The organism is Sphingomonas sp. S-NIH.Pt3_0716 (assembly GCF_003950715.1).
GTDB classification, from domain to species: Bacteria; Pseudomonadota; Alphaproteobacteria; order Sphingomonadales; family Sphingomonadaceae; genus Sphingobium; species Sphingobium yanoikuyae_A.
In genome coordinates, this window is record NZ_QLJK01000003.1 from 1 (window position 1) to 112,643 (window position 112,643).

At 65.7% G+C, this 112,643-nt stretch carries 109 protein-coding genes, 1 pseudogene and 1 riboswitch (1 of these 111 running past the window's edge); of the genes and pseudogenes, 64 read left to right on the forward strand and 46 right to left on the reverse strand.

All coding sequences use genetic code 11. The features are described from left to right. On the forward strand, positions 1-257 hold a 257-nt coding region (locus BRX37_RS02710), incomplete at its 5' end, for a 3-hydroxyacyl-CoA dehydrogenase family protein (protein WP_318276574.1). 30 nt (positions 258-287) lie between these two features. Here the strand turns inward: BRX37_RS02710 and pspF are convergent. Continuing rightward, positions 288-1,319, reverse strand: a complete 1,032-nt coding sequence (pspF, locus tag BRX37_RS02715) for a phage shock protein operon transcriptional activator (protein WP_125985426.1) — start codon at positions 1,317-1,319, stop codon at positions 288-290. A 187-nt stretch (positions 1,320-1,506) separates the two neighbouring features. Here pspF and BRX37_RS26580 point away from each other — a divergent pair, with 187 nt between their 5' ends. The 10 genes from BRX37_RS26580 to BRX37_RS02760 all read left to right on the forward strand — a co-directional run bounded on the left by BRX37_RS26580 (position 1,507) and on the right by BRX37_RS02760 (position 5,404). Next, complete coding sequence (locus BRX37_RS26580; RefSeq protein ID WP_007708701.1) at positions 1,507-1,680, forward strand: hypothetical protein; 174 nt, start codon at positions 1,507-1,509, stop codon at positions 1,678-1,680. Between the two features lie 84 nt (positions 1,681-1,764). After that, the gene (gene pspA, locus BRX37_RS02720; protein WP_004209375.1) at positions 1,765-2,433 is read left to right on the forward strand and encodes a phage shock protein PspA; all 669 of its coding nucleotides are present in this window, start codon (positions 1,765-1,767) and stop codon (positions 2,431-2,433) included. A 4-nt stretch (positions 2,434-2,437) separates the two neighbouring features. Beyond that, positions 2,438-2,704, forward strand: a complete 267-nt coding sequence (pspB, locus tag BRX37_RS02725) for an envelope stress response membrane protein PspB (protein ID WP_017500988.1) — start codon at positions 2,438-2,440, stop codon at positions 2,702-2,704. Between the two features lies 1 nt (position 2,705). Beyond that, positions 2,706-3,086 carry an envelope stress response membrane protein PspC gene (gene pspC, locus BRX37_RS02730; RefSeq protein WP_004209378.1) on the forward strand — a complete coding sequence of 127 codons (381 nt, stop codon included), beginning with the start codon at positions 2,706-2,708 and terminating at the stop codon, positions 3,084-3,086. Between the two features lie 42 nt (positions 3,087-3,128). Then, positions 3,129-3,419, forward strand: a complete 291-nt coding sequence (locus BRX37_RS02735) for a hypothetical protein (RefSeq protein WP_004209379.1) — start codon at positions 3,129-3,131, stop codon at positions 3,417-3,419. 28 nt (positions 3,420-3,447) lie between these two features. Continuing rightward, positions 3,448-3,759 (forward strand): hypothetical protein, encoded by a 312-nt coding sequence (locus tag BRX37_RS02740; RefSeq protein ID WP_037508090.1) that lies wholly within the window; start codon positions 3,448-3,450, stop codon positions 3,757-3,759. Between the two features lie 30 nt (positions 3,760-3,789). Then, positions 3,790-4,041, forward strand: coding sequence for a hypothetical protein (locus tag BRX37_RS02745; RefSeq protein ID WP_007708693.1), 252 nt, complete (start codon positions 3,790-3,792; stop codon positions 4,039-4,041). A 28-nt stretch (positions 4,042-4,069) separates the two neighbouring features. Continuing rightward, positions 4,070-4,303 carry a hypothetical protein gene (locus BRX37_RS02750; protein ID WP_010339237.1) on the forward strand — a complete coding sequence of 78 codons (234 nt, stop codon included), beginning with the start codon at positions 4,070-4,072 and terminating at the stop codon, positions 4,301-4,303. A 117-nt stretch (positions 4,304-4,420) separates the two neighbouring features. Next, a complete protein-coding gene (locus BRX37_RS02755; RefSeq protein ID WP_010339236.1) occupies positions 4,421-4,855 on the forward strand; it encodes a SufE family protein in 435 nt (144 codons plus the stop codon). A gap of 51 nt (positions 4,856-4,906) precedes the next feature. After that, complete coding sequence (locus BRX37_RS02760) at positions 4,907-5,404, forward strand: hypothetical protein (protein ID WP_125985427.1); 498 nt, start codon at positions 4,907-4,909, stop codon at positions 5,402-5,404. A gap of 46 nt (positions 5,405-5,450) precedes the next feature. On the opposite strand, the gene ggt is transcribed toward BRX37_RS02760, so the two are convergent. Further along, positions 5,451-7,160, reverse strand: coding sequence for a gamma-glutamyltransferase (ggt, locus tag BRX37_RS02765; RefSeq protein WP_125985428.1), 1,710 nt, complete (start codon positions 7,158-7,160; stop codon positions 5,451-5,453). Between the two features lie 70 nt (positions 7,161-7,230). Next, positions 7,231-8,283, reverse strand: coding sequence for a quinone-dependent dihydroorotate dehydrogenase (locus BRX37_RS02770; protein ID WP_125985429.1), 1,053 nt, complete (start codon positions 8,281-8,283; stop codon positions 7,231-7,233). A 345-nt stretch (positions 8,284-8,628) separates the two neighbouring features. Here BRX37_RS02770 and BRX37_RS02775 point away from each other — a divergent pair, with 345 nt between their 5' ends. The 11 genes from BRX37_RS02775 to BRX37_RS26585 all read left to right on the forward strand — a co-directional run bounded on the left by BRX37_RS02775 (position 8,629) and on the right by BRX37_RS26585 (position 16,896). Continuing rightward, the gene (locus tag BRX37_RS02775) at positions 8,629-9,573 is read left to right on the forward strand and encodes a helix-turn-helix domain-containing protein (protein WP_125985430.1); all 945 of its coding nucleotides are present in this window, start codon (positions 8,629-8,631) and stop codon (positions 9,571-9,573) included. Between the two features lie 246 nt (positions 9,574-9,819). Further along, positions 9,820-10,230, forward strand: a complete 411-nt coding sequence (locus tag BRX37_RS02780) for an RrF2 family transcriptional regulator (RefSeq protein ID WP_004209390.1) — start codon at positions 9,820-9,822, stop codon at positions 10,228-10,230. Continuing rightward, positions 10,227-11,711, forward strand: coding sequence for a Fe-S cluster assembly protein SufB (sufB, locus tag BRX37_RS02785; RefSeq protein WP_010339231.1), 1,485 nt, complete (start codon positions 10,227-10,229; stop codon positions 11,709-11,711). The genes BRX37_RS02780 and sufB overlap by 4 nt, the downstream gene beginning before the upstream one ends. Positions 11,712-11,841: 130 nt before the next feature. Next, on the forward strand, positions 11,842-12,297 hold the full coding sequence (locus BRX37_RS02790; RefSeq protein ID WP_125985431.1) for a hypothetical protein: 456 nt from the start codon (positions 11,842-11,844) through the stop codon (positions 12,295-12,297). A gap of 6 nt (positions 12,298-12,303) precedes the next feature. Continuing rightward, positions 12,304-13,050, forward strand: coding sequence for a Fe-S cluster assembly ATPase SufC (gene sufC / locus BRX37_RS02795; protein WP_017500995.1), 747 nt, complete (start codon positions 12,304-12,306; stop codon positions 13,048-13,050). After that, positions 13,047-13,799 (forward strand): SufD family Fe-S cluster assembly protein, encoded by a 753-nt coding sequence (locus tag BRX37_RS02800; protein ID WP_037508100.1) that lies wholly within the window; start codon positions 13,047-13,049, stop codon positions 13,797-13,799. The genes sufC and BRX37_RS02800 overlap by 4 nt, the downstream gene beginning before the upstream one ends. After that, the gene (locus BRX37_RS02805; protein WP_125985432.1) at positions 13,796-15,001 is read left to right on the forward strand and encodes an aminotransferase class V-fold PLP-dependent enzyme; all 1,206 of its coding nucleotides are present in this window, start codon (positions 13,796-13,798) and stop codon (positions 14,999-15,001) included. Before BRX37_RS02800 ends, BRX37_RS02805 begins: the two co-directional genes overlap by 4 nt. Then, positions 14,998-15,459 (forward strand): SUF system Fe-S cluster assembly protein, encoded by a 462-nt coding sequence (locus BRX37_RS02810; RefSeq protein ID WP_010335502.1) that lies wholly within the window; start codon positions 14,998-15,000, stop codon positions 15,457-15,459. Before BRX37_RS02805 ends, BRX37_RS02810 begins: the two co-directional genes overlap by 4 nt. Further along, positions 15,459-15,821 carry a HesB/IscA family protein gene (locus tag BRX37_RS02815; RefSeq protein ID WP_017503694.1) on the forward strand — a complete coding sequence of 121 codons (363 nt, stop codon included), beginning with the start codon at positions 15,459-15,461 and terminating at the stop codon, positions 15,819-15,821. The genes BRX37_RS02810 and BRX37_RS02815 overlap by 1 nt, the downstream gene beginning before the upstream one ends. A 23-nt stretch (positions 15,822-15,844) precedes the next feature. After that, positions 15,845-16,660, forward strand: a complete 816-nt coding sequence (locus BRX37_RS02820; RefSeq protein ID WP_125985433.1) for a Rossmann-fold NAD(P)-binding domain-containing protein — start codon at positions 15,845-15,847, stop codon at positions 16,658-16,660. A gap of 77 nt (positions 16,661-16,737) precedes the next feature. Next, positions 16,738-16,896: a hypothetical protein gene (locus BRX37_RS26585; RefSeq protein ID WP_004209402.1), complete on the forward strand. Its 159-nt coding sequence runs from the start codon at positions 16,738-16,740 to the stop codon at positions 16,894-16,896. On the opposite strand, the gene BRX37_RS02825 is transcribed toward BRX37_RS26585, so the two are convergent. Together BRX37_RS02825 and BRX37_RS02830 are read right to left on the reverse strand one after the other, a co-directional pair. Further along, positions 16,886-17,821 carry an EamA family transporter gene (locus tag BRX37_RS02825; protein WP_318276576.1) on the reverse strand — a complete coding sequence of 312 codons (936 nt, stop codon included), beginning with the start codon at positions 17,819-17,821 and terminating at the stop codon, positions 16,886-16,888. The two genes, BRX37_RS26585 and BRX37_RS02825, sit on opposite strands and share 11 nt — an antisense overlap. Then, positions 17,811-18,836: a threonine aldolase family protein gene (locus BRX37_RS02830; RefSeq protein WP_125985434.1), complete on the reverse strand. Its 1,026-nt coding sequence runs from the start codon at positions 18,834-18,836 to the stop codon at positions 17,811-17,813. Before BRX37_RS02830 ends, BRX37_RS02825 begins: the two co-directional genes overlap by 11 nt. 154 nt (positions 18,837-18,990) lie before the next feature. Between BRX37_RS02830 and BRX37_RS02835 the strand changes: the two genes are divergently transcribed. Together BRX37_RS02835 and BRX37_RS02840 are read left to right on the forward strand one after the other, a co-directional pair. Beyond that, positions 18,991-20,082 (forward strand): branched-chain amino acid aminotransferase, encoded by a 1,092-nt coding sequence (locus BRX37_RS02835; protein WP_125985435.1) that lies wholly within the window; start codon positions 18,991-18,993, stop codon positions 20,080-20,082. Positions 20,083-20,277: 195 nt separating this feature from the next. Further along, positions 20,278-21,486 carry a UbiH/UbiF/VisC/COQ6 family ubiquinone biosynthesis hydroxylase gene (locus tag BRX37_RS02840; protein WP_125985592.1) on the forward strand — a complete coding sequence of 403 codons (1,209 nt, stop codon included), beginning with the start codon at positions 20,278-20,280 and terminating at the stop codon, positions 21,484-21,486. 134 nt (positions 21,487-21,620) lie between these two features. Here the strand turns inward: BRX37_RS02840 and BRX37_RS02845 are convergent, their stop codons facing one another. Together BRX37_RS02845 and acs are read right to left on the reverse strand one after the other, a co-directional pair. Continuing rightward, entirely contained in the window at positions 21,621-22,133 is a 513-nt protein-coding gene (locus BRX37_RS02845; RefSeq protein ID WP_125985436.1) for a cytochrome b, read from the reverse strand. Between the two features lie 118 nt (positions 22,134-22,251). Then, positions 22,252-24,195 (reverse strand): acetate--CoA ligase, encoded by a 1,944-nt coding sequence (gene acs / locus BRX37_RS02850; RefSeq protein WP_125985437.1) that lies wholly within the window; start codon positions 24,193-24,195, stop codon positions 22,252-22,254. A gap of 152 nt (positions 24,196-24,347) precedes the next feature. Between acs and BRX37_RS02855 the strand changes: the two genes are divergently transcribed. Continuing rightward, positions 24,348-25,019 (forward strand): glutathione S-transferase family protein, encoded by a 672-nt coding sequence (locus BRX37_RS02855; RefSeq protein WP_004209410.1) that lies wholly within the window; start codon positions 24,348-24,350, stop codon positions 25,017-25,019. 15 nt (positions 25,020-25,034) lie between these two features. Here BRX37_RS02855 and BRX37_RS02860 read toward each other — a convergent pair whose 3' ends face one another. Beyond that, the gene (locus tag BRX37_RS02860; RefSeq protein ID WP_010335493.1) at positions 25,035-26,192 is read right to left on the reverse strand and encodes a GGDEF domain-containing protein; all 1,158 of its coding nucleotides are present in this window, start codon (positions 26,190-26,192) and stop codon (positions 25,035-25,037) included. A gap of 92 nt (positions 26,193-26,284) precedes the next feature. Further along, positions 26,285-27,169 carry a LysR substrate-binding domain-containing protein gene (locus BRX37_RS02865; protein ID WP_004209412.1) on the reverse strand — a complete coding sequence of 295 codons (885 nt, stop codon included), beginning with the start codon at positions 27,167-27,169 and terminating at the stop codon, positions 26,285-26,287. Between the two features lie 337 nt (positions 27,170-27,506). Here BRX37_RS02865 and BRX37_RS02870 point away from each other — a divergent pair, with 337 nt between their 5' ends. The 4 genes from BRX37_RS02870 (at position 27,507) to BRX37_RS02885 (ending at position 33,373) form a co-directional block, all read left to right on the forward strand. Further along, the gene (locus tag BRX37_RS02870; protein WP_206434108.1) at positions 27,507-29,873 is read left to right on the forward strand and encodes a CDC48 family AAA ATPase; all 2,367 of its coding nucleotides are present in this window, start codon (positions 27,507-27,509) and stop codon (positions 29,871-29,873) included. Between the two features lie 140 nt (positions 29,874-30,013). After that, on the forward strand, positions 30,014-30,661 hold the full coding sequence (locus BRX37_RS02875; protein WP_010335491.1) for a class I SAM-dependent methyltransferase: 648 nt from the start codon (positions 30,014-30,016) through the stop codon (positions 30,659-30,661). Between the two features lie 110 nt (positions 30,662-30,771). After that, on the forward strand, positions 30,772-31,872 hold the full coding sequence (locus BRX37_RS02880; RefSeq protein WP_125985439.1) for a helix-turn-helix transcriptional regulator: 1,101 nt from the start codon (positions 30,772-30,774) through the stop codon (positions 31,870-31,872). Positions 31,873-32,107: 235 nt separating this feature from the next. Continuing rightward, the gene (locus BRX37_RS02885) at positions 32,108-33,373 is read left to right on the forward strand and encodes a glutamate-5-semialdehyde dehydrogenase (protein WP_125985440.1); all 1,266 of its coding nucleotides are present in this window, start codon (positions 32,108-32,110) and stop codon (positions 33,371-33,373) included. 27 nt (positions 33,374-33,400) lie between these two features. Here the strand turns inward: BRX37_RS02885 and kdsA are convergent, their stop codons facing one another. Together kdsA and BRX37_RS02895 are read right to left on the reverse strand one after the other, a co-directional pair. Then, positions 33,401-34,228 carry a 3-deoxy-8-phosphooctulonate synthase gene (gene kdsA, locus BRX37_RS02890; protein ID WP_125985593.1) on the reverse strand — a complete coding sequence of 276 codons (828 nt, stop codon included), beginning with the start codon at positions 34,226-34,228 and terminating at the stop codon, positions 33,401-33,403. Between the two features lie 5 nt (positions 34,229-34,233). Next, complete coding sequence (locus tag BRX37_RS02895; protein ID WP_004209421.1) at positions 34,234-34,527, reverse strand: hypothetical protein; 294 nt, start codon at positions 34,525-34,527, stop codon at positions 34,234-34,236. Between the two features lie 21 nt (positions 34,528-34,548). On the opposite strand from BRX37_RS02895, the gene BRX37_RS02900 reads away from it, so the two are divergent. Further along, positions 34,549-35,673, forward strand: coding sequence for a hypothetical protein (locus tag BRX37_RS02900; protein ID WP_125985441.1), 1,125 nt, complete (start codon positions 34,549-34,551; stop codon positions 35,671-35,673). Continuing rightward, on the forward strand, positions 35,670-37,040 hold the full coding sequence (locus BRX37_RS02905; RefSeq protein ID WP_125985442.1) for a cytochrome P450: 1,371 nt from the start codon (positions 35,670-35,672) through the stop codon (positions 37,038-37,040). Before BRX37_RS02900 ends, BRX37_RS02905 begins: the two co-directional genes overlap by 4 nt. 154 nt (positions 37,041-37,194) lie before the next feature. On the opposite strand, the gene BRX37_RS02910 is transcribed toward BRX37_RS02905, so the two are convergent. From BRX37_RS02910 to BRX37_RS02935, 6 genes are all read right to left on the reverse strand, one after another. Continuing rightward, entirely contained in the window at positions 37,195-37,374 is a 180-nt protein-coding gene (locus tag BRX37_RS02910) for a hypothetical protein (RefSeq protein ID WP_125985443.1), read from the reverse strand. After that, entirely contained in the window at positions 37,371-38,276 is a 906-nt protein-coding gene (locus BRX37_RS02915; protein ID WP_125985444.1) for a transglutaminase family protein, read from the reverse strand. The genes BRX37_RS02910 and BRX37_RS02915 overlap by 4 nt, the downstream gene beginning before the upstream one ends. Further along, positions 38,273-40,756 (reverse strand): circularly permuted type 2 ATP-grasp protein, encoded by a 2,484-nt coding sequence (locus BRX37_RS02920; RefSeq protein WP_125985445.1) that lies wholly within the window; start codon positions 40,754-40,756, stop codon positions 38,273-38,275. The genes BRX37_RS02915 and BRX37_RS02920 overlap by 4 nt, the downstream gene beginning before the upstream one ends. Positions 40,757-40,759: 3 nt before the next feature. After that, positions 40,760-44,092: a transglutaminase family protein gene (locus BRX37_RS02925; protein WP_125985594.1), complete on the reverse strand. Its 3,333-nt coding sequence runs from the start codon at positions 44,090-44,092 to the stop codon at positions 40,760-40,762. Positions 44,093-44,538: 446 nt separating this feature from the next. Next, a complete protein-coding gene (locus BRX37_RS02930; protein WP_125985446.1) occupies positions 44,539-46,635 on the reverse strand; it encodes a prolyl oligopeptidase family serine peptidase in 2,097 nt (698 codons plus the stop codon). Positions 46,636-46,656: 21 nt separating this feature from the next. Next, positions 46,657-46,941 (reverse strand): hypothetical protein, encoded by a 285-nt coding sequence (locus BRX37_RS02935; protein ID WP_234831857.1) that lies wholly within the window; start codon positions 46,939-46,941, stop codon positions 46,657-46,659. A 108-nt stretch (positions 46,942-47,049) separates the two neighbouring features. Continuing rightward, a riboswitch (TPP riboswitch) is annotated at positions 47,050-47,159 on the forward strand. A gap of 54 nt (positions 47,160-47,213) precedes the next feature. Between BRX37_RS02935 and thiC the strand changes: the two genes are divergently transcribed. Next, positions 47,214-49,109, forward strand: a complete 1,896-nt coding sequence (gene thiC, locus BRX37_RS02940) for a phosphomethylpyrimidine synthase ThiC (RefSeq protein ID WP_125985447.1) — start codon at positions 47,214-47,216, stop codon at positions 49,107-49,109. A 605-nt stretch (positions 49,110-49,714) separates the two neighbouring features. Here the strand turns inward: thiC and BRX37_RS27555 are convergent. From BRX37_RS27555 to BRX37_RS02955, 3 genes are read right to left on the reverse strand one after another with little or no spacing between them, the layout of a single operon-like run. Further along, positions 49,715-50,347: a biosynthetic peptidoglycan transglycosylase gene (locus BRX37_RS27555; protein ID WP_125985448.1), complete on the reverse strand. Its 633-nt coding sequence runs from the start codon at positions 50,345-50,347 to the stop codon at positions 49,715-49,717. 38 nt (positions 50,348-50,385) lie between these two features. Continuing rightward, positions 50,386-50,652: a Txe/YoeB family addiction module toxin gene (locus tag BRX37_RS02950; protein ID WP_125985449.1), complete on the reverse strand. Its 267-nt coding sequence runs from the start codon at positions 50,650-50,652 to the stop codon at positions 50,386-50,388. After that, positions 50,649-50,903 carry a type II toxin-antitoxin system Phd/YefM family antitoxin gene (locus BRX37_RS02955; RefSeq protein WP_017500001.1) on the reverse strand — a complete coding sequence of 85 codons (255 nt, stop codon included), beginning with the start codon at positions 50,901-50,903 and terminating at the stop codon, positions 50,649-50,651. Before BRX37_RS02955 ends, BRX37_RS02950 begins: the two co-directional genes overlap by 4 nt. Before the next feature lie 136 nt (positions 50,904-51,039). On the opposite strand from BRX37_RS02955, the pseudogene BRX37_RS27210 reads away from it, so the two are divergent. Together BRX37_RS27210 and BRX37_RS02965 are read left to right on the forward strand one after the other, a co-directional pair. Further along, a pseudogene (locus BRX37_RS27210) lies at positions 51,040-51,186 on the forward strand (LysR family transcriptional regulator); the annotation flags it as partial. A gap of 268 nt (positions 51,187-51,454) precedes the next feature. Further along, a complete protein-coding gene (locus BRX37_RS02965) occupies positions 51,455-51,856 on the forward strand; it encodes a hypothetical protein (protein ID WP_125985450.1) in 402 nt (133 codons plus the stop codon). Positions 51,857-51,884: 28 nt separating this feature from the next. Here BRX37_RS02965 and BRX37_RS02970 read toward each other — a convergent pair whose 3' ends face one another. Beyond that, positions 51,885-52,544, reverse strand: coding sequence for a DUF6891 domain-containing protein (locus BRX37_RS02970; protein WP_069335496.1), 660 nt, complete (start codon positions 52,542-52,544; stop codon positions 51,885-51,887). A gap of 142 nt (positions 52,545-52,686) precedes the next feature. Continuing rightward, complete coding sequence (locus BRX37_RS02975; RefSeq protein WP_125985451.1) at positions 52,687-53,130, reverse strand: hypothetical protein; 444 nt, start codon at positions 53,128-53,130, stop codon at positions 52,687-52,689. Between the two features lie 146 nt (positions 53,131-53,276). Between BRX37_RS02975 and BRX37_RS02980 the strand changes: the two genes are divergently transcribed. Then, a complete protein-coding gene (locus BRX37_RS02980; protein ID WP_125985452.1) occupies positions 53,277-53,819 on the forward strand; it encodes an Ivy family c-type lysozyme inhibitor in 543 nt (180 codons plus the stop codon). Positions 53,820-53,859: 40 nt separating this feature from the next. On the opposite strand, the gene BRX37_RS02985 is transcribed toward BRX37_RS02980, so the two are convergent. The 4 genes from BRX37_RS02985 to BRX37_RS03005 form a co-directional block, all read right to left on the reverse strand. Continuing rightward, the gene (locus BRX37_RS02985; protein ID WP_318276579.1) at positions 53,860-55,968 is read right to left on the reverse strand and encodes a hypothetical protein; all 2,109 of its coding nucleotides are present in this window, start codon (positions 55,966-55,968) and stop codon (positions 53,860-53,862) included. Positions 55,969-56,015: 47 nt separating this feature from the next. Further along, positions 56,016-56,996 (reverse strand): acyl-CoA dehydrogenase family protein, encoded by a 981-nt coding sequence (locus BRX37_RS02990; protein WP_125985454.1) that lies wholly within the window; start codon positions 56,994-56,996, stop codon positions 56,016-56,018. Next, positions 56,993-58,201: an acyl-CoA dehydrogenase family protein gene (locus BRX37_RS02995; protein ID WP_125985455.1), complete on the reverse strand. Its 1,209-nt coding sequence runs from the start codon at positions 58,199-58,201 to the stop codon at positions 56,993-56,995. The genes BRX37_RS02990 and BRX37_RS02995 overlap by 4 nt, the downstream gene beginning before the upstream one ends. A gap of 239 nt (positions 58,202-58,440) precedes the next feature. After that, positions 58,441-58,755, reverse strand: coding sequence for a Rieske (2Fe-2S) protein (locus BRX37_RS03005; protein WP_125985456.1), 315 nt, complete (start codon positions 58,753-58,755; stop codon positions 58,441-58,443). Positions 58,756-58,895: 140 nt separating this feature from the next. On the opposite strand from BRX37_RS03005, the gene BRX37_RS03010 reads away from it, so the two are divergent. Continuing rightward, positions 58,896-60,041 carry an acyl-CoA dehydrogenase family protein gene (locus BRX37_RS03010; protein ID WP_125985457.1) on the forward strand — a complete coding sequence of 382 codons (1,146 nt, stop codon included), beginning with the start codon at positions 58,896-58,898 and terminating at the stop codon, positions 60,039-60,041. Beyond that, positions 60,041-60,955 (forward strand): acyl-CoA dehydrogenase family protein, encoded by a 915-nt coding sequence (locus tag BRX37_RS03015; RefSeq protein ID WP_125985458.1) that lies wholly within the window; start codon positions 60,041-60,043, stop codon positions 60,953-60,955. The genes BRX37_RS03010 and BRX37_RS03015 overlap by 1 nt, the downstream gene beginning before the upstream one ends. Positions 60,956-61,025: 70 nt before the next feature. On the opposite strand, the gene BRX37_RS03020 is transcribed toward BRX37_RS03015, so the two are convergent. The 3 genes from BRX37_RS03020 to BRX37_RS03030 form a co-directional block, all read right to left on the reverse strand. Next, positions 61,026-61,946 (reverse strand): TIGR03619 family F420-dependent LLM class oxidoreductase, encoded by a 921-nt coding sequence (locus tag BRX37_RS03020; protein ID WP_125985459.1) that lies wholly within the window; start codon positions 61,944-61,946, stop codon positions 61,026-61,028. Positions 61,947-61,965: 19 nt separating this feature from the next. Then, complete coding sequence (locus BRX37_RS03025) at positions 61,966-63,348, reverse strand: aromatic ring-hydroxylating oxygenase subunit alpha (protein ID WP_010335464.1); 1,383 nt, start codon at positions 63,346-63,348, stop codon at positions 61,966-61,968. Positions 63,349-63,451: 103 nt separating this feature from the next. Next, complete coding sequence (locus tag BRX37_RS03030) at positions 63,452-64,615, reverse strand: CaiB/BaiF CoA transferase family protein (RefSeq protein WP_125985596.1); 1,164 nt, start codon at positions 64,613-64,615, stop codon at positions 63,452-63,454. 164 nt (positions 64,616-64,779) lie between these two features. On the opposite strand from BRX37_RS03030, the gene BRX37_RS03035 reads away from it, so the two are divergent. From BRX37_RS03035 to BRX37_RS03055, 5 genes are all read left to right on the forward strand, one after another. After that, on the forward strand, positions 64,780-65,946 hold the full coding sequence (locus tag BRX37_RS03035) for an acyl-CoA dehydrogenase family protein (protein WP_125985460.1): 1,167 nt from the start codon (positions 64,780-64,782) through the stop codon (positions 65,944-65,946). A gap of 11 nt (positions 65,947-65,957) precedes the next feature. Then, positions 65,958-66,839: an HpcH/HpaI aldolase/citrate lyase family protein gene (locus tag BRX37_RS03040; protein ID WP_125985461.1), complete on the forward strand. Its 882-nt coding sequence runs from the start codon at positions 65,958-65,960 to the stop codon at positions 66,837-66,839. Next, positions 66,836-68,083 (forward strand): acetyl-CoA hydrolase/transferase family protein, encoded by a 1,248-nt coding sequence (locus BRX37_RS03045; RefSeq protein ID WP_125985462.1) that lies wholly within the window; start codon positions 66,836-66,838, stop codon positions 68,081-68,083. The genes BRX37_RS03040 and BRX37_RS03045 overlap by 4 nt, the downstream gene beginning before the upstream one ends. After that, on the forward strand, positions 68,083-68,862 hold the full coding sequence (locus BRX37_RS03050; RefSeq protein WP_125985463.1) for an enoyl-CoA hydratase/isomerase family protein: 780 nt from the start codon (positions 68,083-68,085) through the stop codon (positions 68,860-68,862). The genes BRX37_RS03045 and BRX37_RS03050 overlap by 1 nt, the downstream gene beginning before the upstream one ends. Positions 68,863-68,936: 74 nt before the next feature. After that, on the forward strand, positions 68,937-70,298 hold the full coding sequence (locus BRX37_RS03055) for an aromatic ring-hydroxylating oxygenase subunit alpha (protein WP_125985464.1): 1,362 nt from the start codon (positions 68,937-68,939) through the stop codon (positions 70,296-70,298). A 166-nt stretch (positions 70,299-70,464) separates the two neighbouring features. On the opposite strand, the gene BRX37_RS03060 is transcribed toward BRX37_RS03055, so the two are convergent. The 3 genes from BRX37_RS03060 to BRX37_RS03070 all read right to left on the reverse strand — a co-directional run bounded on the left by BRX37_RS03060 (position 70,465) and on the right by BRX37_RS03070 (position 74,247). After that, the gene (locus tag BRX37_RS03060; RefSeq protein ID WP_037508167.1) at positions 70,465-71,739 is read right to left on the reverse strand and encodes an amidohydrolase family protein; all 1,275 of its coding nucleotides are present in this window, start codon (positions 71,737-71,739) and stop codon (positions 70,465-70,467) included. Beyond that, positions 71,732-72,598, reverse strand: a complete 867-nt coding sequence (locus BRX37_RS03065; protein WP_004209457.1) for a helix-turn-helix domain-containing protein — start codon at positions 72,596-72,598, stop codon at positions 71,732-71,734. Before BRX37_RS03065 ends, BRX37_RS03060 begins: the two co-directional genes overlap by 8 nt. Before the next feature lie 77 nt (positions 72,599-72,675). Next, positions 72,676-74,247: a class I adenylate-forming enzyme family protein gene (locus BRX37_RS03070; protein WP_125985465.1), complete on the reverse strand. Its 1,572-nt coding sequence runs from the start codon at positions 74,245-74,247 to the stop codon at positions 72,676-72,678. A gap of 73 nt (positions 74,248-74,320) precedes the next feature. On the opposite strand from BRX37_RS03070, the gene BRX37_RS03075 reads away from it, so the two are divergent. Beyond that, positions 74,321-75,268, forward strand: coding sequence for an enoyl-CoA hydratase/isomerase family protein (locus BRX37_RS03075; protein ID WP_125985466.1), 948 nt, complete (start codon positions 74,321-74,323; stop codon positions 75,266-75,268). Here the strand turns inward: BRX37_RS03075 and BRX37_RS03080 are convergent. Genes BRX37_RS03080 through BRX37_RS03100 form a run of 5 tightly spaced genes read right to left on the reverse strand, consistent with a single transcriptional unit; the run spans position 75,230 to position 80,834 of the window. Then, the gene (locus BRX37_RS03080) at positions 75,230-76,624 is read right to left on the reverse strand and encodes an amidohydrolase family protein (protein ID WP_125985467.1); all 1,395 of its coding nucleotides are present in this window, start codon (positions 76,622-76,624) and stop codon (positions 75,230-75,232) included. The two genes, BRX37_RS03075 and BRX37_RS03080, sit on opposite strands and share 39 nt — an antisense overlap. Further along, a complete protein-coding gene (locus BRX37_RS03085) occupies positions 76,618-77,772 on the reverse strand; it encodes a CoA transferase (RefSeq protein ID WP_125985468.1) in 1,155 nt (384 codons plus the stop codon). Before BRX37_RS03085 ends, BRX37_RS03080 begins: the two co-directional genes overlap by 7 nt. A gap of 1 nt (position 77,773) precedes the next feature. After that, the gene (locus BRX37_RS03090) at positions 77,774-79,270 is read right to left on the reverse strand and encodes a class I adenylate-forming enzyme family protein (RefSeq protein WP_125985469.1); all 1,497 of its coding nucleotides are present in this window, start codon (positions 79,268-79,270) and stop codon (positions 77,774-77,776) included. A gap of 10 nt (positions 79,271-79,280) precedes the next feature. After that, complete coding sequence (locus BRX37_RS03095; RefSeq protein ID WP_010335451.1) at positions 79,281-79,571, reverse strand: hypothetical protein; 291 nt, start codon at positions 79,569-79,571, stop codon at positions 79,281-79,283. A 36-nt stretch (positions 79,572-79,607) separates the two neighbouring features. After that, a complete protein-coding gene (locus tag BRX37_RS03100) occupies positions 79,608-80,834 on the reverse strand; it encodes a CaiB/BaiF CoA transferase family protein (protein WP_125985597.1) in 1,227 nt (408 codons plus the stop codon). A 219-nt stretch (positions 80,835-81,053) separates the two neighbouring features. Between BRX37_RS03100 and BRX37_RS03105 the strand changes: the two genes are divergently transcribed. Both BRX37_RS03105 and BRX37_RS03110 read left to right on the forward strand, forming a co-directional pair. Further along, entirely contained in the window at positions 81,054-81,845 is a 792-nt protein-coding gene (locus BRX37_RS03105) for an SDR family oxidoreductase (RefSeq protein ID WP_125985470.1), read from the forward strand. A 199-nt stretch (positions 81,846-82,044) separates the two neighbouring features. Further along, complete coding sequence (locus BRX37_RS03110; RefSeq protein ID WP_004209466.1) at positions 82,045-82,347, forward strand: hypothetical protein; 303 nt, start codon at positions 82,045-82,047, stop codon at positions 82,345-82,347. Positions 82,348-82,461: 114 nt separating this feature from the next. Here the strand turns inward: BRX37_RS03110 and BRX37_RS03115 are convergent, their stop codons facing one another. After that, the gene (locus BRX37_RS03115) at positions 82,462-82,926 is read right to left on the reverse strand and encodes a MarR family winged helix-turn-helix transcriptional regulator (RefSeq protein ID WP_125985471.1); all 465 of its coding nucleotides are present in this window, start codon (positions 82,924-82,926) and stop codon (positions 82,462-82,464) included. Between the two features lie 82 nt (positions 82,927-83,008). Beyond that, positions 83,009-84,265: an acetyl-CoA C-acetyltransferase gene (locus BRX37_RS03120; protein ID WP_125985472.1), complete on the reverse strand. Its 1,257-nt coding sequence runs from the start codon at positions 84,263-84,265 to the stop codon at positions 83,009-83,011. A gap of 160 nt (positions 84,266-84,425) precedes the next feature. Here BRX37_RS03120 and BRX37_RS03125 point away from each other — a divergent pair, with 160 nt between their 5' ends. The 4 genes from BRX37_RS03125 (at position 84,426) to BRX37_RS03140 (ending at position 90,414) form a co-directional block, all read left to right on the forward strand. Beyond that, complete coding sequence (locus BRX37_RS03125) at positions 84,426-86,090, forward strand: MFS transporter (RefSeq protein ID WP_125985473.1); 1,665 nt, start codon at positions 84,426-84,428, stop codon at positions 86,088-86,090. Positions 86,091-86,222: 132 nt separating this feature from the next. After that, positions 86,223-88,412, forward strand: a complete 2,190-nt coding sequence (locus BRX37_RS03130; RefSeq protein ID WP_125985474.1) for a TonB-dependent receptor — start codon at positions 86,223-86,225, stop codon at positions 88,410-88,412. 26 nt (positions 88,413-88,438) lie between these two features. Next, complete coding sequence (locus BRX37_RS03135) at positions 88,439-89,476, forward strand: NAD(P)H-dependent amine dehydrogenase family protein (RefSeq protein ID WP_125985598.1); 1,038 nt, start codon at positions 88,439-88,441, stop codon at positions 89,474-89,476. A 2-nt stretch (positions 89,477-89,478) separates the two neighbouring features. Continuing rightward, complete coding sequence (locus BRX37_RS03140) at positions 89,479-90,414, forward strand: SDR family NAD(P)-dependent oxidoreductase (protein WP_125985475.1); 936 nt, start codon at positions 89,479-89,481, stop codon at positions 90,412-90,414. Positions 90,415-90,512: 98 nt separating this feature from the next. On the opposite strand, the gene BRX37_RS03145 is transcribed toward BRX37_RS03140, so the two are convergent. The 3 genes from BRX37_RS03145 to BRX37_RS03155 are packed head-to-tail and all read right to left on the reverse strand — an operon-like array spanning position 90,513 to position 93,305. Beyond that, positions 90,513-91,376, reverse strand: coding sequence for an SDR family NAD(P)-dependent oxidoreductase (locus tag BRX37_RS03145; RefSeq protein WP_125985476.1), 864 nt, complete (start codon positions 91,374-91,376; stop codon positions 90,513-90,515). Then, a complete protein-coding gene (locus tag BRX37_RS03150; protein WP_125985477.1) occupies positions 91,373-92,599 on the reverse strand; it encodes an MFS transporter in 1,227 nt (408 codons plus the stop codon). Before BRX37_RS03150 ends, BRX37_RS03145 begins: the two co-directional genes overlap by 4 nt. Positions 92,600-92,651: 52 nt before the next feature. Then, entirely contained in the window at positions 92,652-93,305 is a 654-nt protein-coding gene (locus BRX37_RS03155) for a TetR/AcrR family transcriptional regulator C-terminal domain-containing protein (RefSeq protein ID WP_318276585.1), read from the reverse strand. Positions 93,306-93,374: 69 nt separating this feature from the next. Between BRX37_RS03155 and BRX37_RS03160 the strand changes: the two genes are divergently transcribed. The 7 genes from BRX37_RS03160 (at position 93,375) to BRX37_RS03190 (ending at position 100,136) form a co-directional block, all read left to right on the forward strand. After that, the gene (locus tag BRX37_RS03160) at positions 93,375-94,760 is read left to right on the forward strand and encodes a hypothetical protein (RefSeq protein WP_318276586.1); all 1,386 of its coding nucleotides are present in this window, start codon (positions 93,375-93,377) and stop codon (positions 94,758-94,760) included. Then, a complete protein-coding gene (locus tag BRX37_RS03165) occupies positions 94,757-96,175 on the forward strand; it encodes an acyl-CoA reductase (RefSeq protein WP_125985480.1) in 1,419 nt (472 codons plus the stop codon). Before BRX37_RS03160 ends, BRX37_RS03165 begins: the two co-directional genes overlap by 4 nt. A 161-nt stretch (positions 96,176-96,336) precedes the next feature. Then, the gene (locus BRX37_RS03170; protein WP_318276587.1) at positions 96,337-97,686 is read left to right on the forward strand and encodes an MFS transporter; all 1,350 of its coding nucleotides are present in this window, start codon (positions 96,337-96,339) and stop codon (positions 97,684-97,686) included. Between the two features lie 17 nt (positions 97,687-97,703). Next, positions 97,704-98,006: a DUF1330 domain-containing protein gene (locus BRX37_RS03175; protein WP_125985482.1), complete on the forward strand. Its 303-nt coding sequence runs from the start codon at positions 97,704-97,706 to the stop codon at positions 98,004-98,006. A 22-nt stretch (positions 98,007-98,028) separates the two neighbouring features. Then, positions 98,029-98,682: a carboxymuconolactone decarboxylase family protein gene (locus BRX37_RS03180; protein WP_125985483.1), complete on the forward strand. Its 654-nt coding sequence runs from the start codon at positions 98,029-98,031 to the stop codon at positions 98,680-98,682. Positions 98,683-98,800: 118 nt separating this feature from the next. Further along, entirely contained in the window at positions 98,801-99,031 is a 231-nt protein-coding gene (locus BRX37_RS03185; protein WP_004209482.1) for a biotin/lipoyl-containing protein, read from the forward strand. Position 99,032: 1 nt separating this feature from the next. Next, positions 99,033-100,136, forward strand: a complete 1,104-nt coding sequence (locus tag BRX37_RS03190; RefSeq protein WP_125985484.1) for a Gfo/Idh/MocA family protein — start codon at positions 99,033-99,035, stop codon at positions 100,134-100,136. 55 nt (positions 100,137-100,191) lie between these two features. On the opposite strand, the gene BRX37_RS03195 is transcribed toward BRX37_RS03190, so the two are convergent. After that, positions 100,192-100,992, reverse strand: coding sequence for an enoyl-CoA hydratase/isomerase family protein (locus tag BRX37_RS03195; RefSeq protein ID WP_125985485.1), 801 nt, complete (start codon positions 100,990-100,992; stop codon positions 100,192-100,194). Positions 100,993-101,126: 134 nt separating this feature from the next. On the opposite strand from BRX37_RS03195, the gene BRX37_RS03200 reads away from it, so the two are divergent. Then, the gene (locus tag BRX37_RS03200) at positions 101,127-102,815 is read left to right on the forward strand and encodes an FAD-dependent oxidoreductase (protein WP_125985486.1); all 1,689 of its coding nucleotides are present in this window, start codon (positions 101,127-101,129) and stop codon (positions 102,813-102,815) included. 129 nt (positions 102,816-102,944) lie between these two features. On the opposite strand, the gene BRX37_RS03205 is transcribed toward BRX37_RS03200, so the two are convergent. Further along, positions 102,945-103,244, reverse strand: a complete 300-nt coding sequence (locus BRX37_RS03205) for a hypothetical protein (protein WP_017500048.1) — start codon at positions 103,242-103,244, stop codon at positions 102,945-102,947. A 16-nt stretch (positions 103,245-103,260) separates the two neighbouring features. After that, on the reverse strand, positions 103,261-104,268 hold the full coding sequence (locus BRX37_RS03210; RefSeq protein ID WP_125985487.1) for a zinc-dependent alcohol dehydrogenase family protein: 1,008 nt from the start codon (positions 104,266-104,268) through the stop codon (positions 103,261-103,263). Between the two features lie 204 nt (positions 104,269-104,472). On the opposite strand from BRX37_RS03210, the gene BRX37_RS03215 reads away from it, so the two are divergent. Next, positions 104,473-105,468 carry a thiamine pyrophosphate-dependent dehydrogenase E1 component subunit alpha gene (locus tag BRX37_RS03215; RefSeq protein ID WP_010335430.1) on the forward strand — a complete coding sequence of 332 codons (996 nt, stop codon included), beginning with the start codon at positions 104,473-104,475 and terminating at the stop codon, positions 105,466-105,468. After that, the gene (locus BRX37_RS03220; RefSeq protein WP_125985488.1) at positions 105,465-106,451 is read left to right on the forward strand and encodes an alpha-ketoacid dehydrogenase subunit beta; all 987 of its coding nucleotides are present in this window, start codon (positions 105,465-105,467) and stop codon (positions 106,449-106,451) included. The genes BRX37_RS03215 and BRX37_RS03220 overlap by 4 nt, the downstream gene beginning before the upstream one ends. Positions 106,452-106,497: 46 nt before the next feature. Here BRX37_RS03220 and BRX37_RS03225 read toward each other — a convergent pair whose 3' ends face one another. Then, entirely contained in the window at positions 106,498-106,983 is a 486-nt protein-coding gene (locus BRX37_RS03225) for an Lrp/AsnC family transcriptional regulator (protein WP_004209492.1), read from the reverse strand. A gap of 94 nt (positions 106,984-107,077) precedes the next feature. Here BRX37_RS03225 and phhA point away from each other — a divergent pair, with 94 nt between their 5' ends. The 5 genes in view from phhA to fahA are tightly spaced (at most 10 nt apart) and all read left to right on the forward strand, a layout consistent with a single transcriptional unit that may run on beyond the window. Further along, entirely contained in the window at positions 107,078-107,944 is an 867-nt protein-coding gene (gene phhA / locus BRX37_RS03230) for a phenylalanine 4-monooxygenase (RefSeq protein WP_125985489.1), read from the forward strand. Next, positions 107,941-109,152, forward strand: a complete 1,212-nt coding sequence (locus tag BRX37_RS03235; RefSeq protein WP_125985490.1) for an amino acid aminotransferase — start codon at positions 107,941-107,943, stop codon at positions 109,150-109,152. Before phhA ends, BRX37_RS03235 begins: the two co-directional genes overlap by 4 nt. A gap of 10 nt (positions 109,153-109,162) precedes the next feature. After that, entirely contained in the window at positions 109,163-110,203 is a 1,041-nt protein-coding gene (hppD, locus tag BRX37_RS03240) for a 4-hydroxyphenylpyruvate dioxygenase (protein WP_004209495.1), read from the forward strand. Further along, positions 110,196-111,512 carry a homogentisate 1,2-dioxygenase gene (gene hmgA / locus BRX37_RS03245; protein ID WP_125985491.1) on the forward strand — a complete coding sequence of 439 codons (1,317 nt, stop codon included), beginning with the start codon at positions 110,196-110,198 and terminating at the stop codon, positions 111,510-111,512. The genes hppD and hmgA overlap by 8 nt, the downstream gene beginning before the upstream one ends. After that, positions 111,509-112,643 carry the 5' portion of a fumarylacetoacetase gene (fahA, locus tag BRX37_RS03250; RefSeq protein WP_125985492.1) on the forward strand. The gene runs 158 nt beyond the window's last position, so 1,135 of the gene's 1,293 nt are visible here — the first part of the coding sequence; it begins with the start codon at positions 111,509-111,511; its stop codon lies off the right edge, out of view. Before hmgA ends, fahA begins: the two co-directional genes overlap by 4 nt.

Below are 112,643 nucleotides of genomic sequence, written 5' to 3' on the forward strand. Positions count from 1 at the left end.
TGACCAGCAGCGTCACCGACATCGATCAGGGCTGCAAGCTGGGCCTCAACCATCCGATGGGGCCGCTGACCCTGCTCGATTTCGTCGGCCTCGACACCGCGCTCGAAATCCTCAACGTCTTCCTCACCACCACCGGCGATCCCAAATATCGTCCGGCGCCGCTGCTGGTCAAATATGTCGAGGCAGGCTGGTATGGCCGCAAGACCGGCAGGGGCTTCTATGATTATTCGGGGCCGGAACCCGTCCCGACCCGCTAAGCCTATCAGGTAGGGCGGCCCCGTGCCGCCCTATCCCGCGCTCAGCCCATGCTTCTTCATGCAATGGCGCAACTGGTCATAGGTCAGGCCCAGCCCCTTGGCGGTCGCTCGCTGATTATAGCGGAACCGCTCCAGCGCCGCCCGCACGATCGCCGCCTCATGCGCGTCGACTGCCGATTTGAGATCGGTGACATCGCCATGCCCGTTCATCACCGATGCGGTCACCGGTCCCGGCGTCGCGCTTTCCGGTGAAACTGCCGCAGGCCCCGGCATCAGCGGGCGCGGCTTCCAGGGCGAGGCGAAGGGGTCGAACACAATGGACGAGATCGGCCGCCCCGGCTCGGGCCAGCGATAGACCGCCCGTTCCACCACGTTGCGCAGCTCGCGCACATTGCCCGGCCAGCCATAGCCTTCCAGTTCGGCTGCGCAGACGGCGGAAAAACCGGGCCATTGCGGCCAGTTCAGTTCCGCCGCCATGCGCCGGCCGAAATGGTCGGCCAATACCGTTATGTCGCCCTCGCGCGCGCGCAGCGGCGGCAGGGTGATGACCTCGAAGCTCAGCCGGTCCAGCAGGTCGGGGCGGAAGCGCCCGGCATCGGCAGCGGCGGGCAGATCCTCGTTGGTCGCCGCGACGATGCGGACATCGACCATCACCGGCCGCGACGATCCGATCCGCGTCACTTCGCCATATTCGATCACCCGCAGCAGCCGCTCCTGCGCCGCCATCGACAATGTGCCCAGTTCGTCCAGGAACAGGGTGCCGCCATCGGCCTCCTCGAACCGGCCCGGCCGCGCCTTGGTCGCGCCGGTGAAGGCGCCCTGTTCATGGCCGAACAATTCCGCCTCGATCAGCGTCTCGGGCAGGGCGGCACAGTTCATCACGATCAGCGGCTCGCCCCAGCGCGGCGACAAATGATGCAGGCGCTCGGCGATCAGCTCCTTGCCGGTGCCGCGTTCGCCGATCACCAGCACCGGGCGATTGAGTTCGGCGGCCCGCCCGGCCAGTTCGACGGCGTCGAGAAAGGCCAGCGACTGGCCGACAAACTGGGTATTTTTCTCCATGCGCCAAAATATGGGGAAATTTCCCAACTTTCAGCAAGCGAAATCTTTCCGCAGCCGTGCCAAATCATCAAAAAATGGCTGTTTTCTGTGCTTTTCGAAAATTGGCACGGCCTCTGCAATGTTGGGAACGAAGCCGCTGCACAGACAGGCGGCACCTTTAGAAGGCTAGGTTCAAGGAGTGTTGAAGATGGAAAAGAACAGCAACAGCGTTCGCGAAATCGGTCAGCTGATGTCGGTCGCCATTGCCGCCGTCCTGTTCGGATCGACCATGATCCTTTCGGCGGTCGGCCCGGCCCGCGCCAGCGAAGCCCCGGTCCTCGCGACCCAGGATACCCCCGCGACCCTGCGCTATCTGGCGTAAGGCCGCACGACCCAGGCCGGGGCGGAAATGCCCCCTCTCGTCCGCCCCGGCCCCCTTGAAGAGAAGACCAGGAGCACCGTTAAAATGGGTATTTTCTCCCGCACCCGAGACATCATCGCCGCCAATGTCACCGACCTGCTCGACAAGGCCGAAGACCCGGCGAAGATGATCCGCATGATCATCCTCGAAATGGAGGAGACGCTGGTCGAGGTGCGCGCGTCCGCCGCTCGCACGATCGCCGACCAGAAGGAAATGCGTCGCCACATCGGCAAGCTGCAGGCTTTGCAGGACGGCTGGACCGAAAAGGCACAGCTCGCCCTCAGCAAGGACCGTGAGGATCTTGCCAAGGCTGCTTTGGTCGAACGCCAGAAGGCCGCGGACATGGCCGAGCATCTCTCCCACGAGATCGAGGTGCTGGACGAGGCGCTGAAGGCGTCGGAAGAGGATATCGCCAAGCTGCAGGGCAAGCTGCGCGAGGCGCGTGCCCGCCAGAACAGCCTGGTCAGCCGCATGGAAAGCGCGCAGAACCGCCTGCGGGTGCGCGAAGCCTATGCCGGCGAGAAGGTCAACGAAGCCTTTGCCCGCTTCGACATGCTCGAACGCCGCGTCGATATGGCCGAAGGCCGCGCCGATGCCATGGGTCTGGGCGCGCAGCCCAAGACGCTGGAAGAGGAAATCGCGGAGCTGAAGTCGGCCGACAAGGTCGATGCCGATCTCGCCGCGCTCAAGGCCAGCATGAACAAGGGAGCCTGATCCGATGGAAGACGTACTGGTCCCCATCGCCGTGGTCGGCATGCTGTTCATCGGCATGCCCTGGCTGATCTTCCACTATGTCACCAAGTGGAAGCAGGCGCCCAAGATCACCGACGAGGACGAGCGGCTGCTGGACGAACTCCACCTGCTCGCCCGCCGTCTCGAAGACAGGCTGCAGACGGTCGAACGGATCGTCGCAGCCGACAATCCCGACTTCCGCCCGCAACGTCCGGCACAGGACGATAATTACGACTTCGACCGGAGGAACTGACATGAGCGCCCGCCGCACCAAATTCTATCTCGACAAGCAGAATGGCAAGTGGATGGGCGTGTGCTCCGGCATCGCCGACTATACCGGGATCGACGTGGTCTGGGTCCGGGTCGGCGCGGTGCTGGTGACCCTGATGGGCGCCTTCCCCTGGACGCTGATCGCCTATTTCGCCGCCGCCTATTTCGCCGATGCCAAGCCCCAGGGCCTCTATTCGGATCGGGACGACGAGAAATTCTGGCAGGGCGTGCGCACCAACCCGGCGCGCTCCACCCGCGACGTCCGCTCCAAGTTCCGCGACATCGACCGCCGCCTCGCCGACATCGAGGTCTATTATACCAGCCGCAACACGCGCCTCGCCGACGAGATCGACAGCCTGCGCTGAAGCATAGCCAGGACGGGGCAGCAATAACGGGGAGTTAAGGCCATGAATTTCGCAGGACCGACCTTCGTTCTGGCCATCATCGCCATGTCGACGCTGGGCTGGATGTTCACCACCTGGGTCCGTGCCCGCCATGGTTATCCGGTTGAAAATGAATGGACGGGCACCGTTCATCGAACAGATCCCGACGCCGGTCGAAAAATCGACCTTCTTTCAAGTGAAAACGAAAAGCTGACTGGCCGCATCAGCCGCCTCGAAGAACGCATCGCAGTCCTCGAACGGATCGCCACCGATCCCGCCGCCCGGACCGCGCGCGATATCGACGCGCTGCGCTGACGCTGACCAGGCAAGGGGAGTAAAGATCATGGTTCCAGTTGAAGTTCTTGCGCCTGCTGCGGTCATCGTCGGATCGCTGGGTGTCGCGGGTTGGGTTTTTACCACCTGGCTTCGCATCCGGCACGGCTACCCGCTGGAAAATAGCTGGGGCAAGGCGGTCTATCCGCAGAAGAATGAGGAACTGGTCGAGCGCATCAAGCTGATCAGCCAGGAAAATGCCCAGCTGCGCGCCGAAATCGGCTCGATGAAGGACCGGCTCGCCGTGGTCGAGCGGATCGTCACCGATGAAAGCCATCAGCTCAATCGCGAAATCGAGCGGCTGCGCGGCCCGGCGAACTGATCGCCCCGCGCGCCTCAAGGGAGGACAAACATGAATCCGTTTGAAATGGTCGTCGCCATCGTCGCGATCACCGCCATCGCCAGCGTCGTCCGCGCCAAATATGGCGTCGTGCGCCGCCACAAGGGCGAGGATTTCATCCAGCGCGGTCCCGATCCGGAGGCCGAACGCCTTCGCGCCGAAGTGAAGGCGCTCAAGGATCGGGTCGCCGTGCTGGAACGGCTCGCCACCGACAGTTCGACCGCGCTGGAGCGCGAATTCGAGAAGCTCAAGGACCGCGACTGATCGCGGCAAAGGACACAGGGAGGACATCATGCAGGATCCCCTCTTCTACCTCACCATGGCCACCGCCGGCCTCGCCGGCCTCACCATCGTCGCCTTCGCGTCGCTGCGCGGCTGGAACGGCTGGCTCGACCTCAAGCGGGCGGAACTGAGCCGCCGCAGCGAGGAAGCCGCCCCACCCTCGGCCGCCGCCCGGATCGAGGTCGCCGACCTCAAGGAACGCATCCGCAAGCTCGAAGCCATCGCCGCCGGCGTCGATCTGTAACGGCCCTTCTCCATTCGCCCTGAGCGAAGTCGAAGGGCCAGGCTGAGCCAGAGGCGAAGCCGCGTCCCTCCGCTTGGGGACCGGTTTCGGGCTTTCCCGCACCGCTTTTCCCCCTATATGGGCGGCATGACCGATCAACCCGCCCCGATGCCCGTTCTGGCCGACCTCCAGGAAGAGTATGAATTTCTCGACGCCGATGATCGCTATCGCCTGTTGATCGATCTCGGCCGGGGGCTGGAGGATATGCCCGACGCGCTCAAGACCGATATGACGCTGGTGCGGGGCTGTTCGGCGGCGGTCTGGGTCTATCCCACGGTGCTCGACGATGGCCGGCTCCATTTCCTCGCCGACAGCAATGCCGCCATCACCAAGGGGATCATCGCGCTGGTGCTGCTGACCGTGCAGGACCGCGCCCCGGCACAGATCGGCGCGACCGATATCGAAGGCGCGCTGGCGCCCTTCGACCTCAAGAACCAGCTCAGCTCCAACCGCACCCAGGGCATTCCCAACATGATCGCCCTGATCCGCGAGACCGCTGCCCGCTACGCCTGACGGAAACTCCCGCGCATCCCCGCGTTCTTGCCTGACAAGGAGAATGCGACAATGCGCCATATCATGCCCCTCGCCATGCTCGGCCTGCTGGCCGCCTGTTCGGGCGGGGACGAGAAGGAACCGACCCAGCGCGACCAGATCGGCCAGGTCTGGAAATATGAAACCGCCGGCGCCAGCCAGAAGGTCGCCTATATCGGCAGCGCCAACAGCGTGCAGACCATGACCGCCGCCGACACCTTCTCGGTGCTGATGGTCCAGCCCATGTCCAATGGCGAAAAGACGGTGACGGTGAAGCTGGTTGGCGCCCCCTTCCAGTGCGACCTGTCCGACTGCGCGGTCGATGCCACCACCGACGATGGCAAGGCCCATCGCTGGAAGGGCCGCATGACCGAAGCGAAGGACGGGATCGAGATCATGCCCTCGCAAAATGCCTATGAGGCGATCACCAAGGCGAAAAGCGTGAAGGTCGACCTCGCCGTCGGCCCCAAGGATCAGCGCTTCCCGTTCGAATTCAATGTCGCCGGGCTCGACCTCAAGAAGGGCGCCTGACGCGCGACTGGCGAGCGCGACGCTGCGCTCGCCATGATCGCCTGCCTTATTCCTGCAGCGACACGCCGGGGCTGCGCGGGTCGGCGGCGCCGATCCAGTGGCCGTCGGCGGTCCGCTCGGCCGCATTGGCCTTGAGGCCCAGGCGCGAGATGGTGACGCGGTGGCCCAGTTTCTCCAGCGGCGCCTTCATCGCTTCCAGCGATGTCCCCTGTTCCAGCACCAGCCCCTCGCCATTGAAGAATTCCAACCCCAGCGCGATCGAATCCTGTGCCGACAGGCCCCAGTCGAAATGGGCGATCAGCGCCTTGGCGACCTGCATGATGATGGTCTTGCCGCCGGCCGCGCCGACGGTGAAGATCGGCATACCCTTATCGTCATAGACGATGGTCGGCGACATGGACGACAACGGCCGCTTGCCCGGTTCCACCCGGTTGGCGACCGGCGCGCCATTCTTCTCGGGCGTGAAGCTGAAATCGGTCAGCTCATTGTTCAGCACCACGCCATTGGCGACCAGCTGGCTGCCGAAGAAGCTCTCGATCGTCGATGTCCAGGCGGCGATGTCGCCATTGCGGTCCACCGCGACGAAATGGCTGGTGCCGCTTTCCGGCTGGGGCAGGGCGCTGGTGCGCGGCTGCGCCCCGGCGGGCAGGCCCGGCTTATAGGCAGTGAGCGCCTTGTTCAGCCGGATCTCGCCCGACCGCTGCTTCAAATAAGCGGGATCAATCAGCCCGGCGATCGGCACATGGACGAACTCGGGATCGCCCAGCCAGGTGTCACGGTCGGCATAGGCGAGCTGCATCGCTTCGCCGATGACGTGCCAGGAGCGCGGGTCATCCTTGCCCCACTGCGCCAGCGGGAAACGCTCGACCATGCCCAGCACCTGCAGCACGGTGATGCCGCCGGCCGACGCCGGCCCCATGCCGCACACCGTATAGGCGCGATAATGGCCGCACACAGGCTTGCGGTCCTTGACCTGGTAATTGGCCAGGTCGTCGGTCGTCATCGGCACCGGATTGCGGGGTGCATTGGTGACGGCCTTGGCGATCGCCTGCGCATTCTCACCCCGATAGAAGGCGTCCGGCCCTTCCGCCGCGATCCGCTTGAACAGGGCGGCGAGCGGCGGGTTCTTCAATGTCGTGCCGACCGCCGGCAATTGCCCGTCGATCCAGTAATAGCTGCGGATTTCCGGGAAATCGGCCCAGATATTCTGCAACGCCTTCAGCGCCGTGGCGGTGCGCTCGCCCAGCTGGAAGCCGTCGTCGGCGAGCCGGATCGCCGGCTGGAACAGGTCGGCCCAGGGCAGCTTGCCCCATTTCTTGTGGGCTTCCCATGCCATGCGCAGATTGCCCGGCACGCCGACCGAATAGCCGCCCGGCCAGGCCTGGACGAAGGGCAGGGGCTTGCCGTCGGCGCCCATGAAACGGTCGGGTCGGGCGGCGGCCGGCGCGGTCTCGCGCCCGTCGATCGATTCCAGCACACCGCTGGCGCCGTCATGATGCATCAGGAAGCCGCCGCCGCCGATGCCGCTATTATGCGGTTCGACCACGTTCAGTGCCAGCATCATCGCGATCGCCGCATCGGTGGCGCTGCCGCCCTTGCGCAATATTTCCTGCCCCGCCGCGGCCGCGCGCGGATCGGCGGCGGACACGGTGGCATTCAACGCCACCGGCTCGCGCGCCAGGGCGGTTACGGGCGCCAGGGCAAGGGGGGCAATCAGGGCGAAGGGGGCCAGCAGGCCGGTCAGGCGGGAGGTCATGGCCGGCACCCTAAAGCTCGCATTTCGTTTCGCAACCCGTCTTGTTTCGATCATGTCCGGGAAGGACGGATCAGGCGTCGATCCCCACCACCTCGCCGATATGCCGCACGCCATCGCGCGCCATCAGCGTCTTGAGGCCTTCATTGATCCGCCTGGCGAGATAGGGGCCTTCATAGACCAGCGCGCTATAGACCTGCACCAGCGAGGCGCCGGCGCGGATGCGGGCATAGGCCTGCTCCGCATTGGCGATGCCACCCACGCCGATCAGCGGCAGCCGGTTGCCCAGCAGCCGGCGGAAGTTGCGCAGCTTGCCCAGCGACAGATCGGTCAGCGGCGCGCCCGACAGGCCGCCGGTCTCGCCCGCATGGGGCGATTGCAGCGCCGGGCGGGTGATGGTGGTGTTCGACACGATCAGCGCGTCGATCCGATGGTCGATGCAGGCGGCGGCAATATCCTCGATATCGGCCGGCTCCAGGTCGGGTGCCACCTTCAGGAAGATCGGCGGGCCGCCTTCGGGCCGTGCCGCCATCACCGCGCCCAGCAGGTCATCCAGCGCCGCCCGGCCCTGCAGCGCGCGTAGGCCCGGCGTGTTGGGCGACGAGATGTTGACGGTCAGATAATCGGCCAGCGGCGCCATGCAGGTAACGCCGGTGGCATAATCGGCATTGGCGCGCCCCGCGGCCGTCGCTTCCTTGTTCGCGCCGATATTGATGCCGATCACCGGTCCTTCGCCTACCGGCCGGCGATAGCGGGCGATGCGGTCGGCGGCGGCGCCCTGGCCGCCATTGTTGAAGCCGAAGCGGTTGATCACCGCTTTGTCCTCGACCAGCCGGAACAGGCGCGGCTGGGGATTGCCCGGCTGTGCCAGCGGGGTCAGCGTGCCCAGTTCGGCAAAGCCGAAGCCCAGTCCATGCATCTTGTGCGCGACCCGGCCATCCTTGTCATAGCCTGCCGCCAGACCGACCGGATTGGGAAAGGCGATGCCCGCCACCGTCTGCGCCAGCATCGGGTCGGCCTTCAGCGGCGCCGGGGTCGGCATCATCCGCAGCAGCGCGATCGACAGATTATGGGCGCGCTCGGCATCGAGCGCGAAGAAGAGCGGACGGATCAGGCGATAGGACATGGCCGCGCTATGCCAGCGGTGCCTGCGCAGGTCGAGTCGTGTTGCGTTATTGCAACAACATATTCCCTTGCGTCATTTCATGACAGAAAACGTCATGAATGCGATCCTTTTCGGTCGTCAGATGTCCGATCTGTCCAATAATCTTCCACCGATTCGGGCTTAAAGCCGTCTTGCGACCCGAAGGCTCTAGGCCATTTTGGCTGATGAGACCTTTTCCTGACCCGGCAGTGAAAGCTGCCGGGTCATTTTTTTGTTGCAACGCTGTGGCGAAAAATCGTCATGGTGACGTCATGGCTCTTGCACGGTCGTTGGCCGCGCTCATAATGCCGCCACTGGGGTGAAACTATGGGGCCGCAACATTGGGATCTGCCGCTGAGTGCGGCGCGGGGGGTGGTGCCGGATAATCGCGGGCCATTGTCCTATTCGGTGGATGCCGAACAGGGCCCGGTCCGCTTGCGCTATTTCACCCCGCCGGAAAAGGTCCGACCCTATTTCGGCTCGCTCTACATATTTTCCGTGGCGGCCGACCATTATGCCGACGTCACCCGCGCCGATGTCGCGCAGTTGCGGCTGATGCTGCGGGGCGATGGTCGCTATCATTTTCAGGATGGATCGGTGCAGCGGCCCCCCGCCGTCGGCCTGATCGGCCCCACGCAGGGCGCGACCCGCTTCGAACTGGATGCCCCGACCCGGCTGCTGGGCGTGTCGCTGCTGCCGGCCGGCTCGCTGGCGCTGCATGGCGGCGACGCCGACAAGCTGGCTGATGGCCTGTGCGATCTGGCGGCGGAGCGGGATGACGGCTTTCTCGACCTGCTCGCCCAGTTGCAGCGCATGGAGGATGGCGACGCCATGGCCGCGCTCACCTGGTCCTTCCTTGCCGAACGGATCAAGCCGTTGCCCGAAGCGACCTGGGCGATCCTGCGGGCGATCGACAGCTGGCTGATCGGCGAAGGCTCGCCCCGGATCGAGGTGCTGAGCGAGATGACCGAATTGTCGCCGCGCCAGCTCGCCCGCATCACCAACAAACTCTATGGCGCCCCGCCCAAGCTGCTCGCCCGCAAATATCGCGCCCTGCGCTGTAGCGCGCGGATCGCGCTCGACCATGAAAGCTGGCAGGCCCTGTGCGATGATGGCAGCTTCTACGACCAGTCGCATTTCATCCGCGAGATCAAGCATTTCATCGGCATGACCCCGCACCAGCTCCAGACCGAGCCGACCGCCGTGGTCCAGCTGACCCTGCTCCGCCGCACGCTGGGCGGTGATGTCGCGGTGCTCAACCGGCTGAGCTGAGCGCTATTTGGAATGCGCCTTTGGCGCATCCGTACCGGCCCACACCCCCACCCGGCCGCCCATCAGGGTATCATGTCTGGGAGGTCGGGTGGGGGTGTGGGCCGGTGCGGCTCTGAAAATGCGCTCTTTCGCGCATTTTCCAAACAGACTCCCAAGGTAGGAGAAATGCCTTGATTCCGGGGGCGAGTGGGACCACATGCCCAATCGGATTGATTCGATCCGATTTGAGAATGGTTCGCAACACGCATGAAATTATCGAGCTTTGCCGATTATGCCGTCGTGCTGATGTCTGCCGCCGCCCGCCACTGCGGTGCGGCGAAGATGAACGCGACCACGCTCAGCGCCGAAACCGGCATCCCGCTGCCCACCGCGCAGAAGCTGGTGAGCCGGCTGTCGGCGGCGGGTCTGCTCGAATCGAGCCGGGGCACTGGTGGCGGCGTGCGCCTGTCACGCCCGCCCGCGACGATCACCCTGGCGGACGTGGTGGAGGCGGTCGAAGGCCCCATCGCCATGACCGCATGCAGCGAACAGGGGGCGCATGACTGCAATCTGGAACAGGATTGCCGCATCCGTCCGCACATGAATCTGGCGAACAACGCGATCCGCGAAGCGCTCGCGAACGTGACCATCGCCAGCCTGACACGAGAAATGGCATGACTGAAGAAGTGAGCACCGTCCGTAATCAGGAAGCGCTGGAGGCCGCCGAGCGCGCCTCCACCTATGAGCATGGCTGGTCGTCGGCCATCGAGCAGGATTTCGCGCCCAAGGGCCTGAACGAGGATACGGTCCGCTTCATCTCGGCCAAGAAGAACGAGCCGCAATGGTTGCTCGACTGGCGCCTCAAGGCCTTCGCCATGTGGCAGAAGATGGAAGCGCCGGACTGGGCCAAGCTCAATGTCCCGCCGATCGATTACCAGGACGCCTATTATTACGCCGAGCCGAAGAAGAAGGTGGAGCTGGATTCGCTGGATCAGGTCGATCCCGAAATCCTCGCCACCTATCAGAAGCTGGGCATCCCCATCGCCGAGCAGGAAATGCTCGCCGGCGTGAAGGGCAGCCGCAAGATCGCGGTCGACGCCGTGTTCGACTCGGTCTCGGTCGCCACCACCTTCCGCAAGGAGCTGGAGGAAGCGGGCGTCATCTTCCGCTCGATCAGCGAAGCGGTGCGCGAATTCCCAGACCTCGTAAAGAAGTGGCTGGGCAAGGTCGTGCCGATGCACGACAATTATTTCGCCACCTTGAACTGCGCGGTCTTTTCCGACGGCACCTTCGTCTACATTCCCAAGGGCGTTCGCTGCCCGATGGAGCTGTCGACCTATTTCCGCATCAATGCGGAAAATACCGGCCAGTTCGAGCGCACGCTGATCGTCGCGGACGATGGCGCCTATGTCTCCTATCTCGAAGGCTGCACCGCGCCGATGCGCGATGAAAATCAGCTCCACGCCGCCGTGGTGGAACTGGTCGCGCTCGACGATGCGGAGATCAAGTACAGCACCGTCCAGAACTGGTATCCCGGTGACGAGAATGGCAAGGGCGGCATCTATAATTTCGTGACCAAGCGCGCGCTCTGCCAGGGCCGCAACTCCAAGGTCAGCTGGACCCAGGTGGAAACCGGCTCCGCCATCACCTGGAAATATCCGTCCTGCGTGCTGAACGGCGAGAATAGCGTCGGCGAATTTTACTCGGTCGCGCTCACCAACAATCTGCAGCAGGCCGACACCGGCACCAAGATGATCCACAATGGCAAGGGCAGCCGCTCGACCATCGTGTCGAAGGGGATCTCGGCCGGCCGGTCCAACAACACCTATCGCGGCCTCGTCCGCGTGAGCCCAAGCGCCGAAGGCGTGCGCAACTTCACCCAGTGCGACAGCCTGCTGCTGGGCGATCAGTGCGGCGCCCACACCGTGCCCTATATCGAGGTGCGCAATCCCAGCGCCCAGATCGAGCATGAGGCGACCACCAGCAAGATCAGCGACGACCAGCTCTTCTACGCGATGCAGCGTGGTCTCGATCAGGAAAGCGCGGTCAGCCTGATCGTCAACGGCTTCGCCAAGGAAGTGCTGCAACAGCTGCCGATGGAATTCGCGGTGGAAGCGCAGAAGCTGCTCGGCATCAGCCTGGAAGGCAGCGTGGGCTAAATTTGCCTGCGCCTTCCCGTCACCCCGGACTTGATCCGGCATCCCGCTTTTCTTGGGCGGGGCGTGAAGGCAGCGGGACCCCGGATCAAGTCCGGGGTGACGATAGAACAGAGATTTGAAGGACGGACAATTGAGCGACGAAGACGATATCCAGGATGCCCTCGCCGATTTCGCGGAGGATGTCGGCAATGGCCAGGCATGGACCGCCGCGATCCGCATCCTGACCGAGGATTATGAGCTGGAAGAGGGCGAGCTTGCCGCCCGCGCCGCCAAGGATTTCGGCGATCTCGACGCCTATCAGGCCGAATGCCGCGATGCGCTGGAAAAGGGCGATGTCGCCATGACCGAGAAGCTGCGGAGCGACAAGGCCTTCCACAAGGCGAAGGCGCCCAACCTCGCCCGCATGGGACCGGTCAGCGAATTCGTCGTCGCGCTGCTGGAAAAGGGCGCGCCCGAACCGGACGCCGACTGGTGGCCCTATATGCCGATCAAGCGCCATATCGACACGCTGTTCCCCGGGCCGGGCGACGTGCGCGACATGGCCTTCTGGACCGCGCGGACGCTCCAGCGCGCGCACAAGGACTAAGACAAGATGCTGACGATCGACAATCTCACCAACGAAATCGACGGCAAGGCGATCCTCAAGGGCCTGTCGCTGCAGATCAATGCGGGCGAAATCCACGCGATCATGGGGCCGAACGGCGCCGGCAAGTCGACCCTCGCCTACACGCTGGGCGGCCGCCCCAACTATGACGTGACCGGCGGCACCGCGACCTTCGAGGGTGAAGACCTGTTCGCCATGGACCCGCATGAGCGCGCCGCTGCCGGGCTCTTTCTGGGCTTCCAATATCCGGTCGAGATCCCCGGCGTCTCCAACCTGCAGTTCCTGCGCGAAAGCCTCAATTCGCAGCGCCGCGCGCGCGGCGAGAAGGAACTGAACGGCGGCGAGTTCATCAAGCTGGCAAAGGAAAAGGCTGGCCTGCTCGGCCTCGACATGGAGATGCTCAAGCGTCCGGTGAATGTCGGCTTTTCCGGTGGTGAGAAGAAGCGCGCCGAAATGGTGCAGATGGGCATCCTCGATCCCAAGCTGGCGATCCTCGACGAAACCGACTCCGGCCTCGACATCGACGCGCTCAAGACCGTCGGCGCGGGCATCAACGCGATCATGCGCAAGCCCGACAAGGCGGTGCTGCTGATCACCCATTATCAGCGCCTGCTCGACTATGTGAAGCCGGACTTCGTTCATGTCCTGGCCGCCGGCCGGATCGTCAAGTCGGGCGGCCCCGAACTGGCGCTGCAGCTGGAAAGCGAAGGCTATGCAGAGGTAATCGCGGCGTGACCCTTCTCGCTCTCCCCACGCGCAAGGACGAAGCCTGGCGTTACAGCGATCTTGACGCACTCGCCGCTGCCTGGCCGGTGCCGGCCGCGACCCGGATCACGGTGGCGGAGGGCGAAAGCGCGCATGACCATCTGCTGCAGGATGCGGCCGATGGCGCGACCGCTGTGCATGACTATGTCATTGATATCGCGGACGGTGCCCGGTTCGATTTCCATCTGCTCAACATTGGCGGCAAGCTGGGACGTGTCACCTTCGCTGTCACGCTCGGCAAGGGCAGCCATTTCGAGCTGAACGGCGCGATCATCGGCGGTGGCGAGCAGACGCTGGAGATCATCACCAGCGTCACCCATGCCCAGCCCGACGCGACCAGCGGCCAGACCGTCCGCTCGATCCTGGGCAGCCATGCCACCGGCAATTATCTCGGCAGCATCAATGTCGCCCGCGATGCCCAGCGCACCGACGCTTTCCAGTCGATCAAGGCGATGCTGCTCGACCGCACCGCCACGGCCAACGCCAAGCCGGAACTGGAAATCTATGCCGACGACGTGAAATGCGCCCATGGCGCGACCGTCGGCGAACTGGACAAGCAGGCTCTCTTCTACATGGCGTCGCGCGGCATGGACCCGGCAACCGCCAAGACGCTTCTGCTCAAGGCCTTCGTCGCCGGCGTGTTCGACGATGTCGCGCAGGACGATCTGCGCGAACGGTTCGAGGCAGCGGCGCTCGCCAAGCTGGGGACGCTGGTATGACCGATCTCGCCCAAGGCCTGCGCCTGCGGGACGATTTCCCCGGTGTCGGCGACTGGCATTATCTCGACAGCGCCGCCACCGCGCAGAAGCCGACCGCCGTGATCGACGCGATCGCCCGTGCCTATGGCCCGGACTATGCCACCGTGCATCGCGGCGTCTATGAACGCTCGGCCAATATGACGCTCGCCTACGAGGCCGCCCGGCGCAAGGTCGCCGGCTTCATCGGCGCCGCGTCGGACAGCGAGATCGTCTATGTCCGCGGCGCGACCGAGGGCATCAATCTGGTCGCCCAATGCTGGGCCGGTACCCAACTCAAGGCCGGCGACCGCATCCTGCTGTCGACCCTCGAACATCACAGCAATATCGTTCCCTGGCAGATCGTCGCCGAAAAGGTCGGGGCCCAGATCGACGTGGTGCCGCTGACGCAGGATGGCCGGATCGATCTCGACGCGATGCGCGCGATGATCACGCCGCGGCACCGCATGGTCGCGCTCGCCCATGTGTCGAACGTGCTCGGCAGCGTGCTCGATTGCCGCCGCGCCGCCGACATCGCCCATATGGTCGGCGCCAAGATCCTGATCGACGGTTGTCAGGCGGTCCCCCGCCTCGCCGTCGATGTGCAGGCGCTGGATTGCGATTTCTACGTCTTCTCCGCGCACAAGCTTTACGGCCCGACCGGCATCGGCGTGCTGTGGGGCCGCAAGGAACTGCTGGACGCCATGCCCCCCTATCAGGGCGGCGGATCGATGATCGACAAGGTGACGTTCGAAAAGACCACCTATGCCCCCGCGCCGACCCGGTTCGAGGCGGGGACGCCGCATATCGTCGGCGTCGTCGGCCTGTCCGCTGCGATCGATTATGTGCAGGGCATCGGCCTCGACGCCATCCACGCCCATGAATGCGCCATGGTGGCCAAGGCCCGCGCCGCGATCAGCCAGATCAATAGCGTGCGCGTCTTCGGCCCCGAAGATTCGGCCGGCATCCTTTCTTTCGAGGTGGAGGGGGTGCATCCGCACGATGTCGGCACCATATTGGACGAAACGGGTGTCGCGATCCGCGCCGGCCATCATTGCGCCCAGCCGCTGATGCGGCATCTGGGCGTCGAGGCGACCGCACGGGCCAGTTTCGGCATCTACAGCGACGACAGCGACGTGGATGCGCTGGTCAAGGGCATTGAACGGGTAAGGAAGATCTTCGGATGACCGAGGAAAAGAAGTTCATGGTGGAAGAAGTCGACGCGGTGGAAACCCCGCCCAAGGCGCGCGTGGAAGAGGCGGAGGCTGCTCCGCGCCAGCGCGACTATCTCGATGGTTTCCTGGCGCAAAAGCCCAGCGAAGTCGCGGCCGGTGAGCCGGGCGGCGATCTCTATGACGGCATCATCGATGCGCTGAAGGAAATCTTCGACCCCGAAATCCCGGTCAACATCTATGACCTCGGCCTCATCTACGGCGTCGACGTCACCAGCGACGGCCATGCCGTCGTCACCATGACGCTGACCACGCCGCATTGCCCGGTCGCCGAATCCATGCCTGGCGAAGTCGAACTGCGCGTCGGCGCGGTGCCCGGCGTCGGCGATGTAGAAGTGAACCTGGTCTGGGATCCGCCATGGGATCCGGGCAAGATGTCGGACGAAGCCAAGCTCGAACTGGGAATGCTCTGATGACCGAGACGACCACCAAGACTCGTGCCCGCCCCGCCGCCGTCATGCTGACGCCCAGCGCCGAAGGCCGCATCGCCGAGCTGATGGCGCAGGCGCCCGAAGGCGCGATCGGGGTCAAGCTCTCGACCCCCAAGCGCGGCTGCTCGGGCCTTGCCTATTCGGTCGACTATGTCACCGAAGAAGCCAAGTTCGACGAGAAGATCGAGACCCCCGGCGGTGTCCTCTATATCGATGGCGCCTCGGTCCTCTATCTCATCGGTTCGACCATGAACTGGGTAGAGGATGATTTCACCGCCGGCTTCGTCTTCGCCAATCCCAATGCCAAGGGCAGCTGCGGCTGCGGCGAGAGCTTCACGGTCTGATACCAGTTCAGGGGAGGGCGCCGATGCTGCACATGCTGATCCTCGGCATGGGCTATAGCGCCTCCCGCCTCGCCGCCCGGCTGCGCGCCGAGGGCTGGCAGGTCACCGGCGTCCGCCGCAGCGCCGATGCCCAGGCGATCGCCTTCGATGATGAACCGGCCGTCCGCGCCGCCATTGCCGGCGCCACCCATATCCTCTCCTCCGTCCCGCCCGAGGGGGAGGATGACCCCGTCCTCACCCGTTATGGCGCCGCGATCGCCGCCGCGCCGGCGCTCTGGGTCGGCTATCTCTCCTCGACCGGTGTCTATGGCGATGCGGCCGGCGCCTGGGTCGACGAGGCAAGCCCTGTGGGGCAGGGGCGCCGCACCGCCCGCGCCCGCGCCGATCTCGATTGGGGCGCCTTGCGGCCCGATGTCCGCCGCTTCCGCCTGCCGGGCATCTATGGCCCCGGCCGCTCTGCGCTCGATCGCGTCCGGGCCGGCAAGGCGCACCGTATCGCGCTGCCCGGACAGGTGTTCAGTCGGGTCCATGTCGACGATATCGTCGGCGGCATCATCGCCGCCTTCGACGGCCCGCCCGGCGCTTATAATCTGGCCGACGACCGGCCCTGCGCCCAGAATGATGTGATCGCCACCGCCTGCGAACTGCTGGGCCAGCCGCTACCGCCGCTGCTGTCGCTGGAACGGGCGGACCTCTCGCCCCAGGCGCTGGCCTTCTATGCCGAAAACCGCCGCGTCGCCAATGGCCGGGCGCGTCGGCTGCTTGACTGGAAACCTCTTTACCCCACCCATGTCGAAGGTCTAAGGGCCTGTCTTGTGGAAGAAAATCAGCCTTGCTGATCGGTTCGTCGCATGGTTTACGCCCCGTTAACCAGCGTGCGCCGAAAGCGGGATTACCGCATCAACAAGGGTGTGTCATGACCAGCATCGACAAGACTGTTTCCACGCTCGGTGACCGCATCAACGCCATGTCCGTGCCCGATCGCGCGGCCCCCGCGCCGGAATCGCTCAGCAGCCTGATCGCCCGCCTCAACATGGCCAAGCTGCGCTACCAGCCCGGCGGCGTCAGGCTCTAGTTTTCGCCCGCAGCGCGATCACCATCCCGGCGATCGCCAGCAGCGCGCCCGGCACGGCCAGCCCGCTCCAGCGATAGCCCTCCATCATCGTGGAGATCAGCATCGCGATCACCGGGATCAGTACGCTGGTATAGGCCGCCCGACCCGCGCCCATGCGCTGGATCAGCCCGAAATAGAGCGGGAAGGTGACGACCGATCCCGCCAGCGCCAGCCAGCCTATGCCCAGCAGATAGCCGATCCGCGGCTCGATCACCGGCGGCCCGGTGGTGATCCAGGCAAAGGCCGCGTCGATCCCGGCGCCGATCAGCATCGCCCAGGCCAGCACCGCGATCATCGGCAGCCGGCGGGCGATGTCCATGCCCTGCATCACATTGGCGGTCGATGCGCTCATCAGCCCGGCACAGGCAAAGGCCGCGCCCAGCACGACCTTGTCCGGGTCGATCCCGGCAAAGCGATATTCATGCACCAGCATCATGGCGATGCCCGCCGTCGCGATCACCGACCCGCCGATGAAGGCGCGGCTGACCGGCTGGCGATGGAAGATCCAGGCCAGGATGCTGTTGGGGATCAGCAGCATCGCATAGACCACGGCGACCACGCCCGACGTCAGATAGACTTCGGCGCGATAGACAAAGTTGAAATTGAGCACGAACTGCGCCGTGCCCAGCAGCGCGGCGAAGACCAGGCCGCCCCGCCCGATATTGAGCGACACGCCGCGCATCCGCGCGAACGCGGCCATTGCAAGCCCCGCCAGCAGGAAGCGATAGCAGACCGACCAGCTTGCGGGCACGCTGCCCAACTGGTCGCGGATCACGATCCAGGTCGAACTCCAGATCAGGGTCACGAGGATGAAGGGCAGGGCGATGCCGCCCCGCTCCATCCCGCCCCGCTCCATCCCGCGCTGCGCCCTGTCGTCAGGCGTCATGATGCCCCAAGGCCCGGATCGCGTGGGCCAGCGGCGCGACGCTCTGCGCATCCTGCGACCAGTTGGTCACCAGCCGCGCCGCGCCCTCGCCCCAGTCATAGAAATCGAAGCCCTGCGCGCGCAGCGTCGCCGCTTCCGCCGGGGTCAGCCAGACAAACAGCTCATTGGCTTCCACCGGATGCATCAGCCGTCCGGCCGCTGCCTGCGCCAGCGCCTGCGCCGCACCATTGGCGGCGCGGGCATTGTCCAGCCACAGCCCCTCCTCGACCATCGCCAATATCTGCGCGGCCAGATAGCGCCCCTTGGAAAAGAGATGGCCCGCCCGCTTGCGCCAGCGCGCCGCTTCCGCAGCCCGCGCCTCGCGTTCGGGGCCGAAGAAGATCAGCGCCTCGCCCACCATGCCGCCATTCTTGACGCAGCCGAAGGAGAGGATGTCGATCCCCGCGCGCCAGGTGACGTCGGCCGGCGCGCAGCCCAGATGCGCCACCGCATTGGCGAAGCGCGCGCCGTCCATGTGGAAGCCCAGCCCATGGGCCTTGGCGATCTCGCCCAGCGCTGCGACCTCGTCCGGCCTATAGACCATGCCATATTCGGTCGCATTGGTGATGCTGATCGCCCGCGCCGGCACCTGATGCACGTCGGGGCGGATCGCCTTGAGCCTCGCCTCCACGACATCGGGCAGCAGCTTGGCGCCGACGCCGGGCAGCGCCATCAGGCTGGCGCCATGGGTGTAGAAGCCCGGCGCGCCGCATTCGTCGACGACGATATGCGCTTCCTCATGGCAGATCACCCCGCCATAGGGCGGGCACAGACAGGCGAGCGCGATGCTGTTCGCCGCCGTGCCGGTGGCGATCCATTGCGCCTTCACCGGTGTTTCGAACAGGTCGGAAAAGGCGCCGTCCAGTCGCGCGCTCCACGCGTCGCCGTCATAGCCATGGTCGGCATGGTCCGCGCCGGCGATGGCGGCCATCACCTGGGGGCAGATCGGGGTGGCGTTGTCCGAAAAGAAGTGCATGGCGCATGCGATACAGGGCGCGCGCTGGGACGGGAAGAGGCCAGCGACGGCGCCTTGGCTCTTTATTCCAAAATTGGTCAGTATATATGACCAATTGTTTCGCGGGGCCGGATATGACATAGGCGCCCCCGTCCAACGCATAAGGAGACTCACCATGGACGTCGAACAGAAGTCGCGCTTTACCGTTACCCCCAGCAGCAAGGCTGTGGCGGCGGACGCGCGCGCGGTACTTCTGGAGGATCCGGGCTTCGGCCGGCTCTTCACCGACCATATGGTCACCATCCGCTATACCGAAGGGCAGGGCTGGCACAGCCACAGCGTCGGTCCGCGCGAGCCGTTCCAGCTCGATCCGGCCTGCGCCGTGCTCCATTATGCCCAGGAAATCTTCGAAGGCATGAAGGCCTATCGCCTGGCCGACGGCAGCGTCGCCATGTTCCGGCCGGAGGAAAATGCCCGTCGCTTCGCCGAGTCCGCCGAACGCATGGCGATGCCGGCGATCCCGGAAGACATGTTCCTCGAAGCGGTCGAGCAGCTGGTGAAGATTGACGCGGACTGGATCCCGTCGGGTGAGGGCAGCCTCTATCTGCGCCCCTTCCTGTTCGCCAGCGAAGCCTTCCTGGGTGTGCGCCCGTCGAACGAATATATTTTCTGCGTCATCGCCTCGCCCGCCGGCGCCTATTTCAAGGGCGGCAAGAAGGCCGTGACCCTGTGGGTGTCGGAACATTATACCCGCGCCGCGCGCGGCGGCACCGGTGCGGCCAAGTGCGGCGGCAACTATGCCGCTTCGCTGGTCGCGCAGAAGGAAGCGATCAAGCATGGTTGCGACCAGGTCGTCTTCCTCGACGCCGCCGAGAATAAGTGGGTCGAGGAACTGGGCGGCATGAACGTCTTCTTCGTCATGGATGACGGCTCGATCGTCACCCCGCCGCTGACGGGCACCATCCTGCCCGGCATCACCCGCAACTCGATCATCAGGCTCGCCCGCGCCAAGGGGCATGAGGTGCGCGAGGAGCCCTACAGCTTCGCCCAGTGGCGCGCCGACGCCGCCAGCGGCAAGCTGCGCGAGGCATTCGCCTGCGGCACCGCTGCCGTCGTCACGGCGATCGGCACGGTCAAGAGCACGGACGGCGATTTCACTGTCGGCAATGGCGATGGCGGCCTGGTCACCGAAAGCCTGCGCGCCGAACTGACCGGCATCCAGCGCGGCAGCGTGGCCGATCCGGCCGGCTGGGTCCGCACTCTTTGATCTAGTCCGCTCCGGCCCACGCCCCCACCCGGCCTCCCATCAGGATACCATGTCTGGGCGGCCGGGTGGGGGTGTGGGCCGGTGCCGATGCGCCGTAGGCGCAAAAGACGCTGAGACAATTTGTCGCCCCCGCTTTCACCCTGAAAGCGGGGGCGATGCTTTTCAAAGCGCTCTCAAGCGCCTAGACAGATGCCCATGCAACGCTTCGACGTCGTCATTCTTGGCGGGGGCCTGGTTGGCCTCACCCTGGGCATCGCTCTTTCGCGCCATGGCGTGCAATGCGCCGTGATCGATCCGGCCGATCCCGTGCAGGCCACGGCCGCCGGTTTCGACGGCCGCGTCTCGGCGATCAGCTCGACCAGCCATGCCATGCTTCAGGCGATCGGCGTCGGCGCGCATCTGGAAGGCAAGGGCTGCCCGATCGACCGCATCTGGGTCAGCGACGGGCTGGAGCCGGGCGCGCTCGATTTCGTGCCGGACGCGGATGATGGCGTGATGGGGACGATGTTCCCCAATCGCGACCTGCGCATCGCGCTGGCGCAGACCGCGGCCGAGGTCGAAAACCTCACCATCTTCCAGCCCGATCGTGCCGTCCATGTCGATCGCAATGCCGATGGCGTCACCCTGACGCTGCAGAACGGCGCGACGATCCACGGCGCATTGCTGGTCGCGGCGGAAGGGCGCAACAGCCCCACGCGCGAGGCGGCGGGCATCAACACCACCCGTTGGCAGTATAAGCACACCGCCATGGTCACCGCGATCGACCATGAAGTGCCGCACGCCAACACCGCCTATGAAATCTTCTATGTCGGCGGCCCGCTCGCGCTGCTGCCGATGCTGCCGGGCACCCGGTCCGCCGTGGTCTGGACCGTGCCCACCGATCAGGCGCCGGCGATGCTCAAGCTGTCGGAACGCGCCTGGCTCGCCGAAATGCAGAAACGCATCGGCGGCTTCCTGGGCGAGATCAGCCTGGCCGGCCCGCGCTCCTCCTATCCGCTCGGCTTCCATCATGCCGCGCGCATCACCGACACCCGCCTCGCGCTGGTCGGCGACAGCGCCCATGCCATCCACCCGATCGCCGGGCAGGGCCTCAATCTCGGTTTCCGCGACGTGGCGGCGCTGGTCGAGGTGCTGGTGGAAGGCATGCGCCTCGGCCTCGATCCGGGCGATGCGCAGCTGCTCGCCCGCTATCAGCGCTGGCGCGGGCTCGACACGATGATGACCAGCGTCGCGATGGACGGTCTGGTTCGCCTGTTCGACATTCCCGGCAAGCTGCCCTCGCTGGTCCGCCGCGCCGGCCTTGCCGCCGTGCAGCGCACCAGCCTGCTCAAGAACCGCTTCATGGCCGAAGCCCGCGGCCAGTCCGGCGCCCTCCCGCGCCTGCTCGCCGGCGAGATGGTGTAAGGGCAGGCGAGCTATAGTCGCTTAACCATCATCGTCACCCTGAACTTGTTTCAGGGTCCATTTCTCCCAGCAGGCCAACCGCCTGCCGGGCCTGATGGATGCTGAAACAAGTTCAGCATGACGTTAGAGGGAGATCACAGCATCCGTCGCAGCACCCCGTCCTTCAGCATGAAATGATGGCGCAGCGCCGCCAATATGTGGACGATGATGAGCGCACTCCACAGCCAGGGGATCAGCTCGTGCGCCTCGTGCGAGATGCCGACGATCGCATCGCCCTTGGCCACGCCGAATTTCGGCACGTCGAACAGGAAGAACCAGTTCAAGGGCCGCTCGCCCGCCGACGACATGATCCAGCCGGACAGCGGCACGATCAGCATGAAGGCATAGAAGGCGATATGGGTGAGGTTGGCGGCCAGCTTCTCCCAGCCCGGCATCGCGGTCGGCAGCGCCGGCGGCTTGTGCCCCAGCCGCCAGACGATGCGCAGGATGGTCAGCGCCAGCACAGTGAGGCCGATCGACTTGTGGACCGGCATCACCTTCCATTCCTTGGGCAGGCTGTCATGGGCAAAGCCCAGCCACAGATTGACCAGAATCAGGATCGCGATGATCCAGTGCAACAGGCGGGCGACGGACGTGTAACGGGCCATGGGCTGCTCCTTTTACGGAAGTCTCGCCTGGGCCCTGCGCGCGCTACCCCGCCCGCACGGCCCAGCTATGTCGAAAGGATACGCACGGGCACGATAAGTTCCTTATCCGGCGTGTCTTTTATCCCTGACGATTGGCGACCAGATTATCCACAACCGACGGATCGGCAAGTGTACTAACGTCCCCCAGCGCCTGCGCGGACACTTCGCCCTCGGCGATCTTGCGCAGGATGCGGCGCATGATCTTGCCCGAACGGGTCTTGGGCAAGCCGGGCGCGAACTGGATCGCATCGGGCGTGGCGATCGGGCCGATCTCGGTCCGCACCCATTTCACCAGATCCTTGCGCAAATCGTCGCTCGGCTCCTCATTCGCGTTCAGCGTCACATAGGCATAAATGCCCTGGCCCTTGATGTCGTGCGGGAAGCCGACCACGGCCGCCTCGGCGACGCTTTCATGCAGCACCAGCGCGCTCTCGACCTCGGCCGTGCCCATGCGATGGCCCGACACGTTGATGACGTCGTCGACCCGGCCGGTGATCCAGTAATAGCCGTCGGCATCGCGCCGCGCGCCGTCGCCGGTGGTATATTTGCCGGGAAAGGTGGTGAAATAGGTCTGGAAGAAGCGGTCATGGTCGCCCCACACCGTGCGCATCTGGCCCGGCCAGCTGCCCGCGATCACCAGATTGCCTTCGGTCGCGCCCTCCTGCACCGCGCCGTCGCCATCCAATATCTGGGGAATGACGCCGGGCATCGGCAGGGTGGCGCTGCCGGGCTTCAGGTCGGTGGCGCCGGGCATCGGCGCGATCATCGCGCCGCCGGTCTCGGTCTGCCACCAGGTGTCGATGATCGGGCAGCGGCCTTCGCCGATCACGCCATGATACCAGCGCCAGGCTTCCGGGTTGATCGGTTCGCCGACCGTGCCCAGCACGCGCAGCGAGGCGCGGCTGGTCGAATGGACATAGTCGTCGCCCTCCTTCATCAGCGCGCGCAGCGCCGTGGGCGCGGTGAAGATGGTGTGGACCTGATGCTTGTCGACCACTTCCCAGATGCGTGCGGGGGTCGGCCAGTTGGGCACGCCCTCATACATCAGGGTCGTCGCGCCGTTCGCCAGCGGGCCGTAGACGATATAGCTGTGGCCCGTGACCCAGCCGATGTCGGCGGCGCACCACCAGATGTCGCCGGGCCGATAGTCGAAGCAGAGTTCATGCGTCAGGCTGGCCCATAGCAGATAGCCGCCGCTGGTATGCAGCACGCCCTTGGGCTTGCCGGTCGAGCCTGAGGTGTAGAGGATGAACAGCGGGTCTTCCGCATTCATCGGTTCGGGCGGGCAGTCGGCCGATACCTGCGCCGCGGCCTCATGCAGCCAGATGTCGCGTCCCTCCCGCATCTGCACCGCGCCGCCGGTCGCCTGCACCACGACAACTTTGTTGACGCAGGGCGCCTCGGCCAGCGCGGCGTCGACATTGGCCTTGAGCGGCACGGTCTTGCCCGCGCGGCGCCCTTCGTCGGCGGTGATGACGATGGTCGAATCGCAATCGACCAGACGCCCGGCCAGCGCCTCGGGCGAAAAGCCGCCGAACACGACGCTGTGGATCGCGCCGATCCGCGCGCAGGCGAGCAGGGCAAAGGCCGCCTCGGGGATCATCGGCATATAGACGGTGATCCGGTCGCCCTTCCGCGCGCCCGCATCCTTCAGCACATTGGCAAGGCGGCAGACTTCCTCATGCACCTGCTTGTAGGTGTAGCGGCGCACGTCGGCGTCGGGACTGTCCGGTTCCCAGATGATCGCGACCTGGTCGCCCCGCTCGGCCAGATGCCGGTCGATGCAGTTGGCGCTGACGTTCAGTTCACCGTCGGCGAACCATGTGACGCCGAAATCCGCCTCATGGAAGCTGCTTTCGTCGGCCTTGGTCGGCGACGTGATCCAGTCCAGCCGCTGTGCCCGCTCCAGCCAATAGGCGTCGGCGTCCTCGATCGAGCGTGCATAATCGGCCGCGCGGCCTTCCCGGTCCAACAGGGCCTGGGCGGCCCATTGGGAGGGAACCGGGAAGAAATCGTCAGACATCCAGCTATCCTTTCCTGTGCGCTAAATTCCATGCGCTTGCAGCAGGTTGTAGGAGGCGCGCAGCACGACTTAAAGGGGCGATGCGCGTTTCGCCGCGTTTCTGTGTTTTTGCGCCTTTCCCGGCGCGCGGCCCCGGCCTAACAGAAGATCATATGTGGCAACTTTTCCAATTCCCGCTCTGTCCCTTCTCCCGCAAGGTCCGTCTGCTGCTTGGCGAGAAAGGCATCGGCTATGATCTGGTGCGCGAATCTCCCTGGGAAATGCGCGACGAGTTTCTGGATCTCAATCCGGCCGGCACCACCCCGGTGGTCGTCGATCAGGAAAAGGGCGTCACGCTGATCGACAGCCAGGCGATCTGCGAATATTTCGAGGAAACGGTCGAAAAATTCCCGCTCATCTCCGGCACGGCCGCAGGCCGGGCGGAAGTGCGGCGCCTGACCGCCTTCTTCGACCAGAATTTCTACGGCGATGTCGTCGGCCCGCTGCTGCATGAGCGGATGAAGAAGCGGCTGATCGAGCGCGTCTCGCCCGACGCCCGCGTCCTGCGCGAAGCGATGCGCCGGGCCAACGTCCATATGGACTATATGGACTATCTGCTCGACCATCGCAGCTGGATGGCCGGCGGTACGCTCAGCCTCGCCGATATCGCGGCGGCGGCGCATCTGTCGGTGGCGGATTATCTGGGCGGCATCGACTGGGCCGGGCATGAGCCGGTCAAGCGCTGGTATGCCGGCTTCAAGTCACGCCCCTCCTTCCGCCCGCTCTTGTCCGAACGGATGGAAGTCATCACCCCGCCGACCCATTATGAAAAGCCGGATTTCTGACGGTCACGGGGCGGCCTAGTCCGCTTCGGCCGCCAGATAGACCCGGTTGCGGCCATGTTCCTTGGCCAGGTAGAGCGCCCGGTCGGCCGCCTTCAGCGCCGCGCGCGGGTCGTCATAGGCCAGGACATTGGCGACGCCGGCGGAAAAGCTCACCCGCTCCATCCGCTCGCCATTGGTGCGGTTGACCAGGCTGCGATTGGCCAGATCCTCGCGCACCGCATCGACCGCCTCACAGGTCTCGGCCGCCGTCTTGCCGCGAAACAGCATGACGAACTCCTCGCCGCCATGGCGAGCGACATGGCAGCGATCATCGGACGCTTTGGCCAGCAGCCCGGCGACGAATTTCAGCACCCGGTCGCCGGTCTCATGGCCATGGGTATCGTTGACCAGCTTGAAATGGTCGATGTCGCAGAAGGCGACCGACAATTGCTCGTCGCCTTCTTTCGCCAGCTTCAGTTCCTCGCGCAGCACGCCCTCGAAGGCGCGGCGATTGGGCAGGCCGGTCAGATGGTCATGCTCGGCGGCGCGACGCGCGGTCTCCAGGCTCGATTTCAGCGCCTGGGTCTGCTTCTGGTTCTCGCGCAGCTGGGTTTCGACCTGGCGGGTCTTTTCCACCATCGACCGGGTCAGGCTGACCAGCCGTGCCAGGATCGGCTCATTGTCGGCGCCGGCGGCCAGGCCCTTGGCCTGTTCCTGCAATGCCGCGCCATAATCCTTGGCCGAATTGCGGGATTCGGTCATCAGCCCGGTAAATTCGTCCAGATTTTCCTCGACCTTGTCGAGCATGGAGGCGAGCGCGTCGGGCGTCACCTCGTCCGCGCGCTGGCTGGCGGCGAGCGATTCCATCCAGGCGTTGCTGATCTTGCCGCGCTCCATCAGCACTGCCTGCACCGCCTTTTCCACGCCGATGCTGGCGCCGGTCAGATAGTCGAGCGCAACGCCGAAATTGAGCGGCGTCAGGTCCAGATCATGGGCGAACAGAAATTCGCCGATTTCCTCATAGAGGCGCCGACGGCGATTGATCTCGCGGCTGGCCGCACTGCCGGCGCGTGCGCGCGGCTCACTTTCCACCTGCGGTTCGTCCGGCTTGCCGGACAGGCCACGGGCCCAGCGGGAAAGGCGGTCGGTCAGCCCATGGTGCGAGCCGGCGGTGGATGTGGTTGATCCAGTCATGCCGCTTATAACGGAGGCGCCCGATCAAGGTTAAGGGGGCGCTCGGCAAAAGTCGCAGGGATTTCAATCCATGCCGCTTTTTCTACGCGGATTCAGATATTTGCTGCCACCAGCCAGTCGCGGAAGATGCGCACCGAGCGGGTCTGCAACGCGCGCGGGCGACAGACGAAATAATAGCGATAGGGGCTGTCGCAACGGATATTGGGGAACAGCCGGATCAGCCGGGGATCGCCCGACTGTTCGAAATGGCTGGCATGCATGACCGCCACGCCCAGTCCCTGGGCGGCGGCTTCCAGCATCAGCTGGCCGGAATCATAATTGTCGATCGCCAGCGGCTGCAGGTCGGGAATGCCCGCCACATCCTTCCACGCATCGAAGGAAAGGGCCATGTCGCGATGCAGCAGGATCGTCTGTTGCGCCAGTTCGCTGGGCGACGCCAGCGCATTGGGGCCTTCCACCATTTCGCGCCGGCCGATCAGATAGACCTGCTCATGGTCCAGCTCATAGGCATAGAGCGCCGGGTCGATATCCTTGCTGGCCAGCACGATCGCCGCGTCCAGCCCTTCGCCCAGCCGCGCGACCGCATGGGGCGTCGTCTCGATGTCGATGTGCAGCTGCGGATGCTGCTGGCGCAGCCGGCCCAGATGCGGGAAAAGGCGCTGCGTCGCGAACAGCGGCATCACCGCCAGGCGCAGGCGCAACTGGTTGCCGCCGCTCTGGATATTCTCCAGGGCTTGGCTGAGCGAATCCAGCGCCGGGGCGATGTCGTCAAGCAGCCGCTGGCCTTCGGAATTGATCTCCAGCGCCTGATGCTTGCGGTCGAACAGCGGGCGTCCGATGAACCGCTCCAGCGCCTGGACGCGGCGGCTGAGTGCCGGCGTCGACAAAGCGAGTTCCTCGGCAGCCGCCTTGACCGAGCCAAGGCGGGCAACCTGAACAAAGGCCTCCAGGGCCGTAAGAGGCGGCAATCTGCGCATAATCGTCAAATTCTATAAGCCGGTCCGCTGCGTCGCATCATCTGTCATTATCGAACGGCGCGCTTCCCCGGTTCAAGCATCCTGACCTGCAATGAGCAGGAAAACGCGGCAAATGGCAAGATGCAAAAATTGCAACCACCCGATTCTTTTCGCACTTGCAAAATTACCTGCTGCAGCGCACATAGGAAAGGCCTTTCAGGCATCCTCTCCTATAAACTTTCCGGGCTGGCGCTTGCGCTGGCCCTTTTTTTGTTCCGGGCATAACGAAGCACGGCCCCTTTCCCTCACCCCCGGCGTTACCTATCTTCGTTTCGCAACCAAAAGGACGGGGATGACCATGGCCGATCAGGACAGCAGCGGACGCAGGATTCAGGTCGCCAATGCGCGGCCGGAGGATGCCGGGCGCGGTTTGGCGCGGCTTCCGCTGACGGTAATGGCCGAATTGCAACTGGCCGAAGGCGATGTTGTCGAGATTGTCGGCAAGCGATCGACTCCGGCGCGGGTGGTGCGCCCCTACAAGGAAGATGAAGGTCTGGACGTCCTGCGCCTGGATGGTTTGCAGCGCGCCAATGCCGGCGTCGGCTCGGGCGACTTCGTTCAATTGCGCAAGATCGATCCGCGTCCGGCCCAGCGCGTCGTGTTCGCGCCTGCACAAAATAATCTCCGTCTCCAGGGTAATCCTGATGCGCTGAAGCGCGTTTTCTTTCAACGCCCCCTCGTCGCGGGCGATGTCGTCGCCACCGCCGGCCAGCAACAGGTGCCGCCCGGCGACATGCCGCCCCATCTGCGCCAGATGCTGGCGGCGCCGGCCTATGCGCTCCAGGAAATCCGCCTGATCGTGGTGTCGACCGTGCCCAAGGGCATCGTCCATATCGACGCCGAGACCGAGGTGGAGCTGCGCGCGGAATATGAGGAGCCGCGCGAATCCCGCCGCGCCGACGTCACCTATGACGATGTCGGCGGCATGGCGGAAACGATCGACCAACTGCGCGAGATGGTCGAACTGCCGCTGCGCTATCCCGAATTGTTCGAGCGGTTGGGCGTCGATCCGCCCAAGGGGGTGATGCTCCATGGCCCGCCGGGCACCGGCAAGACCCGGCTGGCCCGCGCCGTCGCCAATGAATCGGAAGCCGAATTCTTCCTCATCAACGGACCCGAGATCATGGGTTCGGCCTATGGCGAGTCGGAAAAGAAGCTGCGCGACATTTTCGAGGAAGCGGCCAAGGCGGCACCCTCCATCCTCTTCATCGATGAGATCGACTCGATCGCGCCCAAGCGCGGCCAGGTCACCGGCGAGACGGAAAAGCGCCTCGTCGCCCAGCTTCTCACCCTGATGGACGGGCTGGAACCGCGCACCAATCTGGTCGTCATCGCCGCGACCAACCGGCCCGAGGCGATCGACGAGGCGCTGCGCCGTCCCGGCCGCTTCGACCGCGAAATCGTCGTCGGCGTCCCCGACGAACGCGGCCGGCGCGAAATATTGGGCATCCATACCCGCGGCATGCCTTTGGATACAGGCGCAGAAGTGGATCACCAAAAAGCGTCCACGATAGACCGGGAAACATTGGCTGCTAAGGGCTTCCCTGTTCGTAAAGGGGTGGATCTCGCCGAACTGGCGCGCATGACCTATGGCTTTGTCGGCGCCGATCTCGCCGCGCTGACCCGCGAGGCCGCGATCGAGACGGTGCGCCGGCTGATGCCGCGCCTCAATCTGGAGGAAGGCACGATCCCGCCCGACGTGCTGGAGGATCTGTCCGTCACGCGGGAGGATTTCCTTTCGGCGATCAAGCGGGTCCAGCCCTCGGCCATGCGCGAGGTGATGGTGCAGGCTCCTAATATCGGCTGGGCCGACATTGGCGGCCTGGACGATGCGCAGATGCGCCTCAAGGAAGGGGTCGAACTGCCGCTCAAGGATCCCGACGCCTTCCGGCGCCTGGGCATCCGCCCGGCCAAGGGCTTCCTCCTCTATGGTCCGCCGGGCACTGGCAAGACCTTGCTGGCCAAGGCGGTCGCGCGTGAGGCGCAGGCCAATTTCATCGCCACCAAGTCGAGCGACCTCCTGTCCAAATGGTATGGCGAGAGCGAGCAGCAGATCGCCCGCCTGTTCGCCCGCGCGCGTCAGGTGGCGCCGACCGTCATCTTCATCGACGAACTGGACAGCCTGGTCCCCGCCCGTGGCGGTGGCCTTGGCGAGCCGGCGGTGACGGAGCGGGTGGTCAACACCATCCTCGCCGAAATGGACGGGCTGGAGGAATTGCAGTCGGTGGTCGTCATCGGCGCCACCAACCGGCCGACTTTGGTCGATCCGGCGCTGCTGCGCCCCGGCCGCTTCGACGAACTCATCTATGTGCCGGTGCCCGACCAGGCCGGGCGCAAGCGCATCCTGGCGATCCATACCAAGAAGATGCCGCTGGCGTCCGACGTCGATCTGGATCAGCTGGCGGCCCGGACGGAGCGGTTCACCGGCGCGGACCTGGAGGATCTGTCCCGTCGGGCGGGCCTCATCGCGCTGCGCCAGTCGCTGCAGGTCGAAGCCGTCACCATGGCCCATTTCGAGGCGGCGCTGGAAGAAACCCGCGCCTCGGTCACGCCGGAAATGGAGCGGGAATATGAGCAGATCCAGGCGACGCTGAAACAGAGCGCGATGCAGGTCGATCCGATCGGTTTCATCGCGCCCGGCATGCTGCGCGCCCGCGAACGCTGATGGACTTGGGATAAGCGCGCGGCCGACGGTGGGTGAACCCATCGCCTGGCCGCGCGTTCTATCCCGTGGCGCGCAAAGCCGCTTGCCAGCGGACATCAATTTTGCGAGGCCGATTCTGTTAGTCAGTCAGGCGGATTTTGATGGCCTCCCTACCGTTCAAAGACAAGAAGACCAGGATTTCGACGCGCGGTGGCAGCCGCTCCTTCCGCAGCCAGTGGGCCATGTTCTTCCGCCAGTTCATGAAGCATCCCGGCATGATCGGTTCGGTCATCCCCTCCTCGTCGCAACTGGTCGCGCGCTCGCTGGACGGCGTCGACTGGGCACGGACCCGCCTGTTCGTCGAATATGGTCCGGGTGTCGGCACCTTCACCCAGGCCATTCTCGATCGCATGCACCCCGACGCGATCCTGCTGGCGATCGACCTCAATCTCGATTTCGTCGCCTATCTGGAAGATGCGATCGACGATCCGCGCCTGCGCGTCGTCCATGGCTCCGCCGCCGACGTGCGCCGCTTCGTCAAGGAAGCGGGCTATCAGAAGGCGGATTACGTCCTTTCGGGCCTGCCCTTTTCCACCCTGCCGGCGGGGGTGGGCGAAACCATCTGCGAAGAGACGCGCGCCGTGCTGCGGCCGGGCGGCAGCTTCATCATCTACCAATATTCGCGCTATGTCCGCCGCCTGATCGACCCGCTGTTCGGTCAGGTCAGCGACGAACTGGAATGGCGCAACATTCCCCCCTGTCGCCTGTTCCGCGCGGCCAAGGACGAGGCGCTGGCCCAGGCGGCCTGATCTTTCCTGATCTGTATCAATATCTGGCAGAAATTACGTAATTCGGCCTGCTGCGCGTTTGACTCCGCGCTGGACTTGAGCAACCAATTGCTTGGGGACAAGGGGGTTATATGGCGTCATACGCCGAAGGCAGCGATCCGTGGGCCGACCTCTTCCTGTCGGCTGCGCTGGATCCCGAACTCTGGGATGTTGCGCTGCGCGCAATGGCGCAAGCGACCGGTTCGCGCCATGGCCAACTGATCGGTTTCGGTCCGGGCGCCGCCGCCTTCAACTGGATCAGTGATGTTGCCCCGGACATTGTCGACAAGTCATCGATGATAGACGGCGCGGCGCCCGACCTCAATTTTCGGGTTGCGGCCGATCGGCTGCCCGGTCGCCCCGCGATCGTGCATGAAGCCCATTATGATGTCGCGCGCCAGACGCTGCGCGCGGACGATTATCTCGACCTGTGCAGCGACTATGACATTTTCCACGGTTGTCAGACGCGGCTGATTGCCGACGACAATGTGATGATCGGCTTCGCCCTGCTGCGCGGCGAGGGTGATGGCCGCACCAGCGTGGAACAGCGCGACCTGTTCGCCAAGCTGGCCGGCCATGCCCGTCATGCCGTTCGACTGCAGCGGGCGATCGAGCGGCAGGGTTTTGGCCTGTTGGCCGGTACGTTCGAAACCATGGATCGCGCCTGCTGGCTGCTCGACGCGACCGGGCGGGTGGGGGGCATGACGCCGCGTGCCGATGCCTTGCTGTCGACCAGCCGGCTGCGGATCGGCGATGGCTGGCTGCAGAGCGACCGGGGCGACGAGACGCGCGCAATTCTGCGATCCATCCGCGCGGTGGTGGATGTGCCGGTGCGCGAAGCCGATCCGGTGGCGCTTGCCGATGCCGATGGCGGCGTCGGCATCATGCTCGAATTTTTCCCCTTGCCATCCCGCCCCTGGGCACTGCCCTTTGCGCCGCATGCAATCATCGTCGCGCGGGTCGGCGCGCCGACCGAACGCCATGTTCGCCTGCTCATGCGCACTTTCCGCCTGACCCCGGCCGAAGCGGACATCGCCATCCATCTGGCCGCCGGCCTGACCCGCGCGGACATTGCCCAGCGGCGGGGTGTTTCCGCCGAGACGCTCAAGGCCCAATTGCGCTCCATCTATGACAAGACCGGGTGCAGCCGGGAGTCGCAACTGGTGCGCATCGTCGGCATGATGAGCAGCTGAATATATCCTTTTATTGCATAAATTTCGCAATTTACCCCTATCGGGGTATGCGCCCGCGCCGTTGAAGAGCTAGGTGATTCGACGAGGCAGGAGCATCTTGCCTGCCGACGGCCGATCCATATGCGACCCATGGGTCGGCCGCCGGCATCTCCTCCTGTCTCCCCACAATTCGTCAGGGTTCCGCCCCGCGACATTTTCGTGCTAAGCCGCTGCCGGATTTGAAGCGAGATTACCGATGAACGACCTGACGCAGACCCCCGAAATGCTGATCGCGCAGATGGGCGCGCGTGCGCGCCGCGCCGCCGCCCTGCTCGCGCCAGCCGGGGACGCGCAGAAGGTCGATGCGCTGCGTCGCGCCGCCCAGGCGCTGCGCGACCAGGCGCCCGCCATCCTCGCCGCCAATGCGCGCGACATGGACAATGGCATCGACAATGGCCTGTCCGCCGCGATGCTGGACCGGCTGCGGCTGGACGAGGACCGGATCGCCGCCATGGCCGCCGGCGTCGATCAGGTCGCGACCCTCGACAATCCGCTTGGCAGCGTGATCGACAGCAGCGTGCGCCCCAATGGGCTGGAGCTCAGCCGCGTGCGCGTGCCGCTGGGCGTCATCGGCATCATCTATGAAAGCCGCCCCAACGTCACGGCCGACGCCGCTGCGCTGTGCCTGCGCGCCGGCAATGCCGTGATCCTGCGCGGCGGCAGCGAGGCGAAGGAAAGCAACCGCGCCATCCACGCTGCCATGGCGGAGGGGATCGCCGCCGCCGGCCTGCCCGCCGATGCGGTGCAGCTTGTCCCCACCACCGATCGCGCGGTGGTCGGCGCGCTGCTGCGCGCGTCGGATTTCGTCGACCTGATCGTGCCGCGCGGCGGCAAGAGCCTGGTCGCGCGCGTGCAGGAAGAGGCGCGGGTGCCCGTGCTCGCCCATCTTGACGGCATCAACCACAGCTATGTCGATGGCGCGGCCGATCCCGCCATGGCGGAAAGCCTGGTCATGAATGCCAAGCTGCGCCGCACCGGCGTCTGCGGTTCGACCGAAACGGTGCTGATCGACCGGGCCTACGCCCATGCCCCCGCGCTGGTGAAGGCGCTGCTCGACGCCAAATGCGAAGTGCGCGGCGATGACGCGGTGCAGGCGATGGACGATCGCGTGATCGCCGCCAGCGACGAGGATTGGGACACCGAATATCTCGACGCCATCGTCTCGATCCGGCTGGTCGATGGCGTGGAAGAGGCGATCGCCCATATCGCCGCCCATGCCAGCCATCATACCGACGCGATCATCACCGAGGATACGGCGGTAGCCGAACGCTTTCTCAATGCCGTCGACAGCGCGATCGTGATGTGGAACGCCTCGACCCAGTTCGCCGATGGTGGCGAGTTCGGCCTCGGCGCGGAAATCGGCATCTCGACCGGCCGCCTCCACGCCCGCGGTCCGGTCGCGCTCGAAGGGCTCACCACCTATAAATGGATCGTGCGCGGTCGCGGCCAGGCTCGACCGTAAGGCATTTTGCGGGGTGAAGGGGGAGACTTACCCCTTCACTACCTGATCGATCGCCTTCAACTGCTTCAGCATCGGCCCGACCCAGTCGAGCTTCAGCATCACCGGCCCGTCCGACGGGGCATTATCCGGGTCTTCATGCGCTTCGGCGAAGATCGCCGCCACGCCCGCGGCCACCGCGCTGCGCGCCAGCAGCGGCGCATAGTCGCGCTGCCCGCCCGACGCCGACCCCAGCCCGCCGGGCTGCTGCACCGAATGGGTGGCGTCGAACACGACCGGATAGCCGGTTTCCGCCATCACCGGCAGCGCGCGCATGTCGCTGACCAGCGTGTTATAGCCGAAACTCGCGCCGCGCTCGGTCAGCAATATGCGCTCATTGCCGGTCGACGCGACCTTCTGCGCCACCGCCGCCATGTCCCAGGGGGCCAGGAACTGCCCCTTCTTGACGTTGATCACCGCGCCGGTCTTTCCCGCCGCGATCAGCAGGTCGGTCTGGCGACAGAGAAAGGCCGGGATTTGCAATATATCCACCGCCTGCGCCGCCGCCTCCACCTGTTCGGGGCCATGAATGTCGGTCAGCACCGGGCAGCCCAGCACCGCCTTCACCTCGGCCAGGATCGCCAGCCCCGCGTCGATGCCGACCCCGCGCTTGCCACTCACCGACGTGCGGTTGGCCTTGTCGAAGCTGCTCTTGAAGATGAAGGGGACGCCCGCATCCGCCGCCGCCTTGGCCAGCGCATCGGCCATGAACAGCGCATGGTCGCGGCTTTCGATCTGGCAGGGGCCGGAAATCAGGACGAAGGGCAGGTCGTTGCCGAAACTGATCGGGCCGACCTTCACATGCTTGGGATCGCTCATGCCGCTCACTTGGGCGCCTTTGCGAAGCGGCGCAACAATTGTCCGCGCCACAGCCCCTTGCCGGGATGATAATTCCAGCAGAACCAGCCAAAGGTCAGGCAGGCCAGCAGCGAGGGCAGCGCCATCGGATCGCCATTCGCCTTCATATGGCGATAGAATGTCATGTCGGCGCGCCACCGGTCGCGCTCGCTGCCGCCACCATTGATGCCGTACATATTGTCATGCTTCCTGCAACCGACATTCCGGTTGTATTTGCGATGGTCTATGAAATAGCAGTAGTCGCGTTCGGGCGTGGTCATGTCCCGATTAGGACCGGGGCAGTGCAGAAATTCAAGCGTAAAGTCTTTTACCTGGGTGGTTTCGATCCGCGCGGCGTCCGTTTCTATCACCAGCTCTATCGGGATCAGGCGGCTCGCTACACCGCGCTGACCGGCGAAGCGGTGGAGGTCAGCGCGCGCCGTGCTGGCCCCGCCAACAGCGCGATCTGGACCGTCACCAACGCCAGCGCCGGGGTCGAGACCGACTATGAATATCTCCGCTGGGAAGACCTGATCGGCAAGGTCTGGATCCGCCATCCCTTCACCCTCGCCTGGCGCGCTGCCCGCGCCTATGCCGGCCATGCCCGACTGATGCAGTTCGGCCGGATGCGCAAATTGCGCCGCGGCCCGGTGATCACCATCCTCTATCCGCCGATCCTGGCCGTGCTGATCCCGCTGCTGCTGGCGCTGGTCCCGGCGCTGCTGCTGTCGCTGCTGCTGCCCTTCTGGGCCAGCGCGCTGGTCGGCATCGGCATCAGCGCTTTCTTCTCCGGCCGCATCCTTAACAAGCTGGTCGTGCCCTGGCTGCTGCGCTTCATGACCTATCATGGCGCGCTCGCCGCAGACGGGCCGGGCGACGAGCTCAATGCCCGGCTCGACCAGTTCGCCGCCCGCATCGCGGCGGAGCTGGACGGCGACTGGGACGAGATCCAGCTCGTCACCCACAGCGCCGGCACCATATTGGGCATGAGCCTGCTGCGCCGCATCCTCGCGTTGCGCGGCGGCGCGCTGCCCGACCATTTCGTCATGGTCGGCATGGGGCAGGTGGTACCGGTCATCGGCCTGCGCCGCGACGCCGGCTGGTATCATGCCGACCTCAAGGCGCTCGCCGACCAGCCTTTCCGCTATGTCGACATCAGCTCGCCGCCCGACGGCGCGGCCTATTACAACGTCAATCCGCTGCGCCTTGTCGCCGATCAATTTGCCGCGCGGGTGGACATGCTATCGCCACGTTTCCATCTCTTCTACTTGGCCGAAAATTATCACGGGGGCTGGTCCAACAAATATGAGGCGCATTTCGATTATCTCAGGGTCGGCGACCGCCTGTCGCCGCTGGATTTCGTGAGCCTGACCGCCGGCCGCCGCACCGTGGACGAAGCCGTCGCCGCCTTCCGGACGATCCCGTGAGCGCGCCCTTCACGCCCCCCTATCCCGAGCCGCCCAAGTCGAAGCGCGGCCTTATCAAGCGCTTCCTGCGCGGCTGGCACAGCTGGATCCATGTGCTGTTCGACAAGAGCTACACGATGAAGATGGGCGAGATCCGCATGCCGGGTCAGACCATGTATATCGCCAACGAACTGCCGCTGGTCGACAAGATCCTCAAGGGCGGCACCGCCTTCCCCAAGCATAGCGAACTGGTCCGCAATCTCGATCCGCTGATCGGCAACTCGGTCTTCTCCGCCAATGGCGAGGATTGGGAAAGCCAGCGGGCGATGGTCAATCCCGCCTTCGCCCATACCGCGCTCAATCGCTCCATGCCGCTGATGGTCGCCGCCGCCGACGATCTGCTCGCCCGGCTCGACGCTGCCGATCGGACAAAGCCGGTCGATATCGACCCGATGATGACCCATGTCGCGGCCGACATCATCTTCCGCACCCTCTTCTCGCAGACGCTGGACGAGGAACGCTCCAACATCATCCACACCGCCTTCGGCCGGTTCCAGCGGCTCGCCCATTCGGCCTCGATGCTGCGCCTCTACGGCATTCCCGCCGGCTGGTTCGAGAAGCGCTCGAAAGGGCCGGCCCGCGCCATCCATGACGTATTCCGTCCGATCGTCGAGGCCCGCTACGAAGGCTATCATGGCCGGGGCGAGGCGCCCCATCGCGACATTCTCCAGTCGCTGATCGAGGTGCAGGACGCGCAGACCGGCGCCCATTTCACCTGTAACCAAGTGATGGAACAGGTCTCGACCATCTTCCTCGCCGGCCATGAAACCTCGGCCAGCACCATGACCTGGGCGCTCTATATGCTCGCCGAATGCGCCCATATCCAGGATCGGGTCCGCGCCGAAGTGGCCGGCACCGCCGGCGACGCAGTGCTGACCGCGCCGATGCTCAAGGATATGGGCCATGTCCGCAACATCTTCCGCGAAACGCTGCGCCTCTATCCGCCGGTCGCCTTCTTCCCGCGCGAAGTCACCTGCCCGATGGAGATGCGCGACAAGAGCCTTGAAGAAGGATCGATGCTGGTCGTCGCGCCCTGGCTGACCCAACGTAACAAGGATAATTGGGCCTGCCCGCACGCCTTCGACCCCGACCGGTTCGATGATCCCGCCAATGCCGACATGGTGAAACAGGCCTGGTTCCCCTTCGGCCGCGGCCCGCGCGTCTGCGTCGGCGCCGGCTTCGCCCAGCAGGAGGTGATGACCGTGATCGCCTCGGTCATCCGCCGCTACCGCCTCACCATCCCCGCCGGCTTCAAACCCGAACCCATCAGCCGCCTCACCATCCGCCCCAGGACCGGCATGAAGCTGCTGTTCGAGCGGGTGGGGTAACCCGACACTCGCAGATCCTCCCCTGCAAGGGGAGGGGGACCATTTGCATCGCAAATGGTGGAGGGGTGTCACGCTCTCGATAGGGGGATACCCCTCCGTCAGCGCTGCGCGCTGCCACCTCCCCTTGCAGGGGAGGATGGATTTGAGCTGTGCCCTATCGGCCCTGCGCTGCCGGCAGTTCCACCTGCACCTGCGTCGGGATCGGTGCCGCCATGATCGCGATTCCCGCGACGATGCCCAGTACGCCCCACACCCAGCGTTTCGCGCGCAGGTCCATGACGCCGCGCGCCAGGCAGTAAAGGCCGGCCAGGACCAGGATGATGGCGGCGATCATGCGACTTCCTCATTTGCGGTCTCGTCCTCGGGCACGACATCGACGGCGACGCTGATGCTCTGGCCCGATCCGCCGACGAACAGCCCGTCCATCGGCGCGACATCGGCATAGTCGCGGCCCATGGCGATGAACAGATGATCCTCGCCGGTGATGACGCCATTGGTGGGATCGAAGCCGATCCATCCGCGCGTCGGCCCGCACCACAGCATCACCCAGGCATGCATGGCGTCGGCGCCGACCAGCCGCGGCATACCCGGCGGCGGATAGGTGCGGAGGTATCCGCTGACATAGGCGGCGGGCAGGCCGACGAGGCGCAGCGCCACCACCATCACATGGGCGAAATCCTGACACACGCCATGGCGCGCGGCAAAGGCGTCGGCCACCGGCGTGCCGGCATCGGTGGCGCTGGGATCATAGGCAAATTCCGCCTTGATCCGCTGCGCCAGTTCCCATGCCGCCGCGACGATCGGCCGGTCGGGCGCCAGCATGTCGCCCGACCAGCTGCCGATCGCGTCCAGCATCGGCGCGCGGGGCGAGGCATAGAGGAATTGGGCGGGGGCAGAGGCGCTGATGTCGCGGTCGGCCAGCGCCGCGCGCGCGACCATGGCGATGCTGGGGTCGTCATCCTGCGGCAGGATCGGCGCGCCGCCCGCCACCCCGGCGCGGAACCGGCTCTCGATCGTCAATTGCCGTAATGGCTGGTCGATCACCAGCCGTTCGACATGCACCGGCCAGGCGCCCGGCCGCGCCTCGATCGACAGCGGCGCGGGATCGACGCTCAGGCTATAGTCGGCGGTCCATTGCCCGGCCCAGGCCATCGGCCGCAGCCGCACATTGAAACGGGCGACCCGCACCGGCGCGCCATAGCGCAATATGCTTCTGTGACGGACATGGTAGATCATGACAGCAGCTCTGCGCCCTCGACCTTTTCGGTCTTGCGGACCTGCAGGAAATAGCGCTGGCCGATCGCGTCGGACAAGGCGAGCAGCCGGCTTTCGATATCGGTCAGCGCCGCCATGGTCAGCATGTCGCCGGTCAGCGGCGCCAGCGTCGCCGCCAGCGCGCCGGCCAGCCGCTGCGGCTCCTCCGGCATGCCGTCGCCGCGCAGCGTGGGCAGGGCAGCGACATGCTCGGCAATGCACAGTGCCTGATAGGCGATCGATCGGGGGTTCTGCGGCTCCAGCGCCACCAGATCGCGCACCGGCGGCAGCGACGGGCCGGTCAGATAGCGGTTGCGATAGCTGATCTGGCTGTCATGCAGGTCGAGCAGGACGGTCAGGTCGTCGGCCGACGCCCAGTCGCTGCCCAGCAGCAAGGTCAGCCGGCATCCGGTGATCGCCCGCTCGATCCGCCGCCCCATATCATGGAAGCGCCACCCCTCGGTGCGCGCCATATTCTCCGCCGCCAGACCCGACAGCGCCGAAATCCGCTCGATCATGCGCGATGCCGCGTCCAGCAGCGTCTCGGTCACCGCCCCGTCGAACGCGGGCAGGGGCAGGCGCACCAGCCGCCAGAAATCGGTCGCCAGCCGATCGCGCAGCCCTTCGCCGATATTGGCGACGACGCCCATCAGCGCGCGCACGCTGCCCGGCTGGCGCGCATCGCCCAGCGCCTGCGCACATAGCGCGCCGACCGGCTGCGCCGCGTTTCCGGTCGCGCCCCACAGCGCCAGCTGTCCCGCCAGCCGCGCCATGGTCGGCGAATCCGACGATGGCCCCATATCGACCTCGATCGACTCGCCGATGACCGCGCGGATCACCCGCAGCGTCATTTCGGTCCGCTCGATATAGCGGCCCAGCCAATAGAGATTGTCCGCCGCCTTGGTCGGCAACAGCCCGCCGATCCGCCGGATCGCCGGCGCGCCGCCATCGCCGAGCAGCGTATCGGGCGGCACCGGCTGGCTGTCGATCACGCACATGTCGGCCGACATGTCGCCCTCGCCCATCAAGGCGGCACGGATATCGCCATGCGCGGCCAGCCGGGCGAAGGCGCCGGGCATGATCCGCCATTGCCCCAGCCCATCGCGCGCCACGAACACGCGCAGGGTGAAGGGCAGGGGCGTTAGCCGCCCACCGACGATCGCCGGGGTGGTGGACAGCTTCACCACCTCCTGCCCGACATAGTCCATCGGCCGCCGCGCCATCGCCTCCAGCAAGGTCATGCGCTGGTCCGCATCCAGCGTCGATCCCTGCACCGATCGCGCCGGACCAAGCCCTGCCGCATCCCGGTCGAACGCCGATGCCACCAGCAATTCGTCCAGATGGCCGGTCACATGGCCGCGCTCGCGCTCCTGCCCGCACCACCAGGTAGCGATATTGGGCAGCAGCAATTCGGTACCGAGCAGGGCTTTGGCCAGTTGCGGCAGGAAGGCGGCAAAGGCGCGCGCCTCGATCACGCCCGCGCCCGGCCAGTTGCTGACCATCAGTCCGCCGCGCGCGCAGGCATCATACAGGTCGGGCACGCCGATCCGCGATTCCCCGTCGAACGCCAGCGGATCGAGGAAGCGGCTGTCCATCCAGCGCCACAGCCCGTCGATCCGCTTCAGCCCCTCGATCGTGCGCACGAACAAGCGCCCATCGCTGACGATCAGGTCATCGCCCTCGACCAGCATCAGGCCCAGATAACGGGCCAGATGCGCCTGTTCGGCATAGCTCTGGTTGAACCGGCCCGGCGTCAGCAGGCCGATGCGCGGATCGGCGCGCTGGCAGTCGACCGCGAGACCCCGGCGCAGATCGGCGAAGAAGGGCGCCAGCCGCCGCGTGTTCATCGCGCCCAGCAGGTCGCCGGTCGCGCGCGACAGCGCCAGCCTGTTCTCCAGCGCATAGCCGACACCCACGGGCGTGCGCACCCGGTCGGCCAGCACGCGCCATTCGCCGTCCGGCCCGCGTCCCAGATCGGCGGCATAGAAATGGAGATAATGGCCGCGCGGCGGCGCCGCCCCGGTCATCACCCGCCAATAATGCGGGCTGCCGGTCACCACCGCGGCGGGCAGCTTGCCCTCGCGCACCAGGCTCTGGCCGCTATAGATGTCGCTGATCACCCGCTCCAGCAGCTCGGCCCGCTGCATCAGCCCCTGCTCGATCCGGGTCCATTCGCCAGCGCCGATCAGCATCGGGATCGGGCTCAGCGGCCAGGGCCGCTCCTGCTCGTCGCCGGTCAGACGGAACGCCAGGCCCAGATCCTGCGCCTGCCGCTCGACATTGCCGGCCAGCGTTGCGGGATCACCCTGTCCCTGTTCCGACAATCGATCCAGCATCGCCCGCCAGCGTGGCGCCATCTCCGCCAGCGCCCCGGCGAACAGGTCGCCGCCCGACGCGCGCGCCAGATAGTCGCCGGCCCAGCCGGACGCTTCGAGACCCGGCAGGACAGGCGAGTCGGTCATCGTCTAATATTCGGGATGCCTGAACCGAAGGTCCAGCGTCATCGGAAATTCGCTCGGGGGTTCGGCCGGCGGCATGTCGACCGGGCCGGGCGTATGGCCATGATCCTGGAACCGCGCCTTGCGCCGCGCCTCCGCCTCATAGCTGTTGATCGGCACATCGTCATAATTGCGCCCGCCCGGATGGGCGACATGATAGACGCAGCCGCCCAGCGACCGCCCGCTCCAGCTATCGAAGATATCGAAGGTCAGCGGCGCATTGGCGGGCAGGTTGGGGTGCAGGCAATTGGCCGGCGCCCACGCCTTGTAGCGGACGCCGCCCACCGCCTCGCCCGGCACGCCGGTTGGCGTCATCGGCACGCGCCGGCCGTTACAGCTGACGATATGGCGCCCGGCGACCAGGCCGGACACGCGGACCTGCAACCGCTCGGTCGAACTGTCGACATAGCGTACCGTGCCGCCGATCGCGCCGGTCTCGCCCAGCACGTTCCACGGCTCCAGCGCATGGCTGATCTCCAGCCCGACGCCGCCGGCCTCCACGCTGCCATGCACCGGGAAGCGGAACTGGCGCTGTGCCTCGAACCAGTTGGGATCGAAATCATAGCCCGCCTGGCGGAGATCGTTCAGCACCTCCAGGAAATCGGCCCAGACGAAATGGCCCAGGAAGAAACGGTCGTGCAGCGCCGTGCCCCAGCGCACCAGATTGCCCTGCTGCGGCTCGCGCCAGAACCAGGCGGTCAGCGCGCGCAGCAGCAATTGCTGGGCCAGGCTCATCTGCGGGTCTGGCGGCATCTCGAACCCGCGAAACTCGACCAGGCCCAGGCGCCCGGTCGGGCCATCGGGCGAGAACAGCTTGTCGATGCAGATTTCGGTGCGATGGGTGTTGCCGGTCACGTCGACCAGCAGGTTGCGGAACAATCGGTCGACCAGCCAGGGCGGCGGCAGCTTGTCCTCGCCATCGCGCACCGGATTGGGCACCTGCGCCAGCGCGATCTCCAGCTCATACAGGCTGTCGTGCCGCGCTTCGTCGATGCGCGGCGCCTGGCTGGTCGGGCCGATGAACAGGCCGGAGAAGAGATAGGAGAGCGCGGGGTGCCGCTGCCAATAGAGGACGAAGCTCTTGAGCAAGTCCGGCCGGCGGATGAACGGGCTGTCGTTCACGCTCGCCCCGCCCAGCACCAGATGATTGCCGCCACCGGTGCCGACCGACCGGCCATCGACCATGAACTTGTCGGCGGTCATCTTCACGTCGCGGGCATCCTCATAGACACCCTGGGTAATCGCCACCGTCTCGGCCCAGCTTGTCGCCGGCTGGATATTCACCTCGACCACGCCGGGGTCGGGCGTCACCTTCAGCACGTTGACGCGCGGGTCGGACGGCGGCGCATAGCCCTCGATCCGCACCGGGATGCGGGTCGCCTCGGCCACCTTCTCGACCTGCGCAATCAACTCCAGATAATCGTCCAGCGTCTTCACCGGCGGGATAAATACCGACAGGAAATTGCCGCGCGGCTCGACCGTGACGGCGGTGCGCACGGCGCCTTCGATGAACACCTGTTCCTGCCGGTCCTGATGCTCGGCGGCGGCGATTTCGGACCGCTCGAACCGTTCTACCGGCGCTTCCGCCTCGGCACGATAATCGGCCAGCGGTTCACGCGGTTCGCTCGTATCCTGCGGGTGGATATAGGGGAAATCGGACGGCGGCACATAGGGCAGTGTGCCCAGCGGCAGGCGATAGCCCAGCGCCGAATCCCCCGGCACCGCGAACAGCGCCTTGCGCCGCACCTTCCACACCTCGCTCTGCCAGCGCGGCGCACTCGCCTGTGTCTGCCAGCGCTGGATCGGCAGCACATAGCCGACCGTCTTGCTAAGGCCGCCCTCGAACGCGCGCACCATCCGGCTGCGCTCCTCGGGATTGTCGAACTTGGGGTCGCCCGGCTCGGTATTGGCGGGCAGTTCCGCCTCCTTCACCGACCAGGCCAGCGCATCCTCGAACACCGGCTGGACGAAGTCCGTCTCGACCCCCAGCCCGTCCGCCATGGCGGTCAGGAAGCGGCCGGCATCCTCGGCGGTAATGGTCGTATCGCCCGCCTCCGGCTCGCCCGCGATCAGCCCGGCATCGCGCCAGATCGGCACGCCGTCCGCCCGCCAGTAGATTGAATAGCCCCAGCGCGGCAGGCTTTCGCCCGGATACCATTTGCCCTGGCCATGGTGCAGCAGCGCGCCCGGCGCGAAGCGATCACGCAGCCGCCGGATCAGCCGGTCGGCATAGCCCGCCTTGGTCGGCCCGACCGCATCGCCATTCCATTCGCCCGCCTGCGGATCATCGACCGCGACGAAGGTCGGCTCGCCGCCGGTGGTCAGCCGCACATCCTGCGCGATCAGGTCGGCGTCCACCTGCTCGCCCAGCGCCATTAGCGACGCCCAGCGCCCCTCGGTAAAGGGCTTGGTGATCCGCACCGCCTCGGCAATGCGGCTGACATTCATGGCGAAATTGAAATCGACCTCGGCCGGCTCGGCCATGCCGCTGATCGGCGCTGCGGACCGATAATGGGGCGTGGCGCAGAGCGGGATATGCCCTTCGCCCGCAAACATGCCGCTGGTCGCATCAAGCGCGATCCAGCCGGCGCCAGGCACATAGGCTTCGGCCCAGGCATGCAGGTCGACCACATCCTGGGTGACGCCCTTGGGCCCCTCGATCGGCTCGACGTCGGCAACAAGTTGAATCGAATAGCCCGACACGAAGCGCGCGGCAAAGCCCAGCCGGCGCAGCAGTTGCACCAGCAGCCAGGCGGAATCGCGGCACGATCCGGTGCCGATGTCCAGCGTCTCCTCGGGCGTCTGCACCCCGGTTTCCATGCGGATGACATAGCCGATGCGCTGCTGCAGCTTGCTGTTCACATCGACCAGGAAGTCGATCGTCCGTCCCTCGAACGCGGCATGCTGCGCGACCAGTTCCTCGAACAGCGGCCCCTGCGCCTCGACGTCATAATAGGCCGCCAGATCGGTCTCCAGCTGCTCGTCATAGCTGAAAGGGTAATTTTCCGCATAGGGTTCGACGAAGAAGTCGAACGGGTTGATGATATCCAGATCGGCCAGCAGGTCGACCTCGATACTGAAATGATCGACCGGATCGGGAAAGACGATCCGCGCCAGCCAGTTGCCGTGCGGGTCCTGCTGCCAGTTGAGGAAATGGTTCGCCGGCTCGATCTTCAGCGCATAATTGGGAATCTTGGTGCGACTGTGCGGCGCGGGCCGCAATCTTATCACTTGCGGACCCAGACGGATCGGGCGGCTATAGCGATAGGCGGTCAGGTGGTGCAGCGCGGCCTTGAGCATGATGCGATCAGAAACCACGCTTTGCTGCAATGCAATGCGAAACTGTCGCCTCGCCAAAGATTCTCGCAATTTCCGTTCGCGTCAGCCCCGGCCATCCCCTCATTTAACCGACGTCATCCCGGAGTTGGTCCTGACTTCCGTCAGGATAGCGCAGGTCGTTATTGGCAGGGAGCCACCAAAAGCGGCTGTAAAATCCTCCTTGCAGGGGAGGATGGTCTGACAGCGACCAGAAGCTGACGTTTCTCATTCCTCCCCAAGCTTGTCTTGGGGAGGTGGCAGCGCGAAGCGCTGACGGAGGGGAATGGCGTAAACGCAACGCTATTGCCCCTCCACCGCCTTCGGCGGTCCCCCTCCCCAAGCAAGCTTAGGGAGGATTTTCGGGCAGTCCGCAATCCACCCATCCCGGCCATTCGGTCCGCACTGAATTTGTCCACGCGGCCGAACCCCTATTTCCCCTCCAGCCTTTGGCTGAAATAGACCATCTGCATCGCCTGCAACCGCGCGCCCTGTTCGATATCGGCGTCGCCCGAATGGCCGCCGGCGGTGTCCTCGTAGAAAAGATAGGGCAGGCCATAGTCCTTCAGCCGCGCGGCGAACTTGCGCGCATGCTGCGGCCCGACCCGGTCGTCCTTGGTCGTGGTCCAGATATAGGGCGTGGGATAGGCCACCCCCTTGCGGATATTGGCATAGGGCGAGATCTTCTCGAGAAACGCCTTCTCCTCCGGCACCGACACGCTGCCATATTCATCGACCCAGGATGCGCCGGCGGCGATCTGCTCGTATCGGATCATGTCGAGCAAAGGCACCTGGATCACCACCCCGTTCCAGAGGTCAGGATGCTGGTTGAACTCCACCCCCATCAACAGCCCGCCATTGGACCCGCCATAGATGCCGAACTTCCTGGGGCTGGATAATTTGCGGGCGAATATATCCTGCGCCACCGCCGCGAAATCATCATAGATGATCTGGCGCTTGGTCTTCAGGCCCGCCTCATGCCAGGCCGGGCCGAACTCGCCGCCGCCGCGGATATTGGCCAGCACGAAACTATTGCCCCGCTCCAGCCACAGCTTGCCGGTGATCGCGGCATAGCTGGGCGTCATCGGCACCTCGAAGCCGCCATAGGCGGTCATGATCGCCGGCGTGCTGCCGTCGGGCGTCATCCCCTTCTTGTGGACGATGAAATAGGGAATCTTGGTCCCGTCGCTCGACACCGCCTCGAACTGTTCGACCACAAGGCTTGCCGCATCGAAGCGCGCCGGCATCGCTTTCACCTGCACCGGCTTGGGGTCGGCCGCATCCATCGCCCACAGCGTCGTCGGCGCCAGGAAACCAGCCACCGCCAGATAGGCCTTGTCGCTCTTGTCGGATGCGGCGACCGTGCTGATCGTCGCATTGTCGGGCAGGTCGACCGGCTGCGCGCTCCAGCCCCTGGCCCCGCGCGCATAGACCCGCACCCGCCCGCGCACATTGTCGTTGAGGCTCAGCACGACCCGATTCTGCGTCGCCACCACCCCGTCGATCGACTGGCGCGGCGTCGGCGCGAACAGGATTTCGGGCGTCAGCACGCCACCATCCTGCAGGGCTTTCAGCGCCACGCTCGCCAGCGCGCCGGCCGGCACGGTCACGCCGCCGCTGGTCCAGGCTTCGCTGGTCTGGATCAGCACCTGCCCGTCGACCATGCCCTGCAACTGGCTCTTGGTCGGCAGCGCCAGCCGTTTCGTCCCCTGCGCCGTCAGCAGCCAGGTCTTGTTGCCGAAGAAGGTGACGCCGCGAAACAGGAAAGCCGCCCGATTGCCCTGTCCATCGCTCAGCAGGATCGGCATCGACATGAGCTGGTCGTCGGCCGCGCCGCGAAACACTTCTTGTGCCTCGTCCAGCTTCTGCCCGCGCTTCAGCGTCTTGATGATGAAGGGATAGCCCGACTTGGTCAGGCTGTCCGCGCCCCAGTCGCGCGACAGCAGCAGGCTGTCCTTGTCCAGCCAAACCGCATTCTGCTTGGCATTGGGAATGTCGAACCCGCCCGGCACGAACCGGCCGTCGACCAGGTCGAACTCGCGCAGCCGCACCGCATCCTCGCCGCCGTCCGACAGCGCCAGCAGCGCGATCCGCTCCTCGGGATCGAGGATGGTCGCGCCCTTCCACACCCATTTCTTGCCCTCGGCCCTGGACAGCGCATCCAGGTCCAGCACGGTCGTCCAGCTCGGCGACGCCGACGCATAATCGGCCTCGGACGTGTAGCGCCACACGCCCTGCGGATGGTCGGCATCGCGCCAGAAATTATAGATGCGGCCATGGATCAGCATCGGCATCGCGATCCGGTCCTTGGCCGATGCGATCGCCAGCGCGTCTTTGTAATAGCCGGCATAGCGCGGATCGCCTTGCAGCGTGGCGACGGTCGCCTTGTTCTCCGCCTCCACCCACTGCATCGCGCGCGGCCCGGTCCAGTCCTCCAGCCAGACGAACGGATCGTCCGCCGGAGCAGGGGCGGGCGCAGCAGCGCCGGTCAGCAAGGCAGCAGAAACCATCGTCAAAAACCTCTTCATTGCGCCCCCCTTTTGTTGTCCTCAATCCCGCGCGAACTGTCCCTTCAGATAGCGCCGCCGCAGCACCGCCCCCGCCACCAGCAAGGGCAGCGACGCGGCACAGGCGACCAGCCCCAGCAGCATCGGCGACCAGCCCATCAGGCTATGAACGCCAAAGGCCGACGGCAGGATCAGCAGCAGCGCACCCAGCGTCAGCAGCCACAGCCCCCAGCGCCGCGGCCGCACCGCCACCATCCGCATCTCGTGCCGCAACGCCTTGCGCCGGGCCTTCTCGGAATCGGGATGGGGTGGGGCGCTGTTCTGCACGATCGGCCTCTTGCTGGATCTCCTTCCAATTATGGTCTCCATCGCCCCGGCGCAAGGCGATCGGCTCGCGAGGGGCTTCCCCTGCCGCTGTGCTTGCGCTATCCAATGCCCATATCCCCGGGGGACCGTCCGCAGACGGTTGAGAGGCGGCTTTGTGGCCGCGACCCGCTGAACCTGATCCAGTTGACACTGGCGTAGGGAGGGAAGCGCGTCGTGCCACTCGTCCCGTGACACCGCCCGCACTCTCTTTCCGCCTGAAGGAGAGAGAAGTTATGGCAGACGTCCCCGCCCGCACCGAAATGCGCGTCACCACCGGGCCCATTCGCGGCTCGAAGAAGATCCATGTCGGCCCGCGCAAGGTCGCCATGCGCGAGATCCATCTGGAACCGGGCAGCGGCGAGCCGCCGGTCCGCGTCTATGACACGTCCGGTCCCTACACCGATCCGGACGCGCATATCGATATCATGGCGGGCCTGCAGCAGTTGCGCCGCGACTGGATCCGCGAGCGCGGCGATGTCGAGGAATATGACGCGCGCGCGATCAAGCCGGAGGATAATGGCCTGAAAGGGCCGGACCGTTCGGGCGGCGTCCAGCCCTTCCCGAACGTGGTGAAGCGCCCGCTGCGCGCCAAGTCCGGCCAGAACGTCTCCCAGATGCACTATGCCCGCCGCGGCATCATCACCCCGGAAATGGAATATGTCGCGGAGCGCGAAAATCTGGGCCGTGCCCGCCTCGCCGAATATGTCCGCGACGGCGAAAGCTGGGGGGCATCGATCCCCGACTATGTAACGCCGGAATTCGTGCGCGATGAAGTCGCCCGTGGCCGCGCGATCATCCCGTCGAACATCAACCACCCGGAATCCGAGCCGATGGCGATCGGCCGCAATTTCCTGGTGAAGATCAACGCCAATATCGGCAATTCGGCGGTCGCCTCCGACGTCGCGTCCGAAGTCGACAAGCTGGTCTGGTCGATCCGCTGGGGCGCGGACACGGTGATGGACCTGTCGACCGGCCGCAACATCCACGACACCCGCGAATGGATCATCCGAAACTCGCCCGTGCCGATCGGCACCGTCCCCATCTATCAGGCGCTCGAAAAGGTCGGCGGCATCGCCGAGGAACTGACCTGGGACATCTTCCGCGACACGCTGATCGAACAGGCCGAACAGGGCGTCGACTATTTCACCATCCATGCCGGCGTACGCCTGGCTTACATCCCGATGGCGGCCAGGCGCGTCACCGGCATCGTCTCGCGCGGCGGCTCGATCATGGCGAAATGGTGCCTGGCGCACCACAAGGAGAGCTTCCTCTACGATCATTTCGACGAGATCACGGAGATCATGAAGGCCTATGACATCGCCTATTCCTTGGGCGACGGCCTGCGCCCCGGCTCGATTGCCGACGCCAATGACGAAGCGCAATTCTCCGAACTCTACACGCTGGGCGAACTGACCCACCGCGCCTGGAAGCAGGATGTGCAGGTGATGATCGAAGGGCCGGGGCATGTCCCCATGCACAAGATCAAGGAGAATATGGAAAAGCAGCTGCAGGTCTGCGGTGAAGCGCCCTTCTACACCTTGGGGCCGCTCACCACCGACATCGCGCCGGGCTATGACCATATCACGTCAGGCATCGGCGCGGCACAGATCGGCTGGTATGGCACGGCGATGCTCTGCTACGTCACCCCCAAGGAGCATCTGGGCCTGCCCGACCGCGACGATGTGAAGGTCGGCGTCGTCACCTACAAGCTCGCCGCCCACGCCGCCGATCTTGCCAAGGGGCATCCGGCCGCCAAGGTCCGCGACGACGCGCTCAGCCGCGCCCGTTTCGAGTTCCGCTGGCGCGACCAGTTCAACCTGTCGCTCGATCCCGACACCGCCGAACAATATCACGACCAGACCCTGCCGGCCGAAGGCGCCAAGTCGGCGCATTTCTGCTCCATGTGCGGCCCCAAATTCTGCTCGATGAAAATCACGCAGGAAGTCAGGGATTTCGCGGCAAAGAAGAACCAGCCCGCCGACGGCTTCCTGGCGGCGGGCCTGACCGGCGCCGAAGTCGCCGAAGCCAGCAAGGCGGCGGCCTTGAAAGGCATGGAAGAGATGAGCAAACTCTTCAAGGAAACCGGCAGCGAACTCTATATGGGCGCTGGCGGTCGGGAGCATGATTGAGATAGTACTAATGGGTAGCTGATCAGCTAGGGGTTTTTATGTTTAGCGCGCTTGTCCAAGCTCTGTTCGCGTTTGTGCTTACCGGCATTGTCGGCGCCAAATTAGCTCACGGCTGGCAAGCGCGCGCGTCGAAAGAAACCAGGTTTTTCGAAGCCTCCAAAGATATGTATCAGCAGATGGTAGCTGCCGCAGATCAATTATCAGATTTAGCTGGTCGACGCCTTTATGCATCCCAGAGACTATGCCTTGTTTCCAGTGACGGTGCGTTGCACCGTGAGGCGGTAGAGCGGTATAAAGCTATTGTTCTTGAATGGAATGAGAGGTTGCTCACGATTGAGCTTTCTATTCGTACTAAATTTAGAAATGCATCATTGTATGAATTTGAAAATTTGCAAAATGAACTGTCCGAAATAAATAGGAATATAGAAAGTTTTATTTCTAGAAATTCATCAAGAAGTAAGAACAGAATTTTGAACGACGTAAAAATCGTGCGAGCAAAATTTTTTCAATTCACACAATCTATGATGAAGGAGGCGCAAATTTTGCATCGCCAGATGCATTTTGGTGTTAAAGTACCTTACGAAGCTGAAGCGCTTGATAAGATGTCAACGCAAAATCTGATCAAGCTTCTTTTCACGTCTCGCATAGAGAGCCAATCCATAGTTCGCTCGCCGACGGACTTTGGACTGCCAGTTAATGTCGGGGATGCGCGGTTTGGGATACACGAGTAGGGCGGCAATCTGTGCGGCTTGATCCAACGTTAAATCCTCATCCTCCAGCTGCCAAGCGTAAGGATCGATGGCGTCAGGAAATAGGGCTTTTGCAGCATCTAATGCCCCTCGGAGGCCCGTGCCAAAATATGCGACTCCCAAATATATTCGTAATATCTCAAGCTTAGTAAATTTGCGCTGTAATAGCACAGTGCCGAACCATTCCCTCACTTTGCGACGTATCGTTCGCTCATAGCGATCTGAAATTGTCCGAAAAAGCTGCATGTCGATGGTGCTGGCGCCGCCGTGTCGTTTGCGGGTAAGTAGGCGCTGCGTTTCCCTTATAACTGACAACCAGTCCACACCTGCATGCTCGAAAAACCGTCTGTCTTCCAACAGCAGAACCATCTTCTCCAATTTAGTCAGGCGCGGTTGTTGGTTGATCCCCCAACGCTCTAAATCGATCTTCAAAATTACCTGATGGATGCGTATCAGTGATGATCGGATACTGGGTTTTTGCGGACGCATAAGGATATTTTGCGCAGTTATTGATAGGTTGCAATGCTTCAATAATGATAGCGGCAACTCAGCACTTCCAGCGCCTGCGTCTCCCCTGATCCGCTGACCCGATAGACCAGCCGATGCTCGCCGGTGATGCGCCTTGACCACCAGCCGGCCAGATTCTGCCGCAATGGCTCCGGCTTGCCCGTGCCGCGAAACGGATCGCGGCGGCATTCCTCGATCAGCGCGTTGATCCGCGCCAACACCTTGGGATCATCCGCTGCCCAGGCGACATAGTCGCGCCAGGCCTGGCCCCCGAAGACGATCTTCACGGCGCGATCAGCTCATGCTCCTCGCCGAGCCCGGCATCCAGTTGCCCGATGCCCTCCAGCAGATGCTGGGCATTGGCGGGCGACGCCAACAGGTGCAGCGTCTCCTGCATGCCCTCCCATTCGCTTTGCGAAATCATCACCACGCCTTCGCCCTTGGGCCGCACGATCTGGATCGGCGCCTTGTCGGCGACGACACGGTCGAGCACGGCCTTGAGATTGGCGCGGGTTTCGGAAACGCTGACGGTCTGCATGAAGGATATGTACTAAATTATGTACAAAATCGCAAGATATCCACCATCTCGCCCCCTGACACGCCGGCGCCAATATCCCCTGTCCTACACGGCGATCCTCTGATCTACCCTGGGGAATGACACAGAACCTCCCCGCTCGCCCTCCAGCGCGCATCGCCTGCGCCGCCGCCTCGCCGGCACTGCCTTCGACCGGGACTGGAGCAACGCGCTGACGCTCCATGCCCAGGCGATGGCCGACCCGATCGCCACCCAGCTTCGCCCGCAGACCGCGACGCGGCGCTGAGGCATATCGGTGCAAAACAGGTGCAAAGCTGTCGCGTCACCGGGGCATCATGGACGCAACATGCGTCGCCCCGGTGGCGCGTTCTGATGCAGAGCAGGCGCGTGGGTGACGCGCGGCCGGTGCAAAACGGGCGCAAATGCCCCGGAAAGGTCGATAACGCTGTGAACTTCGGGTGTGACCCTGCGCCCTTCGTCCGTGCGGGCTTGCAGGATCGCCGAAAATATGAGAACAAATAACGAACATGATTCGTCCTCAGAGGAGGAAGTCCATGGTTCATCGTCTCGCTTCGTTATTGCCGCTGCTGCTCGCCGCGATCATCGTCGGCGCGCCCGATCCGGCAGCGGCCAAGCCCGATTTTTCTCATGTCACCTCGCGCGAACAGGCGGAGGCGCTGGTGGCGACCGGGGCGCTGGTGCGCATCTATCTCTTCCCGATCCGTCTGGGCGGGCCGAGGCGCAAGGCGAATATCAGCTATGTCCCGCCGGAGGCTGGCGCGGCGCTCGACCAGATCACCGGTACGTTGCAGCGTTTCACTCGCGAAGGGCTGGTCGACCGGCTGACCATCGAACCCGAATATCGCGGCACCAGCTTCGTGCCGACGCGCATCAACATGCATGCCACCCATAGCGGGCAGGAGGGCGGTTTCCACCCGAGCGTCGAGATATGGTGACGGCCCCCCGCCACCGGGGCGCTGGGGTTCAGGCCTCCAGCATGCGCAGGGTGCGGCGCTTCTTCCAGTCGAGCACAACCTGGATGCGCATGCTCCAGCTGCCGTCCCAATCGACCGCCAGGTCATGCGCGTCGAGTTGGGCGGCGATCCGCCGGCCGATGTCGAGCGCCGCCGCCTCGCCGGCTGCGCAGGCGCCGTAATTGAGGTAGAGCGCTTCGCCCTCCACCGCCGCCTCGGTGTCCTGCATGTGGAAAAAGGCATAACCCTCGGCCGGGCGCCCTTCGCCGATCGCTTCCTCGATCTCGTCCCAGATCTCGATCGCGCCGCAACTGCCGCAGCAGGTGAAATTCTGCCGCGCGATCACGCCCTCCGCCTCCAGCGCGGCAAAGGCCGCGTCCAGCCGGTCGCAATCGGTCATGTCGGGCCAGGCCTTTTCGGCGGCATTATGTTCGGCCAGCGCCTGGCGCAGCGCGGCCGATGCCTCGCGGCGCAGGGTCGGGCCGGGCAGTTCCTCGACGAATGTGTCGTGGGCGGCGGTCAGGATCGCGTCATCGTCATGAAATCCCCCGGCGACGTCGCGCCACACCTGGTCGCGCAGCGCCGCGAGCGGATCATAGGGGGGAAGGGCTGGTTCTTGCTCGGGAGCGTTGGTCTTGCCGAAGATTCGTTTCCACAATGCGCCGAACATGCGTTTGCCTGCCTCCCGCGATGCACTTTACTCGGCTCCAACATGGCGTGGCTTCGGGCAAAGGAAAAGGGGGCAATTGACCCATGAATCGCGACAGCTTCACGGTCCGCCGCAGCGATGCCCCCAAATGGCCTGCCGATCCTTATGGCGCGGGTTCCAGCACCACGTCCCAATGATCCTCGGTCACCGCCATGCGCTTCGCCTCCTCGGCATCGAACGCCGCCTTGTCGGGGAACATCCGTGCCTTGGCCGCCGCCATCGCCGCCTTGTATGCTTCGCCCGCGCCCACGCCGTCGGCGCCATGCTTGTAGACGATGGTGGTGCGCACGTCCCACCGCGTGCTGCCGCCCATATGGGTGAAGGGCATCTCGACCGTGACTTCGCTGATATAGCCCTGCCGCATCATCTCGCGCAGCAACGCTTCATGCTGCTTGTGATAGGTGGTCAGGAACTGGCCCATCCCGCCCCATTTGACGCGGTAGTAATTTTCCACCTTCAGCGGGCCGTCGGCGGGTGCCGCGGTCTGGGCGGTGGCGGGCGCGGCGGCCAGGCCGGCGAGCAGGATTAGGGCACGGGGGAAACGCATCGGGCAAGGGGCCTTTCGCAATCGAAGATCATCTGCCCCTACAGACGGATCAGCCGCCAATTTCCGCGCCCGTGGCGCAATCGCGCTTGCTCGCTGCCGCGTCCCGCCCCACCATGGGGGCATTCTCCTCGCGCAAAGGACCGCCGATGACCCGCCACCGCCTCTGGACCGTCCTGACCCTGCCCGTCCTCCTGTCTGCCGCGCTGGCCGCCTGCAGCGGCGAGAAGAGCAGCCCGGCGGAAAATGCCGCCGACAATGCGGTCAACGCGGTCGAAAATGCCATGGCCAACGCCGCCAACGCGACCAATGCCGCCGCTTCCAAAGGGGACGCCTTCAGCCCCTATGTCGGCAAATATCCCTTCGACAAGGTCGGCGCCCATAGCTGGAATGACGATCCCGCCGTGGTCGCGGCGGTAAAGGCGGCGGTCGCGGACAAGGCGGTGCGCAAATGGGTGCTGGAGGATGGCGGCCCGTCCTCGCCGATCACGACCGTGGATGGCAAGGTCGCGGCCTGGTCGTGCGAAACCCATAATTGCGGCCCGCACCAATGGCTGACCCTGGTTGATCCGGCCAGCGGCACGGCCGAGGTCTGCTATTATGACGAGGCCGTCGATGCCCAATCGACCCGCTGGTTCAAGGCCGGCAAGGAAGAAAAGCGTCCGGGCCAATGCCCTGACGTGTCGAACTGACGGGACAGGGGCGCCACATGATGCGGCGCCGCCTCTGCCGCTATTGGACGACGACCCGCACCCGGCCCAGATTCTGGATGCGGGCATAGGGTGTGGCGGCGTCGCCCTTGCGCTCCGACGCGATGCGCAGCGCGGGGAAATAGGTGCCTGGCGCGGCGAAGCTGTGGCGCGTGGTCAGGGTCAGGCTGCTGCCCGAACCGCCGGGCAGCTTCGCCTTCTCGGCAAAGGCGCCGCTGCCGTCGAAATCCCATTCCGCCGACACGATCCGGCCGGTGCCCGGCGGTACGCTGATGGTCGCACGGAAGGTCACGGCCGTGCCGGGCTTCACCACCGCCTTGGCCGCGCCATTGGCGGTGACGCTGGCGACCGGCTGGATGCCGCCCCGTGCCGCCGCATCGGCCGGCACGATCACCTGGCCATGATCGATGCGATAGGCGGTGTTGGCGGGCGGGGTGATGCCCTTTTCCACCCAGGCGGACAGGTCGCGCAGCGCCTGTTCCAGCACGCCCAGATAGCTGACCGTGCGGGTCGGGTCTTCCTGCTTGCTGCTGTCGCCATGCAGCGCATGGTCGGTGAACCAGATGCGGAAATTCTGGTCTGCGCCCGCGCCCTGCGCAGCGATCACCCGCTGGCGATACCAGTCACCCTGCCAGGGCATGGCTTCGCGATCCCACAGATTTTCGACCAGGATCATCTTGCCCTGGAACTGCCCGGTCATCGGCGGCTGGCCCATCGGCTTGCCAGTGGTCGCGGCGGTGAAAAGCGGGCCGAGCAGGAAGGGGCGCTGCGGATAGAGCGGCTTGCCGTCGGCCCCGCGAAATTGGTCCCAGACCGGATAGCCGGCATCGACCGGCGGCACCTGATGCCAGTGATAGGTTTCGGCGGCGAGGAAATTGCTGTTGTCGACCCGCACCTTGTCGCCGGCCTTCAACTGGTCGACGGTGGCGTCATCGACCACGCCCAGGATCACGACATTGCCGGCGATGCGGTTGATCGTCAGCCGCTTGCCCTGCGCCGCGCCCGACCCGACGATCAGGTCACCGCCGACGAAATAGGTGGCGGGTGGCGGGCTCGATAGGCGGAAGGCGACGATGCGCTGTGCCGCCCGGCCCTGCAGCGCGGCAAAGGCATTGTCGACATTGGCCGCGCCATCGGTGATGCGGGTGTCGAGCTTCAGGTCCGCCGCCTGCGCCGCGCTGATCGGCGCGGCGATGGTCGCGTCATGCTGCAACCGATAGCGCTCGAAACTCTTGGGATTATCATGGCCAAGATAGCCCGGCTTGGTCCAGAAATCGGTAAAATAGCCGGCATCGGCCATCACCATCCCGCCATAAAGGGCGGCAAAGCCATGGATGCCCATCGTCTTCCAGCCAAACCAGCTGGGCGTCGGGAAACCCATCGCCGTCACTTCGCGCAACACCGACGCCTGCTGCGGCGTCAGCCCGGCATAGGGATCGCCGCTGCCGCCCGGCTCCACCGCGTCCAATATCTGCGGGAATTTGTCATTGAGCACCCGCATTGCGCGCATTCGCACGGAGAACATGTTGGGCGGCGCCATCGGCGATCCCAGCACATAGGGGACGACACCGTCCCACACGCCGGTGGTATTCTCGATCGACCCGACCGTGCGGAACCCGCCGCCGCTGCCGCCAAAGGCATAGCCATAAGGGCGCTTGCCGCCGTACATCTGTTGCGCGACCACGCGCGAATAGCGGGCCGATGCCGCATTGGCGCGATAGGCGGCGATGGTGAAGTCATTGGGCTTGCCCGGCATGCCCACCTGGTCGCGGCCGCCGCCATTGGTCTCGACATAATAGCCGCCCGACGCGATCGAGAAGCCGATATAATTTTCCTCGCCATCGGTCAGCTTCTGCGCCAGATTCTCGTCATCCGGGACCGGCGTGATATGCTGGAAGAAGCGGCCCTGATAGTGCGCCTTGTCGGGGAAATAGAAGGAGAAGCGGGTCTCCGTGCCCTTGAACCCGCCATGGACATAGCGGTGCCGCACCGGCGCATCGCGCCATTCGTCGATGTCGATATAGGGCTGGGTGAAGAGCGGGTCTTCGGCTGCGCTTGCAGGCGCGCTACCCTGCTGTGCCCCGGCCATGCTGCCCATGCCGGCCATCAGCACCGCTGACAGGGCTGTCATGCCCATTGCAATCGATCGACGCATCGCTTCCTCTCCCTTTTGCCGGTTCAGGCTGCGGCCTCCAGCGCCGCCCTGCCGGTCCGTTCGTCCCAATGATCCGCATCGCCGCCGAGCGCGCAATTGAGCATCGCGCGCTTCAGGAACAGGTGACAGGGATGTTCCATGGTGAGGCCGATGCCGCCGTGGAGCTGGATCGCCTCTTCCGCGACCAGCCGATAGACGGCGCAGGCCAGCGCCTTGAGCGCGCCCAGGGCGATGATATCGACGTCAGCCTGCTGCGCCCGGCTCCAGAACAGGGCATCGGCGGCGGTCAGTTGCGTCCGCATGTCGGCGACGCGATGCTTGAGCGCCTGGAACAGCGCCAGCGGCCGGTCGAACTGCTGCCGGGTTTCGAGATAGGCGACGGTCATCGCCAGCGCCGCCTCCGCGCCGCCCAGGCTGTCGCCCGCCAGACAGAAGAGGCGCAGCGCCTCGATCCGATCGGCCAGCGCGCTGGCGGCACCGCCCTGCGCCAGAGTAAGGCCGGGGCCTTCAAGGACGACATCGAACAGGCGCCGGCTCTTGTCCCATCCGGCACGATAGGTGACGGAAACCTGCTCGGCCGGCACCAGTGCCACCCGATCGTCGGTGACGTGCAAAACATGGCTGGCGGTATCGGCATCGGGCACGCAGGTCAGCCGGTCGGCGCCGTCCAGCCCGCCCGCCAGCGACGCGGTCATCACCTCGCCGGCCATGGCGTCGGCGATCAGCGCGTCGCGCTCGGGCAGGTCATGGGCCGCCGCCAGCGCCTCGATCGTCAGCATCTGCGCCAGCACGGGGCCGGGCACCAGTGCCTTGCCCACGCCCTGATGGATGACGCCCGCCGCCTCGCGGCCGAGGCCCAGGCCGCCCAGTTCCTCCGGCACGCCCATCATCAGCCAGCCCATCTCGGCGATCAGCGCCCAGCTCTGCGCCGCATCCGGGGCCAGATCGCTCTGGCCGAACGCCTTGTCGGCCGCGTCCTGCACTTCCGCGCGGGTCATGGTCATGCCGCGCCCTCCTTCAGCGTCCAGCTTTTGGGTTCGCGCGGCATGCCCACCAGCCGTTCGGCGATGATGTTGCGTTGCACCTCGTCACTGCCGCCGGCGATGGTCCAGGCATAGCTGTTCATGAAATCCGCCATCCAGTTGCCGGTTTCCATGCCGCCGCCAAAGGTGATCGGGCTGTGATATTGCGCGTCGATGCCGCCCAGCCGAATCCCGAGCGATGTGAATTCCCGCAGCGTGCGCGAATAGGACAGCTTGACGATCGACGCATCGCCGACCCGCTCGATCCCGGCAATGCGGTTGGCGAGGAACTGGTCGGCGACGGCACAGGTCGCGTCCACCTTGGCGCTCAGCCGGCCAAAGTCCCGCACTATGCCCTGATCGTCCTGCCGGCCCTGCGCGCGGATCAGGTCGCCTAGCCGCCACAAGGCGCCACGCAGCCGGGCGCTCAGTTCCAGCAGGGTCAGGCCACGTTCGGACGAGAGGGTGGATTGCGCCACGGCCCAACCCTGCCCCTCTGCACCCAACCGGTCGCTGACGGGAATCTCGACATTGTCGAGGAACAGCTCGGCAAATTCCTCGTCGCCATGAATCTGATGAATCGGCCGCGCGGTAACGCCCGACGCCTTGAGGTCGAGCAGCAGATAGGTGAGGCCCGCCTGTTTCGGTCCATCATTGCTGGTGCGCACCAGCAACAGGCATTTGTCCGCGAACTGGCCCATGGTCGACCACAGCTTCTGCCCGTTGACGACATAATGGTCGCCGACCCGCTCGGCGCGGGTGCGGACATTGGCGAGGTCGGACCCGGCATTGGGCTCGGAAAAGCCCTGGCACCAGATTTCGCCGGCCAGGATGCGCGGGATCAGTAGCGCCTGCTGCGCCTCGCTCGCCCATTCGAACAGGGTGCAGGCGGCATGATAGGTCGACATGAAGGACAGCAGCAGCCGCGGCGTGTCGGCGCGGGCCAGTTCCTCGTAGAGGATCTTCTGTTCGGCAAGCGAGCGGCCGCCGCCGGGCCATTGGGCCGGCCAGTGCGGCACGGCATAGCCGCCCTCGACCAGCTTCGCGAACCAGTCGCGCTGGATTTGCAGGAAGGCGGCCTCGCTGCTGCTGCGCTCGCGCCAGCCGTGCGGCGCATTGTCGGCCAGCCACTGGCGCACCTCCAGCCGCAGCCCGTCGAGCGCGTCGGTCAAAGCCTGCCCCTCCATCCCGTTCCGGTTCCTCTCATCCCCGACGCTAGGCCCAATTGCGCCGCCCCCCGCAAGATGGCGGCAGGCGATATCCCCAAGGCGATGGCTGGGAGGCCCTTCCTTCGATCGGACACGCAACGACGCAACCACCTCCTCCGTCATCCCGGACTTGATCCGGGATCCATTCAGCGCTTGCTCTCAACCGTAGCGCCGAATGGATCCTGACATCCGTCAGGATGACGAGAAGGGAAACGGGACTAGATCCCCACCTCGATCATGTCGTCGACGATGCGGACGGGATAGGTGGCGATCGGTTCGCTCGCCGGGCCGGTCAGCGGCGCGCCGGTCTCCAGGTCGAACCGGGCACCATGGGCCGGGCAGGCAATCCAGCCCAGGCGGATGCGACCGCAGGCGAGCGGTTCGTCGGCATGGGAGCAGAGCGCGGCGATGGCGTGAATCTGTCCGTCGCTGTTGCACAACAGGATAGTCTGGCCGTCGATGGTTACGGCCCTGGTCTTGCCCAGCGGCACCTCATCCAGGGAGGCTGCCATTTTGAAATCGCGCTCGCTCATGCCCGAAAGCTGCCCAAGCTCGTGGAGCGCGGCAAGGCCCGGCCCATGCCCATCACCGGGGCGTTCTCTTGCCCGCCGCCCTGTCGCGCCGCGCCGCTCTTCAGTATCGCATCCCTGTTCGGCAGGGGATGCGTGGACCAATGAATTTTGAATGGACGCAGGATGAAGAGGCTTTTCGCCAGCGGTTGCGCGACTTTCTCGCCGCGACGCTGCCGCAGGATTGGGAGCGTTTCTCGCAACATGGCCCGGCTTCCCCGGCACTGACCGACTATGCCCGCACCTTTTGCGGGCGCCTGGCCGACGAAGGGCTGCTGACCCCGCACTGGGCCAGGGAGATTGGCGGCCAGGGGCTCGATCCCTGGCACCAGACCATATTGGCCGAGGAAATGTGGATCGCCGGCGAACCGCGCGGCGGCCAATATATGAACGTCAACTGGGTCGGGCCGACGCTGATCCGCTACGGATCGGAGGCGCAGAAAGCCCAGTATTTGCCCGCCATCACCGGCGGCCAGGCGCTCTGGTGCCAGGGCTTTTCCGAACCCGGTTCCGGTTCCGACCTCGCCTCGCTGCGCACCCGCGCGACCCGCGACGGCGATGTCTATCGCGTGTCGGGGCAGAAGATCTGGACCAGCTATGCGGGCCTGGCCGACACCTGTTTCCTGGTCTGCCGCACCAGCGACGATCGCAAGCAGGGCATTTCCATCCTGCTGGTGCCGATGGACACGCCCGGCATCACCGTACGGCAAATCCCCTCGCTGATCGGCGAGGGCGACATTCACGAAGTCTTCTTCGACGATATCGTCGTGCCGGTGGAAGCGCGACTCGGCGAGGAAGGCCAAGCCTGGGAAATCATCGGCTATTCGCTGACCAATGAGCGGCTCGGCATTCCCCGCTATGCCCTCGCCCGCGCCGCGCTCGACCGGGCGGTGGCGCTGCTCCAGGCACAGGGCGAATTTGCCGGCGAAGCGGTGCGGATCGAAGCCGCCCATGCCGCTGCGCTCTGCGAAGCCGCACGGATGGCCAGCTATGCGATCGTCGACCGCCGCTGCCGGGGCGAGGCGATCGGCGCCGAATCCAGCTCCGCCCGTTTCGCCACGGTGATGGCCGAACGGCGGGTATGCGAATTCATCGTCGAATATCTGCCGCAGGCACTGGCCGACGCCCATCCCTATCTCAAGATGCATCATCAGCGCGGGATCGTCGCGGGCATCGCCGCCGGCGCGGCGGAGATCCAGCTCAACATCATCGCCAGCGATGTGCTCAAACTGCCACGGGAGCCGCGCTGATGAACCTGTCCCTGACCGACGATCAGATCGCGATCCTCGACGCGATCGACACGCTGACCCGGCCCTATGCCGGCGCGACGCTGCATGAGGCCGGCTTTGCCCTCGCCAGCGAGGCGCTCGACCGCGACCTGACCGAAGGCGGCTTCCTCGACATCGGTTTCGATCCCGATCTCGGCGCGATCAGCGCTGCCCTGGTGGTCGAGCGGCTGGCGCGCCTGCCCCAGACGGTGGAGGCGGCGGCCAGTGCCCTTATCCGCCCGCTGCTGGGTGATGCGACGCCGCGCCCGCTCTGCCTGGTGGAGGAAGGCAAGACCCATCGCCCGGTCCGCTTCCTTGCGTCGGGCGCGACGGTGCTGCTGGTCGGGCCTGACCGGGTGCGTAGCTTCGTCGCCGGCCCCGAGCATGTCCGGGCCGAACCCGAAGCGCTTTATGCCTATCCGATGGGCAGCCTGATCGCCCAGCCGGAAGACCTCACCAATCACGCCGTGTCGGCCGACGACATCCGCACCCGCTGGCGCGTGGCGCTGGCGGCCGAGGCGGCGGGCCTGCTCGCCGCCGCGCTCGACAGCACGACCACCTATGTCACCGATCGCCAGCAGTTCGGCCGCCCGCTCGCCACCTTCCAGGCGCTGCGCCATCGCCTGGCCGAGGCGCAGGTGCGCGCCAATGGCCTCTACTGGCTGGCGATGAAGGCGGCGGCCACGCTGGATGCCGGCGACGCGGCGCTGGCGGCACTCCATGCGCAGGAATCGGCACGCAGTTGCGTCTATGACTTCCACCAGTTCCTCGGCGCCATGGGCATGACGCTGGAGCATCCGCTGCACCTGTGGACCTATCGGCTCAAGGCGCTGATCGGCGACCTCGGCGGACGCGGCGGCCAGGCGCTCGCCGCCGCCGACGCGCTTTGGGGTTAGAATCCTTGAGAGAGCCTGATTCACGCCATCGGTGAAAGCGCGGTGCGCTTTCACCTCAGACGATCAGGCTCTAGCCCAGCTTCGGCTTGATCTCCTCGATCACCCAGCGGGCATAATCCTCATATTCGCTGATGCTGCGCACCGCCGGGATCGGCACCGAACTCATGGTGACGCCCAGCGTCGCGAACCAGCCGAGCCGGTCGATGATCTCCGGTGCGGTCATGCCCGGCCGGGCGCGCGGATCATCGACCACGGCATGCCCCTCGCCGACCCGGCTGGTGGCAAAGCCGTACATCACGTCGAACGGACGGCCGTCATAGCCCGGCTGCGACTTGACGAAGTCGATCTTGGCCGGAATATCCTCGGGTTTCGTCAGATAGGGCCACCAGCCACTGGCATGGCGCGCGGCGCGCTTCAGCACCGCGTCGGCCTCCCCGCCCATCCAGATCGGCAGATGCGGCTGCTGCACCGGGCGCGGGGCAAAGGCGACATCGCGGAAAGAGACGAACTCGCCCTCGAATTGCGGATCGTCGCTGGTCCAAAGCTCGACGATCGCGGCCAGATATTCGTCGCACATCCGCCCGCGCTGGTGAAAGGGGACGCCGAGCAGGTCGAACTCCTGCTCCAGCCAGCCCGCGCCAAAGGTCACCATCGCCCGGCCGCCCGACAGCCAGTCGATCGTCGACAGCGCCTTGGCGGTAATCGCGGGATGCTGCAGCGGCAGGATCGCGATCGAGCTGTTGATGCGGATGTGGCTGGTCGCCCCGGCATAATAGCCCATCGCCGCATAGGCATGGAAATGATGCGGCCCCGACAGGTCGACATGGGCGCGCGGGATCAGGAAATGTTCCGGCACGCTGATCATGTCGTAACCCAGGTCATCGGCCAGCTTCGCCAGCCGCGTCTGGTCCGCGCCCGTGACCGACAATTCCCAGGGCTGCATCGTCGCCTTCAGCTCGATCAGCCGGGGCATGCCGAAGGCGAATTTCATGACCCCGCCTCCCGCCGGCTCAGAAGCCCAGGTCGAGCACCGGCCCGTCGAAATTGCCGGCCAGCTTCTGCGTCGCCGCGCTCAGCTTGTCCATGGGTTCATGCCGGATATAGCCGTCGATGATCCGCTGATAATTGCTGATCAGCCCCTCGATCACCTTGGACAGGCGCATGAAGTCGAAACCCTCGGCATGCAGCCCCTTCTGCTGCAACGGGATGTTGGAATAATCCTGGCGCGGGATCATCGGGAATTGGTCGCTGTCATAAGGCAGCATCACCGGCTCCATCACCACCGGCGGCTCCTGTCCTTCGGGGAAATGGGTCAGCGACCAGAGTTCGAACATGCAGCTTTCCGGGCCGAGCGGGCGGATGCGATAGGCCGCCATGCTGGAGAGGAAAGGCAGCAGGAAATAGTTGGGGAAGATGAATTCCACCGACTTGACCGGGGTTTCCACCGCCAGCTTGTTGAGATCGGGCGTGGGTTCGCCGCGCGCCTGCCCGGCCTGGGTCACGCAATGATTGACCATGCCGAACCAGTGCATGATCGCCTGTTGCGGGTCTTCGGGCAGTTCGACGTCGATCAGCGTGCGGGCGACCGCGACATCCTTGGCATGGCACATGCCGGCCATGCCCTCGCTCAGCAGCTGCATATGGTCGACCTGGTCGACGATATTTTCCTTCATCGACCGGTTGGGATTGATCGGCACGCCGATCCCGCCCGTGTCCATGCCGTACATCATGTTGTAGAGGATCGGCACCTTCTGCTGCAGTTGCGGGTGGGTGCGCATGACATGATAGCCTTCCATGAAGGCTTCCATCGCGACCTTCCAATTGGCCGGCAGCACCGTGCCGAAACACCATTCGGCGCGCATCTTGTCGGCATTATAGGCGTCGAGCCCCACCGCGAGCGGGCCGAGCTGTTCGCGCAGCGACGGCGCGTCATCGTCGAAATTGATGAAGACGCAGCCCATCTCGATCTCGGTGCGGCACGGGCGCAGGGCCAGATCCTGCTCGTCCAGCTGATGCTCGCTGAACATGTGCCGGCCATAGACGAAGGTATTCTTGCCCTCGATATTCCAGCGCCAGCCATGAAAGGGGCAGATGAAGCCTTTGCCCTTGCAATTGCCATGACTGCCCTCGGTCAGCGGCACGCCGCGATGGCGGCAGGCATTATGATAGGCGCTGATCCCATCCTTGGTCCGCACGATGATGACGGATTTGCCCAGATTGCTATATTCGATCCAGTCGCCGACCTCCGGCACCTGCTCCACGCGGCAGGCCATCTGCCAGACATGGGGCCACAATTCCTCGCATTCGCGGCGATAGAAATCCGCGTCATAATAGCGTGCCGTGGGAATGCGCTCGGGATCGCTGATTTCCAGCGGGAAGCCCGCACGCGTCATTTCAGCAGCCTCAACCATGCCATGCCTCACCCAGATTTCTTGCTTGGATGAAGTGGTAAAGGCTGGGCCGGGGAGCGCCAAGGCAGCGCCCCAACCCATCGCCCTACCGATGGACGGCCGCGCCCAGTTCGTCCAGCACCTCCCGGCTGTGCGCGCCCAGTTCCGGCGCGCCGCCTGCGACCCGGCCCGGCGTTTGCGAGAACCAGGTCGGCACGCCGGGGAAGCGCACCGGCCCCTGCGGCGTCTCCACCGTCTCGAAGAAGCCGATCGCGTTGAGATGCGCATTGTCGAACAGTTCGTCCGTGGTGCGCAGCGGCGCGGCCGGGATATGCAGCACCTCCAGCAGCTCAAGCCATTCCTGCGTCGTCCGCTCGGCAAAGGTTTCGCCTAGCAGGCCATAGACCCGGTCGATCTGCTTCGCCCGCTTGGCCAGCGTGTCGAACTCCTCGGTCGCCCAGGGCGGGTTCACCGCCGCGACGAAGGCGTTCCAATGCTTGTCATTATAGACCAGCGCGGCGACATGGCCGTCCTTGGTCGCATAGGGCTTGCGGTTGCGGGCGACGACGCGGTGATAATGGGCCGGCCCCAGCGGCGGCTCGAACAGCATGCCGCTGGCATGTTCGGTCAGCATGAAGGAGGCCATGGTCTCGAACATGGAGACTTCCACCTCCTGCCCCTCGCCGGTGCGCTCGCGATGGAACAGCGCCATCATCGTCGCATAGAGGCCGGTGAGGCCCGCCACCTTGTCGGCGATGATCGTCGCCATGAAATCGGGCTTGCCGGTCATCAGCTGCTGCAAATGCGGGATGCCGCATTCGGCCTGGATCGTGTCGTCATAGGCAGGCTTGTCGCCGTCCGGCCCGCGCCGGCTATAGCCATAGCAATTGGTGTAGACGATGTCGGATTTGATTGCCTTCACCGCCTGATAGTCGAAGCCCAGCTTGGCGATCGCCTTGCCGCGCATCGAATGGATGAAGACATCGGCGGTGGCGATCAGCGCGCGCAGCGTCGCCTTGTCCTCCTCCTGCCGCAGGTCCAGCACCAGGCTGCGCTTGCCGCGATTGACGTTGGTGAAGACGCCGCCCAGCTCGGGCGTCGGCCCGGCATTGATATAGCGCGTCGCATCGCCCGCCGGCGGCTCGATCTTGATCACGTCGGCGCCCATGTCGGCCATGATCTGGGTCGCATAGGGGCCGAATACCATCGCCGTCAGGTCCACCACGCGGATCCCGGCCAGCGGCCCTTTCGGCATGTGCGTCGCGTCCATCATCCTCTCCCCATAACTGCCTTGGGGCTAGGCCAAGGGCGCGGCGAAATCCACGCGCAACCCCTTCGCCCCACCGATATGTGGGGCCGCCCGATTGTGCGCGCGGGAGGCCGGATGATACCCGCAGGCGATCATCCAGACGCCAGCAGAAGGCCCCCAGAGACGTGGATTTTGCCCTGACCGAAGACCAGAGGAACATCCGCGACGCGGTGTTCCAGCTCTGTGCCCAGTTCCCCGACGATTATTGGCTGGAACGGGACAAGGACGCCGTCTTCCCGTTCGATTTCCACCGGGCAATGGCCGATGCCGGCTGGCTGGGCATCGCCATGCCCGAAGCCACCGGCGGCGCGGGCCTGGGCATTACCGAAGCGGCGATCATGGTGCAGGCGGTGGCGGAAGCGGGCGGCGGCATGACGGCGGCGTCCAGCATCCACGGCCCGGTCTTCAGCCTGGAGCCGATCGCCCTGTTCGGCACGGCCGAACAGCAACAGCGCATGATCCCGCCGATCATCTCGGGCGCGGAGAAGATGTGCTTTGCCGTGACCGAGCCCAATACCGGGCTCGACACCACCAAGCTCAAGACCAGAGCCGAACGGGTCGAGGGCGGCTACCGCGTCAATGGCGAGAAGATCTGGATCACCAACGCCCACGTCGCCGACCGGATGATGCTGCTCGCCCGCACCACCCCGCTCGATGAAGTGAAGAACAAGACGCAGGGCCTGTCGCTCTTCTTCACCAAACTCGATCGCGACAGGATCGAGCATCAGCTGATCCCCAAGATGGGCCGCCACGCGGTCGGCTCCAACATGCTGTTCATCAACGACCTCTTCATCCCCGAGGAGGATCGGATCGGCGAGGAAGGGCAGGGCTTCAGGATCATCCTCAAGGGGCTGAACCCGGAGCGCATATTGCTCGGCGCCGAAGCGATCGGCATCGGCCGCAACGCGATCCAGCGCGCCGCCCGCTATGCCCGCGAACGCATCGTCTTCGACCGGCCGATCGGCATGAATCAGGGCATTCAGCATCCGCTCGCCAAATGCTGGATGCAGCTGGAGGCGGCGAACCTGATGGTGATGAAGGCGGCCACCCTGTTCGACAAGGGCGAGGAATGCGGCGTGGAGGCGAACAGCGGCAAATATCTCGCCGCCGAATCCGCGTTCGAGGCCTGCCATACCGCGATGCTGACCCTGGGCGGCATGGGCTATGCCCAGGAATATCATGTCGAACGGCTGCTGCGCGAAGTGCTGATCCCGCGCACCGCCCCGGTCAGCCCCCACATGATCCTCAATTTCATCGCCGAAAAGGTGCTGGAATTGCCCAAATCCTATTGAGGCGAGAGACGATGACGCTGCCGATCAAGATGCGCTCCTGGCTGTTCGCGCCGGGCGACAGCGAGAAGAAGATGGCCAAGGCGGCGGACAGCGCCGCCGATATCGCGCTGTTCGACCTGGAGGATGCGGTCGCCACCGAGAACAAGCCGCTCGCCCGCCAGATGGTGCATGACTTTCTCGCCGCCCGCAGCGAAGGCCGCGAGCGGCTCTGGGTCCGGGTCAATCCGCTCGACGGCCCCTATACGCTCGACGATCTCGCCGCGATCATGCCGGCGCGGCCGGGCGGCATCATGCTGCCCAAAGTCTATGGCCGGCAGGATGTCGAACGGCTCGACCATTATCTGACCGCGTTCGAGGCCGCGCATGGCATCGAACGGGGATCGACCCCGCTGATCGTGCTGGTCACCGAAACGGCCGAGGCGATGTTCCACACCGGCGATTACAAGGGCGCGCCGCGCGTGGTGGCGCTGACCTGGGGCGCGGAGGATCTGGCCGACTCGATCGGCGCCAGTTCCAACCGCAATGACGATGGCAGCTATGGCTTCACCTATGAACTGGCGCGCTCCATGTGCCTGCTGGGCGCCGCCACCGCCGGTGTCACCGCGATCGAGACGATCCAGGGCGATTTCCGCGACCTCGACGGGCTGAAGGCGCGCGCCGAAAAGGTCCGGCGCGACGGCTATCGCGGCATGCTGGCGATCCACCCGGCGCAGGTCGATGTCATCAACGCCGCCTTCACCCCGACCGAAGAGGAGATCGCCGAGGCGCAGGCGATCGTCGACATCTTCGCCGCCAATCCCGGCGTCGGCGCGATCGGCTACAAGGGCGGGATGCTCGACCGGCCCTATCTCAGCCGCGCCGAGCAGTTGCTGCGCCAGGTCGGGAAGCTGTGATCGACCTCACCCCCTATCTGCGGCGCGGCGACCGCATCGTCTTTGGCCAAGCCTGCGGCGAGCCGGTCAGCCTGGTCAGCGCGCTGATCGAACAGGGCGCGCGGATCGGCGATCTGTCCGCCTTCATCGCCACCAGCTTCTCGGGCCTGTTCACGCCGGACAGCGCCGACAGCTTCCGCCTCTCCTCCATGGGCGCGATCGGCGCGCTGCGGTCGATGACCAAGACCGGCAAGCTGCAGGTCATCCCCGTCCATGTCAGCCAGGTCGCGCCGATGATCACGGCCGGCCTCATCGGCTGCGACGTGGCGATGATTCAGCTGAGCCCCGCCGACGCCAACGGCAACCATAGCTGCGGCCTGATCGGCGACTATGTCCGCGCCGCCGTGGACAAGGCGCGGGTGGTGATTGCGGAGATCAACGAAGCGGTGCCCTATGTACCGGGCGAACTGATCCCCGCATCCGCGATCGACGTCGCCATTCCCGTGTCGCGCCCGCCGGTCGAGGTGGCGCCCGCGAAGATCGGCGAGACCGACGAAGCGATCGCCCGCCACTGCGCCGCCTATATCGGCGACGGATCGGTGATCCAGACCGGGGTCGGCGCGGTGCCCGACGCGATATTGCGGCTGCTGGGCGACCGGCGAGACCTGGGCGTCCATTCGGGCATGCTGGGCGACGGGCTGGTGGACCTGGCAGACGCCGGCGTGCTGACCAACGCCCGCAAGGAAATCGACACCGGCATCTCGATCAATGGCGCGCTGATCGGCACCCGCCGGCTCTATGACTGGGCGCACAACAACCCGGCCATCCGCATGTGCGCCACCAGCTACACCCATGATGCCGCAGTCCTCGGGAGGCTTTCGCGCCTCGTCACCATCAACAGCGCGCTGGAGGTGGACCTGACCGGCCAGGTCAATGCCGAACAGTCGGGCGCGGCCTATCTCGGCGGCACCGGTGGCCAGGTTGATTTCGTCCGCGCCGGCGCCCGCTCGCCCGGCGGCTGCTCGATCATCGCGCTTTCCGCCTCGGCCAAGGGCGGCAGTTTGAGCAAGATCGTGCCAGCCTTGTCCGGCCCCGTCACCACCGCGCGCAGCGATGTCGACATCATCGTCACCGAATATGGCGCGGCGGAACTGAAAGGGCAGACGCTGGCCGAGCGCACCCGTCGCCTGATCGCCATTGCCGATCCTGCCTTCCGCGAGGAACTGGAGCGGGCGGCCCATATCATCCAGCAGAGGGGGTATTGATGCCCGAAGCGCAGACCGACGCAGTCCTGTTCGAGGCGCGGCCCGACGGCATCGCCATCCTCACCATCAACCGCCCCGACCAGCGCAATGCCCTGGGCCGCGACGTGCGCGAGGGGCTGCGTGCCGCCTGGGACCGGTTCGAGCATGATTCGGCGCTGCGCGTCGCGATCCTGACCGGCGCGGGCGACAAGGCCTTCTGCGCGGGCGGCGATCTCAAGGAAATGGTCGACACCGGCATGACCGTCCCGCCGCGCGCCATGTTCCCGCTGCCCTATGACAGCATCGAACTCAGCAAGCCGACGATCGCGGCGGTGAATGGCGTCGCCTTTGCCGGCGGCTGGATGATCGCCCAGGCCTGCGACCTGTGCGTTGCCAGCACAGCCGCGCGCTTCGCCATTACCGAGGTGAAGGTCGGGCGCAGTTCGCCCTGGGCCGCGCCCCTCATTCACATGATCCCGCAGCGGATCATGATGGAGATCATCCTGACCGGAAAGCCGATCACCGCGAGCCGAGCCTACGAGATAGGCCTGGTCAATCGCCTGGCCGAGCCCGAAGCGCTGATGCAGGCGGCGCTCGATCTGGCGGCGGAAATTTTGGAGGGCGCGCCCCTGTCGGTGAAGGCCGGGCGCGACACGGTGATGCTGGCGACCGAGATGGGCCGCGCCGCTGCGCTGCAGGCCGCCCGCGCCGCCTCCGAATATACTTATCATAGCCAGGACGCGCAGGAAGGACCGCGCGCCTTTGCCGAAAAACGCACGCCGCAATGGACCGGGCGCTGAGCCCGGCTGTCTGAAATCGTCAAGTCCGGGTGACGCGGGCGTGGCAAAAGGGTGAAATGGAGAAGGAATAGGCCATGAACGAGATCAGCAGCATCGGCACGCCCGGCGAAGATCTGATCGAGCCGGTCATCGTCCCGGTCGAAGCCTATGTGTCGAAACACTATGCCCGCGCCGAGCAGGACCGGCTGTGGCGCAAGGTCTGGCTGCAGGCGGCCCGGCTGGAGGATATTCCCGAGGTTGGCGATTTCGTCACCTATGACATTCTCGAAGACTCGGTCATCATCATGCGCACCGGGCCGGATGAACTGAGCGCCTATCATAATGTCTGCCCGCATCGCGGCCGCCGCCTGATCGATACGCCCGCAGGCCAGCGCAACGCGCGCGGCAACCGCAAGTCGATCATCTGCGGCTTCCATGGCTGGACCTTCGACCGCCAGGGCCAATGCACCTTCGCCAACCATGCCGATGACTGGCAGGGCAAGCTGACGGCGCAGCGCACCGCGCTCGGCAAGGTCAGCGTCGACACATGGGGCGGCTGGGCGTGGATCAATCTGGATCCCGATTGCGGCCCGCTCGCCGATTATCTGGGCGTCGTGCCCGACATGCTCGATCCCTTTGGCCTTCAGAATATGCGCTATCGCTGGCGCAAATGGATCATCTTCGACTGCAACTGGAAGGTCGCGATGGAGGCATTCAGCGAGACCTATCATGTCCAGACCACCCATCCCGAATTCAACGCCTTCGGCGAATTTCGCGGCTGGGCGCGCAAACATGGGCTGCACACCAATATCGGCTATGAAGCGCCCAAGAATATGGATGAGAATCAGGCCAAGCTGCGCATCGGATCGGGCGAAGACCCGCGCCTGTCGACCGCCGAGATGCAGCTCTTTACCTGGGAAAATGCCAATACCAACACCACCATGACATTGGTCGCCGCCGCCCAGCGCCTGAAGGACGAACTGCCCGAGGGTACGCCCGCGCCGCAGGTGCTGCAGCACTGGCTCGCCACCGCGCGGGCCGATGACGAGAAGCGTGGCGTCTTCTGGCCGGTGGTCGAACCCGCCCATACGGCGAAAAGCGGCACCGCCTGGCAGATCTTCCCCAATTTCCAAATCGGCCATGCCGTCAACAACATGCTCTGCTATTCCGCCCGCCCCTATGGCGCGGACCCGGACAAGTGCATCTTCGAGGCGGCGGTCTATGAACTTTCCCCAGACGCGGAAACGCCCGCGACCGAATGGGAATATACCAGCGCGGAGCAATGGCCGCCGGTGCTGCAACAGGATTTCACCAATATGCAGGCGGTGCAGCAGGGCATGAAGAATGTCGGCTTCCGCGGCACCCAGCCCAACCCCTATATGGAGCGGGCAGTCGCCAGCCTCCATTATAACCTGTCCCGCTACATGGGGACGGGCGCGCCAAAGTTAATGGACTGACCGACATTGCCGCGTTCCTGGCCCTTCGCCGCCGACCATCTGTCTGGCGGCGGAGCGCTTTCGCGTCTCCATTTTCACCAATGACTGTCTTCGACGACCGCCCTCCAATGGAAAGGGGCGCTCCCGGCAGGAGCGCCCCTTTCCGTTTTCATCCGGATTGCGCCCCTCAGAAAGGCAGCTTGTAGAGGTTCACCGCATTGTCCTGCAGCACCTTCTTCTTCACTGCAAAGTCATAGCCGCCCAGCACATCGGTCAGATGCGCCTGCACGCCCGGATAGAGCGAGGTCGGATGCGGGAAATCGGTTTCGAACATGACCTTGTCGACGCCGATCGTTTCCAGCAGCAGCTTGGGCGCGACCTTCTCGAACCAGAAGGTGACCCAGAAATGGTCGCGGAAATATTCCCACGGCCGCTTGTTGAGCAGGCCGACCTTGCTCGGCAGCATTTCGTCGAACTGATGCTCCAGCGCCTCGATCGCGAAGGGCACCCAGCCCGCGCCGCTCTCGATCAGGCCGATCTTCAGCTTGGGATGGCGGTCGAGCCGGCCCGACACCATCCAGTTGCCCAGTGTCGCGGCATTGCCGATCGAGAACATGGTGGCGACCACCGACAGCGTCTGTTCAAAGCCGAAGCCGTCCCAAGTGAGCGTATTGGGGTCGATCGCCGCATTGAGGTGGAAATTGAGCGGCAGGCCTTCGGCCTCGCACATTTCCAGGAAGGGCGTCCAATAATCATGCAGGAAGCTGGGCACGCCGACGCGCTCGGGCGTATCGGGCAGCACGAAGCCGCGCAGGCCCATGTCGACGCAGCGCCGCGCTTCGGCTTCCATCGCCTTCTGGTCCCAGAAGGGCAGATGGGCCATGTTGAAGATGCGCTCGCCCGACACCTGCTGATATTCGGCCGATGCGTCATTATACATCTGGATGATCGCGACCGCGAGGTCGGGGTCGCCCAGCGACATCAGCGACCCGGCTTGGGTCACGCCCGAATTCTGGAAGCCGATCTGGGCATAGATGCCCATATCGTCCATCGCTTGCAGCCGCTCCTTGATCAGATGACCGCCCGGATGCGCCTGCGCCAGCTTGGGGAAGGCAAGACGGCCGAGCAGCTTGTTATTGTCGGCGCGGATGACGTTGCCGCCCATCGATCCGAAATTGCGGTCGCCCACATACCAGCGTTCGACGCCGTCGGCGTCCTGCTTCACATAGGGCACCTTGGCCTTGTACTTGGCCGGCGCGCGCGAGGTGAAGAGGTCCGGCGCTTCGGTGATATGGGTGTCGGTATCGACGATCTTGATGCCGGCCAGCGACGGATCGAGCCCCCCCGACTGGGTGCTGTAGTCAACCTCGCGGATGACGCCGCCTTCGGTATAGCCTTCGGCCGACCAATATTTACGCGCGGCCTGGGCGTCGGCGACGTCCTTGTCCTTCACATCAGCCATGCTTCACCTCCAGCGCGCCCTGCCAGCTGGCGGATTCGAAGATCGGCTGGACGGAGGCGGCCGGCGACTGTTCCTCGACCGAGCGGCGGACTGCTTCGCTGAGCGTGCGCTGCAGGCCGGCGGCATCGATCTGGTCGGAGGGTTCATAGACGAAGCCGATCGCCAGCGGCTGGCCGTCGGGCATGTGGGGCAGCAGCATGGCGGTGACGTCGGCGATCGAGCCGAAGCCGGCAAAGCCGCTGATATGCCCCTCGTCCCGGCAGCGCTGCACCTGGCCGGCGACATCGGCGAAGACGAACTTGCGCTCCTGCGGCGCTTCGGCATTGAGGCGACGGATCAGGCCGTCGCGGCGCGGCTGCTGCACGGTCGACAGCATCAGCAGGCCGGCGGCGGAGTCGGTCAGCCGTTCCTGGCGGCCACCGGCCAGGCCGTTATTGGCCGAGGTGCGCAGCGCCTTCTTGCCGGCGCGCCAGTGAACGATCTGAATGTTGAGGCCGACCATGCCGAACACGGCAATGCCAAGGCCGGTCTGGGCCGACAGGCGATCGATCAGGCCGTTGAGGACGCCATCGCGCACCATGCGCGGCTGGATCGCGGCGCCCAGCATCGCGGCGCGCGGGGTCGGCGAATAGGCGCGCGAACCCGGATCCTTGTGGAGCAGGCCCAGATCGACCAGGCTCGACAGCAATTCGGACGTGCTCGACTGCGGGCGGTCGAAGCGACGGACAATGTCCATCACCGTTGCCTGCGGATGATCCTCGTCGAAAAATTCCAGTACCTCGACCACGCGCTTGGCGATCTTCGCCTTGTTGGACTCGGTCTTGGCTACCCTCGGCTTATGGGACTCGATCAGAGCCATGGTTCCTCTCCTTCGTTATTGAACATGGTTGTTCACTAACGCCGGGAGGCTGTCAACAAAAAATGAGATACCCTCGTTTATGTGATATTCTCTGTCTCATTCTGCCGCTCCTGCGACATATTCGCAAATAGCGCCTGCAGCGCGCTGCGATCGGTCTTGAGCGACGGGGTGCGCGGCAAGTTCCTGACGAACAGCCATTTTACCGGAACATGGGTGGCAGGGAGATGCTGGCGCACATGCGTTTCCAATGCTGCGATCGCAGGTGCAGCAAAATCGGCACGCAGCCGGATGGCGGCCGCCGGCACTTGCCCCAACCGGTGGTCCGCCATGCCTGTCACCGCCGCTTCGGCGACGGCGGGGTGCAGCATCAGCGCGCGTTCGATCGACTCGGGCAGCAATTTGAAGCCGCCGCGGATGATCGCCCCGTCCGCCCGGCCGCGCAGAAACAGGAAATCATCGGCGTCGATCAGGGCGATGTCGGACGTGCGAATCCAGTCCGGGCCGATTCGCGGCGCAATGACTTCCAACAGACCTTCGGTGTCGGGTGGTAGCGGGACGCCACTATCTGGATCGACGACGCGTAGCTCAACACCCGGCATGGCGCGGCCAACCGACCCGATCTTGCGGGCGCCCCATTCGGCATGGAGCGCGGCGGTCATCGACGCTACCGGGCCGGCGAACTCGGTGGCGCCATAGGAGAGCAGGATGGGAATGCCGTAGCGCGCCTCGAACGCCTGCTGCACGCCGGGATCGAGCGGCGCCGCGCCGCAGCCGATCGCGCGCAGGGAAGCGAGATCTTCGACCGGTAGGTCGGCGTCCAGCACCGCCTGCACGCTGGCCGGCGGCAGGCCGCCATGGCCGGGCCGCCAGCGCCGCACATGGGCATGCCAGGCGGCGAGCGAGAAGCGCTCCAGCAGCTCGACCCGCTGCCCGCGCAGCAGCATCGGCAAGGTCGAATAGAGGCCGGTGATGTTGCCGAGCGGGAAATAGAGGAGGAAGGGGGCCGCGGACTGGGGATCATCCGCCTGCTGCCGGGTCAGCGGGGTCGAGAGGAAATGCCGTTCCAGCAGCGCATAAGGCACGGCAAAGCTTTTCGGCGGGCCGGTGGTGCCGCTGGTCAATATCTCGATCTGTGGCGCGGCGGGGCCGTGGCGTTGCTGAACTTCCGGCGAGGCATATTCATGACCCGGCAGGGCGGCGGCGGCCATGCCGTCGATCGCGACCGCGACCATGCCTTCGGCGGTCAGCACCGCGCGAATCTCCGGCCCGATATCCTCGGCAAAGGCGACCAGCGCGGCGGGCGCCATGCGCGCGAGATCGCGGGCAATGGCGGCGTCCGACTGAAAGGCATAGATCATGCGGATCGTTCGCCCCTGCGCAATCAGGCCCAGCAGCGCGGCGAGCGCTGCCGGCCGATTGCGCGCGACGAAGGCGACCGGGGCATCCGCCGCAATGCCACTCGCATCCAGTGCCGCATCAATCTCTTCGGCTACCGCGTGCAGCGCTCCCCAAGCGATCCATTCGCCCTCATAAAGGATCGCTGCCTGATCGGCGGGCCGTTGCAGGGCGTCGGCGGCGAGCGCGCGCAGACTGGGGTGATCCGTCTCCATGGCATGATATTGCGGCAGGGCGCGGCGCTGGTCAGCCATTGTCCGCAACGCCCTGGCGATCAGTGCTGCGTCCGCCTTTGCCGCGCTTCGGCCCGGTCCTACCCTACCACCCATGTCCGGCCCTGCCGCCCTGATCGACCCCGATGGCCTGACCCTTCCCTGGACCGGGGATGCGCAGCCCTATGGGCTGGTCGATCTCGACCGTGCGCCGCGCAGCGATGCGCCGTTGCACCTGCCGCCCTTTCCTCTGCTGGGGATCGGCGATCCGACCCATCCGCTTGCCCCCCGGCTCGATGCGCTGGTCGAACTGCCGGTGTCGGTCAATGCGATCACGCAGCAGATCGCGGCCCAGCCCGAAGCGGCGCGCGTGCTGGTGCAATTGCTGCGGCTGATCGAAGGGCTGGACCCGGCCCAGGCGCTGGTCGCGGAATCGCTTGCTTATGGCCTGCTTCAGGGCAGCGCCGGCCATGCCCGCTGGCTGGCCGCGCAAGTCCCCGCGCCGGTGCAGTCGCCCGGCGCCATCAAGGTGGATCGGGACGGCGACCGGCTGGCGATCCTGATCGATCGGCCCAATGCCCATAATGCCATCGACCGCGATCTGCGCGACGGGCTACGCGCGGCGTTCGACATTGCCGCGCTCGATCCCGATATCAGCCATGTCAGCCTGCGCGGCGCGGGCCGCAGCTTCTGCACCGGCGCGGACCTCAGCGAATTTGGCACCACGCGCGATCCGGCGACCGCGCATGACATAAGGATGCAGACGCTGCCGGCCCACGCGCTGCTGCGCTGCGCCGATCGGCTGATGGTCCATGTCCAGGGCGGCTGCGTCGGATCGGGCCTGGAAATGGCGGCCTTTGCCGGGCAGATCACAGCCAGCGCCGACGCCTGGTTCCATCTGCCCGAACTGGCGATGGGAATCATTCCGGGCGCAGGCGGCTGCGTCTCGCTCAGCCGCCGGATCGGGCGTCAGCGCGCGGCGCTGATGATCCTGTCGGGTAAGCGGATCAACGCCCGCACGGCGCTAGGCTGGGGTCTGGTCGACACGATCATGGACGACTGATCCGGCGATCCACGTCATCGCCACATCCTCCGCCCGCAGGCGGTCCCGTGCCTGCGCCCAGGAGCGATCTAGCAGGCACAGGTCGGCCGGCGACCCGACCGCGACCGCACGCTGCTGGCGCAAATCCAGCGGATCGGCGAGATAGAGGGCGAGCGCCGCCTCGGGCGTCAGCGCCTCGTCCCGCCCGATGACCGCGCCACTTTCCGTCCTGCGCGACACCGCCGCGCGCATCGCCGCCCAGGGATCGGCGACGCCATAGGGGGCGTCGCTGCCCGCCGCCAGCACCAGCCCGGCGCGGGCGAAGGCGCCCAGCCGATAGAGCAAGGGCCGTTCACGGGGTTCGACATCGCGCAGATACTGATCGCCGCGCTCGGCGATGAAATGCGGCTGGCTCACCACCTGCACGCCAAGCTCGACCATCTGCTCCAGCAGCACATCGGGGGTGACGCCGGCATGCTCGATCCGGTCGCCCTGCCGCGCGCCGGCCTGTGCCAGCGCGGCGAGGGTGAAGACCAGTTCCGTCTCGGTCGTGCAATGGCTGGCGATCGCCCGGCCCTGATCATGCGCGGTGCGCAGGAAGGCGACGCATTGGTCGAAGTCGGGCAGGGCATTTTCATGCAGATGCAGCTTGGCCGGGCCGACCGCGATGCCGGGCGGGGGCGGCGAGTCACCCAATGCGAGCGTGCCGGCGGCAACCAGATGCTGCGGCAGGCGACCGGCCGCCCGCTCGGCGGCGAACCAGGCAAGGCTCGCGCCGTCATTGCCGGGCGACATGTCGGTAACGCCGGTGACCCCATGGCGCGCCAGTTCGGCCCCCACCGCGTCCAGCGCCGGCGGCGTGCCGCCCAGCACCCGGCGCAGCCAGCCATCCTCGTCGAACAGCCGTCCGGTCCAGCGTCTGTCGATCCGCTCCAGCCCCGACGGTGGCGCGTCCAGTGCCAGCAGCAGATCGAGCGCCCGGCTGTTGAGCAGCCACATGCGCCCCGACCGATGCTGGATGCGCACCGGCCGTTCCGCCTGCCACCGGTCGATCGTCCGCGCGTCGGGCAGTCCGGCGATGCTCTCATGATAGCCGATGCCGCGCAGCCAGCCCTCGCCCGGCTGTGCCAGCGCGGCGGCCAGATCGGCTTCACTGGTCACGGCCGGCGGTCCGCAGGGCAGCGAGGCGCGGGCGACGGCATAGGCCGCAAGATGGATATGATGGTCGTGCAGGCCGGGCAGCAGGGCGCCGCCGCGTGCTTCGATCACGGGCTCGCCGGGCAGGGGAGCAAGCGTGCCGATCGCCGCGATCCGTCCGTTGGCGACGCGCAGGTCGGCACGGCCCATGCCCCATAGTTCGGCGTCGCGGATCAGCATAGCCAGGCCCCATTATCCTGTCCCAGTGTCGCGACCGGTCCCACGGTTCGCTGCGCAACGGCAGGGAAGACATCGCCCTCGGCCTCGGCCCAGCGTTGCAGTGTCGCGGTGAAGCTCGCTTCGTCGCGCGCCCGTTCCCAGCCGATCGCCTCCGCCACCACGGCACTCATCGACAGCAGCAGATGCGCGCCTGTACCGCCATGCCACTGTGCCAGCCCTAGGTGTGCAGCATGGAGCCCGGTCAGCGGGTCGGCGCAGGCATCGCCGCCAAAACCGATCCGTCCGCTTGCCTGTCGCAGCGCGGCGCTGAGGCCGCCGGCGACGCTGCAATCATCGCCAAAGCCGATCCAGTGGGCGGCGTCGCCCTCCGCGCCATGGCCGGTGATCGTCACCCAGACCAGCCCCGGCACGTCGCGCACCAGCGCATCGGCATCGATCCCCAGTTGCGCCAGCGCGCGCGGCCGCGCGGCGGCGACCACCATGTCGGCACGGCGGATCAGCGCGATCAGCGCCGCACGATCCTCCGCATCACGCAGGTCGAGCGCGACATTGGCCTTATACTGGTTCAGCCGTGCGAACAGCAGCGGATCGCCCGTGCGCATCCGGTCGGGCCGGTTGCGGCTCTCCACCTTGATGACTTGCGCGCCGGCCAGCCCCAGCAGATGCCCGGCCAGCGGCCCGGCCCACAGCGCCGACAGGTCGATCACCAGCGGCGGCCCATCGCGCGTCGGTCGCGCACCCCCTGTCATCATCAGGCGGCAGGCCGGGCTGGCCGGCACCTCGTCGATCGCCGCGATCGCAAGGCCCAGTTGCCGTCCCTGTGTCACGATCGCGCTGGTCTGCGCAGTAGCGAAGCCTGTGACAATATCGCTGTCACTTTCGATGCCGACATCGCCGAACAGCGCCGGCATCAAGTCCCGGTCGTCGGTCCGCGCCAGGGTCAACGCGATCTGCCCGTCGATCGTGTCATAAAGCCGGCATCCGCCACCGGCCGAGCGCCGCCCCGGTATGGCAAAGCCGTTCAGCGCCGCCCGCTCGCCCAGCAGTTGCGCGCCGCTCAAACCACCCAGCGTCGGCGTGCCCGCCAGCGCCCGGATCGCGTCCAGTTGCGTCTCGGCCCAGCCGGCAAGCGGCAGGGCGAGAGCCATGTCAGGCTGCGAACAGCTTCTTGATTTCCCGGCGGAGGAGCTTGCCCATTTCATTATAGGGCAGGCTCTTAGCAAAGAGCACGCGCTCGGGCACTCGCGAAGAACGCAGCCGGGCGCGGATGACCTGCTTCAGTTCCTCGTCGGCCGGCGCCGCATGGCCGTCGCGCACGACCACGATCAGGCCGACCGCCTCGCCCCATTCGGCAGACGGAATGGCGACCGCCGCCGCCTCGGCGATGGCGGGCAGGGCCAGCATCACATCCTCGATCTCGCCGGGCGAGATATTCTCACCGCCGCGCACGATCACATCGTCGGCGCGGCCCGACAGGAACAGATAGCCCTCGGCATCGATATAGCCGGCGTCGCGCGTCGGGAACCAGCCATCGGCGTCGAGCGCGCTGCGCTCGCGATATTCGCCCGACACCTGGTCGCCACGGACATAGATTTCGCCCGGCTCGCCGGCGGGCAGGCAACGGCCATCCTCGTCGCGAATTTCGATCTCGACCGTCGGCAGCGGCCGGCCGACCGAGGCCAGCCGGGCGCGGGCGGCGGGATCGGTCGCGACATGGGCGGCGCGATGTTCGTCCGGTCCCAGCAGGGCGACGGTCGAGCTGGTCTCGGTCAGGCCATAGGCGTTGGTGAAGCCGGTATCGGGAAACAGGTCGAGCGCGCGCTGGATCAGCTCCAGCGGCATCTTGCCGCCGCCATAGGCGACCGCGCGCAGATTGCTGAGGTCGGGGCGGACACCCTTGTCCACCGTCTCGATGATGCGCGAGAGCATGGTCGGCACGACGAAGGCATTGCTCGCCCGCTCGCCTGCCGCCAGGTTCAGCCAGGCGGCCGGATCGAAGGCGGGGAGCAGCAGGATGCGGCGCAGCGCATAGATGGAACTGAGCAGGGCAGCGATGCCGGCGATATGATAGGGCGGCACGCTCACCAGCGCGGCATCCTCTTCCGGCGCGGCGCCGAACTCGACCGTACCCAATATATAGGACACCAGATTGGCGTGGCGCAGGATCGCTGCCTTGGGCGCGGCGGTGGTGCCGCTGGTGAAAAGCTGGATGGCGACGCCATCGCCCTCGTCCGCCTCGATCGGCGCATCGGCCGCAGCGTCCAGCGCGGCGGTCACGAAATCGGCGCGCGCCAGCACCTTGTTGTCGGCCGAGGGGCAGAGCCGTTCGACCCGCGCGACATCGCCGACGATCAGCGCCGGGGTGATCCGCGCCAGCAGTGCGGCGAGGTCCGCGTCGGCCAGCCGATAGTTGAGCGGTACATAGGGCACGCCGGCGATCGCCGCGCCGAACAGCGCCATCGCCGCCGCCTCGCTGCTCTCGTCCAGCAGCGCGACATGGCTGCAGCCACTGTCCCGGATCAGCGCGGCGGCGCCGCGCGCGCCGGCCAGCAGCCGGGCATAGCTCCAGCGCTGGCCGTCACAGACCAGGCCGATGCGGTCGGGCGCGGCATCGGCCGCCATTTCGAGGAACAGGGCGATGTTCATAAGGTGCGCGTCAGTCCGAAGCGGGCAGGGGCTTGGCGTCCTTGGGGCTCAGCGCCACGCCGTCCACCGACAGCGAACCCTTGCCCGGCTTGACGCACAGCAATTCGAAATTGCCGGCCGGATCGACATAGCGCTTGCCCATCAGTGTGCCGGCGCTGAAATCGGCGGCGGGCGTGCCGACCGTCTCCGGCTTGGCCTCGCCCATGGCGCTGCCGCCGCATTCGATCGTGCCGGCGCCGCTGCGGATCACCATCACTTCGGTGTCGCACACCGCGCTCTTCAGTTTCGTACCCGGTTTCATATCATTCCTGCCTTCCAGCCCCCCGACGTCGCCCCTTCAGGCGATAGCGCCGCTGGCCTTCCATTGTTCAATCTGGTCCCACTCGACGCCCAGTTCCATCAGCACCAGTTCGGTATGTTCCGATGCCTGGGGCGACCGGCTGGTCTGCACCGGCTGGCCGTCAAACTGCACCGGGCCGCGCACCAGCCGCAGCGGTGCGCCGCCATCGGCGCCTTCGACCTCGATGATCATGTCGTTGGCGATCGCCTGCTCGTCGGTCAGCAGATCCTTGAAGCTCTGGATCGGCGCCCATTGGCCCTTCATCGTCTTCAGATGCTCGCGCCAATAGGCGAAGGGCTTCGCCCCGAAAGCCTTGACCAATATGTCGCTTGCCGCGCCGGCATTGTCGATCAACGACAGCACATCCTTGAAACGCGGATCGTCCGCTGCCTCGGGCACGCCGACATGGGCGAAGGTGTCGGCGATCAGGCCGGTGGGGCTGACCATGCACAGGTTGATCGTGCCGCCGTCCGAGGTGCGGAAATTGCCCATGAAGGGGTTGCGCAGCGATCCGCCGGAACTCGGCATGCCGTTGCGGGTGAGGATGTCGGTCTCCATTACCTGCGCGATCAGCGCGCCCGACGCCCACCAGGCGCTCGACAGCAGCGACACGTCCAGCTCGACCGCTTCGCCGGTCCTTTCGCGGTGGAACAGCGCGCCGGAAATGCCGCCGGCAATGAACATGCCGCCGATGGAATCGCCAAAGGCAGGAATGCCCTGGGTCAGCGGGCCGGGCAGTTCCTCGGGCGTCATCGCATGGGCGACGCCGCTGCGTGACCAGAAGCAGGTGCCGTCGAAGCCGCCCACCTCACGCTCCGGCCCCTTGTTGCCCAGCGCACTGCCACGGGCATAGATGATATTCGGATTGACTGCGCGGATATGCTCGACGTCGAACTTGTTCTTCTGCCGCACCTGGGGAAGATAGTTGGTCAGGAATACGTCGGCGCTCTTGGCGAGTTCATAGAGCACGGCTTGGCCTTCTTCGGTCGACAGGTCGATGCCGACGCTGCGCTTGCCGCGATTGGGATGCTCGAACAGGGTGTGGCGCAGCGGATCGAGCTGGACCCCGCCCATGTTCAGGAACCCGCGCTGCGTGTCACCGCGCACCGGATGCTCGATCTTGATGACGTCCGCGCCCCAGTCGGCCAGGATCGCGCCGGCAGCCGGCACATAGGTGAACTGCGCCACTTCCAGAACGCGCACCCCCTTCATCACCTGGGTCATAAAATCAGCCATCCCCTCATTCGCCGCATGATGCGACCTGTTGGGGAAAGGGTAGAAGCTGCGCCGGTCGCCGCAAGTCCGGCGGGCCTGCTATCGCTATCGCGATGCGCCCCGGCTCCCTAGCGCCGCAGCGATATTGCCGGCGTCGGCGGGGTCATGGGTTGAGCCGCCTTGTTGCTGTGCCATAGCCGGTCCGAAAACAGATGTGGGAGACATGCCATGAAACTCGACTCTTCCCTGTCCGCCGTGGTGACCGGCGGCGCGTCGGGCCTGGGGCTGGCGACGGTGCGGGCGCTGCGCGAGGCAGGGGTGAAGGTCGCGATCTTCGATATCAACGAGGATAGCGGCCAGGCGATCGCGGCGGAGGTCGGCGGGACTTTCTGCAAGGTCGACATCATGTCGGAAGACAGCGTGCTCGCCGGTTTCGACGCGGCGCGGGCGGCGCAGGGGCAGGAACGCATCCTGGTTCATTGCGCGGTCGTGTCGAAGGGCGGCAAGACCGTGTCGAAGGACAAGGAGACCGGCGGTTTCAAGCGCATGTCGACGCAGGATTATGCGATTTCGGCCGAAGGCGTGCTGGTCGCCAGCTATCGCATGGCCTCGATCGCGGCGCTCGGCATGGCGGCGCTCGACCCGCTGGAGGATGGCGAGCGGGGCAGCATCCTGTTGACCTCCAGTGCTGCGGCGCAGGATGGGCAGGTCGGCCAGGTCGCCTATGGCTCGCTGAAAGCTGGGGTCAACGGCATGGTGCTGCCGATGGCGCGCGACCTGATGGAGCTGGGGATTCGCGTCAATGCGATCATGCCGGGCATCTTTGCGACGCCGCCGATGCTGCGCTTCAAGGATATGAATCCGGCCATGTACGAAAGCCTGAACGACAGCGTGCCCTTCCCCAAGCGCCTTGGAAAGCCCGAGGAATTTGCCGGGCTGGCGCTGGAGATCACGCGCAACAGCTACATCAACGCCCAGCTGTTCCGCATCGACGGCGCGATTCGCTTTCCGCCGCGCTGAATCTCCGGGGCTGCGTCCATGGGACGAAGAGGCCGCGTTCCATATGGACGCGGCCTTTTGTCTGCCCGCTCAAGCCGCTGTTCGCACATGCAAAAATAAATACTAAGCTAGGTTGACATTATCGCCAGCAATAGCTAACCTAGCTTAGTGTTAAGGGGATATATCTCCCCGACCAGTTTTTAGTTGAAGAGGTTGTGCCATGACTCGTTTCGCCAAGATCGCCCTGTCGCTCTCTCTCGCCGCTGCCGCCCTGCCGCAGGTCGCTGCTGCTGGCGAAGCCGTCCAGATCAGCGCGGCCACCGCTGCCGCCGACTACAAGGGCAAGATGCTCTACACCGCCAGCGGCGATCGTCTGGCCGCCATCTATCGCGTCGCGGCCGATGGCAATGCGCAGATCATCCTCAACGGCAAGATGGTGAATGTTCCGGCGTCCAGCCTGACCGCCGCCGACGGCAAGCTGACCACCAGCCTGTCGAAGAAGGATCTGCTGACCGCGCACTAAGAGATCGCCGGGCGCGGCCTCCCCTGCGCCGGCCGATAGCGAATGGGCCGCCCCATCACAGGGCGGCCCTTTTTTATGTCCGGGAAGGGAGGGGCACCGGGATGGCGCCAGCCTTCAGGGCTTGACGATATTTTCCGAAATCGTGTCGAGCAGGCTGTTCAGGCGCTTGAGATCTTCGGTGGATATGCCGGCAAAGGCGACCTCCTCATTCTCCTGCGCGATGCCGGATAGCTGCATGGTGATCGCCTGGCCGCGCTCGGTCAGGAATACGGCATGGGCGCGCCGATCATCATCCTTCTGCCGCCGTTCCAGCAGGCCGTCGGCGCAGAGCCGGTCGATCAGCCGCCCAGCCGATGCCTCGGCCATTTCCAGCAGATTGGCGATATGGCGCTGGGTGGTGCCGGGATAGCGCGCGACCGCCGCGATCACCGTCCATTGCGAGCGGGTGACGCCCAGCCGCACCACGCTCTGGTCGAAATGCGCGCGCAGCTGACGCGCGATGATCGTCAGCTTCATCGTCGCGTTGCGCATCAGCGCCGGCGGGTTGTCGGCGAGTGTCTTGTCCTGCAGGCTTTCCATTGTGCGCGCAGCATAGCGCCATCGCGGCGAAACGAAAGCAGCCTCCTCCTGTTCGGCGCAGCGCGGCGGCCGGACGATCCGATCAGACACGTTCGATGATGATCGCGGGCGCCATGCCCCCGGCCGCGCACATGGTGATCAGGGCATAGCGGCCGCCGCTGCGCTCCAGCTCGTCGAGCGCGGTGCCGATCAGCACCGCCCCGGTCGCGCCGATCGGGTGGCCGAGCGCGATCGCGCCGCCATTGGGATTGAGCTTGGCGCGGTCGACGCCCAGATCGCGGATGAATTTCTCCGTCACCACGGCGAAGGCTTCATTGACCTCGAATATGTCGATGTCGGCCACGGTCAGCCCGGCCTTGGCCAGCACCTTGCGCGCGGCCGGGACCGGGGCGTTCAGCATCAGCGTCGGATCGTCGCCGACATTGGCGGTCGCGACGATGCGGGCGCGGGGCTTCAGCCCATGGGCGTCGGCATAGGCTTTAGAGGCCAGCAGGATCGCGGCGGCGCCATCAACCACGCCGGACGAGGTGCCGGCATGATGCAGCGGCTCGATCGCCAGATCGGGATATTTCTGGTTGATGAGCTGGCGGAAGGTCGGCCCATCCTGGCGCGAGGGCATGTCCATGAACGCGGCGAAGGCGGGTTTCAGCCCGGCCAGCTGCTCGGCCGTGGTGTCGGGGCGGGGATATTCCTCATGGTCCAGCACGACGCTGCCATCCTCGTCATGCACCGGCACGGTCGACCGGGCGAAGCGACCTTCCTTGAGCGCGATGCCGGCCCTGCGCTGGCTTTCGGCGCCGAACGCATCCAGATCTTCGCGCGTGATCCCCTCCATGGCGGCGATCGCATCGGCGGCGACGCCCTGGTTCGACTGGGGATGCTTGTCCTGCAAGCGCATATTGCCGGTGCCAAGTCCGCCAGCGGCCTTCACGCCCGCTTCGCGGAGCGACTGGCCGTACCAGGTGACATAGGACATCATCTCGGTCCCGCCGGCGATCACCAGATCCTCCATCCCCGACATGATCTGCGCTGCGGCCAGGTTGGTGGCGGTGAGGCCGCTGCCGCAGAAGCGATCCAGCGTCACGCCCGAAGCCTTGACGTCATAGCCCGCATCAAGCGCCGCCATCCGGCCAAGGTCGCCGCCCTGCAGCCCCATCTGCGCGCTGGTGCCCCAGATGATGTCGTCGACATCGGCGGTGTTCAGATTGTTGCGGTCCTTGAGCGCCTTCAGCACCGCCACTGCAATGTGCTGCGGGTGCATGTGCGACAGCGCGCCCTTGCCCATCTTGCCGATGCTGCGCGGGGTGCGGACGGCATCAATGATATAGGCGTCGGTCAAGCATCTTCTCCCGGTCTCTTTTGCCGCAGGCGCGGCTCTCGCATCCTATCGCATGGAAGCGGGACGGCCCCCAATCGCACAGGCGATTGATCGCGCGTGGATTGGCCTGCGCTGCCCGGCTGGTGCAGGCTGGGTATGCAGATGATGAGGAGGGAGACGGATGGCGCAAGGCGAAGTCGCGCAGGCGACGGGCGGCAGCTTTGCGCCGCTGCGCGAACCGGTGTTCCGCCGCATCTGGACCGCCAGCCTCCTTTCCAATTTCGGCCAGCTGATCCTGGGCGTCGGCGCGGCATGGGAAATGACGCGGATGAGCGCGTCGCCCAGCATGGTCGCGCTGGTCCAGACCGCCCTGATGCTGCCGCTGATGCTGGTGACATTGCCCGCCGGCGCCTTTGCCGACATGTTCGACCGCCGCCGGATCGCAATGAGCGGCCTGGCCTTCTCCATGGCCTGTGCCGCGCTGCTGACCTTCCTGGCCTGGACCGGCCACAGTTCGCCCTGGATGCTGCTCGCCTTCTGTTCGCTGATCGGTGCGGGCGTCGCGCTCTATTCGCCGGCCTGGCAGGCGTCGATCAGCGAACAGGTCGGGCCGCGCCTGCTGCCCGCCGCCGTGGCGCTGGGCACGATCAGCTATAATGTCGCGCGCAGCTTCGGCCCGGCGCTGGGCGGCATCATCGTGCTGGCCGCCGGCGCCCATGCCGCCTTCGCGATCAACGCCATCTGCTATCTGCCGCTGTTCCTCGCCTTCTTCGCCTGGCAGCGGCGTCATGTGCCCGCGCGCCTGCCGCCCGAACAATTCCACCGGGCGATGGTGTCGGGCATGCGCTATGCCCTGCATGCCGGGGCGATCCGCACGGTGCTGCTGCGCGCCTTCCTGTTCGGACTGGCCGGCGCGTCGGCGTCCGCGCTGGCGCCGCTGGTGGCGAAGGATCTGCTGGGCGGCGATGCCAGCGTCTATGGCCTGTTGCTCGGCGCCAGTGGTGTGGGGGCCGTGCTGGGGGCGCTGCTGGTCGGGCCATGTCGCGACCGCTTCGGAACGCAGCGGACGACCGCCGTGCTGGCGCTGGTCAGCGGCCTCGCGCTGGCGCTGGTCGGGGTCAGCCGCCATGTGCCGCTCACCTGCCTTGCACTGCTGGTCGCGGGCGGCGCCAATATCCTGACCATCGCCCTGTTCAATGTTGCAGTCCAGCTATCGGCGCCGCGCTGGGTGACAGCGCGGGCCTTGTCACTTTTCTCCTCCGCACTGACCGGCGGCATTGCGATCGGTGCGCTGCTCTGGGGGCTGGTGGCGCAAAGCTGGTCGGTCGACCTCGCCCTCTATGGATCGGGGCTGGCACTGGCCATATTGCCGCTCGTGGGCTGGCTGCTGCCACTGCCCGAAACCAGCGAGGCGGATGTCGAGCCCTTCGTCATTGCGGGCGAACCGGAAGTCGGCATGGCGCTCACCCGTCGCTCCGGCCCGGTCATCATCGAGATCGATTATGATGTCGATCCCGACCAGGCGCGCGATTTCTATGCGGCGATGGTGGAGGTGCAGCGCACCCGCATGCGCAATGGCGGCTTCAACTGGTCGATCGCGCGCGATATCGCCAATCCCGCACTGTGGACCGAGCGCTATCAATGCCCGACCTGGGGCGATTATCTCCATATGCGCGATCGTTTCACCCAGGCCGACAAGCTGGCGCAGCAGGTGGCGCGCGCCTTCGATCGCAAGGCGGGCGAGGTGCGGGTGCGGCGGCGGCTGGAGCGGCCGTTCGGATCGGTCCGCTGGCGTGCGGACTCGCCCGATCCGCGACAGGATACGATCGGATATCTTGGCCCCTGAATGCGGCGCGGCAACGCCGAGGCGATGAGTCAGCCGCCAGCCGCTTATCTGCGCGCGAGACCGCGGTTCTCGGCCTTATCATGCCGCCCATAGGGAAGGCCGGACCACCGGCACCGATCATGGGAGGCAAGGATGATCCATCGGAAGACGCTTATTCGTTCGTCGGGCATTGGCGCGGCCATGCTGCTGGCCACCGTGTCGCACCTGGCCGTCGCGCAGGAGGCGGCGCCGCCGCCGGCCCAGAATGATCAGGATCTGATCATCGTCACCGCCCAGCGCCGTGCCGAATTGTCGCGCGACGTGCCGATCAGCATCACCACCGTCACCCAGGATCAGCTGACCAGCGCCGGCGCCAGCCAGCTCACCGACATCGCCACCGTCACCCCGGCGCTGCGCTTCGACAGCGCGGCCGCCTTCGTCCAACCGACCATTCGCGGTGTCGGCACGGCGGTCGCCAGCTCGGGCGGCGGCGCCAATGTCGGCATCTATGTCGACGGCTTCTATTCGCCCAACCCGCTGGCGGCCGATTTCCAGTTGATGAGCCTGAAAAGCGTGCAGGTGCTGAAAGGACCGCAGGGCACTTTGTTCGGTCGCAACACTACCGGCGGCGCGATCCTGCTGACCACGGCCGATCCCAGCAGCGACGGCTCGGGCGAGTTCAAGGTCAGCTATGGTCGCTTCAACAGCCTGGCGGTGCAGGGCTATGCCACCTTCGGCGTGGTCCAGGATGTGGCGATGGATGTCGAAGGGCTGTTCCGGCGCGGCAATGGCTTCGTCCATAATATCACCACCGGCAGCGACCGGGACGGGCGCTACAGCAACTGGTCGGTGCGCACCGGGATCAAGGCGGACCTGAGCGATTCCGTGTCGCTGCTGCTGCGCTACACCCATAGCGACACCGATGATCCGACCCTGCTCAACACCAATGTCTATGTCGGTGACGATATTGGCGGCGCGGGCACCAACCTGCCGCCCAGCCTCTACGCGACCAAACATGATGAAGTGGCGACCGGCGGCCCGACCGAATTCCTGTCGAACAATGACGTGATCCAGGCCACGCTGAAGGCGGACCTGGGCTTTGCCGACCTCACCTCCTACACCCAGTATCGCGACGAAAATTCGCTGATCGTCGAGGATCTGGACAGCACGGCGGCGAATATCTTCCTGCTGCACATTCCAGTGCGCAGCCAGACCGTTTCGCAGGAATTGCTGCTCACCTCGAAGCCGGGCGGACCGCTGCAATGGACCGCCGGCCTTTTCTACTTCAACAACAAGGACCGATGGGGCACTCGGGTCGGCACGCCGACCGCCGGCGATCCGCTCGCCAGCATTGCGCTGGGCGGTTCGGGCACCAACAGCAAATCCTATGCCGCCTTTGCCGACCTCACCTATGCCTTCACGCCCGACCTGTTCCTGACGGTGGGCGGGCGCTACAGCCACGACAGGATCGGCGACGCCTATTACATCATCCCCTTCTCCGGCGTGCGCACCTATGTGCCCGACCTCAAGGGCAACAAGTTCACGCCGCGCGCGGTGCTGCGCTACAAGCCCAGCGAGGAATCGAGCGTCTACGCCTCCTATAGCAAGGGCTATAAGTCGGGCATTCTCGACGTCGGCGGCAATACCGGCAACAAGGTCGCGCCGGAGGATATCGACGCCTTTGAAGCGGGCTTCAAATATGATGACAGCCGCCTGTCGGTCGATCTGTCGGCCTATTATTATGATTACAAGAATCTGCAGGTGTCGCTCTATCGCGGCAACCCGCCCTCGGCCCAGATCATCAACGCCGCCTCGTCGGAAATCTATGGTCTGGAAGGCCAGCTCTCCTACCGGCTGACCGACCGGTTCCAGTTCAATGTCGGCGCCGCCTATACCCATGCGCGCTATACCAATTTCGAGGATGCGCCGATCTATACGCGCTGCACGCTCGCCAGTTGCGCGGCGCAGGGGATCAGCTTCGTCGTCGTGCCGACCCAGCTCAACGACGTGCATATGCAGCGCACGCCCGACTTCACCGGCAATGTCGGGGCGCGCTACACGCTCGATCTGGCGGGCGGGTCGCTCGCCCTGTCGGGCAATCTCTATTACACCTCGAAATTCTATTTCGGCCCGTCCGGCACCCAGTTCGCGCAGAAGGGCTATGAGGTGCTGGCGCTGCGCGCGGAATGGACCGACGCCAGCGACCGTTTCTCGCTGGCCGTCTTCGGCGACAATGTCACCGACAGCCGCTACCGCACCCAGGTACTCAGCAATAATTTCGGTATCGGCAATGTCTGGAGTGCGCCCGCGACCTGGGGCGTCCAGGCGGGCGTCAAATTCTGATCCGGGCGGCAAGGGAGAGGATGGCGATGGGCAAGCACTATCGGGTGATCCAGTGGGCCACCGGCAATATCGGCGGCCGCGCCCTGCGCGCGGTGATCGAGCATCCGGGGCTGGAGCTGGCCGGTCTGTGGGTCAGTTCGGCGGCCAAGGCGGGGCAGGACGCCGGCACGCTCGCCGGCACCGCGCCGCAGGACATTATCGCCACCAGCGATGTCGACGCGCTGGTCGCCACCCCGGCCGACTGTGTCCTCTATATGCGGCAGGGGACCGACATGGACGAACTGTGCCGGCTGCTGGCATCGGGCAAGAATGTCGTCACCACGCGCGGCGATTTCCATCATCCCGCCTCCATGGACCCGGATGTTCGCGCCCGGATCGAGGCGGCCTGCCAGGCCGGCAACAGCTCGATCTACAGCACTGGCTCCAGCCCCGGTTTCGTCACCGAGGCGCTGACCATTCCCTTGCTCTCGCTCTCGCGCCGGCATGACTGCCTGACGATCGACGAGTTCGCTGACATGGAAAGCCGGGATTCGCCCGACTTGCTGTTCAACATCATGGGCTATGGCGTCGCGCCTACCGCGTTCGACCAGCGCAAGGTCGATTATGTGAAGCATGATTTCGCCGGCTCGCTCGCCCAACTGGCCGACGCCGCCGGCATCGCGGTAGACCGGTGGGAGGCATTCGGCGAAATGGCGGCGGCGACCCGTGACGTGACGATCGCGGCCGGCACGATCGCCGCCGGCACGGTCGGCGCCCAGCGCATCACCATATCGGGGATGCAGGGCGACAAGGCCGTGCTGCGCTTCCGGGCCAACTGGTATTGCACCCGCGACATCGACCGCCCCGACTGGGAATTGCGCGAGTCCGGCTGGCGCATCCGGGTGCAGGGCGACACGCCGCTCGACGTCAACATCAGCTTCCCGGTCGCGCCGGAGGATTATGCCGCCTTCACGCCGGGCCTGACGGCCCATCGCGCGGTGAATGCCATTCCGGCGGTCTGCGATGCGCCGCCGGGCATCCGCACCACCGCCGACCTGCCGCAGATCATCGCGCAACTGGGATGAGCATGGACAGGATCGATTTCACCGGCCGCACCATCCTCATTACCGGGGCGGGCGGGGGCCTGGGCCGCGCCTATGCGCTGGACATCGCCGCGCGCGGCGGCGCGGTCATCGTCAATGATCTGGGCGGATCGGTAACGGGGGAGGGGGCGTCCTCGACCATGGCGGATGCCGTCGTGGCGGAAATCGTCGCAGCCGGCGGCATCGCGATCGCCAATGGCGATGATGTGTCGTCGCCCGACGGCGCGCAGGCAATGATCGACCTCGCCATCGCCCGCTTCGGCCGGATCGACGCGGTGATCGCCAATGCCGGCAATATGCGCTTTGCGCCGGTCGAGGATCTGACGGCGGCTGATCTCGATGCGCTGCTCGCCGTCCATGTGCGCGGCTCCTTCAATGTCGCGCGCGCCGCCTGGCCGCATATGCAGGCGCAGGGCGGGGGTCGGCTGGTGCTCACCACATCGGGCGGCGGCATGCTGGGGATGGGCCAACTGTCCGCCTATGGCGCGGCCAAGGGCGGCGTCATGGGGCTGATGCACAATCTGGCGGAGGAGGGGCGTCCTTATGGCATCCTCTGCAACGCGGTCATGCCCAATGCCGCCAGCCGCATGTCGGCGGGCATGAGCGAGGGGACGCTGGGGCATAATCCCTGGGGCCGGGCGCTCGGCCCCAGCTTCGATCCGCGCTTCACCGCCGGCCTGGTCGCGTATCTGGCCCATAAGCGCTGCACCTCGACCCACAGCATCTATTCCGCGCTCGGCGGCCGGATCGCACGGGTGTTCGTCGGCGCCACCACGGGATGGGACCATGGGCTGGCCGCGCCGCCGACCGCTGAGGATGTCGCCGCCCATATCGACATGATCCGCGACGATGGCGCCGGCTATGCCATCCCGGCCGATATCTTCGACGAGTTCCGCATCGTGGCCGAGGGGCGGGGCTAGAGCATTCTGAAGTCGGCTGGAACAGCCGACGACTCGCAGAATGCGGCAAACCAAAGGAAATTAGAGCATCCTCCGATTCAACCTAATCGGAGGATGCTCTAGAAACCCGCCACCATCGCTTCGCTCACCTGCCACAGCTTCAATGCCTGCGCATCATCCTGCGCGGCCGCCGATGGCGTCAGTTCGGCGCGCTGGTGGAAATAGCCGCCGCTGCTGCGCCCCGGTTCCTCTGCGCTGGCGAGCCAGACCAATGTGTCGGCCGCCTGCGCCGGGGTAACCGACCGGTCGAGAATCGATTCCATATAGGCCTGCATCGGCGCGTCGCAGTGGCTGGCGAAATTGCTGGCGACCACGCCGGGATGCATGGCGTGGGCGACGATGCCGTCATCGGCCACGCGGCGGGCCAGTTCGCGGGTGAACAGGATATTGGCGAGCTTCGCATGGCAATAGGCCGCGCCACCGACGAAATTGTCGGCGAAGCTCAGATCATCCCACTGGATGCCCTGGCTCTGCTCATGCCCGGTCGAGGACACGGCGATCACGCGCACCGCGCCCGGCCCCCGCCTGGCGGCGGCGGCGCGCAGATTGGGCAGCAATTTCTGCGTCAGCAGGAAGGGGGCGAGATGGTTGGAGGCAAAGGTTGCCTCAAACCCTTCGGGCGTGATCGTCCGCTCCGCCACCACGCCGCCGGCATTGTTGAGCAGTGCGTCGATCTCCGGCGCAAGCGTCGCGATCTCCCGCGCGACGCTTGCGGTATCGGCCATGGAGGAAAGATCGGCGCGCAGCATCGTGAAATCGCCGCCGGCCTCGGCCCTGAGGTCAGCTTCCGCCTCGGCGCAACGGGTGGCGTCGCGGCCGATGCCGATCACCCGCCAGCCCTGTTGCAGCAGGGCGCGGGCGGCTTCCTTGCCGACGCCGGCGCTGGCCCCGGTGACGATCGCGGTGCGTTGCGTGTCGCTCATGCGTAAACGGGCTCCATAGTGGGGGGACGGCGCCCCAGGGTCAGGAACAGGGCAGCGCCGGCCAAAGTGATGCAGGCGCTGAGCGCCAGGAACGGCGCATAGCTGCCCCAGATGCTCAGGGTGAGGCTGAGCGTCAGCGATCCTAGCGCTGCGCCGCCCGCAATCGCTGCGCCGACAAAGCCCATGACCAGGCTGAACACGCCCAGGCCAAAGCGGCGCGAGACGAGATAGGCGGCGATGTCGCCCTCCGCCCCCTGTGCCAGCCCCATCATCGCGACCGAGAGGGCAAGGACGATGGTCGCATCCAGCGGCGAGGCCATCAGCGCCATGCCGATCGCCGGCATCGCCAGTGCCAGCGCGGCGACATGGTGCGGCGGCATCCGGTCGAGCGACAGGCCGCAGGCGAAGCGGCCGAGCAGCACGCCGATCGCATAGATGGAAATCAGCCAGGAAGCGGTCTGCGACGCGGCGCCGCTGTCCATCAGCACCAGCTTCATCTGGGCGGAGGCGAGGCCCTGCGGGAAATTGACCAGCACCATGCCGACGATCAGCACCCAGAAGGCGGGATTGCGAAAGATGACGCGGCTGCCGACGGGCGCGGGCGTCCCTGCTTCCTCGACCTCCTCATGGGGATGCACGCCGACATGGGCGGGCGTCAGCAGCACCGCGATCAGGCCGAAGACCAGGGTGACGCCGCCCATCAGCAGATAGCCGTTGCGCCAGCCCTGGCTTTCGATGAAGCCGCCGAGCAGCGGGGCGATCACCGCGCCGACCAGCGGCGGACCGGTCATCACGATCGAGAAGGCCAGGCCGCGTGCCCGCTCGAACCGTTCGGCGACGATGCGGGTATAGACCGGCGATGTGGTGAGCGTGCCGAGGATGATCTGCAGCACGGCGACGGCGAAGAAGGCGCGGATGCTGCCCGGCTGGAAGGCGAAGCCCAGATAGGCGATCGGCCCCGCCAGCACGCCCACGGCGGATACCGCGCGCACGCCGAAGCGGTCGGTCAGCCGCCCGGTGATCGGCTGCATGATCAGCATCAGCAGGCCGAAACTGCCGAGCAGGGCGAATTGGGATTTCTCCCAGCCGAACTCGCCGATCATCTTCGGCGCGAACAGGCTCATCGTATAGGCGGACAGGCCGATGCCGAAGCCCAGTCCCATCGTCGCGGCGAGCAGGGGGCGCCAATGCGTCCGCAATTCGCCCCAATAGGCCGATCCCATATCCCTCTCCTCATCCGGTTCCGGCGGCCTCTTGCGGGCCGTCCGGGGGTTGCTAGTCCGATCTTGTCCTTATGCCGTTCAGGAACAGGCGCACGGCGGCCCGCACCCAGTCATCCACCTCGGCGGCGCTCATCGGCTGGGGTGATCCCACCAGCCGGATCGGTCCACCCAGCACCATCGTCATGAACAGGCTGGCTGCCATGTCCGGCCGGTCCACGCAAATCGCCCCGGCGCTATCATGGCGGCGCAGCAGGTCGGCCAGATGGTCGTGCACCGGCTGGGCGCCCTGGCTGTAGGACAGCATCAGAAGGTCGGGGAAGCGATAGGATTCGGTGGTGATGATCCGCCGCAGCCGGACGCCCTCGGGCGTCGACAGGTCGGCGATGCGCAGCCGGGCGATCGCGACCAATATGGTTTCCAGATCCTCGCCGGTGATTGCCTCCAGCGCGGCGCGCGGCGTGGCGGTGCGCGCGATCGCCCGGCCGACCGCCGCCATGAACAGGGCCGCCTTGTCGGGATAGCGGGCATAGATGGTGCGCTTGGTCATGCCGACGGCGGCGGCCACCGCCTCCATCGTCGTCAGCTCGAACCCCTTGTCGAGGAACATGTCGAGCGCGGCGTCGAGCATTTCGGCCTGGCGCGCCTGCGCCTGCTCGCGGGTCGGGCGCCCGGCGGTGGGGCGGGGGTCTGAAATCGGTGTGTCCATGACCAGCATCATTATGGCCCTTGCCGCCTTTTGCGAATCATGCATAATGAAACGCATCAGGTGCTATTAATGCACCGAAGCCACAAGGGCAAGGAGCAGGATATGGGCGCGCAGGCCGATCGCCTCACCGGACTGGTCAGTTCGGACTATCGATTCAACATTCCCTACGCCGAATTGCGCGACGCGCAGATCGCGGCGCTGAACGAGCGGTTCCAGGAAAAGAAGGACGGCATCCGCCTGCTCGGCCACCGCGCGCGGGAAGCGGGGATCAGCGAAGTCACCTCGCTCGACGACGCGGTGAAGCTGCTGTTCCCGCATACGGCGTACAAGAGCTATCCCGAAAACTGGCTGATGCAGCAGCGCTGGGACAAGCTGACCCAGTGGCTCAACACCATTTCCGCCCATCCCGTGACCGACATCGACCTGGATGGCATCACCGATGTCGACGACTGGATCGCCCGGCTGCAGGCGGCCGGCCATTATGTCTCCTGCTCCAGCGGCACCACCGGCAAGTCGGCGATGCTGATCGCGTCGCAGGCGGACATGGACTGGTCGAAGGTCGATACCGTCAATGTCTTTGCCTGGGGATCGGGCGTGCAGCCGGCGCAGGATCGCCGCATCATGGGCCTGGCCCCGGTCGCCAAGGTGCCCAAGAACGAGATTATCGGCGAAGCCCAGCGGGCGGCATTTGGCGATCCCGCCAAGGAAATGTTCCAATATCCGGTGCCGCCGATCACCGTCGGCTCGCTGACCCGCATGGTCGTGCTGCGCAAGGCGATGGCGGACGGCAGCGCGCTGCCCGGCGACATTGCCGAGTTCGAGGAAACGTCCCGCTTCCGGCAGGAGGCGATGGACGCCGCCGTCCATATCGCCGCCGATGCGATGATCGAGCATCGCGCCGACAAACTCTATATCGCGGGCATGTGGAACGCGCTCTACCATGTCGCCAAGGCGGTGCGGGAGCGCGGCTATAGCGCCAAGGATTTCAACCCGGACAACTGCATCTATATCGGCGGCGGCCTCAAGCGCGCGCAACTGCCGGACGACTATCAGCAGTTCGTGCACGAAACCTTCAACATCCCCGAAGGCCGGCACTTCCAGAATTATTCGATGCAGGAACTCAACAGCGGCATGCCCAAATGCCGCGAGGGCGGGCGCTATCATGTGTCGCCCTGGATCGTGCCGATGATCCTGGACAAGGATGGCGACGCGCTGATCGATCACGGCCATGACGGCGAGGTCGAAGGCCGGGCCGCCTTCTTCGACCTGTCGCTCGACGGCCGCTGGGGCGGAGTCATCACTGGCGACCGGATATCGGTCGACTACAGCCCCTGTGCCTGCGGCAATAGCGGGCCATCCATTCGCGACAATATTGCCCGCTATGCCGATCTGGACGGCGACGACAAGATCGGTTGCGCGGGCACCGTCGATGCCTATGTGCGAGGTGTGGCATGAGCGTGCTTGAACAGGCGGCGCCGGTCGAAACGGCGGCCGAACCGATCCGCGTCGATCATTTCGTGCGCGGCAAGCTGGTCGAGGGCGGGGCGGTGCGCCATCGCTCGCGCGATCTGGGCGTCGATTTCGCGACGCCGCAGATCGACCTCAATGCGCTGGTCGCGCCGCGATCGGAACTGCCGCCGCTGCTCGACGTGCCGGTCAGCGAGATCATCGATTTCCTGGTCGAGGCCGGACAGCGGATGGATTTCGAGACCAATCCCTATTTGCAGGCGGCGCTGGAGCATACGGTCAAGGTCAATCCGCTGCCGCGCCGGGTGGTGGAAAATCTGTTCCGCCGGGCCAAGCATTTCCTGACGCCCGAGGGGCTGCGCTGCAGCATCGAATCGAGCTTCCTTAATCCTGCCGCGCTCGACCGCTGGGTGGAGCGCACCGACATGCACGGCAATCGCGGCGCGCTGCGCGCCTTTCCGCCGCGCATGGTGCATATGCTGGCCGGCAATTCGCCCACCGGCTGCATCTCCTCGATCGCGCAGGGCGCGTTGGTGAAGGCGGTCAACGTCTTCAAGATGCCGTCGAGCGACCCGTTTACCTGCGTCGCGATGCTGCGCACCATGGCCGACGTCGATCCCGATCACCCGGTCGTCCGGTCGATGTCGGCGGTCTATTGGCGCGGCGGCGACGAGCGGATCGAAGGCACGCTCTATCGCCCCCAATATTTCGACAAGATCGTTGCCTGGGGCGGCGGCGACGCGATCAAGAATGTCATCAAATATTTGGGGCCGGGCATCCAGATGGTGTCGTTCGATCCCAAAACGTCGATCTCGATGATCGGGCCGGAAGGGTTCGATCCCGCCGTGATCGACGATGTCGCCGATGCCGCCGCAACCGACGTCGCGACGATGAATCAGGAAGCCTGCCTCGCCAGCCGCTTCATCTTCGTCGAAGGCGACCGGGCCGGGGTGGAGGCCTTCTGCGCCAAGTTGCAGGAAAAGCTCGGCCTCGATCGCGAAACGGCGTCCGCGGTCGCACATCCGCTGCCGGTCGAGGTGCGCGACGAGATCGAGATGCTGACCCTGATGGGCGACGACACCAAAGTCTGGGGCAAGCCCGATGGCCGGGGCCTCGTCATCCTGACCGACGAGCCGGTCGATTTCCATCCGAGCAACAAGACCGCCAATGTCGTCCATGTCGCCTCGCTCGATGCGGCGGTCCGCCATGTGAATGTCGCGACCCAGACGATCGGCATCTATCCGCCCGAGCGGAAACTCGCGCTGCGCGATCGCCTCGCCAGCGCCGGGGCGCAGCGCGTCGTGCGGCTCGGCGGCGCGGCCAAGCATGTGATGGGCGGCGCCCATGACGGCATGTTGCCGCTGCAGCGCTTCGTCCACTGGATGAGCGACGAGGACGCCTGATCCTATCTGGCCGGGCGGGGAGGGGCCATCGCGCAAGCGATCCTTTCCTGCCTGCATTGCCTCCCGCGTCGAACCGGTTTCAAATCCTGCCCGGACAAGACGGCTCCAGCCGCATGATCGTCGCGCGCCACGACCGCGCCGCAACAGGTGAGGACAAGCGCATGGCAGACAGCGACCCGCATTTCGACACGGCTTCCGCCGTCACGCCGCCCGAAGCGCTGCCCTCCATGGCCTATCGCGCCTATTTCCTGCTGCTGATGGTGCTGGTGTCGGCTTCGGTCCAGGGCGAACGCTATCTGATGGTGGTGATGGTGGAGCCGATCCGCCACGAACTGGGCCTGTCCGACGCCGCGATCGGCATGGCCAAGGACATGATCATCGCGATCGTCTATATCCTCGCCATCATTCCGCTGGCGCGGCTGGCCGATGGCTGGTCGAAGCGCAAGATCGTCGCCATCGCCGCCACCGTGTGGAGCGCCGCTGTCATCGTTTGCGGCCTGGCGAAGAGCTTCTGGATCCTCCTGATCGGCCGCGCCGGCATCGGCCTTGGCGAAGGCGGCTTCACCCCGCCGTCCCAGGCCTGGATCGCCGACCTCTTCCCGATCCGCCAGCGCGCGACCGCGCTGTCGATCTTCCTGCTCGGCGCGTCGCTCGGTACCTTCCTTGGTCCTGCCGTCGGCGGCTGGGCGGTGCAGGCCTATGGCTGGCGCGAGACGCTGATCTTCGCCTCCATCCCGGGCTTCATCCTGGCGCCGATCGTCTGGTTCACCCTGCGCGACAGCCGATCGGGTCTGGCCGACGGCGCCTCGGCCGAACAGGCGCGGCCCGTGCCCTTCCTCCAGACTGCGCGCGAATTGCTGGCGATCCGCACCCTGCCGCCGCTGATCGCCGCCGCGTCGCTCAATGCGCTGCTGACCATGGGCTTCATCAGCTGGGCGCCGGCCTTCATGGAACGGACCCATGGCATGCCGGCCAGCCAGGCCGGGTTGCAGATGGGCGGCGCGCTCTTCTTCGGTTCGGCAATCGGCCATACGCTGGGCGGACCGCTGGCCGACTATCTCGGCCGCCGCGACATGCGCTGGTATGTCTGGATATTGATGCTGTCGGGCGCCTGCGCCACCGCGATCGGCTGGATGATCCTGACCGGGCCGGGCGAGCGCGTCTTTCCGCTCTATGGCCTCAACATGCTGCTGGGCGGCCTGTCTGCTGCGCCGCTGATGGCGGTGGTGGCGGGGCTGGTGCCCTCGCGCTCGCGCGCCACGGCGATCGCGGTGCTGATGGTGTCGATCCAGGTCGTGGGCCTGGGCGGCGGACCGGTGCTGGTGGGCGCGCTCAGCGATGCGCTGCGCCCGGTCTATGGCGAGGATTCGCTCGGCATGGCGATGCGCTGGGCGCTGCTGGTCGGCATTCCCAGCACAATCCTCGCCTGGTTCTCCAGCCGCAGTTGCCGCAAAGATTTCGCCGCGGCCGGCGGCTGGGACCGCAGCACCATGCCCGCCGCCATCCACTGACGCGAGGAGCGCTGCCGATGCCCGCCTACATGATCGTCACCCGCGAAGGCCCGATCGCCGATCAGGACGCGATGGATACCTATAGCGCAATGAACCGCGCCAATGCCGCGACCTTCGTTGCCCATTACGGCATCCGTCCGCTCGCCGTTTATGGCGCGCAGCAATTGCTGGAGGGCGAGGGTGCGGACGGCGCGATCATCCTGGAATTTCCCGACGCCGCCAAGGCCCGCGCCTGGTATGACAGCCCTGAATATCAGGCGGCCTTGCCCTATCGGATGAAGGCAGCGCCCTATCGCGTGCTGCTGGTCGAGGGACTTTGAGATTCTCCATCAAGGACGCATCATGACCGACATCACCCCCCGTATTTCCCATCTGCCGCGCGACCAGTGGACCGACGACGCGCGCGAGGTTTTCGCCTTCTGGGGCGAACCCAATGCCTGGGAGGAGGGCTCCAAGACCAATGTCATGATGGTGATGGCCAACCATCCGCCGCTGGGGAAGGTCTATAATATCTGGGGCAAGCATCTGCTGATGGCGAACAGCCTGTCGACGCGCGCGCTCGAACTGCTGATCCTACGCGTCGCCTGGCGGGTGAACTCGGCCTATGAGTGGCATAATCATGTCGGCTATGCGCTCAACGCCGGCATCACCCTGGAAGAAATCGGCGCGATCCGCGATTTTCCCGAAGGCGGCGACTGGGCAGAGGAAGATGCGCTGGTGCTGCGCTCGGTCGACGAACTGATCGAGGACGGCAAGATCAGCGACGCCGCCTGGGACGGGCTGGGCGCCCATTATGACACGCGGCAGAAGATGGATCTGGTCTTCTCGATCGGCCATTATGTCATGACCAGTTGGGCGCTCTCCTCCTTCGGCGTCGGTATCGAAGGCGGCGCCGACCCGATCGGCTTCGACCTCAAAACCGGATCGGGCAGGACGCCGGGCAAGACCTTCAAGCCGGGCGAAAGTGACAATTGGACCGACACGCGCGGCTATTGATCTGGGCCATCCTATCGCGCCGGTGATATGGCGGCGGCGGGCCGCTTTTGCGCATTGTCCGCCGCCAAAGGCGCGATAGCAGGGGAACAGATATTCGCTGTTTCAAAGGGGACACACCATGGCCACCGACATCCTGCTGCCCAAGATCGGCTTTTCCATGACCGAGGCGCAGATCGCCGAATGGCTGGCCGAAGACGGCGCGACTGTTACCGAGGGCCAGCCGCTCTATCTGCTGGAAGCTGACAAGTCGGCGAACGAGGTCGAGGCCCCGGCCAGCGGCACGCTGCGCATCATCGCCCAGCCGGGCGAAACCTATGAGGTCGGCACCGTTCTGGGCACGATCGAATAAGATGGTGCTGCGCGTCGGCATCGTCAGCGCCGCCTGGGGCGCCTTCGCGCATCTGCCTGCCTGGCGCGCCATTCCCGGCGTCGAGGTAACGGCGATATGCACCTCGCGCGAGGAGACGGCCCGCGCCGCGCAGCAGCGGCTCGGCTTGCCGCGTGCCTTCTGGAATGCGCAGGAGATGTGCGCCGATCCCGACATCGACATTGTCGACCTCGGCACTCGGCCCAGCGTCCGCCTGCCGATGGTGCTGGCCGCGCTCGCCCATGGCAAACATGTCTATAATGCCAGCCCCCACGCCCCCGACTGGGCCGGGGCCAAGGCGATCGATACGGCCTGGAGGGACGGCGCCAGCATCGGCGTGGTCGATGCCTTCTCGCAATATCTGCCCGCCCTGCGCCAGATGAAGGCGATGCTGGACGACGGCCATATCGGCGCGTCACTCGGCGGCACCTGCCATTTCAACATCTCGCTGTTCAACCAGCCCAACAAGCTTTTCCCATACAACTGGTTCGCGCAGGCCGGGCAGGGTGTGTCGGCGGTGCGCAACAATGGCAGCCACGCGCTCTATCTGCTGCTCCACCTGCTCGGTCCGATCGCCGAACTGGTCGCCGACGACAGTCAGATACTCAAGCGCTGGACCTTCCCGGACGGCGACACCATCACGCCCGAAACCACCGATCTCGCCAATGTCATCCTGCGCTTCGAAAGCGGGCTGGTGCTGCAGATGCAGATCAGCTGGAGCATGGCGCTGCATGACGGTTTCCTGCTCGACCTGTTCGGCGACAAAGGGCGGATGGTCTCGACCTCGCCCACTTTCCCGACCGCGCGCGACGGCACGCTGCGCGCCGGGCAACTGGGCGGCACGCTGGAGGATGTCGCGCTGCCTGACGCGTTCAAGACGACGCCCGGCATCGCCCTCGACTGGCAGAGCGAGCCCCAGCCCAGCTATCCGATGGCGCTGTCGATGCAGGCCATGGTGGCGGCGATCCACGGCCGCGGCGTGGCCGCCCCGGACTTCGCCCGCGCGCTCGAGGTCGAACGCATCCAGGAAGCGATTCGCATCTCCAGTGCCGAACGCCGCTGGGTGCGCGTGGCGGATATTATCTGACCTTCGTTAGCAGGCGATGAGAGACGGGCCGGTCATCACGCTCGTCCAATCGCCCCTATCGCCCTGTAAACTTCGCTGTCCGCTTCTCCTTGAGCGCGGCGATCCCCTCGCGGTGATCGGCGGTGCGGACGCTGAGCGATTCATAGGCGATGCCGGCTTCCATCACGGCGCCGGCGATCCGCTTCAATTCCATGTTGGTCAGGATCTTGGTCCAGCGGATCGCATTGGGCGCGCCGGCCAGCAGCTTGGCGCAAAAAGCATCGACCGCCCCGTCCAGTTGATCGGCCGGCAGGCAATGGTTGATCAGGCCGATCTCCGCCGCCTTGGCCGCGCTCAGCAATTCGCCGGTCAGCAGATATTCCTTCGCCTTGGCCAGGCCGATCCGCTGTGCCCAGATGACTGCACCGCCATCGCCCGCGACCAGGCCGATGCCGACATGCGGATCGCCGATCTTCGCCCCCTCGGCGGCAAAGATGATGTCGCACAGCAAGGCGATCGACGCGCCCAGCCCGACGGCATGGCCGTTCATCCGGCACACCACCGGCTTTTCGATGTCGAGCAGGGCGGACACGATCCGCTTCGCCTGCCGCGCTTCATGATCGAACAGATGCGGATTGGCGGCATTATGCTCCATATGGGCGATGTCGCCACCGGCGGAGAAAGCGCGCCCGGCGCCGGTCAGCAGCAGCACGTCCGACCCATTGTCGCGGCCGGCAAAGGCCAGCGCCTCGGGCAGTTCGTCATGCAGGTCGAGATTGACCGCGTTCAGCGCTTCCGGCCGGTTGAGCGTCATCACCAATAGCCGCCCCCGCCGCTCCAGCAGGATGGTGCGATAATCGGGCAGGTCATGGTTCATGCGTCTCTCCTTGGCCCTCGCTCTAGCATGGCGCCGCGCCGCTCCAACGTCGCCGTGGCGATGAGCGTGGCTTCGCCCTCCCCATCATCGCCCCGGCACGATAGCCCGGATGAACAGAAAAGGGAGAGCGGCGCATGGACGGGTTCGACGAGATATTCGACTGGGTGGTCGTGGGCAGCGGCGCCGGTTCGATGAGTTCGGCGCTGGTCATGCGCCAGGCCGGCAAGTCGGTCGTCATCCTGGAAAAGACCGACAAGATCGGCGGCACCACCGCCAAGTCGGGCGGCGTCATGTGGATTCCCGCCAACCGTTTCATGGCAGCCGATGGCGAGGCGGACAGTGCCGAGGCGGCGATGACCTATCTCGACGCGCTGCAGGCGCTCGATGGCCACCCGGCGCCGGGCACCTCGCGCGAGAAGCGCCTCGCCTATGTGACGCAGGCGCCGCGCGCGGTCGATTTCCTGGTGGATCAGGGGGTGGCGCTGCAACGCGGTTCGACCTTCTGGCCGGATTATTATGATGAGCAGCCCGGCGGCTGCAAGACGTCGCGCACCGTGGTGGCCAGGCCCTTCAACCGCAAGGAACTGGGCGACTGGGCCGACCGGCTGCGTCAGGGCTTTGCCGAATTCAACGTCACGCTGGTCGAGGGGATGGAGGCGCAGGGCCATCGTCGCACCAACAGGGCATCGGGCAAGCTGATGGCCAAGATCGCGCTGCGCACCATTCGCGACAAGCTTTTGGGCCGCAAATATACCACGGCCGGGGCCGCGCTGCAGGGACGGATGCTGAAAGCCGTGCTGGCTGCCGGCGCCGATGTCCGCACCGATACGCCGGTAAGCGAGATCGTCGTGCAGGAGGGGATCGCCACCGGCGTCGTCACGGTGAAGGACGGCAAGCCCTGGCGGATCGGCGCGCGGCTGGGCGTGCTGGTCAATGCCGGCGGCTTTGCCCGCAACCAGGCGATGCGCGACCGCTACATGCCCGGCACCCGCGCCGAATGGTCGCAGACGCCCGAGGGCGACACCGGCGAGATGCAGCAGGAACTGGAGCGGATCGGCGGCCGGCTGGCACAGATGGACCAGATGGTCGGCTATCAGCTCACCCCCGCGCCCGGCTGGGACAAGGGCTATGTCGCGCCCGGTGCCCAGTCGATGACCGGCAAGCCGCACGCCATATTGGTCGATCAGGGCGGCACCCGCTTCATGAATGAAGGGGGCAGCTACGAGCTGTATTGCGAAACGATGGTCCGGCGGAACGCGGTGGTGCCGGCGGTGCCGAGCTGGGCGATCCTGGACCGTCAATATGTCGAACTTTATGCCGTCGCCGGCCGCTTCATCGACAAGGCGATTCCCGAGGGCTGGGTGGAAAGCGGCTATCTGCACAGCGCCGACACGATCGAGGGGCTGGCGACCAGCATCGGTGCCGATCCCGCCACCCTGGCCGCGACGGTGGCGCGCTGGAACGGCTTCGTCGCGGTCGGCAAGGATGGGGATTTCGATCGCGGCGCGCGCGCCTATGACAATTGCGGCTTCGTCGGCGATCCCTTTTCCGCGGAGCGCTCCATGGGGTCGATCGAGAAGGGGCCTTTTTACGCCGTGCCGGTCGTGCCGGGCGATGTCAGCACCTATGGCGGCGTCGTCACCGATGAACGCGGGCGGGTGGTCGATGGCGCGGGCGCGCCGATCCCCGGCCTCTATGCCACCGGCGTCACCACCGCATCGGTGATGGGCAATGTCTATGTCGCGGCGGGCGCCAGCATCGGGCCGTCGATGGTGTTCGGCTATATCGCCGCGCGCCATGCGGCGGGGCTGGAAAATCAGTAACGAAGGAAGGGAATAGCCCGGAAAACCATTGCCCCCGACGCGGGGGGAGTGCGCCGGGGGCCTGGTAAGATGTCTCGGCCTGAGGGGGCTGGCCGGGACCATTTACAGATAGGAAGCCGCTGGCCGCTTTCAACCCGCGTCGGACGGAGAATTTTCATCCTGCGCATCGAACCGGGCCGGACGCGAGAGCAGGAAGGGCAGGCTGGGCGAGGCGATCTTGGTCTGGCCGCCATCGGCGTGGATCAGCGTTACGCGGCCGACCCCCGGCGAGGCCACGACCGCGACCACCGTATCGACCCATTGGTGCAGCACCGCGCGCGAATGGGCGAGTTCGTCGCCGCCCGTCCGGGCATCGCCCTCCGCCTCCAGTTCGGCCTCCAGTTGCAGCACGCGCTCGGCCGCCTCGCGCGCCTTTTCATTCTTGTCCATGCGTCCGTTCCAGAATTTAGAGTAGGTTTATCCCGATCTTGCCGAAGAATTGGCCGCTTTCCAGATGGCGGCAGGCATCGGCCAGACGGGTGAGATCATAGACCGCATCGACCACCGGCCGGATGCGATGCTGCGCGCAAAAGGCCAGCATCGCCGCATGCTCGGCGCGGTTGCCGACCGAGATGCGGGCGACCGGATGGCCGCCGACATCGGCGAGGTGCCAGCTGAAATCGGACCCCAGCATGCCGATCGCGGCGATCACCCCGCCGGGGTTGAGCAGCGATGCGGCGGTTTCCACCTGGCTGGCGCCGACCACGTCGACCACGATGTCGACACCGCGTCCGCCCAGCGCCTGGCGGATTGCCGCCGGCCAGTCGGGATCGGTGCGATAATTGACGCTGATGTCGGCGCCCAGCGCGCGGGCGCGCGCCAGCTTCGCGTCGGAGGAGGAGGTGATGGCGACATGAGCACCGGCCGCCTTGGCAAATTGCAATGCCGCGATCGAGACGCCGCCCGTGCCCTGGCACAATATCCATTCGCCCCGCTGGATCGGGCGGGGCAGGAACAGCGCGTTCCAGGCGGTGAGGCCGGCGCAGGTCAAAGTCGCGGCCTCCAGATCGCCGAGCGCGTCCGGCACGATGCACAGGCTTTCGGCCGGAAAGGCCGCATATTGACGCGCGACGCCGTCGGCGCTGCCGCCCAGCATCGCCATGCTCGGCTGTCGCCCCTCCAGCCAGCCCAGCGCGAAAATCGGGTTGACCCGGTCGCCCGGCTTCACGCGCGATACGCCCTCGCCCACCGCGACCACCTCGCCGGTGGCGCAGGACAGGGGGACATAGTCGGGTTCCTTGGCAAGCCCCGCCATCATGCCGCGGGCGATGATCAGGTCGCGGAAATTGAGCGTCGCTGCCTTGAGCCGCACCAGCGCCTCGCCGGGGCCCGCAACCGGGATCGGCACGCTGTGGATCGCGATCCCCTCAATCCCTTCGCCGCCCCTGGCGACGGCGGTCAGCATGTTCGTCATCGCGCGCTCTCCCTGCTGCCAGCTTGAGCCGATCGGACCGCATTGCAAGCATCGCCGGCCGCATATCGGTGGAGCGAAATCGCGCGGAAAAGCGACGCATTTTCGCGCCTTTTGGGCCGTGGGGGCACATATCGCCGGGGCGAGTTGACCCCCGATGCCCGACAGCCAATGCAGGGGGCACATTCCATAGCCATCGAGGAACCCATGGCAGAGTTGAGCAACGCCCCGGCGCCGAGCCAGGAAGCGCTGGTGGACATCTACCGCCGCATGATCCGGATCGAGCGCAACGACGACGCGATCCGCAAGACCATCCGCCTGGGGCGGCTGGTCATGCCCTATTATTCGGCGCGCGGGCAGGAAGTGATCCCCGCGACCATCTCGTCGCTGCTGACCGATGACGACAAGATCTGCACCATCTATCGCGGCATCCACGACATGGTGGCCAAGGACATGCCGCTGCGCCCGCTCTGGGCGGAGATTGCCGGCCGGGTCGACGGCACCTGCAAGGGCAAGGGCGGGCCGATGCACCTTACCCATCCCGAAACCGGGGTGATGGTGACGACCGGCATCGTCGGCTCCTCCATGCCGATCGCCAATGGCCTTGCCTGGGCGGCGAAGCTGGATGGATCGAAGCGGGTGACGATTGCCTATTTCGGCGATGGCGCATCGAACATCGGCGCCTTCCACGAGGCGCTGAACCTGGCGTCGGTGTGGAAGCTGCCGGTGATCTTCGTGTGCCAGAATAACGGCTTTGCCGAACATACGCGCTACGAAAATGGCACCTCGGTCGACTTCATCGCCAAGCGCGCGATCGGCTACGGCATGCCCGGCCATACGGTCGACGGCAATGATCCGCTCGCCATGTATGCCGCCGCGCATGAAGCGATTACCCGCGCCCGCGAGGGCGAGGGGCCGACCCTGCTGGAGTGCAAGACCTTCCGTTTCCTGGGCCATGTCCTGGGCGACGACGACAAGTACATGACCAAGGAAGAAAAGGCCGCGGCGATCGCCAAGGATCCGCTGCCCGCCTTCAAGGCATGGCTGGTGGCACAGGGCCACGCGACCGAGGATCAGCTGGCCGACATGCAGGCGAAGATCGAGGCCGAGGTCGAGGATGCCCAGGAATTCGGGCTGGCCAGCCCGCTGCCGTCGGTCGACGAACTGCGCCGCGATGTGTTTGCCCAGGAGATGCCCGCATGACGGCCAAGAAGATGAACTCGCTCCAGGCCGTCAATTCGGCGCTCGCCCAGGCGATGGCGGAGGATGACAAGGTGCTGGTGCTGGGCGAGGATGTCGCCGACCGCGAGGGCGGCGGCGTCACCGGCGCGACCGCTGGCCTCTCGACCCGCTTCGGCGACGATCGCGTCAAATCGACGCCGATTTCCGAACAGGCGATCATCGGCGCGGCGATCGGCGCGGCGCTGGCCGGCTACAAGCCGGTGGCGGAGATCATGCTGATGAACTTCACCACTGTCGCCATGGACATGATCTTCAACCATGCCGCCAAGCTGCGCTTCATGTCGGGCGGGCAGAGCACGGTGCCGATCACCATCCGCACCCTGACCGGCGCGGGCTGGCAGACCGCCGGCCAGCATGCCGACCATCTGGAAGGCTGGTTCGCCCACACCGCCGGCATCAAGGTGGTCGCGCCCTCGACTCCGGCCGATTACAAGGGGCTGCTCTTGTCCTGTATCCAGGATCCCGATCCCTGCATCTTCATCGAATCCGCCGGCAGCCTGTTCATTCCGGGCGAGGTGGATGAGGTCGCGACGCCGATTCCGCTGGGCAAGGCGCGGATCGTGCAGGAAGGCAGTGACATCACCATCGTCTCCTGGTCGTCGCAGGTGCTGCGCTGCCAGGCCGCGCTGCCGGCGCTGGCGGAGGCCGGCATTTCGGTCGAGCTGGTCGATCTGCGCACGGTATCGCCCTGGGATCGCGAAGCAGTGCTGGCCTCGGTCGCCAAGACCGGCCGGGCGCTGGTGGTGCATGAGGCGGTGCGCGACTTCGGTCCGGGCGGCGAGATCGCCTCGACCATTGCGGAGGAACTGTTCGGCCAGTTGAAGGCCCCGGTCCGGCGTCTGGGCGCGCCCAAGTCGCCGGTGCCCTTCGCCAAGGTGCTGGAGGACGCCTATATCGTCTCGCCCGAGCGCGTGGCCGAAGCGGTCAAGGCGCTGATGGCCTGAAGATCGGAAGACGGCCGGGGCAGCAATTGCTCCGGCCGCTTTCTTCCTACCGTCCCGCTTCCCCCACCGGCAGCACCGTGGTGAATTTCGTCACCGACAAGGCGAAGTGGGAGGAAGCGCCGCCGACCGAGGGGTGTTTGAGCAGGTTGCGCATCAGGAAATGTTCGTAATCGGCGACGTCGGAGGCCACGACCCGCATCAGATAGTCCCATTCGCCCGACATGAGGTAGCATTCCATGATCTGCGGATGGGCCTCGACAAAGGCGTGGAAGGCGTCGACGCTTTCGCTGGTGTGGCTCTTCATCCGCACGCTGCACAAGATGTTGACGGCATGACCCAGCTTCTCTGCATCGGCGAGCCGCACCGCGCCCTTGAGCACGCCCATCTCCTCCAGCGCCCTGATCCGCCGCCAGCAGGAGGGGGCGGTGCTGCCGACCCGTTCGGCCAGGTCCGCATTGCTGAGCGAGGCGTCGCGCTGAAGCTCTGCGACGATGCGGCGGTCGAGTGCATCGAGATTGACGGATTTGTTCATGATGTCGCCGATCGGTGAATTAATTTCGCAAAATCCCTTGTAAATCCTGCCCGATTGAAAGGCAATTACGCCCAGTCTGTGAGAGATTGGCGTGATGGTAGAGGAGCTTGAACCACCCGCAGGCGCTGCGGCCGACTGGACGATCCCGCAGGCGTGGGACCGGTACAGCGCGGCCGAGCACGCGATGTGGGACAGATTGTTCGCGCGCCAGTCCGCCATGTTGCCTGACAGGGTGGTGCCCGAGTTCATGGCCGGGCTTGATATATTGCGCATCAACCGCCCCGGCATCCCCAATTTCGATGAACTGTCCGATCGGCTGATGCGGGCGACCGGCTGGCAGGTGGTGGCCGTGCCGGGACTGGTCCCCGACCGGGTCTTTTTCGAGCATCTGGCCAATCGCCGCTTCGTCGCCGGCCGCTTCATCCGCACCCCCGACCAGATCGACTATCTGCAGGAGCCGGACATTTTCCACGATGTCTTCGGCCATGTGCCGCTGCTCGCGAATCCGGTCTTCGCCGACTATATGGAGGCCTATGGTGAGGGCGGCCTGCGCGCCGCCGACCTGGGCGCGATCGAGCGGCTGGCCCGGCTCTACTGGTACACGGTCGAATTCGGCCTCATTCGCCGGCCCGAGGGGCTGCGCCTCTATGGCGCGGGCATCGTCTCCTCCTATGGCGAATCCGTCTTTGCGCTCGACGATCCCTCGCCCAATCGGCTCGGCTTCGATCTCAAGCGGCTGATGCGCACCCTCTATCGCATCGACGATTATCAGCAGAGCTATTTCGTCATCGACAGTTTCGAGGATCTGCTGCGCCAGACGGTCGAGACCGACTTCGCCCCGCTTTATGCGCAACTGGCGGGGCAGCCCGATTTCGCGACCGATGCGATCGCCGACACCGACATCATCTACACCCGTGGCACCCAGGCCTATGCCCGTGCCCGCGCTTCTGAGGTACTATGACAGACACGACCCTTCTTGCCCCGGCACCCGGCCGGTCCCTGTTCGGTGCGCTCGATCGCCAGGCACCCGACGCGCTGCTGGGGCTGATCGCGCAATATCGCGCCGATCCGCGCGCCGACAAGATTGACCTGGGCGTCGGTGTCTATCGCGACGAGGCGGGCGCGACCCCGGTGATGCGCGCGGTGAAGGCGGCCGAAACGGTGCTGCTGGCCGATCAGGGCAGCAAATCCTATCTCGGGCCGGAGGGCGACACGGGCTTTGTCGATCTGCTCGCCGCCATCGTCTTTGGTCCGCTCGCCGGTTCGGACCGGATTGCCGGGGTGCAGACGCCGGGCGGCACCGGCGCGCTGCGGCTGGGCGCCGACCTGATCGCCCGCGCCCGTCCCGGCGCCACCGTGTGGATTGGCGATCCGACCTGGCCCAATCATGCGCCGATCTTCCGCGAGGCCGGGCTGACGCTGGCCTCGCACCGTTTCCTGGATGGCGCCGGCGCGGTCGATTTCGACGCGATGCTGGCTGATCTGGCCGCGGCGCAGGCCGGCGACGTGTTGCTGCTCCATGGCTGCTGCCATAATCCGACCGGCGTCGATTTCAGCGCCGATCAATGGGCGGCGATCGCCGATCTGTGCGCGGCGCGCGGCCTGATCCCGTTCATCGACCTTGCCTATCAGGGGCTGGGCGACGGGCTGGAGGCGGACGCTGCCGCGACGCGGCAGGTGCTGGCCGCCGTGCCCGATGCGCTGGTCGCTTATAGCTGCGACAAGAATTTCGGCCTCTATCGCGAGCGGGTGGGGGCGCTGTGGGTGCAGGGGGCGAATGCCGCGCTGACCATGCTTGCCTTCTCCAACATCGTCGCGCTGGCGCGCGGCATCTGGTCGATGCCGCCCGATCATGGCGCGGCGATCGTGCGCACCATCCTGGAACGGCCGGCGATGCGCGCGCAATGGACGGACGAGCTCGACCAGATGCGCACCCGCATCAATGCGCTGCGCACCGCGCTGGCGGCGGCCCATCCGCAGCTTGCCCCCATTGCCGGCCAGCGCGGCATGTTCGCGATGCTGCCGGTCAGCGCCGCCGCCGTCGCCGCCATGCGCGCCGACCATGGCATCTACATGGCCGGCAATGGCCGCATCAACATCGCCGGGCTGCGGCTCGACACCATCCCCGCCTTTGTCGCCGGCCTTTCGCCGCACCTGCCTTCTGCCTGAGGAACCCGCCATGACCATCGATCCCGCCAACCCGCTGGGCCTCAACGGCTTCGAGTTCGTCGAATTCACCTCGCCCGAGCCCGAGAAGATGGCCGCCCAGTTCGAGCAGCTGGGCTTCACCGCGACCCACCGGCACCCGACCAAGAACATCACCCGCTACAAGCAGGGGCGGATCAACCTGATGCTCAATCGCGACGATGCCGGGCGCGTCGCTGCGTTCCGTGGCGAACATGGCCCCTCGGCCAGCGCCATGGCCTTTCGCGTCGCCGATCCCGATGCGGCGCTGCGCTGGGCGCTCGACCATGGCGGCAAGCCGACGGACGAGAATGACACGGTGATCCAGGGGATTGGCGGCTCCTACCTCTATTTCATGCCCGATGGCGGCGATCCCTATGCCGACTGGGCGGAATATCCCGGCTGGCGGGAAGCGGAGGCGCGCAACAATGTCGGCCTCGACCTGCTCGACCATCTGACCCACAATGTGAAGCGCGGCCAGATGCGGGTGTGGAGCGAATTCTACCGCACCCTCTTCGGCTTCGAGGAGCAGAAATATTTCGATATCAAGGGCAAGGCGACCGGCCTGTTCAGCCAGGCGATGATCGCCCCGGACAAGGCGATCCGTATTCCCCTGAACGAGAGCCAGGACGACAAGAGCCAGATCGAGGAGTTCATCCGCGACTATAATGGCGAGGGTATCCAGCATATCGCGCTCACCACCGCCAATATCTATGACACGGTCGAGCGGCTGCGCGCCCGCGGGGTGCGGCTGCAGGACACGATCGAGACCTATTATGAGCTGGTCGACCAGCGCGTGCCGGGCCATGGCGAGGATCTGGAACGACTGAAGCGCAACCGCATTCTGATCGACGGCAATGTCGGCGAGGAGGGCATCTTGCTGCAGATCTTTACCGAGACGATGTTCGGCCCGATCTTCTTCGAAATCATCCAGCGCAAGGGCAATGAAGGCTTTGGCAATGGCAATTTCCAGGCCCTTTATGAATCGATCGAGCTGGACCAGATCCGTCGCGGCGTGATCACCGTCGATGAGTGACGCGCCGCCCCGGATGATGAGCGGCTTCGGCAATCATTTTTCGACCGAGGCGGTGGCCGGCGCGCTGCCGGTGGGGCGCAATTCGCCCCAGCGCGTGCCCTATGGCCTCTATGCCGAGCAATTGTCCGGCACCGCCTTCACCGCGCCACGATCGGAGAACCGGCGCAGCTGGCTCTATCGCATGCGGCCGGCGGCATCGCATCCATCCTTCGCGCCTTATGATGCTGCAGCCTTGCTGCGCAGCGCGCCGTTCGACGAAGTGCCGCCCTCACCCAACCGGCTGCGCTGGAACCCGCTGCCGCTGCCTGCGGATGACGTCGATTTCATCGACAGCCTCACCAGCTATGCCGGCAATGGCGATGTCGCGGCCGGGCAAGGCTGCGCCGTGCATCTCTACGCCGCGACCGCCTCGATGGTCGATCGCGCCTTCGTCTGCGCCGATGGCGAGATGCTGATCGTGCCGCAGCAGGGCGCGCTGCGCATCGTCACCGAATTGGGCGTGATCGACGTCGCGCCGTTGCAGATTGCGCTGATCCCGCGCGGTGTCCGCTTCCGGGTCGAGCTGATCGAGGGCACGGCGCGCGGCTATGTCTGCGAAAATTACGGCGCGCCCTTCCGCCTGCCCGATCTGGGACCGATCGGCGCCAATGGCCTCGCCAATCCCCGCGATTTCGAGGCGCCGGTCGCGGCCTATGAGGATGTCGAGCGGCCATTCGCCCTGATACAGAAGTTCATGGGCCGCCTGTGGATAACCATGCTGGACCATAGCCCGTTCGATGTCGTCGCCTGGCACGGCAATCTCGCGCCGCTGCGCTATGACCTCACCCGCTTCAACACGATCAACACGGTCAGTTTCGACCATCCCGATCCCTCGATCTTCACGGTGCTGACCTCGCCCAGCGAGACGCCGGGCACCGCCAATATCGATTTCGTCATCTTCCCGCCGCGCTGGATGGTGGCGGAGGACACGTTCCGGCCGCCCTGGTTCCACCGCAATGTGATGAGCGAGCTGATGGGGCTGATCCATGGCGAATATGATGCCAAGGCGGGCGGCTTCGCGCCCGGCGGCGCGTCGCTGCACAATGGCATGGCCGGCCATGGCCCCGACCGCGCCAGCTATGACAGGGCGATCGCCGCGGACCTGGCGCCGCAGCGCATCGCCGACACCATGGCCTTCATGTTCGAAAGCCGCATGGTGCTGCGCCCGACGCGCTGGGCGATGGAAAGCCCGCTGCTGCAACCCGATTATGATGAATGCTGGTCCGGCTTCCGCAAGGCCCAGCTTCTCCCGATGAACGAGACCCCATGAGCTATTGGCACATAGACGAGACCCATGATCCCGCCCGCACCAGCTGGGTCGACAGCGCGCAGGATCATGGCGACTTCCCGATCCAGAATCTGCCCTATGGCCTGTTCTCGCCCGCAGGAGCTGCGCCGCGCGCCGGTGTCGCGATCGGCGACGCGATATTGGACCTGGCCGCCTGTGTCGGCGCCGGGCTGATCGATTGCGCGCCGCTGCTGGATGGGCAGCTCAATGCCCTGATGGCGCTGCCGGTAACGGAGCGGGTCACCCTGCGCCGCCGGATCGGCGCGCTACTGTCGAACCCGGCGCATCGCTTGGCGGTCGAACCGCTGTTGCACCGGGCGGCGGACTGCACGCTGCACCTGCCGGCGCGGATCGGCGACTATAGCGACTTCTATGTCGGCATTCATCACGCCAACAATATCGGCCGCCAGTTCCGGCCCGACAATCCGCTGCTGCCCAATTATAAATATGTGCCGATCGGCTATCATGGCCGGGCCTCCTCGATCCGCCCGTCGGGCGATCCGCTGGTCCGTCCGCGTGGTCAGCGCAAGCCGCCCGAGGCCGAGGTTCCGGTGGTCGGCCCGACTGCCCGGCTCGACTATGAGCTGGAACTGGGCGTGTGGATCGGCGCCGGCAATGATCTGGGTAGCCCGATCCCGATCGGCCAGGCGGCCGATCATGTCGCCGGCTTCTGCCTGCTCAACGACTGGTCGGCGCGCGACTTCCAGGCGTGGGAATATCAGCCGCTCGGGCCCTTCCTGGCCAAGAATTTCCATTCGACCATTTCACCCTGGGTGGTGACGCCCGAGGCGCTGGCGCCGTTCCGCATCGCCCAGCCGCCCCGGCCCGAAGGCGACCCGGCGCCGCTGCCTTACCTCAGCGATGCCGATGACCAGGCCCATGGCGCGCTGGCGCTGACCTTGGAAGTCTATCTCTCCACCCAGGCGATGCGCGACGCAGGCCAGCCGCCGATGCGGCTGAGCCAGGGGCCGGCGAGCAACATGTACTGGACCGTCAGCCAGATCGTCACCCATCATGCCTCCAATGGCTGCAACCTGATGCCCGGCGACTTGCTGGGCAGCGGCACCATCTCCGCCCCGACGCGCGAGGGCTATGGCAGCCTGATGGAAATCA

Coding starts and splice junctions, on each gene's coding strand:
- acs (WP_125985437.1), bottom strand. CDS start 24,195: ATGTCTGACGATTTCTTCCCGGTTCCCTCCCAATGGGCCGCCCAGGCC.
- BRX37_RS02810 (WP_010335502.1), top strand. CDS start 14,998: ATGACCGAGGAAAAGAAGTTCATGGTGGAAGAAGTCGACGCGGTGGAA.
- BRX37_RS03070 (WP_125985465.1), bottom strand. CDS start 74,247: ATGGCTGACCAGCGCCGCGCCCTGCCGCAATATCATGCCATGGAGACG.
- BRX37_RS02770 (WP_125985429.1), bottom strand. CDS start 8,283: ATGTCCTATCGCCTGATCCGTCCGCTCTTCTTCGCGCTCGATGCCGAG.
- BRX37_RS02865 (WP_004209412.1), bottom strand. CDS start 27,169: ATGCGCAGATTGCCGCCTCTTACGGCCCTGGAGGCCTTTGTTCAGGTT.
- BRX37_RS02750 (WP_010339237.1), top strand. CDS start 4,070: ATGCAGGATCCCCTCTTCTACCTCACCATGGCCACCGCCGGCCTCGCC.
- BRX37_RS03085 (WP_125985468.1), bottom strand. CDS start 77,772: ATGGCTCTCGCCCTGCCGCTTGCCGGCTGGGCCGAGACGCAACTGGAC.
- BRX37_RS03130 (WP_125985474.1), top strand. CDS start 86,223: ATGATCCATCGGAAGACGCTTATTCGTTCGTCGGGCATTGGCGCGGCC.
- BRX37_RS03165 (WP_125985480.1), top strand. CDS start 94,757: ATGAGCGTGCTTGAACAGGCGGCGCCGGTCGAAACGGCGGCCGAACCG.
- BRX37_RS03105 (WP_125985470.1), top strand. CDS start 81,054: ATGAAACTCGACTCTTCCCTGTCCGCCGTGGTGACCGGCGGCGCGTCG.
- BRX37_RS02995 (WP_125985455.1), bottom strand. CDS start 58,201: ATGGAGGGGCAGGCTTTGACCGACGCGCTCGACGGGCTGCGGCTGGAG.
- BRX37_RS02745 (WP_007708693.1), top strand. CDS start 3,790: ATGAATCCGTTTGAAATGGTCGTCGCCATCGTCGCGATCACCGCCATC.
- BRX37_RS02835 (WP_125985435.1), top strand. CDS start 18,991: ATGGACGTCGAACAGAAGTCGCGCTTTACCGTTACCCCCAGCAGCAAG.
- BRX37_RS03220 (WP_125985488.1), top strand. CDS start 105,465: ATGACGGCCAAGAAGATGAACTCGCTCCAGGCCGTCAATTCGGCGCTC.
- BRX37_RS02985 (WP_318276579.1), bottom strand. CDS start 55,968: ATGACAGCCCTGTCAGCGGTGCTGATGGCCGGCATGGGCAGCATGGCC.
- BRX37_RS02970 (WP_069335496.1), bottom strand. CDS start 52,544: ATGTTCGGCGCATTGTGGAAACGAATCTTCGGCAAGACCAACGCTCCC.
- BRX37_RS02880 (WP_125985439.1), top strand. CDS start 30,772: ATGGCGTCATACGCCGAAGGCAGCGATCCGTGGGCCGACCTCTTCCTG.
- BRX37_RS03200 (WP_125985486.1), top strand. CDS start 101,127: ATGGACGGGTTCGACGAGATATTCGACTGGGTGGTCGTGGGCAGCGGC.
- BRX37_RS03050 (WP_125985463.1), top strand. CDS start 68,083: ATGCCCGAAGCGCAGACCGACGCAGTCCTGTTCGAGGCGCGGCCCGAC.
- BRX37_RS02925 (WP_125985594.1), bottom strand. CDS start 44,092: ATGCTCAAGGCCGCGCTGCACCACCTGACCGCCTATCGCTATAGCCGC.
- BRX37_RS03125 (WP_125985473.1), top strand. CDS start 84,426: ATGGCGCAAGGCGAAGTCGCGCAGGCGACGGGCGGCAGCTTTGCGCCG.
- BRX37_RS03135 (WP_125985598.1), top strand. CDS start 88,439: ATGGGCAAGCACTATCGGGTGATCCAGTGGGCCACCGGCAATATCGGC.
- BRX37_RS02760 (WP_125985427.1), top strand. CDS start 4,907: ATGCGCCATATCATGCCCCTCGCCATGCTCGGCCTGCTGGCCGCCTGT.
- BRX37_RS02990 (WP_125985454.1), bottom strand. CDS start 56,996: ATGACCATGACCCGCGCGGAAGTGCAGGACGCGGCCGACAAGGCGTTC.
- pspB (WP_017500988.1), top strand. CDS start 2,438: ATGGAAGACGTACTGGTCCCCATCGCCGTGGTCGGCATGCTGTTCATC.
- thiC (WP_125985447.1), top strand. CDS start 47,214: ATGGCAGACGTCCCCGCCCGCACCGAAATGCGCGTCACCACCGGGCCC.
- BRX37_RS03015 (WP_125985458.1), top strand. CDS start 60,041: ATGAACCTGTCCCTGACCGACGATCAGATCGCGATCCTCGACGCGATC.
- BRX37_RS02840 (WP_125985592.1), top strand. CDS start 20,278: ATGCAACGCTTCGACGTCGTCATTCTTGGCGGGGGCCTGGTTGGCCTC.
- BRX37_RS26580 (WP_007708701.1), top strand. CDS start 1,507: ATGGAAAAGAACAGCAACAGCGTTCGCGAAATCGGTCAGCTGATGTCG.
- kdsA (WP_125985593.1), bottom strand. CDS start 34,228: ATGAGCGATCCCAAGCATGTGAAGGTCGGCCCGATCAGTTTCGGCAAC.
- BRX37_RS02895 (WP_004209421.1), bottom strand. CDS start 34,527: ATGACCACGCCCGAACGCGACTACTGCTATTTCATAGACCATCGCAAA.
- BRX37_RS02885 (WP_125985440.1), top strand. CDS start 32,108: ATGAACGACCTGACGCAGACCCCCGAAATGCTGATCGCGCAGATGGGC.
- BRX37_RS03185 (WP_004209482.1), top strand. CDS start 98,801: ATGGCCACCGACATCCTGCTGCCCAAGATCGGCTTTTCCATGACCGAG.
- BRX37_RS02915 (WP_125985444.1), bottom strand. CDS start 38,276: ATGATCTACCATGTCCGTCACAGAAGCATATTGCGCTATGGCGCGCCG.
- BRX37_RS02930 (WP_125985446.1), bottom strand. CDS start 46,635: ATGAAGAGGTTTTTGACGATGGTTTCTGCTGCCTTGCTGACCGGCGCT.
- BRX37_RS02910 (WP_125985443.1), bottom strand. CDS start 37,374: ATGATCGCCGCCATCATCCTGGTCCTGGCCGGCCTTTACTGCCTGGCG.
- phhA (WP_125985489.1), top strand. CDS start 107,078: ATGGTAGAGGAGCTTGAACCACCCGCAGGCGCTGCGGCCGACTGGACG.
- BRX37_RS03115 (WP_125985471.1), bottom strand. CDS start 82,926: ATGGAAAGCCTGCAGGACAAGACACTCGCCGACAACCCGCCGGCGCTG.
- BRX37_RS03210 (WP_125985487.1), bottom strand. CDS start 104,268: ATGACGAACATGCTGACCGCCGTCGCCAGGGGCGGCGAAGGGATTGAG.
- BRX37_RS03005 (WP_125985456.1), bottom strand. CDS start 58,755: ATGAGCGAGCGCGATTTCAAAATGGCAGCCTCCCTGGATGAGGTGCCG.
- hppD (WP_004209495.1), top strand. CDS start 109,163: ATGACCATCGATCCCGCCAACCCGCTGGGCCTCAACGGCTTCGAGTTC.
- BRX37_RS02830 (WP_125985434.1), bottom strand. CDS start 18,836: ATGCACTTCTTTTCGGACAACGCCACCCCGATCTGCCCCCAGGTGATG.
- BRX37_RS03020 (WP_125985459.1), bottom strand. CDS start 61,946: ATGAAATTCGCCTTCGGCATGCCCCGGCTGATCGAGCTGAAGGCGACG.
- BRX37_RS03110 (WP_004209466.1), top strand. CDS start 82,045: ATGACTCGTTTCGCCAAGATCGCCCTGTCGCTCTCTCTCGCCGCTGCC.
- BRX37_RS02955 (WP_017500001.1), bottom strand. CDS start 50,903: ATGCAGACCGTCAGCGTTTCCGAAACCCGCGCCAATCTCAAGGCCGTG.
- BRX37_RS02825 (WP_318276576.1), bottom strand. CDS start 17,821: ATGACGCCTGACGACAGGGCGCAGCGCGGGATGGAGCGGGGCGGGATG.
- BRX37_RS02965 (WP_125985450.1), top strand. CDS start 51,455: ATGGTTCATCGTCTCGCTTCGTTATTGCCGCTGCTGCTCGCCGCGATC.
- BRX37_RS03225 (WP_004209492.1), bottom strand. CDS start 106,983: ATGAACAAATCCGTCAATCTCGATGCACTCGACCGCCGCATCGTCGCA.
- BRX37_RS02815 (WP_017503694.1), top strand. CDS start 15,459: ATGACCGAGACGACCACCAAGACTCGTGCCCGCCCCGCCGCCGTCATG.
- BRX37_RS03055 (WP_125985464.1), top strand. CDS start 68,937: ATGAACGAGATCAGCAGCATCGGCACGCCCGGCGAAGATCTGATCGAG.
- BRX37_RS27555 (WP_125985448.1), bottom strand. CDS start 50,347: ATGCGTCCGCAAAAACCCAGTATCCGATCATCACTGATACGCATCCAT.
- BRX37_RS03080 (WP_125985467.1), bottom strand. CDS start 76,624: ATGCTGATCCGCGACGCCGAACTATGGGGCATGGGCCGTGCCGACCTG.
- pspA (WP_004209375.1), top strand. CDS start 1,765: ATGGGTATTTTCTCCCGCACCCGAGACATCATCGCCGCCAATGTCACC.
- BRX37_RS02845 (WP_125985436.1), bottom strand. CDS start 22,133: ATGGCCCGTTACACGTCCGTCGCCCGCCTGTTGCACTGGATCATCGCG.
- BRX37_RS02980 (WP_125985452.1), top strand. CDS start 53,277: ATGACCCGCCACCGCCTCTGGACCGTCCTGACCCTGCCCGTCCTCCTG.
- BRX37_RS03025 (WP_010335464.1), bottom strand. CDS start 63,348: ATGACGCGTGCGGGCTTCCCGCTGGAAATCAGCGATCCCGAGCGCATT.
- BRX37_RS02975 (WP_125985451.1), bottom strand. CDS start 53,130: ATGCGTTTCCCCCGTGCCCTAATCCTGCTCGCCGGCCTGGCCGCCGCG.
- BRX37_RS03065 (WP_004209457.1), bottom strand. CDS start 72,598: ATGGCTCTGATCGAGTCCCATAAGCCGAGGGTAGCCAAGACCGAGTCC.
- sufB (WP_010339231.1), top strand. CDS start 10,227: ATGACTGAAGAAGTGAGCACCGTCCGTAATCAGGAAGCGCTGGAGGCC.
- pspC (WP_004209378.1), top strand. CDS start 2,706: ATGAGCGCCCGCCGCACCAAATTCTATCTCGACAAGCAGAATGGCAAG.
- BRX37_RS03150 (WP_125985477.1), bottom strand. CDS start 92,599: ATGGGATCGGCCTATTGGGGCGAATTGCGGACGCATTGGCGCCCCCTG.
- BRX37_RS03030 (WP_125985596.1), bottom strand. CDS start 64,615: ATGGACGCGACGCACATGCCGAAAGGGCCGCTGGCCGGGATCCGCGTG.
- sufC (WP_017500995.1), top strand. CDS start 12,304: ATGCTGACGATCGACAATCTCACCAACGAAATCGACGGCAAGGCGATC.
- BRX37_RS03155 (WP_318276585.1), bottom strand. CDS start 93,305: ATGGACACACCGATTTCAGACCCCCGCCCCACCGCCGGGCGCCCGACC.
- BRX37_RS02855 (WP_004209410.1), top strand. CDS start 24,348: ATGTGGCAACTTTTCCAATTCCCGCTCTGTCCCTTCTCCCGCAAGGTC.
- BRX37_RS02775 (WP_125985430.1), top strand. CDS start 8,629: ATGGGGCCGCAACATTGGGATCTGCCGCTGAGTGCGGCGCGGGGGGTG.
- BRX37_RS03040 (WP_125985461.1), top strand. CDS start 65,958: ATGACGCTGCCGATCAAGATGCGCTCCTGGCTGTTCGCGCCGGGCGAC.
- BRX37_RS03140 (WP_125985475.1), top strand. CDS start 89,479: ATGGACAGGATCGATTTCACCGGCCGCACCATCCTCATTACCGGGGCG.
- BRX37_RS03235 (WP_125985490.1), top strand. CDS start 107,941: ATGACAGACACGACCCTTCTTGCCCCGGCACCCGGCCGGTCCCTGTTC.
- hmgA (WP_125985491.1), top strand. CDS start 110,196: ATGAGTGACGCGCCGCCCCGGATGATGAGCGGCTTCGGCAATCATTTT.
- BRX37_RS02920 (WP_125985445.1), bottom strand. CDS start 40,756: ATGACCGACTCGCCTGTCCTGCCGGGTCTCGAAGCGTCCGGCTGGGCC.
- BRX37_RS02780 (WP_004209390.1), top strand. CDS start 9,820: ATGAAATTATCGAGCTTTGCCGATTATGCCGTCGTGCTGATGTCTGCC.
- BRX37_RS03195 (WP_125985485.1), bottom strand. CDS start 100,992: ATGAACCATGACCTGCCCGATTATCGCACCATCCTGCTGGAGCGGCGG.
- BRX37_RS03180 (WP_125985483.1), top strand. CDS start 98,029: ATGACCGACATCACCCCCCGTATTTCCCATCTGCCGCGCGACCAGTGG.
- BRX37_RS02875 (WP_010335491.1), top strand. CDS start 30,014: ATGGCCTCCCTACCGTTCAAAGACAAGAAGACCAGGATTTCGACGCGC.
- BRX37_RS03145 (WP_125985476.1), bottom strand. CDS start 91,376: ATGAGCGACACGCAACGCACCGCGATCGTCACCGGGGCCAGCGCCGGC.
- BRX37_RS03215 (WP_010335430.1), top strand. CDS start 104,473: ATGGCAGAGTTGAGCAACGCCCCGGCGCCGAGCCAGGAAGCGCTGGTG.
- BRX37_RS03095 (WP_010335451.1), bottom strand. CDS start 79,571: ATGAAACCGGGTACGAAACTGAAGAGCGCGGTGTGCGACACCGAAGTG.
- BRX37_RS03090 (WP_125985469.1), bottom strand. CDS start 79,270: ATGAACATCGCCCTGTTCCTCGAAATGGCGGCCGATGCCGCGCCCGAC.
- BRX37_RS03190 (WP_125985484.1), top strand. CDS start 99,033: ATGGTGCTGCGCGTCGGCATCGTCAGCGCCGCCTGGGGCGCCTTCGCG.
- BRX37_RS03060 (WP_037508167.1), bottom strand. CDS start 71,739: ATGGCTGATGTGAAGGACAAGGACGTCGCCGACGCCCAGGCCGCGCGT.
- BRX37_RS26585 (WP_004209402.1), top strand. CDS start 16,738: ATGACCAGCATCGACAAGACTGTTTCCACGCTCGGTGACCGCATCAAC.
- BRX37_RS03160 (WP_318276586.1), top strand. CDS start 93,375: ATGCACCGAAGCCACAAGGGCAAGGAGCAGGATATGGGCGCGCAGGCC.
- BRX37_RS03075 (WP_125985466.1), top strand. CDS start 74,321: ATGTCCGGCCCTGCCGCCCTGATCGACCCCGATGGCCTGACCCTTCCC.
- BRX37_RS02860 (WP_010335493.1), bottom strand. CDS start 26,192: ATGACTGGATCAACCACATCCACCGCCGGCTCGCACCATGGGCTGACC.
- BRX37_RS02755 (WP_010339236.1), top strand. CDS start 4,421: ATGGGCGGCATGACCGATCAACCCGCCCCGATGCCCGTTCTGGCCGAC.
- BRX37_RS02735 (WP_004209379.1), top strand. CDS start 3,129: ATGAATTTCGCAGGACCGACCTTCGTTCTGGCCATCATCGCCATGTCG.
- BRX37_RS03100 (WP_125985597.1), bottom strand. CDS start 80,834: ATGACCCAGGTGATGAAGGGGGTGCGCGTTCTGGAAGTGGCGCAGTTC.
- BRX37_RS03170 (WP_318276587.1), top strand. CDS start 96,337: ATGGCAGACAGCGACCCGCATTTCGACACGGCTTCCGCCGTCACGCCG.
- BRX37_RS02805 (WP_125985432.1), top strand. CDS start 13,796: ATGACCGATCTCGCCCAAGGCCTGCGCCTGCGGGACGATTTCCCCGGT.
- pspF (WP_125985426.1), bottom strand. CDS start 1,319: ATGGAGAAAAATACCCAGTTTGTCGGCCAGTCGCTGGCCTTTCTCGAC.
- BRX37_RS02740 (WP_037508090.1), top strand. CDS start 3,448: ATGGTTCCAGTTGAAGTTCTTGCGCCTGCTGCGGTCATCGTCGGATCG.
- BRX37_RS03205 (WP_017500048.1), bottom strand. CDS start 103,244: ATGGACAAGAATGAAAAGGCGCGCGAGGCGGCCGAGCGCGTGCTGCAA.
- BRX37_RS03010 (WP_125985457.1), top strand. CDS start 58,896: ATGAATTTTGAATGGACGCAGGATGAAGAGGCTTTTCGCCAGCGGTTG.
- ggt (WP_125985428.1), bottom strand. CDS start 7,160: ATGACCTCCCGCCTGACCGGCCTGCTGGCCCCCTTCGCCCTGATTGCC.
- BRX37_RS02870 (WP_206434108.1), top strand. CDS start 27,507: ATGGCCGATCAGGACAGCAGCGGACGCAGGATTCAGGTCGCCAATGCG.
- BRX37_RS03175 (WP_125985482.1), top strand. CDS start 97,704: ATGCCCGCCTACATGATCGTCACCCGCGAAGGCCCGATCGCCGATCAG.
- BRX37_RS02820 (WP_125985433.1), top strand. CDS start 15,845: ATGCTGCACATGCTGATCCTCGGCATGGGCTATAGCGCCTCCCGCCTC.